This is a genomic window from Pseudomonas danubii (assembly GCF_042980055.1).
GTDB classification, from domain to species: domain Bacteria; phylum Pseudomonadota; class Gammaproteobacteria; order Pseudomonadales; family Pseudomonadaceae; genus Aquipseudomonas; species Aquipseudomonas danubii.
Genome location: NZ_CP116502.1, coordinates 2,346,061 through 2,461,403, shown reverse-complemented (window position 1 = coordinate 2,461,403; position 115,343 = coordinate 2,346,061). Strand labels below are relative to the sequence as shown.

The window sequence follows — 115,343 nt, the reverse complement described above, 5'->3', positions numbered from 1 at the left end:
GCGGTCGGCGAATACCGACTCCTCGGACGCCAGCAACTGCATGATCTCGCCATGCAGCTGGCGCGCGGTGGCTGCAGGCAGCAGATCCAGCTCTGTCAGTTGTCGCCCCTGAATCTGTTCCAGGCTCGTCCCCAACTGCTGTTCATAACTCTTGTTGCAGGTGATCAGGCGCCCTTGCAGATCACGGACAAAGATCGGGTTGGGAATGCCGTCAAGCAGGGCCCGCATGAACACCAATTGATCGTTGAGCCGTTGCTCGGCTTGCAATCGCTGCTGAATCTGCAGCTTGAGCCGACTGCTCCAGGCCAGGGAAATCAGACCGAACAGCAGCGCGGTGGAAATGGCCCAGTACACCCAGGTCGGCACCCGCTGCCAGACCGGCATCGGCACCGGCGTGGCCCCCAGCCACTTGAGACGGATGGCGCTAAGCTCCGCCACGGGCAGCGCCTCCAGCGACTTGTTGAGGATACTCAGCAGCTCGGGTTGATCCTTGCGCACGGAAAACTCGTCGGCCGACCAGGTACCTTCGACGCTGCGTCCCACCCGCAACCCATCGTCAGCGGGCCCCAACCCCAGCGCCTGGACCTGGACCTCGTTCTGAATGGTGGCCATGGCTTCACCACTGCTGACCAGAGCCCGGGCTTCCTCATAGCTGGCAACGCTGCGCAGCCGAATGTCGGGATAGTAGCGCCGGATGTAGCTCTCAAGGGTATGCCGCGCCGGCAACGCCAGGACCTCACCGGCCATCTGCTCCAGGCTGCTCAGACGGCGATCCTCGGGACGCACGACAAAGACCCAGGCGGCACCACCGAAGGCATGGGAGAAATTCAGGAACAACCGCCGGTCCTCACTGGCCGTGAGGGTAGAAGTCATCTGCGCCTGCCCACTCTCCAGCCACTCAAGGGTCTGTGCTGTGGAAAGGCTCTCCTTGTGCACAAAATGCAGGCCGGTCATGCGCGAGATACGGTTGAGCAAATCGATATTCAGGCCGGCCCAGCGCCCTTCCTTGTCCTTGAACACATGGGGCGGGTATTGCTGGGAGGCGACCATGACATGGGGATGCTGGAGAATCCAGGCCTGCTCCTCGGCGCTGAGCTCAATGCGCTCACCGGAAATATTCGCCCCCAGACCGGTGGTCCAGCGGGCCTGTATTTCCCGTTGCAGGGATTCGTCGATGCTCTGCAGCGCCTGCTCCAGCATGCCTGCCAGCAACGCATTGTCGTCACGAGTGGCAAAGGCGAAACCAGTCGGTGGCAAGCGGCTTTCATCCTGGATGTGCACCGCCAGATAAGGGCGCAGGGCCTTGTAGGCGCGCACGATGACCTCATTACCAATGAAGGCGTCGGCGTCGCCCTGATTCAATGCCTCCAAGCCGCTGTAGAGGTTAGGCGAAAGCATGATCTGACTATTCGGATAGGCCGCATGAACCTGCTCGGCGTTGGCATAGCCATCCAACAACACCAGCTTCTTGCCGGCCAGATCACCACTGGGGCTCGACCCGTCACGGCGAACCACCACCACGGCCCTATCGGGCATGTAATCGCTGGTGAAGCGCAGCCCCGAGAGGCCGCGCTCATAGCCATTGGCACTGGTCAGCACATCGATGGTGCCGTTGCGCAGCGCTTCAACCGCCTGCTCGCGCTCGGAAAACCCCAGGACTTCCATTGTCACGTCCAATCGCTCGCCCACCAGACCGAGGTAATCGGCGCTGATGCCCTGATAGCGATTGCGGTCACGGGTGATGTCGATGGGCTGGTAGTCATCAATGGCGATCCCCACCCTCAGGCGTGGATGCGTCGCCAGCCATTGCTGTTCGGCAGGCGCCAGGGCCAGAGGCTGCAGATCGGCGAACGCCGGCACCAGTTTGAAGGGCAGGTTCTTCACCGTGCCGGCCAGCGCGACACCCCAGAGCACGGCCCAGGCCAGCAGGCCCGCCAGTAGCAGGCCCAGGACGCGCCCTACCCTGTACGTTTGTCGAAGCATCATCCGGGCCTCCCTGCCCCTGGCGGGCCAAGCTTGCGCATGAAAAAACAAAGCCCGTCAGGAGACGGGCTTCGTGGACGACAAGACCAAGGGATCAGAGTGGCTTGCCACGATTGCCGTGCTGGCTGACAAAAGCCTGCACCGCTTTCAGGTCATTGGCCAGGACCGTGCAGCGTTCTTCGCGCTGGAACAGGTCGGACAAGTGCGCCGGCAGTTCCAGAGCCTTGCCGACACCGGCCTTCTCCACCGCGTCCGGGAACTTGACCGGGTGCGCAGTGCCCAGGATCACCATCGGTGTATCCAGGCTGCGACGGCACTCACGGGCGGCCTTGACGCCAATCGCGGTATGCGGGTCGAGCACCTCGCCGGTCTGTTCGAAGACTTCGGCGATGGTCTCGCAGGTCTGCTCGTCGTTCACCGCCAGGGAGTCGAACAGCTTGCGCGCTTCGGTCCAGCGATCTTCTTCGACGCTGAAACCGCCGCCTTGCTTGAAGCTCTCCATCAACCCCGCCAGCGCCGCACCATTGCGACCGTGCAGGTCGAACAGCAGGCGTTCGAAGTTCGACGAGACCATGATGTCCATGGACGGCGACAGGGTCGCGTGCAGGGTTTCCTTGACGTACTGATTGCCGCTCATGAAGCGGTGCAGGATGTCGTTGCGGTTGGTGGCGACGATCAGCTGGCTGATGGGCAGGCCCATGTTGCGTGCCAGGTAGCCGGCGAAGATATCGCCGAAGTTGCCGGTGGGCACCGAGAACGCGATGGAGCGCGCCGGGCCGCCCAACTGCAGGGCCGCGTGGAAGTAGTAGACGATCTGGGCCATGATCCGCGCCCAGTTGATCGAGTTCACTGCCACCAGACGGGTGCCCTTGAGGAAGCCCTGGTCGGCGAAGCTGGCCTTGACCATTTCCTGGCAGTCGTCGAAGTTGCCTTCGATGGCGATGTTGTGGATGTTCTCGCCGAAGATGGTGGTCATCTGCCGGCGCTGCACTTCCGAGACACGGTTGTGCGGATGCAGGATGAAGATATCGACGTTATCGCAACGCTTGCAGCCTTCAATGGCCGCCGAACCGGTGTCACCGGAAGTGGCGCCAATGATCACCACGCGCTCGCCGCGCTTCTCCAGCACGTAGTCCAGCAGGCGACCCAGCAGTTGCAGGGCGAAGTCCTTGAACGCCAGGGTCGGGCCATGGAACAGCTCCAGCACCCACTCATTGCCGTTCAGCTGACGCAGCGGGGCAATGGCGTTGTGAGAGAAGGCCGCGTAGGTTTCTTCCAGGATCTTCTTGAAGTCGGCATCCGGAATGCTGCCGGTGACGAACGGGCGCATGACCCGGAACGCCAGCTCGTGATACGGCAGGCCGGCCCAGGAAGCGATTTCTTCCTGGGTAAAGCGCGGCAGGTTCTCCGGCACATAGAGACCGCCATCACTGGCCAGACCGGCCAGCAGCACATCTTCGAAATTCAGGGCCGGTGCCTGGCCACGAGTACTGATATAGCGCATGGGGACAAACCTTCGGTTTGAGCCTCAAGCCGCAAGCTTCAAGCCTCAAGTCAAAGCACATCAGCTTCTGACTTGGCGCTTGCCGCTCGCCACTTGCGGCTGCTTCATTAATTCAAATGTTCGACGCGGATACGGACCACTGGGCCGACAACGCCCTGCAGGGCCTCCAGCGCGGTAATCGCATCGTTGATGTGCTGCTCCAGAACGCGGTGGGTCAGCAGGATCATCGGCACCAGGCCATCCTGTTCTTCCACTTCCTTCTGCATGATCGATTCGATGTTGATGCCGCGCTCGGAAAGAATGCTCGCCACCTGGGCCAATACGCCCGGGTGATCCTTGGCCTGGATGCGCAGGTAGTAGGCACTCTCGCAGGACTCGATCGGCAGGATCGGGTGATCGGACAGGGAGTCAGGCTGGAAGGCCAGGTGCGGCACGCGGTTTTCCGGATCGCTGGTCATGGCGCGAACCACGTCCACCAGGTCGGCCACCACCGACGAAGCGGTCGGCTCCATGCCGGCGCCAGCGCCGTAGAACAGGGTCGAACCGGCAGCGTCGCCATTGACCATCACCGCGTTCATCACGCCGTTGACATTGGCAATCAGGCGGTCGGCCGGGATCAGGGTCGGGTGCACTCGCAGCTCGATGCCCGCCTCGGTGCGGCGCGCCACACCCAGGTGCTTGATGCGGTAGCCCAGAGCTTCGGCGTAGTTCACGTCAGCCGTGGTCAGCTTGGTGATGCCTTCGGTGTAGGCCTTGTCGAACTGCAGCGGGATACCAAAGGCGATGGACGCCAGGATGGTCAGCTTGTGCGCGGCGTCGATGCCTTCAACGTCGAAGGTCGGATCGGCTTCGGCATAACCCAGGGCCTGGGCTTCAGCCAGCACGTCTTCGAAGGTACGGCCCTTCTCGCGCATTTCCGAGAGGATGAAGTTGCCGGTGCCGTTGATGATGCCCGCCAGCCAGTTGATGCGGTTGGCCGAGAGCCCTTCGCGGATTGCCTTGATCACCGGAATGCCACCGGCCACGGCGGCTTCGAAGGCCACGATCACGCCCTTCTCCTGGGCCTTGGCGAAAATCTCGTTACCGTGGACGGCAATCAGCGCCTTGTTCGCGGTAACCACATGCTTGCCATTCTCGATGGCCTTGAGCACCAACTCACGGGCCACGGTATAGCCGCCCACCAGCTCGATAACGATATCGATTTCAGGGTTGGTGGCCACGGCGAAGACATCGTTGGTAATCGCAATACCGGTCGTCTGGAACTGAGGCTTTGGCGTACGGGTAGCAATTTGCGCTACTTCGATTCCACGCCCGGCACGGCGGGCAATCTCCTCGGCGTTGCGCTGAAGTACGTTTAGGGTACCGCCACCGACAGTACCCAGCCCACAGATGCCTACTTTGACCGGATTCACTCTGAACTCCCCATAAAACGGCCGACTCAAGGCCGGCCGTGGAAAACAGCCGCAAACAGCGCGGCTCTCTATTAATGCCCCTCCGGTTGCACCCGGAGGAGCATGATCGTCAAAGGCTAGCGTGACGATGCAGGATTATTTCGCACCCAGGGCCAGTTTGGCGATCTGCGGTGCCGGCTGGTAGCCGGGAATGACTTGGCCATCAGCCAGGACGATGGCTGGTGTGCCATTGACGCCGATCGACTGACCCAGGGCGAACTGCTTGGACACCGGGTTATCGCACTTGGCGGCCTTGATTTCCTTGCCGTCGACCATTTTGTCCATGGCGGCTTTCTTGTCCGCCGAGCACCAGACCGCCTGCAGCTGTTCGTCACCCGGCGAACCCAGGCCCTGACGCGGGAACGCTACATAGCGCACTTCCACACCCTGCTTGTTCAGTGCCGGTATTTCCGCGTGCAGCTTGTGGCAGTAAGGGCAGGTGGTGTCGGTGAACACGGTGATATGGGTCTTGGTCTCGCCGATGGCCGGATAGACCACAGTTTCTGCGACCGGAATACCGTTGATCAACTTGGAAATGCCCAGGCGTTCGGTTTTTTCCGTCAGGTTCACCGGTTTGCCGTCCTTGAGCTGGAACAGATAGCCCTGGACCACGAACTGGCCATCGGCGCTGGCATAAAGCACGCGACTGCCCTTGAGCTTGACCTCGTACAGCCCGGCCAGAGGACTGGCGGTGATGCTCTCCACCGGCACTTCGAGCTGCAGCGTCTCGAGGCTCTTGCGGATGGCTTTCTCGGCACTGTCATCGGCCACGGCGAAGGTGCTGAGCAACGCCAGGGAGGCGGCGGCAAAAATCTGGGTCAAACGCATGGGAACTCCTGAAGGCGGGCAAATGGGCAACTGGGAGCGGTCGCAATGGCAACGGCCCGCAAACACCCGTTTTGCAAACCGGCAAAGCCTACCACATCTGTTTGCCGGCACCGACTACGGGCGACGCAAAGCGCCACCCGGGAGCCAAATCAACCCCGCGGGTGATGCTTGGCGTGCAGATCCTGGAGGCGGGCACGAGCCACATGGGTATAAATCTGGGTGGTGGACAGATCACTGTGGCCCAGCAACATCTGCACCACTCGCAGATCGGCCCCGTGATTGAGCAAGTGCGTGGCGAAAGCGTGGCGCAGGGTGTGAGGCGACAGCGCCTTGCCGATCCCGGCGACCTTGGCCTGGTGCTTGATCCGGTGCCAGAAGGTCTGCCGCGTCATCTGCTCGCCACGCAAGCTGGGAAACAGTACATCGCTGGGCCGCCCGCCCAGCAGCTCGGCCCGGGCATCACGCATGTAGCGCTCGACCCAGACAATCGATTCCTCGCCCATAGGCACCAGGCGTTCCTTGCTGCCCTTGCCCATGACCCGCAACACACCCTGGCGCAGGTTGACCTGTTCCAGGGTCAGGCTGATCAGCTCAGTCACCCGCAGGCCGCAGGCGTAGAGCACCTCCAGCATGGCGCGATCGCGCTGGCCGATGGCCTCGCTCAAGTCCGGCGCCGCCAGCAACGCCTCGACATCGGCCTCCGACAGGGACTTGGGCAGCGGGCGTCCCAGTTGCGGCATATCGATCTGCAAAGTCGGATCGATCTCGATCAGTTTTTCTCTCAGCAAATAGCGATAGAAGCCCCGCACCCCAGAGAGGAATCTGGCCGTGGAACGGGGCTTGTAGGCTTGCTCCACGCGCCAGGCCAAATGATCGAGGATCAGCTCGCGTCCGGCCCGCGACAACTCCACCCCCTGCTCCTGCAACCAGCCGTTGAACAGCGCCAGGTCACTGCGATAGGCATGGCGGGTGTTGTCGGACAGGCCTTTCTCCAGCCACAGGGCATCGAGAAAACGGTCGATCAGGGGGTGGTCGATGGCAGGCATAAAGACTCGAAAGGCACGGCCCAGGGGCCACGCGTAAAAAAATAGTGAACTGCGCAGAGGGTCGCTAGTCTTTCATAGCCAGCCATTTCAAGGAACAGGGTGCATTGATGAGTGAACAACAGATTCTGCTGGCCTTCGGCGGCATCGGCGCGGCAGCACTGGGCTGCCAATGGCTGGCCTGGAGGCTGAAACTGCCAGCCATTCTGTTCCTGCTGCTGAGCGGCATTCTTGCCGGTCCCGTGTTGGGCTGGCTCGATCCCCAGGAGATGTTCGGCCCGCTGCTGATGCCCCTGGTGTCCCTGGCGGTGGCGCTGATCCTGTTCGAAGGCAGCCTGACCCTGCACCTCTCGGAATGGCGTGAAATCGGCAGCGTGGTGCGCCGCCTGGTGACCATCGGCGCGCTGTCCACCTGGGCGGTGATCACCCTCGCCACCCATTGGCTGCTGGGCTTCGACTGGATGCTGGCCTTGCTGTTCGGCACCTTGACGCTGGTCACTGGGCCGACGGTGATCGTGCCCATGTTGCGAGTGGTGCGACCCAAGGCCTCGATCGCCAATATCCTGCGCTGGGAGGGCATCGTCATCGACCCTATCGGCGCCCTGCTGGCCGTGGTGGTCTACAGCTTCATCATCGCCAGCGCCGCCGGCGAGGGCCTGAGCCACAGCCTGCTGACCTTTGGCGGGGTGATTCTGTGCGGCAGCCTGTTCGGCATCGCCGGCGGCTGGGTCCTGGGCACCATCATGCGTCGCCAGTGGCTACCGGAGTACCTGCACAACCTGGCGACCCTGGCCGCAGTCCTGGGAATCTTCATCGCGTCCAACCAAGTGATGCACGAATCCGGCCTGCTGGCCGTGACCCTGATGGGCATGTGGATGGCCAACATGAAGGGCGTGGATGTCCGGCACATCCTGCACTTCAAGGAAAACCTCAGCGTGCTGCTGATTTCCGGGCTGTTCATCCTGCTGGCAGCGCGCCTGGACCTCAAGGCACTGATCGCCCTGGGGCCGCTGGTGCTGATCCTGCTGCTGGTGATCCAGTTCATCGCTCGCCCGCTGAATGTGTTGCTGTCCACTGCCCGCTCCAGCCTCAACTGGCGTGAACGCGCCTTGCTGGCCTGGATTGCGCCACGAGGGATTGTTGCGGCAGCGGTGTCGGCCATCTTCGCCATCCGCCTGGATGAAGCCGGTCACGAGGGGGCGTTGCTGCTGGTGCCACTGACCTTTGCCGTGATCATCGGCACCGTGGTCCTGCAAAGCGCTACTGCCCGGCCCTTGGCGCGCCTGCTCAAAGTCGCGGAGCCCGCTCCCAGCGGCTTCCTGATTGTCGGCGCCAATGGCCCGGCCCGCACCATTGGCAAGGCCTTGCAGCAGTTGGGCAGCCGAGTGCTGCTGACCGACTCCAGTTGGGAGAATATCCGTGCAGCACGCATGGAAGGCCTGCCCACCTATTTCGGCAACCCGGCCTCGCAGCACGCCGACGCGCATCTGGATCTGGTGGGATTGGGGCATTTGCTGGCGCTCTCACCTTCAGGCGAACTCAACACCCTGGCGGCCATGCGCTTTCGACACGACTTTGGCCATCAGCGCCTTTATGCCCTGGCCAACAGCCAGGAAAGCCGACGCACCGACAAGCACCGCGCCAGCCACGAACATCGCGGCCAGCTACTGGGCAGTGAGGCCCTGACCTACACCAAGCTGGCCAGCCTGCTGGGCCAGGGCGCCGAGCTGTACAGCACGCACCTGACCGAAGCCTTTGGCTGGAACGACTACCAGACTTTGCACGGCGAACGCGCAACCCTGCTGTTCGCCCGCGACAGCAACGGCTGGGTGCATGTAATCACCCCGGAAAGCGGCCTCAAGCCGACGGCTGGCTGGACCCTGCTGGCACTGATCCAACCCGAGTCACTCTAAGAAGCGGGTTTGCCGGCGAAGGGGCCCGCAGGAACGCCTTCGCCGGCAAGCCGGCTCCTACGCTGCGAATCCCGGAAGCACCGGCACCGGGCGCTTGTCGTCATCGATGGCGACGAAACTGAACAGACCATGAATGGCCTTTTCCCGTCCGTCGCAACTCATGCTCTCGACAAACACCTCTACCTCAACCTTGAGGCTGGTGTTGCCCACCTTCACCACCCGCCCTACCAGCTCGACAATAGAACCGGCGGCAATCGGATGATTGAAGTCGATACGGTCGGTGGACACTGTCACCAGTGGCAACCGGCAAAAGCGCGTGGCGGCGATAAACGACACTTCGTCCATCCAGGCCAGGGCGGTGCCGCCGAACAGGGTGTTGTGATGATTGGTGGTGGACGGGAATACCGCCTTGGTCACACGGGTCACCGAGAGTTCGGTACGACGCTGGATTTCTTGCTCACGAAGGGTCATCGGACTACTGCCTGAATGGATAGATCCGCGCAGGGGCACGCTGCGGGCATGGAACGCCAATGAGCGCTGCAAGGCAGCGACCAAAGGCTTGATGGGAACAATCGGGGGCCGCCTGCCTGTGGATAACAACAGGCCAGGAACGCCGGGAGGCGTGTGACGCACCCTGGGCGTTCCGTGCAGGCTGCACGGCGCGGGCGATCACACTTTATTGGGTCGGCGAGTATATCGCCGCCCGGCAGGGGCCGAAAGAACCCGGCAGGGGTCAGAGGTCACGATCGGCGATAAAAAATGCGATCATCCGCGCCCCCAACAAGGAGAATCGCCGTCATGGATGCCCTTTCCGCGCCTTCGCTCGTCGAGCACCTGCAGCAACGCCTGAGCGCCGCGACAACGGATCATCCGAGTTTCATTGGCGCGCCCATCGATATCAGCTCACTGACACCCGCTCAATTGGGCAGCCTGTGGCCGGCTATCCGCCGAGCACTGCGTACCCCTGAAAACCCGGCTGCGCAGCAGATGGCGAACTCAATTGTGCAGCAGGCCGCACAGCTGGAACTGTGCCCAGCCCTCGATCAAACCACCCTGCTGGAGGTGCTGCGCACTTGTCTGAGCGGGCAGGAGGCGGTGGAGCAACTGGCCTATCACAGCGGCAAACCGAGCAGTGCACTGAGCAGCGAGTTACATAGAATCCTCGGCGAACCCTCGATACGCTGGGCTGCGGACTACCACCAGACGTACGTATTGGCACAATGGCTGGATGCACAAGCCCAGGCAGCCCTGCACCGTTGCGTGGAACAACACTACGCCGATGCGCCCTACGTCCGGCAGGAGTTCGAACTGCTTGAACAACTGGAACCGCAATCCCGACTGGCCCTTGCCAGCAGCGAGTACTGGACCGGTCATCACTCACTGAGCAGCGACCCCGCCACGGCGCTGGCCGACGATGCTGCCTATGTCGAGTTCTCCCAGCAGATCCTCAACACCGCCGCCCAGCGCCTGGAAGATATTCACAGCGGCGCCACCCCCTATGTGGCCGATGGCGCCTTCAGCACCCATGACACACCAGTAATCGCCCGTGCCGCCCGGATCGCCCTGCGGCGCGATGCGCCCTGGCTACCGCCACTGATGGACACTTTGCTGACCAAGGCTTGCGTCGCCCCAACCCAGGCCAAAACCGCGCCGTCGCAATCCCTGGCCATTGCCCTGGGTCATTGCATCGAACAGATACCAACGCCGGAAAGCGTGCAAACGCTGCGCAGCGCCCTGAGCCTGGTGCGACATGCCGGCCTGCAGAAAAAACTCACGCGCAATCTCAAACCCGCCGAGCGCGGACTGGCCCAACGCCCCGAGATTGCCCTGCGCCTTGCCCCAATCAGTGCTCCCGGAAAAGCCCAGCACGCGCTTCTGGCCAGTTGCCTGGAGTCAGGACTGTGGCAACACTTCGAGCTGTCTTTGAGCGACTGGCGAAGGCAACTGGTGGATTCTGCCGTGGGCGCGCCCTTTGCCCACTCGTTGATATGGGTGGCTCACAACGACTGTGGCCAACGCTGCAGTTTCCTATTGACCCAAAACGCGCAAGCTCTTGACGTGCGGGGTCAGCCGCTGCCCCTGGAGGCCGGATGCCGGATTTCACTGTGGCACCCCCTGTCGAGCGACGAAGCAGAGCGCCAAGCCTGGCAAGCCGTGATCACCGAACGCCAGATCAGGCAACCACTGCGCCAGGTATTTCGCGAGCACTACCAGGCACCTGACCATGAGCTGGAAAGCCCCTCCTACCAAGCATTCGCCGGGTACAGCCTATCCATTCGCCCATTGATCGGCCTGGCACGCCGCGAGGGCTGGAAGATCGACAGAGACGGTAGCCTGAGCCGGAACCTGAGCGACATCCGAGTGAGTCTGAATGTCGACGTGCCACTCTATCCCGGCTTACAAGGGCACTGCTTGTCCGGCGCCACGTGCTTCGCTCGTCACACCGAGAAACACTGGCAGCCTGTGCTGCTGAAAAATGTGCCGGCGCAGGTCTTTTCAGAGGCTTGCCGAGCCATCGATCTGCTGGTCAGCATCAGCGCTTTCGCCGTTGAAGAACTGACGCAGACCGCCGCTGGCATTCCTCTTCCCCAGGCCTCGCCAGGCAAGCGCGAAGAGCGCCTGAATCGACTGGCCGGGCACAATCTCACGCAAATGACATTGATGCGCCAACAGGTGCTGAATACAGCCTTTGCGACGCACATCAAGGCAGGAAAGCTGAGTATGGATGAGCGCCATGTGCGGGTCGGTGACTACGCCGTGCACTTGGTGACCGGGCGCGTGTCACGCGATGGAGGCGCGGTGGACCTGCCACTGGCGGCACAAAGTGGCAAATTGGCCGCCCTGCCCTGGCTGCCTTATGACGAGGTACTGCTGGAACGGATCGCCAACACGGTCTGCGCCCTGCTGAACCGCTCCGGGCATTAAATGACAGGCAACAAAAAAGCAGCCCGTAGGCTGCTTTTTTCTGCATCGGAAGCTGGACTTAAACCAGTTTTTCCTTGATGCGAGCTGCTTTACCCGACAGGTCACGCAGGTAGTACAGCTTGGCTTTACGCACGTCACCGCGACGCTTGACAGCCATGCTGTCGATCTGCGGGCTGTAGGTCTGGAAAGTACGCTCTACGCCAACACCGTTGGAGATTTTACGTACGGTGAACGCGCTGTTCACACCGCGGTTGCGCTTGGCGATAACTACGCCTTCGAACGCCTGCAGACGGGAACGATCGCCTTCCTTCACTTTCACCTGAACGACAATGGTGTCGCCCGGGGCAAAGGCTGGGATCTCTTTGGTCATCTGCTCTGCTTCGAGTGCAAGGATGATTTTGTTGGTCATGCTGTGCTCCTAAGGTAAATCGTCGGATCTACCATCGATACGTTGTTAACTATCGTCCCGCTCGCGGAGATATTCCTCGAGCAGCTTCTTCTCTTCTCCAGAAAGCGAGCGGCTTTCCAGAAGATCGGCGCGTCGTTCATAGGTCCGACCAAGGGACTGCTGTAAACGCCAACGCCGGATGTGTGCGTGGTTGCCACTTAGCAACACGTCGGGAACACGCTGATCCGCATACACCTCCGGTCGGGTGTAGTGCGGGCAATCCAGCAGACCGTCCGTGAAGGAATCTTCCTCCGCGGAATCCACATGCCCTAAAGCTCCGGGCAGCAGTCGCGTAACCGCATCAATCAGGACCATCGCCGGCAGCTCGCCACCGGAGAGTACATAGTCGCCAATCGACCACTCTTCATCGACATGAGCTTCAATAAATCGCTCGTCAATGCCTTCATAACGACCAGCAATCAGGATCAATGCATCCTCATTCGCCAACTCGCGTACCGCCGACTGATTCAGTTGACGGCCTTGGGGCGACAGGTAGATCACCTTCGCACCCTCCCCGGCTGCGTTTCTGGCCTGAACCAGTGCATCCTCCAGGGGCTTGATCTTCATCACCATGCCAGGGCCACCGCCAAACGGGCGATCGTCCACAGTGTGATGTCGATCCGTGGTGTAGTCTCGCGGATTCCAACAAGTGAGCTGCAAGAGCCCCTGTTTCACCGCGCGGCTGGTTATGCCGTATTCGCTGATGGCGGAAAACATCTCGGGAAACAAACTGATCACTTCTACGCGCAAGTTAGCCACGCTTAGAAGTCCGCATCCCATTCCACCTTCATCTCGCCCGCGGCCAGATCGACGGCCAACACGCATTGCTCGGTATAGGGCAACAGGCGTTCGCGATCATCCAGGCTGCCAGCGCAAGGCTTGACCACCATTACATCGTTCGAGCCGGTCTCCAACAGGTGATCGATCTGCCCGAGCAGTTGCCCGAGGGTGTCGATGACCTTGAGACCTTGCAGCTGGTACCAGTAGTACTCGCCGTCGGTCAGTTCAGGGAACAGGTTGCGCGGCACGCAGATCTCGTAACCGGCCAGAAGACGAGCTTCTTCGCGATCATCAAGACCCTTGAGCTTTGCGACCAGGAACTTGTCGTTCCCGCGTCCGCTGACCAGCTCAACCTGTTTCACGCTACCTTCGCGCTTGAGCGTCCAGGTTTTGTAGTCCAACAGGTTTTTAATCGGATCAGTAAAGGAAAAGACCTTCACTTCGCCGCGAACGCCATGAACAGAGTAGATTTTGCCGATAACGATCAAATCATCAGCAGGAGCTGGCGTCGCGTTCATAGGGTTCAGGCTGCAGCCTTAGCCGATTCCTTCAGCAACTGAGCAACGCGCTCAGAAGGCTGTGCACCAACGCTCAGCCAGTAGGCTACGCGCTCTTGGTTCACGGACAGGCGGACTTCTTGACCACGAGCGATCGGGTTGAAGAAGCCAACTTGTTCTTTGTGCGAACCGTCGCGTGGGTTACGGCTGTCGGTCACGGTCAAGTGGTAAAACGGGCGCTTTTTGGAGCCGCCAAGGGCAAGACGGATTGTTAGCATGTGAACATCGTTCCTGTAGTCGGTGCTGCAAATCTAAATGCACAGCGGGCATGGGTGCCCGAAAGGCCGCATATTCTAAGGAATATCCGGACTTTTGCAAATGACTTTTTCCGGCGCCTATCGGCTGCCACTCAGATTTGCTATGGAGCCGCCGCAAGCGGCAGCGAGTGAGCGCGCCCCAATCGAGGGTTTGCTCGAGATTCCACGTCCCCGTGGAATAGCGCCGACATGACTGCCGGCGCGGATTCTTCACATTTTCGGCATGCCGCCGCCGGGCAACATGCCGCCCATGCCGCGCATCATCTTGGCCATCCCGCCCTTGGCGGAGAACTTCTTCATCATCTTCTGCATCTGCTTGTGCTGCTTGATCAAGCGGCCGATGTCCTGCACCTGAGTACCGGAACCCATGGCGATCCGGCGCTTGCGCGAACCGCTGATCAGCTCAGGGTCGCGGCGCTCGGCCGGGGTCATGGAGTTGATGATGGCTTCCATCTGCTTGAACTGCTTTTCAGCGGCGCTCTGTGCGTTGCCCATCTGCGCCAGATTGACGCCGCCGATGTTCGGCAGCTTGTCCATCAGGCCGCCCAGACCGCCCATGTTCTTCATTTGCTGCAGTTGGTCGCGGAAGTCTTCGAGATCGAAGCCTTTGCCCTTCTTCAGCTTCTTGGCCAGTTTGTCGGCCTTTTCCTTGTCGAGGGTCTGCTCGGCCTGCTCGATCAGACTGAGCACGTCGCCCATGCCAAGAATTCGCGAAGCGATACGTTCAGGGTGGAATGGCTCCAGCGCCTCGGTCTTCTCGCCCATACCGATGAACTTGATCGGCTTGCCAGTGATGGCCCGCACCGACAGTGCGGCGCCGCCACGGGCGTCACCATCGACCTTGGTCAGGATCACCCCGGTCAGCGGCAGCGCGTCACCAAAGGCCTTGGCGGTGTTGGCGGCGTCCTGACCGGTCATGGCGTCGACCACGAACAGGGTTTCCACCGGCTTGATCGCCGCATGCAGCGCCTGGATCTCGTCCATCATCTCGCTGTCGACGTGCAGGCGACCGGCGGTGTCGACGATCACCACGTCGATGAACTTGAGCTTCGCTTCCTTTATAGCTGCTTCGGCGATGGCCACCGGCTTCTGGCTCAGGTCCGACGGGAAGAAGGTCACGCCGATGTCGTTGGCCAGGGTCTCCAGCTGCTTGATCGCCGCCGGGCGGTAGACGTCGGCGGACACCACCATCACGCTCTTTTTCTTGCGCTCTTTAAGGAAGCGCGCAAGTTTGCCGGCGGTGGTGGTCTTGCCCGCACCTTGCAGACCGGCCATCAGCACCACGGCTGGCGGCACGGCGCTGAGGTTGAGGTCTTCGTTGGCCGCGCCCATCAGGCTTTCCAGCTCGGCCTGGACGATTTTCACAAAGGCCTGGCCCGGGGTCAGGCTGCGGGACACTTCGGTGCCGACCGCACGCTCCTTCACCGAGTTGACGAAGTCCTTGACCACCGGCAACGCAACGTCGGCTTCGAGCAGCGCCATGCGCACTTCGCGCAGGGTGTCTTTGATGTTGTCCTCGGTCAGCTTGGCCTTGCCGGTGACATGGCGCAGCGTCTGCGAGAGACGGTCGGTTAGGTTTTCAAACATGCTCGATCCTTTCAGGCCCAAGGTAGACCGGGGTAATGGCGGCCCAGAGCTTAATAAACAAGAGCTCGATGAGCCTGCGGCGTGGGCAGGTCGCGGATTATAGCGAAGACTGTGCGTGGCGGACACCTCGCCGTCTGCTTGCGTGGTCTTTCAGGGCTGTGGGTTCTATGCCAAACTCAGCGACTTTCGGGCTTGCCTAACAGGATTTATGCTCCCCTTGTCACCCAGCTTGCTACCCACCCTCGCCGCCGCCGTCCTTTATGCCGCTGCGACCTTCTATCAAGGCTCTCGCCTGGCCACAGGCGCCAAGGCAAACAAGCGCCTGCTGGTTATGCTGGGCATCCTGGCCCTGCTCGCCCACGGCATCAGCCTGCTGACCCATTTGCTGACCCCGGCCGGCCTGGGCTTGGACTTCTTCAGCGCCGCCAGCCTGATCGCTGCCGCGGTCATCGCCCTGACCTTACTGGCCTGCTGGCGGATTCCCGTGGAAAACCTGCTGGTGCTGCTGTTCCCGCTCGGCGCCCTGACTGCGCTACTGGCGCAGTTCGTGCCTACCGGAACCGTGCCGGTGATCGATGAGGAACCGGGAATTCTCGCCCATATCCTGCTGTCGATCCTGGCCTACGGCATGTTCACCATCGCGGTGTTCCAGTCCCTGTTACTACTGGTGCAGGACCATCAGCTGAAGAACAAGCACCCCTCCGGGCTGATCAGGAACTTCCCGCCCCTGCAAACCATGGAAAGCCTGCTGTTCGGTTTTCTCTGGGCCGGTTGGACCCTGCTGTCGCTGTCGCTGATCTCCGGCTGGCTGTTCGTCGAGAACCTGTTCGCCCAGCACCTGGTGCACAAGACCCTGCTGGCCTGCCTGGCCTGGGTGGTGTTCAGCGTGCTGCTGTGGGGCCGCAACCGCCTGGGCTGGCGCGGGCACAAGGCGATTCGCTGGACCCTCGCGGGTTTTTGCCTGCTGATGCTGGCGTACTTCGGCAGCAAGCTGGTTCGTGAATACATCCTGCACATCTGACGACCGGCCATGACCGACTCCTTGCCCTCCGGGCCCATGCTCGCGGTAATCGCCCTGCTGATTGTCTGGTCGGGGCTGTTCACTGCCATCGATGCCGCCCAGCAGCACCTGCTGACCCAACGCAACGGCTCACGCTCAGGCGACAAACCGACGGCACAGCTGGCCTTCCCCAAGGAAAGCCTGATCCTGTGCAACACCCTGTGCCGAGTCCTGGCGGTGATCATCAGCACCTTGCTGGCGCTGTTCTACTGGGCGGAAAACGGCCCCTGGCTGGCCTGCCTGATCAGCACCAGCGGCTTGCTGGTGTTGGCCGAGTACTTGCCCCGCACCCTGGCTTTGCGCTACCCGGAAAGCACTCTGAGCTTTGGCAACAGCCTGCTGGCCATCCCCATGAAGCTTGTCTATCCCCTGGCCTGGCTGCTGCAGGCCATCGGCCAGTTGCTGTTGCGCCCGTTCGCCGCCAAGGCCAGCGCGGTCAAGCACAGCGAAGACGATCCGGCACGGCTGGACGATGAGCCCGCCCCCCAGGAACACCACGCCCTGTCCGGCATCCACGCCCTGGACAAGATCACGGTCAATGACATCCTGGTGCCTCGCAGCGAAGTGGACGGCATCAACCTGGACGACTCCATCGACGAGATCATCGCCCAACTGCGCCTGAACAAACGCACGCGCCTGCCAGTGTTCCACAGCGATATCAATCAGGTGGAGGCTGTCCTTAATACCCGCCAGATCCGGCACCTGCTGCCGGACGCCAGCCTGACCAAGGAAACCCTGCTGGCCGCCTGCCACGAACCCTACTTCGTCCCCGAAAGCACCCCGTTGCAGTTACAGCTGCTCAATTTCCACAAGCAGCAGCGGCGCCTGGGCATGGTGGTGGACGAATACGGCGAAGTGCTGGGCATCGTCACCCTGGAAGACATCCTCGAAGAAATCGTCGGCGAGTTCGAAAACGAGCACAGCCTGGACAACCCCCATATCCACCCACAGGCCGATGGCCGTTATGTGGTGGAGGGCGCGGCATCGATCCGTGAACTGAACAAGAGCCTGGGCTGGCACCTGCCCAGCGACGGCCCCAAGACCCTCAACGGCCTGGTCACCGAAGCCCTGGAAACCATTCCCGACAGCGCCGTGTGCCTGAAGATCGGCCGCTACCGCCTGGAAATCCTCGAAACCGAGGAAAACCGTGTCAGCCGCGTACTGCTCTGGCACACCAGCAGCGTTCCCGCCCGGACCTGACTCGATGCTGATGCCTGCGCCCTGAACCTCTGCAAAGGAGTTTCGGGGCCTGGCGCAGTCATGCAAAACCACCAACGACCACAACCCTTGTTGGATCGTTAGCAGCCTTTCTATAATCGCGCTGCTTACCCAAGCCCCGCAGATCCGCGTGCTACCCGCACCGAGAGCGATCCTGCATGCATCACCCGCCACTGTTCGACGTCACTCCCATCCCGAGTGACGACCGCGCCAAACCCACATCCCTGGGTGCTCGACCATAATAATTCGCTCCACTGGAGCACAGACTGTCAGGGATATCCGCATGACGACCAACACCGCCTACAGCGCCTGCGCGCCCGCTCAACCGAGCAATTCCACCACCCGGGTGGCCACCGCCAGCTTTATCGGCACCGCCATCGAGTTCTACGACTTCTACGTCTACGCCACCGCCGCTGCGCTGGTGATCGGGCCGGTATTCTTCCCCCAGACGTCCGGCACCGCCCAGATGCTCTCGGCCTTTCTGACCTTTGGCATTGCCTTCCTCGCCCGCCCCCTGGGTTCGGCGCTGTTCGGCCACTTTGGCGACCGTATCGGACGCAAATCGACCCTGGTCGCCTCCCTGCTGCTGATGGGGGTGTGCACCACCCTGATCGGCGTGCTGCCGGGCTATGCCAGCATCGGAGCCTGGGCGCCGATCCTGCTTTGCGTATTGCGCTTCGGCCAAGGGCTGGGGCTGGGAGGCGAATGGGGTGGCGCAGCCCTGCTGGCCACGGAAAACGCTCCGCAAGGCAAGCGCGCCTGGTTCGGCATGTTCCCACAACTGGGCCCCTCCATCGGTTTTCTCGCCGCCAACGGCCTGTTCCTGGCCCTGGCCATGGGCCTGGATGACGAACAGTTCCGCTCCTGGGGCTGGCGCATTCCGTTTCTGCTCAGCGCGGCGCTGGTGATGGTGGGCCTGTATGTGCGCCTGAAGCTGCACGAAACCCCGGTGTTCGCCAACGCCGTGGCACGCCAGGAACGGGTGAAAATGCCACTGGTGGAGCTCTTCAGCCAGTACTGGCTGCCAGTGCTGCTGGGCGCCGCGTCGATGGTGGTGTGCTACGCGCTGTTCTACATTTCCACGGTATTTTCCCTGAGCTACGGTGTCGCCACCCTGGGCTACAGCCGGGAAACCTTCCTCGGCCTGCTGTGTTTCGCAGTGCTGTTCATGGCCGCGGCCACGCCCCTGTCGGCCTGGGCCAGCGACCGTTTCGGGCGCAAGCCCGTGCTGATTGTCGGTGCCGTGCTGGCTATTCTCTCCGGCTTCACCATGGAACCCTTGCTGACTCAGGGCTCCACCGCCGGTGTGGCGCTGTTTCTGTGCATTGAGCTGTTCCTGATGGGGGTGACCTTCGCCCCGATGGGCGCGCTGCTGCCGGAACTGTTTCCGACCCATGTGCGCTATACCGGCGCATCGGCGGCTTACAACCTGGGGGGCATTGTCGGTGCTTCGGCCGCACCCTTCTTCGCCCAGAAGCTGGTGGCGATGGGTGGGTTGAGCTGGGTAGGCGGGTATGTGTCGGGGGCGGCGATCCTGAGCTTGATCGCGGTGCTGTGCTTGAAGGAAACGCGCAATAACGATCTGAATCGGGTCGTCTGAGCGACCGCTTCGCGAGCAAGCTCGCTCCTACAGGTTCAATGCAAACCTTGTGGAAGCCAGCTTGCTCGCGATGTTTCTCAGAGTTCGACCACTACCGCTTGCGCAGCGCGGGTCGCCTTGGCCCGGGCGGCCTCGATCGACTCATCACGAGCCAGAGCCACGCCCATGCGGCGCTGGCCGTTGACCTCAGGCTTGCCGAACAGGCGCAGCGCAGTGTCCGGCTCGCTCAGGGCGACGCCGAGGTTGGCGAACGCGGTCTGGGTGGATTTGCCTTCTACCAGAATCACTGCCGAAGCCGATGGACCGAACTGACGGATCAGCGGAATCGGCAAGCCGAGGATCGCCCGCGCATGCAGGGCGAACTGGGACAAGTCCTGGGAAATCAGGGTCACCAGGCCGGTGTCATGGGGACGCGGCGACACTTCGCTGAACCACACCTGATCGCCCTTGATGAACAGCTCCACGCCGAACAGGCCGCGGCCGCCCAGGGCTTCGGTCACTGCCTTGGCCACACGCTCGGATTCGGCCAGGGCTTTGGGGCTCATGGCCTGAGGCTGCCAGGATTCCTGATAGTCGCCCTTTTCCTGACGATGACCGACCGGCGCACAGAAAGTGGTGCCGCCTACGTGGCGCACGGTCAGCAGGGTGATCTCGTAGTCAAAATCGATGAAGCCCTCGATGATCACCCGGCCCTTGCCGGCACGCCCGCCTTCCTGGGCGTAGTCCCAGGCTTTCTGTACGTCATCGACACTGCGCAGCAGGCTCTGGCCCTTGCCCGAGGAGCTCATCACCGGCTTGACCACGCAAGGGAAACCCAGGTCTTGCACCGCCTTGGAATAGTCTTCGAAGGTATCGGCGAAATGGTAAGGCGAGGTCGGCAGGTCCAGCTCCTCAGCCGCCAGACGACGAATGCCTTCACGGTTCATGGTCAGCGAAGTGGCCCGGGCGGTGGGGATTACGGTGAAGCCTTCAGCTTCCAGTTCCACCAGGGTCGCGGTAGCGATGGCTTCGATTTCCGGAACGATGAAGTGCGGCTTCTCAGCCTCGATCACCGCCCGCAGGGCCGCACCGTCGAGCATGTTGATCACGTGACTGCGATGGGCCACCTGCATCGCCGGCGCATTGGCGTAGCGGTCCACGGCAATCACCTCGACACCCAGGCGTTGCAGCTCGATCACCACTTCCTTGCCCAACTCACCACAGCCACAAAGCAAGACGCGGGTCGCGGTTGGCGACAATGGAGTTCCGATACGAGTCATCTGAAGGTCCTCAAAGGAGCGGATCATCGAGGGCCGAGCGCCAGGCGGGCGACCCATGGGGAAAGAGCGCGGCATTTTACATGAACCGCGGGGTTTGACTCAGCCGGCGCACGCCGCTTTGCGCAAACGCCAGGCCATCGCCAGCCAGACCACGGTGACCCCGGCGAACTTCGACCCCAGGGCGGTCAGCACGACCCCGGGGGTCAGCGCATCGATCATGCCGTAGAAGATGAAGGTATCCAGGGGAATGCTCAGGGCCGAACTGATCCACAGGCGATCATGCAGGGGCCGCTTGGTGATGCTGAACACCAGCCAGTCGATGCATTCCGAGACGGCGAATGCCGTGGCACTGGCCAGAGCAATGGTCGGGTCGGAGGTGACATAGGACAACACCAGGGCTGCCAGCATGGCGACGATGGCGCCATGGCCGAAGCGAGTCTGCACCATGTCCCGCAGGACAAACACCAGCCCGCCCCAGGCCGACCAGACGATATCCAGTTGCGGCGCGACGGAAAAGGCGTAATTGATCAGCACGACGCTGCTGATATAGGCGATCAGGAAAAGCATGGGGACCAAGGGTACCTATCGGGAAGGAGCACAGGTTACTGCAGGCCCGGGGTTGGGCCAAGAAACCCTTGCGCCGGCAGCTGGCTCCTAGGCATCGCCTGCGGGAGCTGGCTTGCCGGCGAACGGGCGGATCAGCTCGCCGAGCTGGAGCCGATCATCCACAGCAAGCCACTGGATTTGGCCCGCTCATGGCACAGGGCCAGGACTGCGCGGCGCTCGCTGTTGTCCATGCGACTCCAGCGGGTGATTTCATCCACCGTGCGCTGACAGCCAGTGCAAATGTCCTGCTCATCCAGGGCACAGATGCTCACGCAAGGTGAGGCGACGGGTCTTTCAGGGGCGGTCATTGTTCTTGCTCAACCAGGTCTCGGGCATAACGTTGAGCATTATGAACGTAGTGGGCGGCGCTGGCTTCGAGCATTTTCTTCTGCGCCTCGGTCAGTTCGCGAACCACTTTGCCCGGCGAGCCCATGACCAGCGAACCGTCAGGTATTTCCTTGCCTTCGCCGATCAGCGAATTGGCGCCGATGATGCAGTTCTTGCCGATCTTCGCGCCATTGAGAATGACCGCGTTGATACCAATCAGGCTGTAATCGCCCACGGTGCAGCCATGCAACATGGCGTTATGGCCGATGGTCACGCCGGTGCCCAGGGTCAGTGGAAAGCCCATGTCGGTGTGCATCACAGCGCCGTCCTGGACGTTGCTGTGCTTGCCGATCAGGATCAGTTCGTTGTCGCCACGCAGCACGGCGTTGAACCACACACTGGCCCCCTCTTCCAGCTTGACCTTACCCACCAAGGTGGCGTTCGGGGCCACCCAGCTCTGTGGATGGGTGTCGACTCGGGCGTCGCCCAGGCGGTATTTCATCTTGTTGTCCTTATGGTTCAGGCAGCCGCGGGTTTATGCCATGCCAAGCCATGGCTTCAGGTGTCGATAAAGGTTTTCGGCGGGTGATGCAGGCTGATCTTGGCGTCGTACAACAGGTTGACCAGTTCGACCACCATGATCGCGGTCAGCCCCCAGATCTTGTACTCGCCGAAGCGGTAGCTGGGGACGTACCAACTGCGGCCCTGATAGTCGATGCGGTGGGTGTGTTCACGGGGGTCCTGGCGAAAGAACTCCAGAGGGACACTGAAAACGGCAGCGATCTCGGCATCATTGGCCTGGTATTCGACATAGTCGGGAATCACCCCGACGTAGGGTGTGACCTTGATCCCGTGCAGGGAAATCAGTGGGCTCAAGGGGCCGATGACTTCCACCAGTCCCGGCGGCAGGCCGATTTCTTCTTCGGCCTCCCGTAGCGCGGTGAAGATCAGGTCCGGGTCTTCCGGATCGCGCCGGCCACCGGGGAAGGCCACTTCACCACCATGGGTCGAAAGCCCGCTGGCGCGCAGGGTCAGCACCAGCTCCGGTTCATCGCTGCGGGTGATGGGCACCAGCACCGCAGCCTCGGGAAAACGTCGGTCGGTCTCCAGCGTTCTTGGCGTGTAATGGCTTACCCGATGAAGTAGCTCGTCCAGCATGAGGCATCTCGATCTGTTGGCTACCGTGCATCATGCACCAATCCAATCGGTGGCCCAACCCCTGCTCTCGGGCATGTCGCTTAACGACAACTTGCCGACAATCGGGCGGCGCGCCAAGATAGCCCCAGCCTTTTCGGATACCCCACATGAATTTTTGCAGCCAGTGCGGCAACCCGGTGATCCAGCGCATTCCCGAAGGCGACTCGCGCCTGCGCTTCGTCTGCGATCACTGCCAGACCATCCACTACCAGAACCCCAACATCGTCGCCGGCTGCCTGGCCACCTGGGAGGGCAAGGTATTGCTCTGCCGTCGCGCCATCGAACCGCGCCTGGGCTACTGGACCCTGCCGGCGGGTTTCATGGAGAACGGCGAGACCGTGGAACAGGCGGCCATCCGCGAAACCTACGAGGAAGCCTGTGCCCGGGTACGCAACCTGAACCTCTACACCTTGATCGACGTGCCGCACATCAGCCAGGTGCATGTGTTCTTCCGCGCCGAACTGGCCGACCTGGACTTCGCCGCCGGTCCCGAGAGCCTGGAAGTGCAGCTGTTCGACGAAGCCGATATCCCTTGGTCCGAGCTGGCTTTCCGCACCGTCGGTCGTACCTTAGAATGCTTCTTCGCTGACCGGCGGGCACAGGCATTTGCCGTGCGCTCCGAATCCATTCCGCCGCTCTCTCAGCCTGCCATCAGTTAAACAATAAAAACGTGCACGGACTCTGTGCGCGCCTGGGGATATCGTGTCAATGCGCTGGTTGCTTGCCCTGCTGTGCTGTTCCGTCGTCACTCTGTCTCAGGCCTCCACGGTGGAAACCCTGGACGGCAAGGTCATCGAAAAGGTCCTGGTGCTCAAGTCCGCCCATCAACTGCAGTTGATCAATGGCGGCAAGCCACTGAAAACCTATCGGATTTCCCTGGGCAAGAAGCCCAAGGGGCCCAAGCTCATGGAAGGCGATAAACGCACCCCCGAAGGCCTCTACTGGCTCGACTGGCGCAAGACCAGCGAGCGCTACAACCTGGCCATGCACATCTCCTACCCGAACATCACCGATGCCGCCCGCTCGCGTCGCGAAGGGGTCAATCCCGGCAGCATGATCATGATCCATGGCACTCCAGACACCGAAGAGTTTCCCGAGCAGTACTTCCACACCCTGGACTGGACCGACGGCTGCATCGCCATGCGCAATGTCGACATGCGCGAAGTCTGGAGTCTGGTCAAAGACGGCACCCTGATCGAAATTCGCCCTTAATCCCTACAGCACAAAAAATATTTTCCTCCCCGCCGCCCTCCCCCGGCGCGCATACCACTTGGCGACCCGCCCCGGGTCGCCACCTCGAGCTATAGCCTTCGCGGCCAGACCTGCCTAATACCACTTCAATCCTTTACCCTCCTAAGCACCCCGAAAGCGCCGGATTTACTGCACCTCCACCTGATAGGTGGCGTTGACATGGTATTTAAGTGGTATTAGTTTTTCGGCATTACCGGGCGACAACAACCTCATAACCGCATCGGAAAACCTACAGATGAATCACCTCCTGACCCTGCGTCCCGACGACACTCAGCCGACCCCGCTGTACCTGCAACTGGCTCGCAACCTGGAAGCGGCGATTCACTCCGGCCAATGGAAAGCCGAGCAGGCGCTGCCTTCGGAACGCAACCTCAGCGAACTGCTGGGCATCTCCCGGGTGACTGCGCGCAAGGCCCTGGAAGTCCTCTTCGAACGGGGCCTGATCCGACGCAGCCAGGGCTCGGGCACTTTCATTACTCCGCGCCTTGAGCAACCGCTGTCGCGCCTTTCCGGGTTCAGCGAAATGCTGCGCCTCAAAGGTTTCGTCCCCGGCTCGCAATGGCTGGAACGCACACTGACCCCGCCGACCCACGAAGAGCTGATCCGCCTCGGCCTGTCGCCCAACGACAAGGTGGCGCGCCTCAAGCGCCTGCGCAAAGCCGACGATGCGGTCATGGCGATCGAGATGAGCACCTTGCCGGCCAGCATCATTGCCCAGCCCGAGGCCGTCGGCGATTCGCTCTACGAGTACCTCGACAGCATCGGCCGTCCCGTGGTCCGGGCCCTGCAGCACATCCAGGCGATCAACGCGTCGGACGAATTCGCCGCCCTGGTGGGCATCGCCCCCGGCACCGCGATGCTGCTGATGACCCGGGTCGGCTACCTGGAAGACAACACACCAATCGAAGTCACCGACACCTATTGCCGCAACGACTACTACGACTTCGTCGCCGAACTGCGACGCTGAATCCGCCCCCTGGAGCCAGAGAAACGCCCATGTCCGAAGACAACATCCTCACGCCCCAAGGCTGGGTCCGTGGCCGCCTGATCCATGAGCACGGCAAGGTCGTCGCCATCGAAGGCAGCCCCTGCGACCCGGCGGACAACGATCTGCCCTACCTGCTGCCGGGCTTTATCGACCTGCACGTCCACGGCGGTGGCGGCAAGGACGTCATGCAAGGCCGCACAGCCTTCGAGACCATCACCCGTACCCATGTGCGTTTCGGCACCACCTCGCTGCTGGCCACCACCATGACCGCCCCCAGCGAAGAAATCAGCCAGGTTCTGGCTGAGCTTGGAACCTACGCCGAGCAGCGCCCCCAGGGCTGCGCCCGGGTCCTCGGTGTGCACCTGGAAGGCCCGTACATCAATCCCGGCAAGCTCGGTGCACAACCCAACTTCGCCCACACCGCGCTCATGGCGGAAGTGGAGAAGTACCTGCAACTGGCGCCCATCCGGGTGATCACCATTGCCCCGGAAATCTCCGGCCACGACGCCCTGATCCGTGCCCTCAGCGCGCGTGGCGTGCGCATGCAGATCGGCCACACCCTGGGCAGCTACGAAGAAGGCGTGGCCGCCCTCGCCGCCGGCGCCACCAGCTTCACTCACCTATACAACGCCATGAGCCCGCTGCATCACCGCGAACCCGGCATCGTCGGTGCGGCCCTGGCCCACGCCCAGTACGCCGAGCTGATCCCCGACCTGCTGCACGTGCACCCCGGTGCCATGCGCGTGGCCCTGCGCTCGATCCCCTGTCTGTATTGCGTCACCGACTCCACCGCGGCCGCCGGCATGCCCGACGGTGAGTACAAGCTGGGCAGCCACACCGTGACCAAGTGCCTGGGCGGCGTGCGCCTGCCGGACGGCACCCTGGCCGGCAGCACCCTGACCATGGACCAGGCCCTGCGCAATCTGGTGAAGATCGGCCTGCCCCTGGCGGACGCTTCCCAACGCCTGTCGCAATTTCCCGCCGACTACCTCGGCATCCCTGAACGCGGCCGCCTGCAACCTGGCAGCTGGGCCGACAGCGTGCGCCTGGACCGCGCACTCACACTGACCGCCGTCATGGTCGAAGGAGAAGACATTGACTTCAAAAATGCTTGAAGAGGCCCTGTCCTCGCACGCTGCCGTAAGCAGTCAACTGCAGCACCTGGATGCGTCGCTGCTCGAAGTCGCCGGCCGCCTGCGTCGCCAGCCGCCACAAGTGGCCATGACCGTGGCCCGGGGCAGTTCGGACCATGCCGCCAGCTACTTCGCCTACCTGACCATGCAACAGGTGGGCATCCCGGTGGCCTCATTGCCGATGTCGGTGGTGACCATGCAACAGGCCCCCCTGCGGGTCAGCGGCCAGGCGGTGTTCGCCTTCTCGCAATCGGGCCAGAGCCCGGATCTGGTGAACAGCGTGCGCCTGCTGCGCAAGCGCGGTGCCCTGAGCGTGGCCATGGTCAATGCGCAAAACAGCCCTCTGGAGGCCGCCAGCGAATTCTCCCTGCCGCTGTACGCCGGTGCCGAGCAGAGCGTGGCCGCTACCAAGAGTTTCATTGCCACCCTCAGCGCCAGCGCCCGCCTGATCGGTCACTGGAACGAGGACAACCACCTGCTGGAAGCCGGCCTGGCGCTGCCCGAAGGCTTGCAGCAGGCCGCGACCCAGGACTGGGACCTGGCGGTCAACGCCCTGCGCGATTGCCAGCGGTTGATGGTCATCGGCCGCGGTGCCGGCTTCGCCATCGCCCAGGAAGCCGCGCTCAAGCTCAAGGAGACCTCGGCGATCCAGGCCGAAGCCTTCAGCAGCGCCGAAGTCCGCCACGGCCCGATGGCCCTGATCGACCACAACTACCCGTTGCTGGTGTTCGCCCCCCGGGGCGCCGAACAGGGCGGCCTGCTGAGCCTGGCCGCCGACATGCGCCAGCGCGGCGCCAAGGTGCTGCTGGCGGCACCGGATGACATCGGCGAACGGGACCTGACCCTGAGCCGCGCGGAACACCCGGCGCTGGACCCGATCCTGGCGATCCAGAGTTTCTATGTGATGGCCGCCGGCCTGGCCGAAGCCCGCAGCATGGACCCCGACCAGCCGCGTCACCTGAGCAAAGTGACCCGCACGCACTAAGCCCTTTTGATCGATGAGTACTGCGCCATGCACAACAACAATAACGACCTGACGCTCAGTGCCCCCCTCAGCGGGCCTGTCCTGCCGCTACACAGCGTCCCCGACCCGGTATTCGCCAGTGGCGCCATGGGTGACGGGATTGCCATCGACCCGCTCAACGACACCCTGCACGCCCCTTGCGCCGGTGAAGTAATCCAAGTGGCGCGCACCGGGCACGCCGTGACCCTGCGGGCAGCCAATGGTGCCGAACTGCTGCTGCACCTGGGCCTGGACACGGTCGAACTGCAAGGTGAAGGGTTTGCCCTGCTGGTGGAGCAAGGCCAGCAGGTCAGCGCCGGCCAGCCCCTGCTACGGGTTGACCTGGACCATGTGGCGCAGCATTGCCGAAGCCTGATCAGCCTGTTGATCCTGACCAACGGCGAGAGCTTCGACCTGCGCCCCCTGCCCCTGTCCGCGGTCAAGGTGGGCGAGCCCTTGCTGCACATCAGCCGACGCGCCAACGCTGGCCCGCAACCGCTGGCGCAAGAGCCATCCGAACAGCAGGCCAGCGCCCGGATCAAGGTAGCCCATCGCGGCGGCCTGCATGCTCGCCCTGCCGCCCTGGTGCGCCAGACCGCCCTGGGTTTCAACAGCCATTCGCAACTGACCTTCAAGGACAAGAGCGCCCCCTGCACCAGCCTGATCGCCCTGATGAGCCTGGGTATCGGTGAACAGGATGAAGTGCTGGTCAATTGCCAGGGCGCTGATTGCCAGGACGCCTTGCAGGCGATGCTGCTGACCCTCGGTACCGCCATGGCCGCAGATGCCCATGGCGAAACCCCGGCACCGGCACCGGTCGCCCAACGCCCCGTGGAAGATGGCGTGCTGCCGGGCGTCTGCGCCGCACCGGGCCTGGTGTGCGGGCCATTGGTGCGGCTCAACGCCATGGTCCTGGCAGAGGATCATGACCAGCATCCGCCCGAGCCCCAACGGCAAGCATTGAACGCCGCTCTGGACCAGGTGCGCGGAGAAATCCGCCACACCCTGGAGCAGGCCCGGCAACGCCGCGACCAGCAGGAACAGGACATTTTCAGCGCCCACCTGGCCCTGCTCGAAGACCCGACCCTGCTGGACGCCGCCGAAGCCGCCATTGCCCAGGGCCGCGCAGCCACCCATGCCTGGAGCGCGGCGATTGCCGAGCAATGCCAGATCCTGCAGCAACTGGGCAGTGCACTGCTGGCCGAACGCGCCAACGACCTGCGGGACCTGCAGCAACGCGTGCTGCGGGCCTTGCTGGGCGAAGCCTGGCACTACGACCTGCCACCCGGAGCGATCGTCGCCGCCGAGGAGTTGACCCCTTCCGACCTGCTGCAACTCAGCGCCCAGGGCGTGGCCGGGCTGTGCATGGCCGCCGGCGGCGCCACCTCCCATGTGGCGATCCTCGCCCGCGGCAAAGGCCTGCCCTGTCTGGTGGCCATGGGTCCGGAAGTGCTGGGCCTGGACGGCGACCGCCAGGTGGTGCTGGATGCCGACGGCGGGCGCCTGGAACTGGCACCCGGCCCGCAGCGCATCGCACAGGTGCAACAGGCTGGTGAAACCCTACGCCAGCGCCGTGCACTGCAACAGCAAAAAGCCCATGAGTCCGCCCTGACCCAGGACGGCCAGCAGATCGAGGTGGCAGCCAACGTGGCTTCCAGCAATGAAGCCCGGGACGCCCACCTGGGGGGCGCCGATGGCGTCGGCCTGCTGCGCACCGAGTTCCTGTTCGTCGATCGCCTGACCGCTCCGGATGAAGCCGAGCAGCTAAAGGCCTATCAGGCGGTGCTGGATGCCATGGGCGACAAGCCGGTGATCATCCGCACCATTGATGTTGGCGGCGACAAGCAACTGGACTACCTGCCTCTGCCAGTGGAAGCCAACCCGGTGCTGGGCCTGCGGGGCATCCGCCTGGCTCAGGCCCGCCCGGAACTGCTGGACCGGCAACTGCGGGCGCTGCTCCAGGTCAGCCCAGTGCAGCGCTGCCGGATCATGCTGCCAATGGTCACCGAAGTGGCCGAACTGCTGCATATCCGTCAGCGCCTGGATCGGCTCGCGGTGGAGCTGGGACTGAGCCAGCGCCCGGAGTTGGGGGTGATGATCGAAGTACCGGCTGCCGCGCTGATGGCCGAGCAACTGGCGGAACACGCCGACTTCCTGTCCATCGGCACCAACGACCTGTCCCAGTACACCCTGGCCATGGACCGCGACCACGCTGGCCTGGCAGCCCGGGTCGATGCCCTGCACCCCGCCCTGCTGCGGCTGATCGCTCAGACCTGTGCCGGCGCCGAGCGCCACGGACGCTGGGTCGGGGTTTGCGGTGCACTGGCTTCCGATCCGCTGGCCACCCCCGTCCTGATTGGCCTGGGGGTCAGCGAGCTGTCGGTCAGCCCGCCTCAGGTCGGCGAGATCAAGGACCGGGTTCGCCAACTGGACGCCGGCCAATGCCGCCACCTCAGCCAACCGCTGCTCAACCTGCCCGGCGCCACCGCAGTCCGTCAGGCCTGCGAACGGCTTTGGCCTCTGCACTCATAACAAGAATTCCAGGAGAGACGCCATGTACCAGTATTTCATCGAGGGCCTGCAACGCCTCGGCCGGGCGCTGATGCTACCCATTGCCATCCTGCCGATTGCCGGCCTGCTGCTGCGCCTGGGTGACACCGATCTGCTGAACATTCCCATCATCCACGATGCCGGACAGTCGATCTTCGGCAACCTGGCGCTGATCTTCGCCATCGGCATCGCCGTGGGCTTTGCCAAGGACAACAACGGCACCGCCGGACTCGCCGGGGCCATTGGCTACCTGGTCATGATCTCGACCCTCAAGGTGCTGGACGCCAGCATCAACATGGGCATGCTCGCCGGGATCATCAGCGGGCTGATGGCCGGCGCGCTGTACAACCGCTTCAAGGACATCAAACTGCCGGAGTACCTGGCGTTCTTCGGCGGTCGGCGCTTCGTGCCCATCGCCACCGGCTTTACCGCCGTGGGCCTGGGGGTGGCGTTCGGTCTGATCTGGCCGCCAATCCAGCACGGCATCAACAGCTTTGGCCAATTGCTGCTGGAGAGCGGCAGCTTCGGCGCCTTCGTCTTCGGTGTGTTCAATCGCCTGCTGATCGTCACCGGCCTGCACCACATCCTCAACAACATGGCCTGGTTCATCTTTGGCAGTTTCACCGACCCGAGCACCGGCGCGGTGGTCACTGGCGACCTGACCCGCTATTTCGCCGGCGACCCCAAAGGCGGCCAGTTCATGACCGGGATGTTCCCGGTGATGCTGTTCGGCCTGCCCGCCGCCTGCCTGGCGATGTACCGCAACACCCGGCCGGAGCGGCGCAAGGTGATGGGCGGGATCTTCCTGTCCATGGCCCTGACCTCCTTTCTGACCGGGGTCACCGAGCCCATCGAATTCGCCTTCATGTTCCTCGCGCCGCTGTTGTATCTGGTGCATGCACTGCTGACGGGCGTGGCCATGGCCCTGACCAATCTGCTGAACATCCACCTGGGCTTCACCTTCTCCGGTGGCGCCATCGACATGGCCCTGGGCTGGGGCCGCTCCACCAATGGCTGGAAGGTGTTTCCTGTGGGGCTGCTGTATGCGGTGGTGTACTACCTGGTGTTCGACTTCTGCATCCGCCGCTTCAACCTGAAGACACCGGGACGCGAGGACAGCCCCTCCGGCGAGAAATCCGAACTCAACGCCGATCAGCGTGCCGTGGCCTACATCAAGGCCCTGGGCGGCGCGAGCAACCTGATCACTGTCGGCGCTTGCACCACGCGCCTGCGCCTGGAACTGGCGGATCGCAGCCTGGCTGTGGACGCCGAACTGAAAACCTTGGGCGCCATGGCTGTGGTACGCCCCGGCAAGGGCGGCAGTTTGCAGGTGGTGGTGGGACCGATGGCCGACAGCATTGCCGACCAGATCCGCCTGGCACTGCCAACCTCGGCCACTGTCAGGGTGACGCCGACGCCTGTAGAAGCCGCACAGCAGATCGACATTTCCAACCAGGAAGCCCAGCAGTGGCTCAGCGCTCTGGGTGGTCGGGAAAATCTGTTGCAGATGGATTGCGTGGCCCTGACCCGGTTGCGGGTGCAACTCAGTGACAGCCGCAGCTTGTCGGAATCGGCGCTCAATGCCCTGGGCTGCCAGGGTACGCGGCGCCTGGAGGGGGATGTCTGGCACGTGCTGATTGGCGAGAAGGCCGAAGGATTGCAGGCCGCTCTGCAAACGCTGCTGCACAAGAAGGTGGAGGCGAGCGCCTGAAGCCGTCTTCGCCGGCAAGCCGGCACCTACACCGTTCCTATAGGTGCCGGCTTGCCTGAAAAGGCCCACAAAAAAGCCCGCTGACCGTCTCCGGTGCAGCGGGCTTTTTATCGGTGGATAACCTCAGAACGCTTCCAGACGCCAGACTTCATAGGCTGGCGTCTCGTAGGGATGGCTCTGCTTGAGGGCCGCCACTGCATCAGCAATCAGTTCATCGGCCACCACCAGCTCGACTTTCCATTCCTCCACTCGCTCCACCTGACCGGTCTGCCCGAGAAACGGCTGGCTGCCGTCCAACGGGCGAAACTGGCCCTGGCCGAGCACCTGCCAGGCGCACTGGTCATAGGCGCCGATACGTCCGCCACCGGCGGCAAATACGGCGCTCTTGACCAACTCCACATGGCTGGGAGGCACGAAGAAGCTGAGCTTGTACATCAGTCTCAGTTCACCCAGGCGCGAGCGTTGCGGAACATGCGCATCCACGCCGCGTCTTCGTTCCAGTCATCCGGACGCCAGGAGTTCTGCACGGCACGGAACACCCGCTCAGGGTGCGGCATCATGATGGTGACGCGACCGTCGCGGCTGGTGAGGCCGGTGATCCCGCGCGGCGAGCCGTTCGGGTTGGCCGGGTAACGCTCGGTGACCTTGCCATGGTTGTCGACGAAGCGCAGGGCCACGCAACCGGACAGATCGGCTTCCAGCAGCGCCTCTTCGCTTTCGAACTCCGCATGACCTTCACCGTGGGCGATGGCAATCGGCATCCGCGAGCCGGCCATGCCCTGCAGGAAGATCGAGTTCGACTCCTGAACCTGGACCATGGCCACCCGGGCTTCGAACTGCTCGGAGCGGTTGCGCACGAAGTGCGGCCAGAACTCGCTGCCCGGGATCAGCTCGTGCAGGTTGGACATCATCTGGCAACCGTTGCACACACCCAGGGTGAAGCTGTCGGTACGTTCGAAGAAGCCCTGGAAGGCATCCCGCGCGCGGCTGTTGAACAGCGCCGACTTGGCCCAGCCTTCACCGGCACCCAGTACATCGCCGTAGGAGAAGCCGCCGCAGGCAACCATGCCCTTGAAGTCGTTGAGGTCGACACGACCGGCGAGGATATCGCTCATGTGCACGTCGATAGCGTTGAAGCCGGCGCGGTCGAAAGCCGCAGCCATTTCCACCTGGCCGTTGACGCCCTGCTCACGCAGCACCGCCACCTGGGGACGCACGCCTTTCTTGATGTACGGCGCGGCGATGTCCTGGTTGACGTCGAAGCCCAGCTTGACGCTCAGCCCCGGGTTGTCTTCTTCCAGCAGGACATCGAATTCCTGCTCGGCGCACTCGGCGTTGTCCCGCAGGCGCTGGATCTGGTAGCTGGTTTCTGCCCACTGACGCTGCAGCAGACGACGCTGGCCGGTGAATACGCTTTCGCCGTTGTAGGAGATGCTCACTTCACCGTTGTTGATCGGCTGGCCGATCACGGCCACGCAGTCGCCCAGGCCGGCAGCGCTGAACTGGGCCAGCACGTCCGGGGTCGCGTCCTGACGCACCTGGATCACCGCACCCAGTTCTTCGTTGAACAGGATGGCGGCGATTTCCGCAGCGTTTTCCGCGACAGCGTCGAGGCTCAGGTTCAGGCCGCAGTGACCGGCGAAGGCCATTTCCACGGCAGTGACCAGCAGACCGCCATCGGAACGGTCGTGGTAGGCCAACAGGTGACCGTCGGCGTTGAGGCCCTGGATCACCGCGAAGAAGGCTTTTAGGTCTTCGGCGTCATCGACGTCCGGCGCTTGCTTGCCGAGCTTGCCGTGGGTCTGGGCCAGGATCGAGGCGCCCATGCGGTTCTGACCGCGACCGAGGTCGATCAGGATCAGGTCGGTGGTGCCCTTGTCCATGCGCAGTTGCGGGGTCAGGGTCTGACGAATGTCCGCAACCGGTGCGAAGCCAGTGACGATCAGCGACAGCGGCGAGGTGACGCTCTTGTCCACGCCCTCTTCGTTCCAGCGGGTGGCCATGGACATCGAGTCCTTGCCCACCGGGATGGTGATGCCCAGCTCTGGGCACAGCTCCATGCCCACCGCCTTGACGGTGTCGTACAGACGCGCATCTTCGCCCGGGTGGCCGGCAGCCGACATCCAGTTGGCGGAGAGCTTGATGTCGCTGATCTTGTTGATCCGCGACGCTGCGATGTTGGTCAGAGTCTCGCCGATGGCCATGCGGCCGGACGCCGGGGCATCCAGCAGGGCCAGCGGAGTGCGCTCGCCCATGGCCATGGCTTCACCGGTGTAGACGTCGAAACTGGTGGCGGTCACGGCCACGTCGGCCACCGGCACCTGCCACGGGCCGACCATCTGGTCGCGAGCCACGAGGCCGGTGATGGTGCGGTCACCGATGGTGATCAGGAAGCTCTTGCTGGCCACGGCCGGGTGATGCAGGACGCGCTCGATGCTCTCGGCGATATCCAGGGTGCTTGGATCGAAATCATCACCCAACTCGGTTTCCCGAACCGCCGAACGGTGCATGCGCGGGGCCTTGCCCAGCAGCACTTCCAGCGGCATGTCCACCGGGCTGTTGCCGAAGTGGCTGTCGGTCACGGTCAGCTGTGGCTCGGCAGTGGCTTCGCCGACCACCGCGAATGGGCAGCGCTCGCGCTCGCAGATGGCCTTGAAGCGCTCGAAGTCTGCTGCGCCCACCGCCAGGACATAACGCTCCTGGGATTCGTTGGACCAGATTTCGTGCGGGGCCATGCCCGGCTCGTCGTTGGGGATGTTGCGCAGTTCGAAGCGACCGCCACGGCCGCCGTCGTTGACCAGTTCCGGGAAGGCGTTGGACAGGCCGCCGGCACCCACGTCGTGGATGAAGCTGATGGGGTTGTTGTCCCCCAGTTGCCAGCAACGGTCGATGACTTCCTGGCAACGGCGTTCCATTTCCGGGTTTTCACGTTGTACCGAAGCAAAATCCAGGTCCGCCGAGCTGGTGCCGGTGGCCATGGAGGATGCCGCGCCGCCGCCCAGGCCGATGAGCATGGCCGGGCCGCCGAGGACGATCAGCTTGGAGCCGACGGTGATCTCGCCTTTCTGCACGTGTTCGTCACGGATATTGCCCATGCCGCCTGCCAGCATGATCGGCTTGTGGTAACCACGAACTTCATCGCCACGAGGCGTGGTAATGGATTGCTCGAAGGTACGGAAATAACCGGTCAGGGCCGGACGGCCGAATTCGTTGTTGAACGCAGCGCCGCCCAGTGGGCCTTCGATCATGATGTCGAGGGCGGTGACGATGCGCTCTGGCTTGCCATACGGCACTTCCCACGGCTGCTCGAAGCCCGGGATCTGCAGGTTGGACACGGTAAAACCGGTGAGGCCGGCTTTCGGCTTGGCGCCGCGACCGGTAGCACCTTCGTCACGGATTTCGCCGCCGGAACCGGTGGAGGCGCCAGGGAATGGAGCAATGGCAGTCGGGTGGTTGTGGGTCTCGACCTTCATCAGGATGTGCACCGGCTCCTGCACCGCACCGTATTGGCGGGTATCAGGGTTCGGGTAGAAACGCCCGGCAACGGAACCGACGATGACCGCCGCGTTGTCCTTATAAGCAGAAAGCACACCTTCGCTGTGCATCTGATAGGTGTTCTTGATCATGCCGAACAGGCTTTTTTCCTGGCTCTGACCGTCGATGTCCCAACTGGCGTTGAAAATCTTGTGGCGACAGTGCTCGGAGTTGGCCTGGGCGAACATCATCAGTTCGATGTCGTGGGGATTACGCTTGAGGCCCTGGAAGGCGTTCATCAGGTAATCGATTTCGTCTTCGGCCAGGGCCAGGCCCAGTTCGCTGTTGGCTTTTTCCAACGCGGCGCGACCACCGCCGAGAATGTCGATGGCCGTCAGCGGCTTGGGTTCGGCGTGGCTGAACAAGCCGGCAGCCTGCTCCAGGTTACCCACGACGATCTGAGTCATGCGATCGTGCAGCGCTTCGGCGATCAACTGCGCATCAGCGTCGCTGAACTCACCGGCGACGTAGAAAGCGATACCACGCTCCAGGCGCTGGATCTTCGCCAAGCCACAGTTACGGGCGATGTCGCTGGCCTTGCTCGACCAGGGCGAGATGGTGCCGAAACGCGGCAGGACCAGGAACAGACGGCCGGTCGGCTCTTGTACCGGAACACTTGGGCCGTACTTCAGAAGGCGCGCAAGCACCTGCTGTTCGTCGCCGGTCAGGACGCCGGTGACTTCGGCGAAGTGAGCGAATTCAGCATACAAGCCACTGACAGCCGGAACCTTCTGGCTCAGTTGCTCAAGGAGTTTGCTGTGGCGAAAGGCAGAAAGGGCAGGAGCGCCGCGCAGGATCAACATCTTCGGGACAGCCTCGGGAAGGGGGTGTGCTTTGAGGCCGTGCATTCTAACGTAAACCGTTGGCATCGGCACTCGAAACGCAAACCGGGGTGCCCCCGGACGTCGGCCCAGACCCGACGGCCTATAACAAAGGCTCATCAAGGTCATTGCCGTAGGTTATTTTAATCGTCATATAGACGGCCGAAGCCCCATTCTTGAGGCCTCCAGCCCAGGCCACCCGGCGCTAGCAGACAAGCCCTTCGCTGTCGAGATATGGCGGCCGTTATCCTTTGCGTATACTGCGCCAATGTTTTCCCCTATGGCTTTACGTCCGCGCTGCGCCAAGTGGCTCATCGTAACCGGACTCTTCCTGATGCTCGGCGCCTGTGTTGAGAAACCCAGCACCCTTGAGCGCGTAAAGGAGGATGGCGTGCTGCGGGTGATCACCCGTAACAGCCCCGCCACCTACTTTCAGGACCGCAACGGCGAAACCGGCTTCGAGTACGAGCTGGTGAAGCGCTTCGCCGATGATCTGGGGGTGGAGCTGAAGATCGAGACCGCCGACAACCTCGACGATCTGTTCAACCAGCTGGGTCAACCCAAGGGCCCGGTACTGGCCGCCGCCGGCCTGGTCGGCAGCGAAAAGCGCAAGCAGCAAGTCCGGTTTTCCCATCCGTATCTGGAAGTCACCCCGCAAGTCATCTATCGCAATGGCCAGTCCCGGCCCACCAGCGCACAGAACCTGGTGGGCAAGCGCATCATGGTGCTCAAGGGCAGCAGTCACGCAGAGCAACTGGCGGAGCTCAAGCTCAAGTACCCCGGGATCGAATACGAAGAGTCCGACGCCGTGGAAGTCGTGGACCTGCTGCGCATGGTGGACGAGGGACAGACCGACCTGACCCTGGTGGACTCCAACGAACTGGCGATGAACCAGGTGTACTTCCCCAAGGTGCGGGTGGCCTTCGACCTCGGCGACGCCCGCAGCCAGAGTTGGGCCGTGGCCGCCGGTGATGACAATAGCCTGCTCAACGAAATCAACAGTTTCCTCGACAAGGTCGAGAAGAACGGCACCCTGCAACGCCTCAAGGACCGCTATTACGGTCACGTGGACGTGCTCGGCTATGTCGGCGCCTACACCTTCGCCCAGCACCTGCAGCAGCGCCTGCCCAAGTACGAGAAGCACTTCAAGGCCTCGGCCAAACAGGAAAAGGTCGACTGGCGACTCCTGGCGGCCGTGGGTTACCAGGAATCCATGTGGCAGGCCGAGGTCACCTCCAAGACCGGCGTGCGCGGGCTGATGATGCTGACCCAGAACACCGCCCAGGCCATGGGCGTGTCCAACCGCCTGGACCCCAAGCAGAGCATCAGCGGCGGCGCCAAGTACCTGGCCTACATCAAGCAACAACTGGACGACAAGATCGAGGAGCCGGACCGTACCTGGTTCGCTCTCGCCGCCTACAACGTCGGCACCGGCCACCTGGACGACGCCCGCAAGCTGGCGGAACGGGAAGGCCTGAACCCGAACAAGTGGCTGGATGTGAAGAAGATGCTGCCGCGGCTGTCGCAGAAGCAGTGGTACAGCAAGACCCGCTACGGCTATGCCCGAGGCGGCGAGCCGGTGCATTTCGTGGCCAACATCCGGCGCTACTACGACATCCTGACCTGGGTGACCCAGCCGCAGCTGGAAGGCGATCAGGTCGCCGAGGGCAACCTGCACGTCCCCGGGGTCAACAAGACCAAGCCGACGGAAGACAATCCGCCGCTCTGAAAGCCCTCGCCGGCAAGCCGGCTCCTACAGAGGTTGCAGGAATCAGCTTGCCGGCGAAGAGCAATCAGGCCTTGGCTGCAGCCGCCAGGATCAGCGCCTTCATCTCGGCTACCGCTCCCTTGAAACCGACGAACAGGGCATGAGCCACCAGGGCATGGCCGATGTTCAGCTCATTGATGCCCTTGATCGCCGCCACCGCTTCAACGTTGTGGTAATGCAGGCCATGGCCGGCATTGACGATCAGCCCCTGGGCCAAACCTACGGCAACCCCGTCGACGATACGCTGCAGCTCATCGGCCACTTCACTCGGCGTCTGGGCATCGGCATAACGCCCTGTGTGCAGCTCGATGGCCGGCGCGCCAACGCGCTTGGAGGCCTCGATCTGACGCTCGTCAGCGTCGATAAACAGGGACACTTCGGCACCGATTTTCGACAAGCGCTCCACCGCCGCCTTGATCCGCGCTTCCTGCCCGGCCACGTCAAGCCCGCCTTCAGTGGTCAGCTCCTGGCGGGTTTCCGGCACCAGGCAGATATGCGCCGGGCGGATGCGCTCGGCAAAAGCCATCATTTCTTCGGTAACGCCCATCTCGAAATTCATGCGGGTCTGCAGCACGTCCTTGAGCAGCAGCACGTCGCGCTCCTGGATATGCCGACGGTCTTCGCGCAGGTGCACGGTGATGCCGTCGGCGCCCGCTTCTTCAGCGTCCAGCGCGGCCTTGACCGGGTCCGGGTAACGAGTGCCGCGGGCCTGACGCAGGGTGGCAACGTGATCGATGTTCACGCCGAGAAGAATGCGATTGCTGGTGGTCACGAAAGCGCTCCTGAGTAAATGAAGATTCGGCGCACAGCATACGGGGAGAACAGGGTCCGTTGCCATTTGCGCGAACGCACAATGGCGGCGCCAGATGGACTACCGATGCCGACGGCCAAACAACAGCCAGGCTCAAGGCTTGCGAAACAGCTCGCGACTGACCAGGGGCCGGCCGCCCAGATGCACGGCCAGGGCCTGGCGCATCAGGCGCTTGGCTGCCGACAACGCGCCAGGAGCGCTCCAGTCGGCCTCGGCCATGGCCAACAGCTCAGTGCCATTGAACAGGCCCGGTTGCAGCAGGAACACCTGCTCCAGTCCGGCATCCACCTGCAGGCGATACAGCCCATCGGCAGCGATGGGCGCGCCGTGGATGTCGCTGTCCAGGGCGAAGCCGTAGCCCAGATCGTCCAGCAGGCGCCACTCAAAGGCCCGCAGCAGGGGCTCCAGGGGCCGGCCTTCGGCCAGGGCCAGCAAGGTGGCGGCGTAGTGGTCGAATACCGCCGGATGGGGATCTTCCGCCGGCAGCAGGCGGATCAGCAGTTCATTCAGATACAGACCACTGAACAGCGCTTCGCCATTGAGCCAGGATGCGATGCCGGCACTTTCCATGCGCCCGACGTTCTTCAGCTCGCCGCGGCCGCGAAACTCGACTTCCAGAGGAACAAAGGGTCGCGCCAGGGTACCGGCCTTGCCCCGTGCGTTGCGCAGGACAGCGCGCAGGCGACCTTGGGGGGTAAGGAAATCCACCAATGCACTGCTTTCGCGGTAGGCGCGGCTGTGCAGGACGTAGGCAAGTTGGCCGACTGGAGCGGTGCTGGACATGGTTGCGAGGGATCTCAGGGGCAGAGAGGGAACCGGGTCCGAAGAAGGGGTTGTAGCTGTTCGCCGGCCAGCCGGCTCCTACAGGAAGGTGTAGGAGCCGGCTGGCCGGCGAAGGGCATCAGAGGTCGCCGTAACCCAGGGAGCGCAAGGCGCGCTCGTCGTCGGACCAGCCGCCCTTGACCTTGACCCAGAGGTTGAGCATGACCTTGGAGTCGAACAGCAGCTCCATGTCCTTGCGCGCTTCCATGCCGATGCGTTTGATCCGCTCACCCTTGTCGCCAATGATGATTTTCTTCTGTCCGTCGCGCTCGACGAGAATCAAGGCATGGATATGCAGGGTCTTGCCCTGCTGCTTGAACTCTTCGATTTCCACGGTGATCTGGTACGGCAGCTCGGCACCCAGCTGGCGCATGATCTTCTCGCGCACCAGTTCGGCCGCCAGGAAGCGGGAGCTGCGGTCGGTGATCTGGTCTTCCGGGAAGAAGTGGTCGTTCTCCGGCAGATGCTTGGCGATCAGGCCTTCCAGGGCTTCGAGGTTGTGCCCCTGCTGCGCGGAAACCGGCACGATCTCGGCATTCGGCAGTTGCTCCTGCAGCCAGGTCAGGTGCGGCATCAGCTCGGCCTTGTCCTCGATGCGGTCGGTCTTGTTGATCGCCAGGATCACCGGCCCCTGCACGTACTGGACACGCTCAAGGACCAATTGGTCCTCGTCGGTCCACTTGGTGCGGTCCACCACGAAGATCACCACATCCACGTCTTTCAAGGCCGCCGAAGCGGTCTTGTTCATGTAGCGGTTCAGCGCCTTCTCGTTGCTCTTGTGCATGCCGGGGGTGTCGACGTAGATCGCCTGGATGGCGCCTTCGGTCTTGATCCCGAGCATGTTGTGGCGTGTGGTCTGAGGCTTGCGCGAGGTGATCGCCAGCTTCTGGCCGAGGATATGGTTGAGCAGCGTCGACTTGCCCACATTGGGGCGGCCGACGATGGCGACATAGCCACAGCGTGTTGCGGTTGAATCAGTCATGGCCATTCTCCACGCCCAGGGCAATCAGTGCTGCGGCGGCCGCTACCTGTTCGGCAATACGACGGCTCACACCCTGACCTCGGCTTTTTTCATTCAATAAGGTGACTTCACATTCAACGAAGAATGTCCGGCAGTGCGGTTCGCCCTGGATATCCACCACTTCGTAGCGTGGCAGTTCACAGGCGCGAGACTGGAGGAACTCCTGCAGCCGGGTCTTGGGGTCCTTGTTGGTGTCCACCAGGGTCAGGCTCTCGAACTCCGAGGCCAGCCAGGACAACACGCGGTCACGGGCGGTTTCCATGCCGGCGTCCAGGTAGATCGCACCAATCAGGGCTTCCAGGGCATCGGCGAGGATCGACTCACGACGGAAACCGCCGCTCTTCAATTCGCCGGAGCCCAGGCGCAGGTATTCGCCCAGGTCGAAACCACGGGCCAGTACTGCCAGTGTTTCACCTTTCACCAGGCGTGCGCGCAAACGCGACAGCTGGCCTTCGCGGGCCTGGGGGAAGCGCTCGAACAACGCCTCGCCGGCCACGAAGTTGAGGATGGCATCACCGAGGAATTCCAGGCGTTCATTGTTGCGCCCGGCAAAGCTGCGATGGGTGAGGGCCAGGAGCATCAGTTCCTGGTCCTTGAAGGTATAACCGAGCTGACGCTCGAGACGGCTCAAAGAAACGCTCACGGTTTACCCACGCTGATTTCGTTGCCGAAACTCACCATCCTAGGGGCCGCGCACGAGGTGCGGGTGGCAATTAACGCTGTGTTCAAATCCACATCCTGAATATCGTTGACTGCATGCTTCTGGTCACAAAGCTGTTACGCGATGCCCGAGGGCAAGGGCGTTTTATACAAGAGCCAGAAAAGCATTCGGCGCTGTGTTCAACAGCGCCGTGTGTGATTACTTGATCAGGCCAACCCGCGAGAAATTCGGCAGGTGGCTGAGTTTCGGTTCGGGCCAGCTCATCCAGACTGCGAAGGCCTTGCCGACGATATTCTTGTCGGGAACCATGCCCAGCAGATCCTTGGGAATACTTGGATCGTCCCAGTAGCGACTGTCGTTGGAGTTGTCGCGGTTGTCGCCCATCATGAAGTAGTGCCCGGCGGGAACCACCCAGCGCCCGTCCGGAGCGGGCCGATAGCGACTCATTTCCTTGCGGATCAAGTGCTCGGCGGCACCGAGTTTTTCCTTGTACAGCTCAGCGCTGCCCAGGGTGCCGGGTTCAGCCCCGACCAACTGCTCCGCCACCGGCTGACCATTGACGAACAAGCGTTTGTCGCTGGTGTAGCGCACTTCATCGCCCGGCAGGCCGACCACACGCTTGATGTAGTTGACGTTCGGGTCGCTTGGGTAGCGGAACACCATCACATCGCCGCGCTGCGGATCACCGACTTCGATGACTTTCTTGTCGATCACCGGCAAGCGAATCCCGTAAGAAAACTTGTTCACCAGGATGAAGTCGCCCACATCCAGGGTCGGCTTCATCGAGCCCGACGGAATCTGGAACGGTTCCACCAGGAACGAACGCAGCACCAGGACGATGAACAGCACAGGAAAGAACGACTTGCCGTACTCAACCAGCAGCGGTTCCTTGCTCAGCTTTTCGACCACCAGCCCATCCGGCTGGCTGACGCTGCCCTGATAGTTGGCGATGGCCGAGCGCCGACGCGGTGCCAGAAACACCAGGTCGAGCAACGCCAAGAGACCGCAGACAAAGACAGCGATGACCAGCAACAGCGGGAAATTTAGTGACATAGGACCTAACTATCCAACCTGAGCACGGCAAGGAAGGCTTCTTGTGGAATTTCCACGTTGCCCACTTGCTTCATGCGTTTCTTACCGGCCTTCTGCTTTTCCAACAGCTTGCGCTTACGGCTGACGTCGCCACCGTAGCATTTGGCCAGTACGTTCTTTCTGAGCGCCTTGACGGTTGTCCGCGCCACAATCTGCCCGCCAATGGCGGCCTGGATTGCCACGTCAAACATCTGCCGAGGAATCAGTTCCTTCATCTTCTCGGTCAACGCACGCCCTTTGTAGTGAGCGTTGTCACGGTGGACGATCAACGCCAGGGCGTCGACTTTCTCACCGTTGATCAATACATCCAGCTTGACCAGATTAGCCGACTGGTAGCGATCGAAATGGTAATCCAGCGAAGCATAGCCGCGGCTGGTGGATTTCAGGCGGTCAAAGAAGTCCAGTACCACTTCGTTCATCGGCAGATCGTAGGTCACCTGGACCTGGCTACCCAGGAACAGCATGTCGTGCTGCACGCCACGCTTCTCGATGCACAGGGTTATGACGTTGCCCAGGTGCTCTTGCGGCACAAGAATATTGGCCCGCACGATCGGCTCGCGCATGTCTTCAATCGCCGACAGATCCGGAAGTTTGGACGGGTTGTCGACATAGATCGTTTCACCGTTCTTCAACTGCAGCTCGAAGATCACCGTCGGCGCCGTGGTGATCAGGTCCAGGTCGTATTCGCGCTCCAGGCGCTCCTGGATGATTTCCATGTGCAGCATGCCGAGGAACCCGCAACGGAAGCCGAAGCCCAGGGCGTCGGAGCTTTCCGGGGTGTACTGCAGCGACGAGTCGTTGAGGGTGAGCTTCTGCAAGGCTTCGCGGAAATCCTCGAAGTCGTCGGAGCTGACCGGGAACAGGCCGGCATAGACCTGCGGCTGGATGCGCTTGAAGCCTGGCAGTACTTCCACGTCCGGGGTCGAACTCAAGGTCAGGGTGTCACCCACCGGGGCCCCGTGAATGTCCTTGATGCCGGCGATGATGAAGCCCACTTCACCGGCCTTGAGGTCAGTGGTGGCGGTGTGTTTCGGGTTAAAGACGCCGACGCTGTCCACCAAGTGGATCTTGCCGGTGGATTTCACCAGGATCTTGTCGCCCTTCTTCACCCGGCCGTGACGCACACGCACCAGGGACACAACGCCCAGGTAGTTGTCGAACCAGGAGTCAATGATCAGTGCTTGCAGTGGGTCTTCGATATTGCCGGTAGGAGCCGGGATAGTGGCGACCAGGCGCTCAAGCACCTCGTCCACGCCCAGGCCGGTCTTGGCGCTGCAAGTCACGGCATCGGTGGCATCGATACCGATGATCTTCTCGATCTCTTCCTTGACCCGCTCCGGATCGGCCTGTGGCAGGTCGATCTTGTTCAGCACCGGCATGACTTCCAGGCCTTGCTCAATGGCGGTGTAGCAGTTGGCTACCGACTGGGCCTCAACACCCTGACCGGCGTCCACCACCAGCAGAGCACCTTCACAGGCCGCCAGGGAGCGACTGACTTCATAAGTGAAGTCCACGTGGCCCGGGGTATCGATGAAGTTCAGCTGGTAGGTGATGCCATCTTTGGCTTTGTAATAGAGGGTGACGCTGTGGGCCTTGATGGTGATCCCGCGCTCACGTTCAAGGTCCATGGAGTCCAGAACCTGGGCTTCCATTTCGCGATCGGCCAGACCGCCGCACATCTGGATAAAACGATCGGCCAGAGTCGACTTGCCATGGTCAATGTGGGCGATGATGGAGAAATTGCGGATATGACTCAAATCACTCACGGATGAACACTCAAAAAGGCTGCAGGCAGGGCCCGCCGAAAAATAGCCGGGAATTGTACCTGATACTCGGCACGAGCGTCACGCTCGCCTATCAGCGTTTGTCAAATGCAAAAACGCCCCGATTCAAGGACCGGGGCGTTGCGCTAATCGCCTGGTAGAGCCAATGAATCAACCGGCTCGGCGCAATAGCCAGAAACCAGCAATGGCACAGATACCCGCCGGCACCAGCACCGCGAACAGCGGCGAGAAGCCGAACACCAGGCTCGAAGGGCCCAGCAGGTCCTGGGCGATACGGAAGGTGAAGCCCACCAATACGCCGGTGAATACCCGCTGCCCCAGGGTCACCGAACGCAGCGGTCCGAAAATGAAGGAAATCGCCATCAGCACCAGGGCCGCCGTCACCAACGGCTGCAGCACCTTGACCCAGAACGCCAGCCAGTAGCGACCATTGTTCAAACCCTGGTCGGCCAGATAATGGATATAGCCCCACAGACCGCTGATGGACAGGGACTCCGGCGCCATGACCACGGTACTCAGCAGTTGCGGGCTCAGGGCCACATCCCAACGCTCATCGGGCACGCTGATGACCTCGGTGTGACCGTCACGGAAATAGGTGGTGGTGACATCAGTCAACTGCCAGTAGTTCTCGTGGAACCGTGCCTGACGGGCAAAACTCGACGACAACATGTGGTGACTGTCATCGAAGTGATAGCGAGTCACGCCATACAGCAGGCCATTGGGCTGCACTGCGTTGATATGGATGAACTCCTCGCCCTGGCGGTGCCACAGACCGCGCTTGGAGCTCTGGGCATCACCGGAACCCTGGGCCAGGGCGCGACTGGCCTGGGCCTGGGTTTCGGTGGCCGGCGCGACGTACTCGCCCACCAGCACGCCCACCAGCATCAGCACCAGCATCGGCTTCATCACCGCCCAGACGATACGACCGACAGAAACGCCGGCAGCACGCATGATGGTCAGCTCGCTGTTGCTGGCCAGGGAGCCAAGACCGATCAGGCAGCCGATCAGGCCGGCCATCGGCAACATTTCATAGACCCGGCGCGGAGCAGTGAGCGCCACGTAGCTCATCACGTCCATAACGGTGTAGGTATCGCTGACACTGCCCATCTCATCGATGAAGGCAAACAGCGAAGCCAGCCCGAGGATGATCCCCAGGACCGCGAGAATAGCCATGAACACACTGCTACCGATGTAGCGATCGAGCTTAACCACGAGCCATCTCCTTCATGCTGCGACGACTCGCCATCTTCAAACGCAACGGTTCCCAGTACATCAAACCCAGACCAATCGCCAGGAATATCAGGTGGACCCACCACAGCCCCAGGGCCGGCGAGATCTTGCCTTTCTCCATGGCGCCACGTACCGCGATCAGGATAGTCAGGTACGCCATATACAGCAGGATGGCCGGGATCAGCTTGAGGAAGCGGCCCTGGCGCGGGTTGACCCGGGACAACGGCACCGCCATCAAGGTCACGATAAACACCAGCAATGGCAGAGACAGGCGCCATTGCAGCTCGGCACGGGCCCGCAGGTCATCCTTGCCGATCAGATCAGCAGTGGGCATGGCATCGCGATCGGTGACTTCGTCGCTGACATCAGGCCGCTCCAGCAGCACGCCGTAGGTGTCGTACTTGATCACCCGGTAGTTGGCCTCACCTGGATTGCCGTCATAGCGATAGCCGTTTTCCAGGATCAGGTAGCGATTGCCATCGGGACGAATGTCCTGGTGCCCCTTCTCGGCCACCAGCACCGAAATGCCCTGGTCCTTTTTCTCCCGGCTCAGGCGTTTTTCGGAGATGAACACTCCGGAAAGATTGGTGCGGTCCTCGGAAAGCTGCTCGGTATAGGTCACCCGAGTGCCATCATTGAGCGCCTGGAAGCGCCCGGCCACCAGGGTGTCGAACTCGGTCAGTGCATCCTGTTTGTTCAGCAGCAACTGGAACTGATTGGCCCCCTGCGGCGCCAGACTCAGGCTCAACCAGGCCACCAGCAGGGCCACAAGGGCCGCCGGGATCATGGTCATGCCCAGCAAACGCTGCTGACTCATGCCGGTAGCCGACAACACGGTCATCTCGCTTTCGAGATAGAGCCGGCCGTAAGCCAGGAGAATGCCCAGGAACAGTCCCAATGGCAGGATCAGCTGCAAAAAGCCCGGCAGACGAAAGCCCATGATCAGGAACAGCGAGCCCGGGTCCAGGGCGCCCGAGGCGGCTTGTGCGAGGAACTTGACGAAGCGTCCGCTCATGATGATGACCAGCAGCACCGCACTCACGGCACTCAGGGTCAACAGGACTTCGCGGGATAGATAACGAAAGACGATCAAACCAGACACTCCAGGGTTGTCAGGCTAAGGCGGCCGAACAAGCAAACGTATCGAGCCGGCCCCAGAGACAGGGCCGCCGAAAAAAAGATGGCGCATTATCCTGTGATTGCGCGCGCCTGTCACGGAGGATGCTCACCCGACGCTCTAAAGCAGCGAACTTGGCCAAGACGAGGGTTGTCAGCCGCAACGGGCGAGGTTCAAACTGGCGGCTTTGTCGTCGGCAGCACGCGACGCCTTCTTCTATATAGATAAGCCCCGCGCCGGAGTCTTTCCTGCGCTCTTTGACCATTCATTCAGGGACCCAGACATGGAACTGGTTGTAAAAAGCGCTAGCCCGGAAACGTTGAAGACCGCCACCCTGGTGGTCGCCGTCGGCGAAGGCCGCAAACTCGGCAACGTGGCCAAGCAACTCGACGAACTCAGCGGCGGCGCCATCAGCGCCGTACTCAAGCGCGGCGATCTGGCCGGCAAGGTCGGCCAGAGCCTGCTGCTGCACGGCGTGGCCAAGCTGAAGGCGGAACGCCTGCTGCTGGTGGGCGTCGGCAAGGATGAGGAACTGGGCGACCGCCCGTTCCGCAAGATCATCAGCGGTGTACTTGCCACCCTCAAGGGCCTGGGCGGCAGCGATGCCGTGCTGGCTCTGGACGAAGTCGTGGTCAAAGGCCGCGACAGCTATGGCAAGACCCGTCTGCTGGCCGAAACCCTGGTGGACGGCGGTTACGTATTCGATCGCTACAAGAGCCAGAAAGCCGAACCCCGCGCCCTGAAGAAAATCACCCTGCTGACCATCAAGGCCGCCCAGGCTGAAGTCGAGCGCGGCGTGACCCACGCCCAAGCCATCGCCAAAGGCATGGCTTTTACCCGCGACCTGGGCAACCTGCCGCCGAACGTCTGCCACCCGACGTTTCTGGGTGAACAGGCCAAGGCCCTGGGCAAGGAGTTCAAGGGCCTGAAAGTCGAAGTCCTTGACGAGAAGAAGATCAAGGAACTGGGCATGGGCTCGTTCTATGCCGTAGGCCAGGGCAGCGACCAGCCGCCGCGCCTGATCGTCATGCAATACAACGGCGGCAAGAAATCCGAGAAGCCGTTTGCCCTGGTGGGCAAGGGCATCACCTTCGACACCGGCGGCATCAGCCTCAAGCCGGGCGCCGGCATGGACGAAATGAAATACGACATGGGCGGCGCCGCCAGCGTGTTCGGCACCCTGCGCGCCGTGCTCGAACTGCAACTGCCGATCAACCTGGTATGCATCCTGGCCTGCGCCGAGAACATGCCCAGCGGCGGCGCTGCACGGCCTGGCGATATCGTCACCACCATGAGCGGCCAGACCGTGGAAATCCTCAATACCGACGCCGAAGGCCGTCTGGTGCTGTGCGACGCCCTGACCTACGCCGAACGCTTCAAGCCCCAGGCTGTGATCGACATCGCCACCCTGACCGGTGCCTGCGTGGTCGCCCTGGGCGCCCATACGTCCGGCCTGCTGGGCAACAACGACGAGTTGATCGGCCAACTGCTCAGCGCCGGCCAGCAAGCCGACGACCGCGCCTGGCAACTGCCGTTGTTCGATGAGTACCAGGAACAACTGGACAGCCCGTTCGCCGATATCGCCAACATTGGCGGGCCAAAGGCCGGGACCATCACTGCCGCGTGCTTCCTCTCGCGCTTCACCAAGAACCTGAACTGGGCGCACCTGGATATCGCCGGCACCGCCTGGACCAGCGGCGGCAAGGACAAGGGCGCCACCGGCCGCCCCGTACCCCTGCTGACCCAATACCTGCTGGACCGCGCCAAAGCCTGAAAACCATGACCGCGGAGGGTGTCGCTTGAAGGCGGCGCCCTTTCCGGCTCAGGAATCCCAATGACCAAAGTCGACTTCTACATTCTTCCCAGCGCGGACCCTGCGGCGCGCCTGGATTTTGCCTGCAAGCTCACCGACAAGGCCTGGCGCATGGGCCATCGCATCTACCTGCATTGCAGCGACGCCCAACAACGGGACGAACTTGATGCCCGCCTGTGGCGCTTCAAGGGCGAAGCCTTCGTTCCCCACGGCCCGGCAGAAAGCGAAGCCGACGGCCTGATCGTGCTTGGCTTGGGCCAGGACCCTGGCGAACACAACGACCTGCTGGTGAACCTGGACCTCAAAGTACCGGCATTTGCACCGCGCTTTGCCCGAATTGCCGAAGTGGTGGTGGAAGACCCGACTATTCGTCAGGCGGCCCGCGAGAGTTTCCGTTTCTATCGCGAACAGGGCTATCCTCTGCAAGATCACCGTTTACAGCGACTCTGAGCACCCGATGGACACTCCCAACCCGCTGCAAAAGCCCGCGCATCTGCTGGACGACCTCGAGTCGATCCGTCAACTGCTCGGCGATGACAATCTGCAACCGCCACTGCTGACCGAAACCGTGAGCGGCGAAGTGCAAATCCCCCTGCTGTTCGACATGGTGGGCAGCCAGCAACCTGACGAAACCGAAGCTGCACCCGCAGCGCAAGCCAAACCGCAAGCTGCACCGGCACCGGCACCAGTTCAAGTGACGGCACCAGCCCCTGTTCCAGCTCCAGCGACCGCTCCCGCAGCCAAACCCGTCCCTGCCAGCAACAGCGCCGATGCCCTGCTGCACCTGGATACCGAACTGCGTGCCGCTGCCCAGCTGATCATGCAAGACGTGATCGACGATTTCGCCCCGCACATCGAAACCGAAATCAAGCGCCGCCTCGACGCCCGCCTGGAACGCCTGCTCGCAGCAGCCACCAACGGCAAACCATAAGCCACACGCAAAAGCCGGGCATGGCCACCTTGTCGCTTACCGCTTGTGGCTTGCTGCTGCCCCCCTCCGCTATACTTCCCGGCTTTTCCTGAATAAATGCCAATAGGGTCCCGCCGCGCATGGATAAGACCTACCAGCCGCACGCCATTGAAACTTCCTGGTACCAGACCTGGGAGTCCGAGAACTACTTCGCCCCGCAAGGCGCGGGCGACTCCTACACCATCATGATCCCGCCGCCGAACGTCACCGGCAGCCTGCACATGGGCCACGGCTTCAACAACGCGATCATGGACGCCCTGATCCGCTTCCGCCGCATGCAGGGTCGCAACACCCTGTGGCAGCCGGGTACCGACCACGCCGGTATCGCCACACAGATGCTGGTGGAGCGTCAGATCGAAGCCCAGGGCCAGAATCGCCATGATCTGGGCCGGGAAAAATTCCTCGAAAAAGTCTGGGAATGGAAGGATCAATCCGGGGGCAACATCAGCCGCCAGATCCGTCGCCTGGGCTCCTCCGTGGACTGGAGCCGCGAGCGCTTCACCATGGACGACGGCCTGTCGGAAGCGGTGAAGGAAGCCTTCGTGCGCCTGCACGAAGATGGTCTGATCTACCGCGGCAAGCGCCTGGTGAACTGGGACACCAAGCTGCACACGGCGATTTCCGATCTGGAAGTGGAAAACCACGACGAGAAAGGCTTCCTGTGGAACCTGAAGTATCCACTGGCCGACGGCGCCAAGACCGCTGAAGGCAACGACTACCTGATCGTCGCCACCACTCGTCCGGAAACCATGCTCGGCGACTCCGCCGTCGCGGTGAACCCTGAAGACGAGCGTTACAAGGCGCTGATCGGCAAGTTCGTCGAACTGCCCCTGGTCGGCCGGCGCATCCCGATCATTGCCGATGACTACTGCGACCCTGAATTCGGCACCGGCTGCGTGAAAATCACCCCGGCCCACGATTTCAACGACTACGAAGTCGGCAAGCGCCACAACCTGCCGCTGCTCAACATCTTCGACAAGAACGCCGCCGTGCTGCCGGCCTGCCAGGTGTTCAACCTGGACGGCAGCCTCAACGAAACCGTCGACGGCAAGATCCCGGCCGAGTACGTGGGCCTGGATCGTTTCGAAGCGCGCAAGCAGATCGTGGCCGCCTTCGACGCTGCCGGCCTGCTGGTCAGCGTCGACGACCACGCCCTGAAAGTGCCGAAGGGCGACCGCTCCGGCACCGTCATCGAGCCGTGGCTCACCGACCAGTGGTACGTCTCCACCAAGCCGCTGGCGGAACCTGCCATCGCTGCTGTGGAAGACGGCCGCATCGCCTTCGTGCCCAAGCAGTACGAGAACATGTACTTCTCCTGGATGCGCGACATCCAGGACTGGTGCATCAGCCGCCAGCTGTGGTGGGGCCACCGGATTCCGGCCTGGTACGACGAATCGGGCAAGGTCTATGTCGGCCGCGATGAAGCCGAAGTGCGAGCCAAGCACAACCTCGGTCCGGACGTTGCCCTGCAGCAGGACAACGACGTACTCGACACCTGGTTCAGCTCGGGCCTGTGGACCTTCTCCACCCTGGGCTGGCCGGAACAGACCGAGTTCCTCAAGACCTTCCACCCGACCGACGTGCTGGTCACCGGCTTCGACATCATTTTCTTCTGGGTCGCCCGGATGATCATGCTCACCATGCACCTGGTGAAGAACGAAGACGGCACGCCGCAGGTTCCGTTCAAGACCGTGTACGTGCACGGTCTGGTCCGCGACGGCCAGGGCCAGAAGATGTCCAAGTCCAAGGGCAACGTCCTCGACCCGCTGGACATCATCGACGGTATCGACCTCGAAACCCTGGTGCAGAAGCGCACCACCGGCCTGATGCAGCCCAAACTGCAGAAAGCCATCGAGAAGCAGACCCGCGCCGAATTCGCCGACGGCATCGCCAGCTACGGCACCGACGCCCTGCGCTTCACCTTCTGCTCCCTGGCCACCACCGGCCGCGACATCAAGTTCGACATGGGCCGCGTCGAGGGTTACCGCAACTTCTGCAACAAGATCTGGAACGCTGCGCGCTACGTGCTGGATAAGGGCGAGGACTGCGGTCAGAACGGCGAGGCCTATGAGCTGTCCCTGGCGGATCGCTGGATCATCTCGCAACTGCAGCGCACCGAAGCTGAAGTGACCCGTCAGCTCGACCAGTTCCGTTTCGACCTGGCCGCCCAGGCCTTGTACGAGTTCATCTGGAACCAGTACTGCGACTGGTACCTGGAGCTGTCCAAGCCCGTGCTGTGGGACGAGAACGCGCCGGTTGAACGCCAACGCGGCACCCGTCGCACCCTGGTGCGGGTACTGGAAGTGGCCCTGCGCCTGGCCCATCCGTTCATGCCGTTCATCACCGAAGAAATCTGGCAGCGCCTGGCGCCGCTGGCAGGTAGCACCGGCAAGACCATCATGCTGCAACCTTGGCCGGTGGCTAACGAAGCCCGCATCGACCAGGCCGCCGAAGACGACATCGAATGGCTCAAGGGCCTGATGCTCGGCACTCGCAACATTCGCGCGGAAATGAACATCGGCCCGGGCAAGCCCCTGGCCCTGTTCCTGAAGAACGTCAGCGCCGAAGACCAGCGTCGCCTGACCGAGAACGAAGCCTTGCTGAAGAAGCTGGCCCGACTCGAATCCATCACTGTGCTGGGTGCCAGCGACGAAGCGCCGCTGTCTGCCACCGCCCTGGTGGGCGAGATGGAAGTGCTGGTGCCCATGGCCGGCTTGATCGACAAAGGTGCGGAACTGGCCCGTCTGGACAAGGAAATCCAACGCCTGCAAGGCGAAGTGCAGCGAGTGGGCGGCAAGCTGTCCAACGCCTCCTTCGTCGACAAGGCTCCGGCCGAAGTGATCGAGAAGGAACGCGCCAAACTGGCCGAGGCCGAACAGGCTCTGGGCAAGCTGGCAGAGCAGCACGCACGGATCTCCAGCCTGTAACGGCGATTCGCGCAGCGTGAAAGAGGGAGGCCCGTACAGGCCTCCCTTTTTTATGCGCGCTGTCTTATGTAGCGAGAAGGCACGCTTGCATCACTTGTCGCTCGCCGCTTGAAACTTACCGTTGCTCCTGTGTGACAATGCCCGCCACTTTGAACCAGCCCCGAATCGATCCCCCATGACCGCCCCCAACACCCCAAAGCCTGCGCGCAAAAAGCCCAAAACCGCCTCCCCGGCCAAAAACGCCGCCCCCCGGGAAAAGGCCAGCCTGCATCCGCGCAATCGTCACCAGGGGCGTTACGACTTCCCGCAACTGATCAAGAGCACCCCGGAACTGGGGCAGTTCGTGATCCTCAATCCCTACGGCAAGGAAAGTATCGACTTCGCCGACCCGGCGGCCGTGCGGGTGTTCAACCGCGCCCTGCTCAAGGCCTTCTACGGTATTGCCCACTGGGACATTCCGGCGGACTTTCTCTGCCCACCCGTGCCCGGTCGCGCCGACTACGTGCATTTCCTCGCCGACCTGCTGGCCAGCCACAACCAGGGTGAAATCCCTCGTGGCGCGGCGGTACGGGTGCTGGACGTCGGGGTCGGCGCCAACTGCATCTACCCGCTGATCGGCTACAGCGACTACCGCTGGCAGTTCCTCGGTTCGGACATCGACAGCACCGCCCTGGCTGCGGCCAAGGCCATCGTCCAGGCCAACGGCTTGAACAAGGCCATCAGCCTGCGCCAGCAAGGCAATCCCAGGCAGATCCTCAGCGGCCTGCTGGAAAGCACCGAGCGTTTCGACCTGACCATGTGCAACCCGCCCTTCCATGCCTCCCTGGACGAAGCCACCCGCGGCAGCCAACGCAAGTGGCGAGCCCTGGGCAAGGCCGATCCCAAGCGCAAGCTGCCGGTGCTGAACTTCGGCGGCCAGGCCCGGGAACTCTGGTGCGAGGGTGGCGAGATCCGTTTCGTCAGCCAGTTGATCAGCGAGAGCGCCGGCGTCGGCCAGCAAGTGCTGTGGTTCAGCACCCTGGTGTCAAAGGCCTCGAACCTGCCGGCGATTGAAAGCGCGCTGAAAAAGGCCGGGGTCCTGGAAAGCCAGGTGGTAGAGATGTCCCAGGGACAGAAACAGAGCCGCTTCGTCGCCTGGACCTTCAAGGACAAGGCACAGCAACAGGCCTGGAGTCAGGAACGCTGGGTTAGGAAGAACTAAAGAGGCGGGAGATTCAAAGACGATTCACCTTGCGTGAATCGGTGTCACACAAACCGTGCCCGGAGTACTTCTGAGCACGGTTTCACTGCAAGTCTTACTTGTTAACAGCGTCGGTCAGGCCTTTAGCCACAACCAGCTTGATAACTTTCTTGGCAGCGATTTCGATGGCAGCGCCAGTCGATGGGTTACGGCCAGTACGGGCAGGACGCTCGGTCACTTTCAGCTTGCCGATACCTGGCAGAGTGATTTCGCCGCCATTTTCCAATTGATCAGCAACGATCTGGGCCAGTTGGTCCAGAGCGTTACGCGCGGTGGTTTTCGGCGCGTCGATAGCTTCAGCGATATCAGCGATCAGTTGGTCTTTAGTAATAGCCATTGTGGTGTTCCTTCCCTATCAAATTCATTTGGATTGCAGAGTGCAGTGTCAGCCATCGAGCCAGATCTTGTGAATCTGGCACCCCGGTTACAACCACGACAGATCGGGGTTATAGATACCGAAATCAGGGTTTGGTTCGACCCGACAAATGCTGAATGCACGCTTAACGCTGAGACATCGCGTAAGACGGGGCAAAACTAGCACACAGACGGGGAAATATCCGCCTCTACCTAGCCATTTGGTCAGCTTTATTGCTCTAAATCGGTAAAAAAATGCATAAGCGTTACCGACAGGCCGTTCATCGCCTGGCAAACCGCGCCAAAACCAACGGGTGCGGTACACTGGGCACTTTTTCGGGGAGTCCGCCCTCCCCCTTCAATCAGCCGAGAAGCCCATGCCGATCCGTCATTGCATCGTCCACCTGATCGACAAAAAACCCGACGGCAGCCCCGCAGTTCTGCATGCCCGAGACTCCGAACTGGCAGAGTCCGCGGCCATCGAGAACATGCTCGCCGATCTCAATGAAAGCTATAACGCCAAACAGGGCAAAGCCTGGGGCCTGTTCCATCCCGAGTCCGGCGCTTTCCCCTTCAGCGGCTGGCTGAAGGAGTACCTGGACGGCGGCCAGGACTTCACCGCATTCAGCCGGGTGGCGGTGGAGCATCTGCAGAAGCTGATGGAGGAATCCAACCTGTCGGTGGGCGGCCACGTGCTGTTTGCTCATTACCAACAGGGCATGACCGACTATCTGGCGATCGCCCTGCTGCACCACAGCGAAGGCGTGGCGGTGACCGACCAACTGGACGTGACCCCGTCGCGCCATCTGGACCTGGGCCAACTGCACCTCGCCGCGCGGATCAACATCTCCGAGTGGCAGAACAACAAGCAGTCCAAGCAGTACATCTCCTTTATCAAGGGCAAGAACGGCAAGAAGGTCTCGGAGTACTTCCGCGACTTCATCGGCTGCCAGGAAGGCGTCGACGGTCCGGGCGAGACCCGCACCCTGCTCAAGGCCTTCAGCGACTTCGTCGAAAGCGAAGACCTGCCGGAAGAGTCGGCCCGGGAAAAGACCAAGACCTTGGTGGACTACGCCAGCAGCCAAGCCAAGCTCGGCGAACCCATGGGCCTGGAAGAACTCTCGGAACTGATCGACGAAGACCGCCCCAAGGCGTTCTACGACCACATCCGCAACAAGGATTACGGGCTATCGCCGGAAATTCCTGCGGATAAACGCACCCTCAACCAGTTCCGCCGCTTCACCGGTCGCGCCGAGGGCCTGTCCATCAGCTTCGAAGCCCACCTGCTGGGCTCGAAGATCGAGTACGACGAAGAAGCCGGGACCCTGATCATCAAGGGCCTGCCGACCCAGCTGACCGACCAGCTCAAGCGCCGCAACTGATGCTCCAGGGAGTACTGAAGAAGTTCCTGCTGATCCTGCTGGTGGTGGTGGTCTATCAGAACTGGGGCAAGATCGAGCGGCTGTTCAACCCTTCGGCGGTGGTCAGCGAAGAGATCCGTAGCCAGGCCCGGGTGGTGCTGTACGCCACCGACTGGTGCGGCTACTGCAAGGCTACCCGACGCTTTCTCGATCAGAAGGGCATTCCCTATCGGGAGTTCGACATCGAGAAAGACGCAGAGGCGCGTAAGGCCTATACCGCTCTGGGCGGTGCCGGGATTCCGATCCTGGATGTGAATGGAACCCTGCTCCGCACCTATGATCCCGATGCCATCATGGCGGCGCTGCAACCGTAGGAAACGGCGAGCCGACGCGGCGCTTGCCGGCGAAGGGGCCGGCAGATCGTGCACCGATCTTGAGGACGCCTTCGCTGGCAAGCCAGCTCCTACAGGTGTGAGTCACTGCGCCTGGATACGGAAACCCAACCGCGGGAAGTGCACGTGGAGCACGCCGGCACGTGGATCTTCACGGCGCAGGATCAACTCTTCAGTACCGGCAAACAGCAACTCGCCCGCCACCGGATCGACTCCATAGTCGGTCGCAGCAATCACCACCTGCTGCCCTGCCACAAAGCCATTGGGATCGACAAACCGCTCATCCGGCAGCGGCGCCGGGGTCGCACCGCGCGACACCTCAAGGGCCTCTTCAGCGCTCATTTCGGTGAAGGAGCCGTGACCAAAGCCCAGCACTCGCGCCAACCAGGCTGATACCGCCGGATACTCGTCCACCAGCGGCGCCGTCACCGGCGTACCCTTGAGGAACCACAGCGGGTGCGCAAGGGCGATATCGGCAATCGAGGGCTCACCAAACAGGAAGTCCCCCGGCTCGCGCTGCAGTTGCTGCTCCAGACGCGCCATGATGGTCGGCCACTGATGCTTGGCCACTTCCAGGGGCAGACGACTGGCGCTGCCGCCACTGAACAACCCGGCACGGTCGGCCATGAAGGCCTTGACCACCTCCGGCGGCATCTTGCCGAAACGTGCTGCGGCAGACTCGGGCTGGAACACCAGGGTCACCGCATGCTGGAACACCACCGAGTCGACCCAGGCGGCGAAGGTCGCGCTGATCATTTCCTGGCCTTCGGGGAACAGCGCCGGCGAGGCCTTTTCCCGCTCCAGACGCCGGGCGATCAAAGCCGTGTCGCAGTAGATATCAGCACCGACCTGCAGTACCGGCGTCTTGCGATAGCCACCGGTCAGGGCAGTCAGATCAGGCTTGGGCATCACCGGGGAAATCTTCACGGAGCGCCAGGACAGGCCCTTGAAGCCCAGGAGCAAACGGGCTTTTTCCGCGAAGGGAGAGGTCGGGTAATGGTGCAGGATCAACTCTGACATGCTGGGGTCCGCCGGAAGAGGGAAAGCGCTGAGCTTAGCGCGCAATCCATGGACGGCCTACCGATCCGACTGATGAGCACCTATCAGTCAGATTGATGCTGCTGCCCCGGCAGACGCCACCAGACACTCCTTGGCGCTTTTCCTGAGCTTCTTGATCAACCGCTCCTGACGCAGAGCCTCGCTCTTGTCCCGACAAGCTTCGGTATAGACCAGGGCCACCGCCGGGCTGGATAGAAAGAAACGCGCGCCCTTGCCACTCTGGTGCTTGGCGAAGCGCTTCACCGGGTCGTCGCTGATGCCGCAATAAAGGGCGCCATTGGCCGCACGCACCAGATACACAAACCAGGGTTTGCTGGCAGGCGCGGGCAGTTCGCCGGCAATCACGGGGTTTGGATCGGGGCTGCTCACAAAAACCATCGGGGCCTGTGGATAACAAGCCGCGATCTTAGCAGAGGATGGCTTTCAGCGACCGCTCTGGAAGGCCTTCAGGCCTTTACGGGCCTGGGCGCGAACGGCATTTTTCAGCAGCGGCGTCCAGCCCAGCAAAAGCCCCTTGGCCCCCAGGGCCTGGCGCGCCCAACGCCACAGGTCGAAATGGTCGTGGTGCTCACAGATCTTGCCATCGCGAAACACGAAGCGCGCCTGGATATCGTTGACCACCGTGTTGCCGGTCTGGCTGAACAGGTAGGTGGCGACCCAGTGCGCGCCACCCGAACGCTCGTCGGCACGCACCTGATCGAAGGTCAGGGAAAAGTCCTTGGCCCGCGCGGTGAGCATGCGCCACATGTCGCCGGCGTCACGTCCGCGCAACTCGCCGAAGGCCGGATCACTGAATACAACGTCCTCGGTATAGCAGGCGCTCATGGCCTCGGCATCGAGCCGCTGGAAGGCCTGGTAGAACTCAGTGATCAGGACGCGGTGGGCATCACTCATGGGCGGACTCCGGAAGGACAAAGGGATGCCAGCACAATAATCCGCACGCCCAGAGAAGACTATCGGCATTTGCCGTGCAAATACCGACAGTGACGCTCCTCAGATCCTCTCGCTTTGCGCCTGCACATACAGCGAGCGGCCGGCGCCCAGCCCGGCAATAATCGCCCCGCTGCCCAACACCGCGAAGATCCAGCCCACGGCGTTCCAGCCGCCGGTCCAGTCATGCACCAGCCCCACGGCAAACGGCCCCATGGACGCCAGGGTGTAGCCGATGCCCTGGGCCATGCTCGACAGGTTGGCGGCCACATGGGTATCCCGTGAGCGCAGGACGATCAGCGTCAGGGCCAGGCTGAAAGTGCCTCCTTGCCCCAGGCCCAGCAGAATGGCCCAGCCCCACAAGCCATCAAGCGGTGCATACAGGCAACCGAACAGACCGCCCAAGGTCATCAACATGACGATCACGATGGCCAGACGCTGGTCCTTGCCGCGAGTCGCCAGCCAGGGCGCCGCCAGGGAGCTGGCCAGTTGCACGATGACCGAACCCGACAGCACCAGTCCGGCCTGGGTCGGAGTCAGCCCACGACCGATCAGGATCGATGGCAACCAGCCAAACACGATGTAGGCCAGGGACGATTGCAAGCCCATGTACAAGGTCACCTGCCAGGCCAGGCGATCACGCAGCAACCCGCGCACACGGAAAGCGACATGGTGGGCACCGTGTTTCTGCCCCACTTGAGGCAACCAGAACAGCGCTGCCATCAACGCCGGCACCACCCAGAAGCCAAGGCCCAGGGCCCAACTGTCGTCAAAGTGATGGCTCAAGGGCACTGTCGCGCCTGCAGCCATGGCTGCCCCCAGGCACAGGGCCATGGTGTAGACCCCGGTCATGCTTCCCGCATGCCGGGCGAAGTCGCGCTTGACGATGCCCGGCAGCAGCACCCCGATCACGCCGATGCTGGCCCCGGCCAGGATGCTCCCGGCAAAGACCCCGAACTCACCGAGCGAGCTGCGCAGGACAATGCCCAGGGCCAGGGTCAGGAGAATCCCCAGCACCACCCGTTCGGCGCCGAAACGCCGGGCCAGCAGCGGCGCCAAAGGCGCGAACAGCCCCAGGCACAACACCGGCAAAGTGGTCAGCAATCCCGCCTTGGCGGCCGACAGGCCCAGGCTCTGGGATACGTCACTGAGCAACGGCGCCATGCTCGACAGCGCCGGACGCAGGTTCAACGCCACCAGGATCAGCCCCAACAGCAACAGCCAGGGCCGCCGCAAAGGTGGCGGGGCCTGCTGGACTTCTTCGTCATCGGCCTCGGCATCGATCAACAACTCGGGAGGCGACGGGGTGTTCGGAGGGGACTGCTGGTTGGACATAAAGGTCTCGGGTTCAGGATTCGTTGATCAACTGGCGGGACAGGTGCTTGGCCCGCTCGGGGTCGCCCTGCTCGATGGCGTCCAGCAGATGCTGGTGGAGATCGAAGACGTCCTGGCGGCGCGGAGTGACCGTCAAGGCCTGGCGCAACTGGGCGCCCACCACACTGGAGAAATAGCGGTACAGCTGGCTCAGGGTCGGATTGTGCGCGGCATCCACCAGGCCCTGATGAAACACCAGGTCGCAGGCGATGTAGCTTTCCAGATCGCCATGAAAATGCCCGCCGCTGGCCTGCAAGGCTTCGCTCAAGGCGCGCAGGTCCTCGTCGGTGCGACGCAGGGCCGCGAGGCCAACCGCCTCCACTTCAAGGATCTGCCGGGTTTCCCGGGCCTGCTCCAGAGAGCATTGGGACAGGGCCTGGAGCATGTCCAGGGGATCAGCCACGGCTCGCAGGTAGCTGCCATCGCCCTGGCGAATCTCGATCAACCCGGAAAACGCCAGCACCCGCATGGCTTCACGCACGGTGTTGCGGCTGATGCCCAGCTCACTGGCCAGCTCCGGCTCGGTGGGCAGGCGCTGGCCGACGGCCCAGGCGCCCTTGGTGATGCGCAGGCGCAACTGTTCCAGGGCCTGGTCGACCAGGGAACGTTTGATCAGGGGGGAAATTTCGCTCATTGAACTCACTCTTTCATCCAATCATCGGATGAATTGCCCGACATGGTATTCAGGCTTTTCCGAGAGTTCAACGATTTAGGCTGGAGGAGGCACTTTCGCCATTGCAAACAGGCCTTGACAAAAAACCCTATAAGGGTAATTTCGGTCAAGCCTCAAGGGTGTCTCATGGAAAAGAAAACACCTCATTACGACCTGTCGCTGATCAAGGCACAGGTCGTTCGGCAAGGAGCACAAGCCTTCACTCGAAGCGCATTGCGCTGCGGCAGGGAACTCGGATTGTCCCTGGCCGCCATGCAACGAGTAGTAGCCGGACTCCAGGGCAGCCTGTTCTACAAATCGATGACCACCTATAGCGATCATCGGCTGTGGCAGGACGTGTACTACACCCGTATCGCTAACTGGACGCTCTACATCAAGGTCACCTACCGCCCCGGTGCAGGGCCTCCCGTGATCTCCTTCAAGGAGGCAGAGACTTGAAACAACAACAATGCTACAGCTGCGGCGCTCCGACCGGCATGCTGGCGTTCGAGCAGCGCAGCGAGCTCATCGACTACCGGCACCTACAGCGTCACCTCCATGGCCTGGCGGGCTGGGAATGCCAGGAATGCGGTGAAATCGAATTCGACGCCGCCAGTGCACAACGCTACGCCGCCGCGGGCGACCAATTGCTGGAAGAGTACCGGCAGAGCGTCGCCGCCGACATGAAGCGCATCCGCCGCCAGCTGCACCTCTCGCAGAAAGAGGCGGTCAAACTGCTGTCCGGTGGCGGGCACAACGCCTTTTCCCGTTACGAGCGCGGCGAAGTCGGCGTGCCCCAACCGCTGTACGTGCTGATGCGCCTGCTGGATCGCCACCCACAGTTGATGAAGGACGTACTGGAACTCAGCGCACCACAGCGGGCGCCTTCTGCCTCCAGCGACCACCCCGAACAACAGCTCGGCGCTGCCGGCGGTTGAACGCCGGGCAAAAATAAACCCGGAACCAGTCCGGGTTTATCGTCAGCGCGGGCCCTGCATCAGGATCAATGCAGGATCTGGCTCAGGAACAGCTTGGTGCGATCATTTTGCGGGTTGTCGAAGAAGTCATTCGGTGCCGCCTGCTCGACGATCTCGCCCTTGTCCATGAAGATCACCCGGTTGGCCACGGTGCGAGCAAAACCCATTTCATGGGTCACGCAGAGCATGGTCATGCCGTCTTCGGCGAGGCCGATCATGGTGTCCAGCACCTCCTTGACCATTTCCGGGTCCAGGGCCGAGGTGGGTTCATCGAATAGCATGATCTTGGGTTTCATGCACAGCGCCCGGGCAATCGCCACCCGTTGCTGCTGGCCACCGGAAAGCTGGCCCGGGTACTTGTGGGCCTGCTCCGGAATCCGCACCCGCTCCAAGTAATGCATGGCAATTTCCTCGGCCTTGCGCTTGGGCATCTTGCGCACCCACATCGGCGCCAGGGTGCAGTTCTGCAGGATGGTCAGGTGCGGAAACAGGTTGAAGTGCTGGAACACCATGCCCACTTCCCGGCGAATGGCCTCGATCTGCTTGAGGTCGTTGGTCAGCTCCACCCCGTCCACCACGATGCGTCCCTGCTGGTGCTCTTCCAGACGGTTGAGGCAGCGGATGGTGGTGGATTTGCCCGAGCCCGAAGGCCCGCACAGGACGATGCGCTCGCCCTGCTGGACGTTGAGGTTAATGTCCTTCAACACGTGGAACTGGCCATACCACTTGTTCACACCCTGCATCTGAATAATGCCTTCAGGGCCCACAGGCTTTTTGTTCGCTTCACTCATGGAGGTACTCCTAACGCTTGTGGCCTGTGTCCAACTTACGCTCCAGATGCATGGAGTAGCGGGACATACCAAAACAGAAAATCCAGAACACCAGGGCCGCGAAGACATAGCCTTCGGTGGCCATGCCCAGCCATTTGGGGTCGGCGGCGGCTTGCTTGACGCTGTTGAGCAGGTCGAACAGGCCAATGATGATCACCAGGCTCGTGTCCTTGAACAGGGCGATGAAGGTGTTGACGATCCCGGGGATCACCAGCTTCAGGGCCTGCGGCAGAATCACCAGGCCCATCGCGCGCCAGTAACCCAGGCCCATGGCGGCCGCCGCTTCGTACTGGCCCTTGGGAATGGCCTGCAAACCGCCACGCACCACCTCGGCCACATAGGCCGACTGGAACAGGATCACCCCGATCAACGCCCGCAGCAGCTTGTCGAAGTTCATGCCCTCGGGCAGGAACAGCGGCAACATCACCGACGACATGAACAGCACCGTGATCAGCGGCACGCCGCGCCAGAACTCGATGAAGGTCACGCAGACCACGCGGATCGCCGGCAGGTTGGAACGTCGTCCCAATGCCAGCAGGATGCCCAGGGGCAAGGCCCCGGCAATGCCCACCGTGGCAATCACCAAAGTCAGCATCAGGCCGCCCCACTGGCTGGTGGCGACAGTGCTCAGGCCCAGGTAGCCGCCGTGCAGCAGGGTGTAGGCCAACACCGGGTACCACACCAGGAAACACAGGCCGTAGATCGCTTTGCGAGCAAAGCGCGAGATGAACAAGGGAGCCACGCCGATCACCGCCAGCCACACGGTCAGGTCCACCCGCCAGCGCAGTTCCACTGGGTAGTAGCCATACATGAACTGGCCGAAACGCTGCTGGATGAACACCCAACAGGCACCGTCCTTGGTGCAGTCGGCACGGGTGGTGCCGACCCAGTTGGCGTCGAGGATCGCCCACTGCAGGATCGGCGGCACCACCAGGTAGATCAGGTAGAAGGCAAACAGGGTCAACAGGGTGTTTAGCCAGTTGGAGAACATGTTGGCGCGCATCCACGCCAGCACGCCGATACTGCGGCTGGGCGGCGGCATATCGGGCTTGAAAGTATGAGTCGTCATGGGCGCTTCCTCACCGCTCGATCAGCGCAATGCGCTTGTTGTACCAGTTCATCAGCAGGGAAATGCTGATGCTGATTGCCAGGTACACGCTCATGGTGATGGCAATGACCTCAATGGCCTGGCCGGTCTGGTTGAGCACCGTGCCGGCGAACAGCGAAACCATTTCCGGGTAACCGATACCGGCGGCCAGGGACGAGTTCTTCGCCAGGTTCAGATACTGGCTGGTCAATGGCGGAATGATCACCCGCAAGGCCTGGGGAATGATCACCTTGCGCAGGGTCGGACCGTTGCGCAGGCCCAGGGAACGGGCTGCCTCGGTCTGGCCGTGGCTGACCGACTTGATCCCGGAACGCACGATTTCGGCGATGAACGCCGCGGTGTAGACGGTCAGGGCCAGGGTCAGGGCCAAGAGTTCGGGGATCAGTACCCAGCCGCCGACGAAGTTGAAGCCTTGCAGCTTCGGCAACTCCCAATGCACGGGCGAGCCGAAGACCAGCGCGCACAGCGCCGGAATCACCAGCAACAACGCCAGGCCAGTCCAGAACTTGTGGAACGGCACCCCGGTGTCTTCAAAGCGTTTGTTGGCCCAGCGGCACATCAGCACGATGGCGACGATGGCCAGCACCACACTCGCAAAGAACGCCCAGAACCCTGGAGCCATCTGCGCCGCCGGCATGTTCAAGCCACGACTGCTGACGAAGAAGGTGTCGCCGAAGTTATGGCTGTTGCGCGGCCCCGGCATGGTCAGGAACACCGCGAAGTACCAGAACAGGATCTGCAGCAGCGGCGGAATGTTGCGGAACACTTCCACATACACCGTCGCCAGCTTGCTGATGATCCAGTTCTGCGACAGCCGCGCCACCCCGATGATGAACCCCAGCAAGGTCGCCAGGATCACCCCGATAAAGGTCACCAGCAGCGTATTGAGCAGACCGATGACGAAGACCCGGGCATAACTGTCCGCTTCGGTGTAGGCAATCAAGTGTTGAGCGATGCCGAAACCGGCGCTGCGCTCAAGAAAGTCGAAACCCGAGGTAATACCCCGGTGCTGGAGGTTGGTTTGCGTGTTGTCGAACAGAAACCAGCCCAGCGAAACCACCGCCACAAGGGTGATGATCTGGAACAGCCAGGCGCGCACACGCGGATCGCTGAGGCTAAGCCTCTGCTTGGGTGCGCCGATTGAATTTTGCATGAAGTGCCCCAGGAATAATGGAACAGAACATCACCCGGCGGTTGGCCCGCCGGGTGATAGAACCATCAGCGCACAGGTGGTGCGTATTGGATGCCGCCGTTGTTCCACAGCGCGTTCAGGCCGCGGTCGATGGCCAGTGGCGTGCTCTTGCCGAGGTTTTTCTCGAACACTTCACCGTAGTTACCTACTTGCTTGACGATCTGTACTACCCAGTCCTTCGGCAGTTTCAGGTCTTTGCCGTATTCACCGTCCGCGCCCAGCAGACGTGCTACATCAGGGTTCTTGGTGGACTTGGCTTCAGCTTCGACGTTTTTCGAAGTGATACCCGCCTCTTCGGCGTTGAGCATGGCGAACAGGGTCCACTTGACGATGCTGAACCACTCTTCGTCGCCCTTACGCACCACCGGGCCCAAAGGCTCCTTGGAGATGGTTTCCGGCAGTACGACGTATTCGGTCGGAGTCGCCAGCTTGCTGCGCTGTGCGTAAAGCTGGGACTTGTCGGAGGTCAGCACGTCGCAACGACCGGACTCCAGGGACTTGGCGCTTTCATCGGAAGTATCGAAGGTGATCGGGGTGTATTTCAGACCATTGCCGCGGAAGTAGTCCGACACGTTCAGCTCGGTGGTAGTACCGGCTTGAATACAGATGGTCGCACCGTCCAACTCCTTGGCACTTTTCACACCCAGTTTGTTGTTCACCAGGAAGCCAATGCCGTCGTAATAAGTGACGCCGGCGAACATCAAGCCCATACCCGCGTCACGGGAACTGGTCCAGGTGGTATTGCGCGACAGCACGTCGATCTCGCCGGATTGCAGCGCAGTGAAGCGCTCCTTGGCGTTCAGCTGGCTGAACTTGACCTTGGTCGCATCGCCGAATACGGCTGCGGCCACGGCACGGCAGACATCGGCGTCAATGCCGAGAATCTTGCCGGTAGCGTCCGGTACCGAGAAGCCCGGCAGACCATCGCTAACGCCGCACTGTACGAAACCTTTCTTCTGTACTGCATCGAGGGTCGCACCCGCCTGTGCGAAACCGCTTGTAGCCAGTACCGTGGCCGCCGTAACGACGGCCAGGGTGGATTTCAACATCTTCATTCAAACCTCCAGTTTTGCTCTTGTTGTGTCGGAGCTTGAGTCCTGCCGCACCCTCATGAGGCGCTGTTGACCCGCGTCGGCTTTTTATAGGGTCAAGCGGCGTAAGACCTTCGCTATGAGTCTAGTAGGAGAAATCCACGTAATGGGGGACCTACATCTCACCAATCGGCCGAACGGGCTTTAGCCCTTTGCAGTTCACAGAGCCCGTAGCGGCCGTAGGCGAACCGGTATCAGAGGAGGTGGGGTATGCCATCGCCCGCGGTAGCCTGTTAGTGTTACCGCCGGCAGAGCGTGCTATCACATCCGCTCCTCTTTCTGAGCCATAGCAAAGCCCGTACCACAGTTTCGGCTAAAGCGTTTCAGCCAGTGGTCAATAGCAAAACGTTCAACCGTGCGACATCTTCTTCACCGATCAACCGGGCGCGCCCCTTAACCTCGCACTCAATCAGCGCGCACGCACATAAATGGAGCAGCCATGACCGAGCCCTTGATTCTTCAGCCCAGCAAGCCCGCAGATGCCTGTGTGATCTGGCTTCATGGCCTGGGAGCGGACCGTTACGACTTCCTGCCGGTGGCCGAGATGCTGCAGGAAAAACTCTTGAGCACCCGCTTCGTCCTGCCCCAGGCACCGACCCGCGCCGTGACCATCAATGGCGGATACGCCATGCCAAGCTGGTACGACATTTTGGCCATGAGCCCGGCTCGCGCGATCAGTCGCGAACAGCTCGAAGAATCATCTGACGAGGTCATCAGACTGATCGAAGAGCAACGCGCAAGCGGAATAGACGCATCGCGCATTTTCCTCGCGGGTTTCTCCCAAGGTGGCGCCGTGGTACTGCACACTGCCTTCCTCAAATGGCAGGGTCCCTTGGGTGGCGTACTTGCCCTCTCCACCTATGCCCCGACCTTCAGCGATGAACTGCAACTTTGCGCCAGCCAACAGCGGATTCCGGTGCTGTCCCTGCACGGCCAGTACGACGAAGTGGTGCAGAACGCCATGGGACGCACCGCATACGAGTACCTGAAACAGCACGGTGTCACCGTGACATGGCAGGAATACCCAATGGGACACGAGGTGTTACCGGAAGAAATCCGTGATATCGGCACCTGGCTGAGCGAGCGTTTGCGCTAGAAAAAGTGCCTCGCGCCAGGACCACAAGCAACAGACTACGCCGCGCCCGTTTCTTGCATTACACTGGCCGGCGTACATTCCTTAACCAATTGATGAGATGACCGTGCTCAAAGCACTCAAGAAAATCTTCGGTAAAAGCGAGGCTGAGCCGCTCGCGCCAAGCCCCAGCGCCCCTTCCCCCAGTTCCAGCAGCCGCAATGACGGCCGTCAGCCGGAGCGGAGCGCACCTGCTACCGCAGCTAAAAAAGAACCGGTGAGCACACCGGCCGCCCCTTCCGCTCCCAAAGCACCGCGCCAAGAGAAGCCCAAGGCCGAGCAACCCAAACCTGAGCAAGCGCAGCGCCCGCGGCCGCCAAAACCAGCGGTCAGCACCTGGAAACTCGAAGACTTCGTGGTGCAACCCCAGGAAGGCAAGACCCGTTTCCACGACTTCAAGCTCGCTCCGGAACTGATGCACGCCATCCAGGACCTGGGCTTTCCCTACTGCACACCGATCCAGGCCCAGGTACTGGGCTTCACCCTGGCGGGTAAAGACGCCATCGGCCGTGCCCAGACCGGCACCGGCAAGACCGCCGCGTTCCTGATCTCGATCATCACCCAGTTGCTGCAGACCCCGCCGCCGAAAGAGCGCTACATGGGCGAACCACGGGCACTGATCATTGCCCCGACCCGGGAACTGGTGGTGCAGATCGCCAAGGACGCCGCGGCCCTGACCAAATACACCGGCCTCAACGTCATGACCTTCGTTGGCGGCATGGATTTCGACAAGCAGCTCAAGCACCTGGAAGCTCGCCACTGCGACATCCTGGTGGCCACCCCGGGCCGCCTGCTGGACTTCAACCAGCGCGGTGACGTGCACCTGGACATGGTCGAAGTGATGGTGCTGGACGAAGCCGACCGCATGCTCGACATGGGCTTCATCCCGCAAGTGCGGCAGATCATTCGCCAGACCCCGCCCAAGAGCGAGCGCCAGACCCTACTGTTCTCCGCCACCTTCACCGAAGACGTGATGAACCTGGCCAAGCAGTGGACCACCGACCCGGCGATCGTCGAGATCGAGGCCGAGAACGTCGCCAGCGAAAACGTCGAACAGCACATTTATGCCGTGGCCGGGGCCGACAAATACAAGCTGCTGTACAACCTGGTCACCGACAACGGCTGGGAACGGGTCATGGTCTTCGCCAACCGCAAGGATGAAGTGCGGCGCATCGAAGAACGCCTGGTGCGCGACGGCGTGAACGCCGCCCAGCTGTCCGGCGACGTGCCGCAGCACAAGCGGATCAAGACCCTGGAAGGCTTCCGCGAAGGCAAGATCCGTGTCCTGGTGGCCACCGACGTGGCCGGCCGCGGCATCCACATCGACGGCATCAGCCACGTGATCAACTTCACCCTGCCGGAAGTACCGGACGACTACGTGCACCGCATCGGCCGTACCGGGCGTGCCGGTGCCGACGGCGTCTCCATCAGCTTCGCCGGCGAGGACGACTCCTATCAGCTGCCATCGATCGAAGCCCTGCTGGGGCGCAAGATCAGCTGCGAGATGCCGCCGGCCGAGCTGTTGCGCCCAGTAGAGCGCAAACGCCCGCAAGCCTGATAACAGACGCGCCGAAAAAAACGCAGCCCATCACCGGCTGCGTTTTTTTTCGCCTGGATGTTGCTCAAGTAAACTAAAAGTCCATAATGGACAAATAAGTTTAACTCCTTGGGAACGCCTACATGCCCAGCACGCCCTACCTGATTGCTCAGACCGAAGCCCGCCAGTTGCTCGCGCAAATCGACGTCCCGCAGATCCTGCGCAAACTGTTTCGCGACCTGGCCGCCGGACTCGCCGTACAACCGCCACAACAGCTGGTGGAGTTTCCCCAGGGCGCCGGCGACTTCATCAACTACCTGGGCGTGCTGGCTGAAGATCGGGTCTACGGGGTCAAGACTTCGCCCTACATCGTTCGCGCCGAAGGCCCGCTGGTCACCGCCTGGACCCTGCTGATGTCCATGGACAGCGGCCAGCCCCTGCTGCTGTGCGACGCCGCCGAACTGACCACCGCACGCACCGCCGCCACTACGGCAGTCGCCGTCGATGCACTGGCCACGCCCGAGGCCCGGCACCTGGCAATCATCGGCAGCGGCGCCGTGGCCCAGGCTCACCTGCACTACGTGAAAGACCTGCGCCCCTGGCAGAGCATCCGCCTCTTTTCCCCAAGCCTTGCGAGCAAATCCGCCGAGGAGCTTGCGCGTCTCAAGGCCCTCGATCCGCGCCTGCAAATCGTCCTGCAGCTTGAGGAGGCTGTCGAAGATGCCGACGTGATCATGCTCTGCACTTCGTCCGCCGGACCGGTCATCGACCCACGCACCCTCAACAAGCCGGCGCTGATCACCTCCATCAGCACCAATGCGCCACGGGCCCATGAAGTGCCGCCCGCCGCACTGCAGCAGATGCAGGTCTATTGTGACTATCGCCGTACCACCCCGGGCTCGGCCGGCGAGATGCTGATTGCCGGTGAACAGCACGGCTGGGACAACGCGGCGATTCTCGGCGACCTGCCGGAGCTGCTGAGCAACCAGGCTCAACGCCCCAGCGCCGAGCGCCATGTGTTCTTCCGCTCCATCGGCCTGGGCCTGGAAGACATCGCCCTGGCCAATGCCCTGTACCACCTGCGGCACCCGCACTAAGGGCCTGTCACTTGCACTTTTCCAGGAGCCTTGAATGATCCAGGCAGATTTCATCATCATCGGCGGCGGTATCGCCGGAGCCTCCACCGGTTACTGGCTGTCGCGCCACGGCCGCGTCATCGTGCTGGAGCGCGAATCCCATCCGGCCTATCACTCCACCGGCCGCTCTGCCGCGCTCTACACCGCCGCCTATGGCACCGCCCAGGTGCGGGCCCTGACCCTGGCCAGCCGGGACTTTTTCGACCATCCGCCGGAGGGCTTCTGCGACCACCCGCTGCTGACGCCACGAGGGGAAATGACCGTGGACTTCACCGGCGATCCGGCCGAACTGAACAACCAGTACCTGAGCGCCAAGGCCACGGTGCCGGAGATGCAACTGCTCAGTGCCGACGAAGCCTGCGCTCGTCTGCCGATCCTGCGTCGCGAAAAGGTCCATGGCGCCCTCTACGACCCCAGTGCCAGCGACATCGACACCGACGCCCTGCATCAGGGCTACCTGCGGGGCATCCGCCGCCATCAGGGCCAGGTCTATACCGACCATGAAGTGCCGGGGCTGCACCGTGATGAACAAGGGCTGTGGCAGGTTCAAACCAGCGGCCAGGGCTTCAGCGCGCCGGTGCTGATCAACGCTGCCGGGGCCTGGGCCGACCAGATCGGCGCGATGGCCGGTGCCCGCCCCTTGGGCTTGCAACCCAAGCGCCGGGCGGCCTTTATCTTCGCCGGCCCGGAAGGGCTCGATACCCATCGCTGGCCGATGTTGGTGAGCCTGGACGAGTCCTTCTACATGAAGCCCGACGCCGGCATGTTCCTCGGTTCGCCGGCCAACGCCGACCCGGTGGAGCCCCATGATGTGCAGCCCGAAGAGCTGGACATTGCCCTGGGCATCTACCAGATCGAAGAAGCCACCACCCTGAGCATTCGTCGTCCGACCCGGACCTGGGCCGGCCTGCGCAGTTTCGTCAGCGATGGCGACTTGCTGGCCGGTTTTGATCCACAGGTGCCCGGGCTGTTCTGGGTCGCCGGACAAGGCGGCTATGGCATCCAGACCTCTCCGGCCATGGGCCAGGCCAGCGCCGCCCTGGTGCGTGGCCAACCCCTGCCGGAGCAGTTGACCCGCTTCGGCCTGGAGTCCGCCATGCTCTCCCCTGCCCGCCTCGGTTGAACCCGCCTGCGGGGTGACGCGCCCAAACGATTGCGGCACACTCCCAGCGCCCGCTAACGGCGGGCGCTGAAGCCGCCTGGAGTACGACCCATGACCTCACCCGCAAAGGACCCAGCCCTGGATAATTTCCGGGCGATTGCCGACGCCATTGCCACGCTGTTCTTCCCCCATGCCGAGGTGGTGCTCCACGACCTGCGCACCCAGAAGATCGACTACATCGCCAATAATCTGTCCAAGCGCGAAGTGGGCGACGATGCGGCCCTGGAAGACCTGCTCAGCGGCGACAGCAGCGAACGCAATATCGGTCCCTATGAAAAGCTCAACTGGGACGGCCAGAAGATCCGCAGCCTCAGCAGCGTGCTGCGCGACAGCCAGGGCCAGCCAATGGCCGTGCTGTGCATCAACCTGAACATCTCGCTGTTCGAAAATGCCAAGGCCGCGCTGGACCTGTTTCTCTCACCCAGCAAGCTGATTCCCCAGCCCGATTCACTATTTCGCGACGACTGGCAGGAACGCATCAACACCTTCCTGCACAACTGGCTGCGCGAGCGCCAGCTGGGCCTGAACCTGCTGACCCGCGAACACAAGCGCGAACTGGTACTGGCTCTGCACGCCGAAGGTGCCTTCAAGGGCAAGAGCGCCTCCAACTACGTGGCCAACGTACTGAGCATGGGCCGGGCGACGGTGTACAAGCACTTGAAGGAATTGAAGGGACAATAAAGGTTGCCGAGCTCGCCCCTACACATATCCCGTAGGAACGAGCTCGCGAAGGCGTCCTCAAGAACGCCACAACGTCTCAATCCCCATAAATATCCGACTTGAAGTACTTGGCCTGGATCTTCTGATATTCACCATTGGCCCGAATATCATCGATGGCCTTGTTCAACTCGCCCACCAGTTCACTGTTGCCCTTGCGCACTGCAATCCCGGCGCCTTCCCCAACGTATTTGGGATCTTTCAACTCAGGCCCGACAAAGGCGTAGTCGGCGCCCCGCGGCATCGACAGGAAATCCTCCAGGGGAATGGTATCGGCGAAGATCGCGTCCAGGCGCCCGGCCGCCAGGTCCATGTAGATCTCTTCGTTGTTGCTGTAGCGCACCACCTTGATGCCCTTGGGCTCGAAGACCTCGGTGGCGAAACGGTCGGTGGTGGTGGAACGCTGCACGCCCACGGTCTTGCCCTTGAGGCTGGCGTACTGGTCATCCACCACCGCGCCCTTCTTCATCACCAGGCGCGACGAAGTGAAGTAGTACTTGTGGGTGAAATCCACGGATTTACGCCGTTCCGCGGTGATGGTCATTGAGGACAGCGCGGCGTCGATCTTCTTCACTTTCAACGAGGGAATCAGGCCGTCGAACTCGCCCTCGATCCACTCGCACTTGACCTGCATCTGCGCGCACAAGGCATTGCCGATGTCGTAGTCGAAGCCACCAATCTTGCCGTCGGCGGTCTTGAAGGCGAACGGCGGATACGCCGCCTCGATGCCCAGGCGCAAGGTTTTCTCGGCAGCCATCAGGCTGCTGCACGCCAACAGGCTCAAGGCCAGGCCACTGATGAGGGGGAATTTTTTCATGTTCGTTCTCTCGCGGTTGTTGTTGGTTTGGCAAGACAGAAGGAAAGGATGAAACGGAGGACGCTGTATTTGTACTTGTAAATCCATACTGGACTTTTACGTACACATCGTCAACGGCGCGCACAGCGACTTATCCCCAGCGGTCGGCGGGAACAGTCGCAGTCGATTACAGGTTGAATTGGGGCGGACTCAGGCGCCGCCGGCCAGCATCAGGGGATCAGTCTTTCCAGCGCGCGGCCGCCGCGTGATCGCTGTCGCGGCCTTCCACCCAACGGGGGCCGTCGGCGGTGTTCTCCTTTTTCCAGAACGGCGCCCGGGTCTTCAGATAATCCATGACAAAGGCGCAGGCTTCGAACGCCGCCTGGCGATGGGCACTGGCTGCGCCGACGAACACGATGGGCTCGCCCGGCTCCAGGGCGCCGATGCGGTGCAGCACCTCCAGTTGCAACAGCGGCCAGCGCTGCTCGGCTTCAGCCGCAATCTTGCCCAGGGCCTTTTCGGTCATGCCCGGATAGTGCTCCAGGAACATGCCGTGCACGTCCTGACCGTCATTGAAGTCGCGCACGTAGCCGACAAAGCTGACCACCGCGCCAACCCCGGTATCGGCGGCGTGCATGGCGTTGACTTCAGCCCCCGGATCGAAGGCCGCGGATTGCACACGGATCGCCATCTCAGCCTCCGGTCACTGTGGGAAAGAACGCCACTTCATCGCCGTCCGCCAAGGGTTCGTCCAGCTGGCACAGCTCTTCGTTGCGGGCACACATCAGGTTCTGTTCGGCGAGCACGGCGGCCCCGTCACGGGACAACAGCGCCTGGCGCACATCGTCGACACAGGCAAAGTCGCCCTCGACAAGCACGCCATCGAGCCCCAGGGCCTCACGGTAGCGGGCAAAGAACTTCACCGAGATCCTCATGCGTCAGCCACCCGGTAATCGCCGCTCTTGCCGCCGGATTTCTCCAGCACTCGCACGCCTTCGATGGTCATGCCGCGGTCCACGGCCTTGCACATGTCATAGATTGTCAGCGCGGCGACGCTGGCGGCGGTCAACGCCTCCATCTCCACCCCGGTCTGCCCCGACAGCTTGCAACGCGCCACGATGCGCACACTGTCCTCGCCTTCGGCACTGAGCTCGACCTTGACGCTGGTGAGCATCAACGGATGGCACAGGGGAATCAGCTCACTGGTTTTCTTCGCCGCCTGGATTCCGGCGATGCGCGCCACGGCAAACACGTCGCCCTTGGGGTGACCACCACTGACGATCATGTGCAGGGTTTGCGGGAGCATGCGCACCCGGGCTTCGGCCACTGCCTCGCGGAAGGTCACGGCCTTATCGGTGACGTCGACCATATTGGCGCGACCTTGGGAATCGAGATGAGTCAGCACGGTGTTACTCCTGATCAGGTGGGCCGATTGTAAACCTGCGGGTCAGTTTTTCGCACGGGGCATCTGCCCGGCGTTTGGCTGCGCCAACCGGCAATCAGCCTGGCGAATAACCCGCATCAAAACAACGAATTGGAGCCCGACTGCGGATAAACGTACAACAGCGCAAAAACCCGCAAAAGGAAGTCGCTTCATGGCCTTGTTCGTTTCGATCCTGCTCAGCCTGCTCGCCGGTTTCGCCGTGCCCCTCCAGGCCGGGACCAACGCCCGCCTGGGCACCCTGCTCGGGCATCCACTGTGGGCCACCGGCGTTTCCCTGCTGGTCAGCCTGCTGGTGCTGGGGGTCCTGCTGCTGTTCATTAAAGTGCCCAAGCCCAATCTCATGGCCGCGCTGCAAGGCCCCTGGTGGATCTGGATGGGCGGCCTGGCTGGAGTGCTCTACATCACCGTGGCCCTGTTGATGGCGCCACGCCTGGGGGCGCTGAACTTCATCATGGTGGTGATCATCGGCCAGTTGCTGATCTCGCTGATCATCGACTACTTCGGGCTGGTGGGCCTGCCACGCAAGGACATCAGCCTGCAGAAGCTGATCGGCGTGCTGGTGGTGATCGGCGGTTTCGTCATCACCATCCGCGGCTGAGGCGCCATTTCAGGCCTTGGCCACGCTGGCCAGCTTGACCTGTTCACGCAACCAGCGATGGGCCGGGTCATCGCTCAAGCGCGAGTGCCAGATCTGCACGAACTTGAAGGGCGCAATGTTCAAGGGCGGGGTCAGCCGCAGCAGCCCTTCCGGCAGCGGAATCTCGTCCAGGGTGCGGCTGGCCACGGTAAGAATCAGGTCGGTGCCGCGGATCATCCCCGGCGCGATGCCCCAGTGGGGCACGCTGACCGCGATCTGCCGTTGCAGTCCCTCCTCCCCCAGGCGGTGATCGACTTCACCATTGAAACAGCCGTCCATCGACACCTGCAGATGGGGACGCTGCAGATAGGCCGTCAGGTCCAGGCCGCCGTCGCCCTCAAGGGTGGCGCCGTCCACCAGACAGGAAAAAGTTTCCTCGAACAGCACTTCCTTGACGATCTCGTCCGAGGAGGTGGGAAACACGCCCAGGGCCAGGTCGATCTTGCCCTGGGTGATCTGCTCGAACATCTCGTGGCGGCTGCCCTGGGTCACCACCAGGCGCATCAAGGGCGCTTCGCCACGCAGACGCACCAGCAACCTGGGGAGCACGATCGCCGCACCGTAATCCGACATCGCCAGGTGAAAGATCCGCTGGGAGGTGGCCGGATCAAAGTCGAGGGACTTGCCGAACAGGGTTTCGATCTGACTGAGAATCTCCTTGAGGGGCGCCTGCAGGCTGCGGGCCAGGGGGCTGAGCAGCACGTCGTTGCCCTGGCGGATCAGCAACGGATCATCCAGTAGCACCCGCAGCTTGCCCAGGGAATGACTGATAGCCGGCTGGCTCAGGTGCAGGCGCTCGCCAGTGCGGGTCACGTGCTTTTCCGTCAGCAAGGCATCGAGTACCACCAACAGATTCAGATCGATATTGCGCAGGGAGACACGGGTCATCCGGTGTTTTCCAACTGGGAAGCGCTCTACGGCGGGGAGCCGCAGAATAACCCAGTGCCCCAGGCCGAATGCAAAACGGGCGACCCGAAGGCCGCCCGTGCTGGAAGGAATTGCAGTTACAGATGGCTTTCCGCGTACTCCGCCAGGATCGAGCGCGGCACCCCTTGCAGGGTGATGTGCACGCCGTTGGGGAAGTCCTTGAAGCGTTCGGTGAGGTAGGTCAGGCCCGAGCTGGTGGCCGACAGGTAAGGGGTATCGATCTGTGCCAGGTTGCCCAGGCACACCACTTTGGAACCGGCGCCGGCACGGGTGATGATGGTTTTCATCTGGTGCGGGGTAAGGTTCTGGCATTCGTCGATCAGGATCAGGCTCTGCTGGAAGCTGCGACCGCGGATGTAGTTCAGGGATTTGAACTGCAACGGCACCTTGCTGAGGATGTAGTCGACGCTGCCGTGGGTGTTCTCGTCATCCATGTGCAGGGCTTCGAGGTTATCGGTAATGGCGCCCAGCCAGGGTTCCATCTTCTCCGCCTCGGTGCCCGGCAGGAAGCCGATCTCCTGGTCCAGCCCCTGCACGCTGCGGGTGGCGATGATGCGCCGGTAGCGCTTGCTGACCATGGTCTGCTCGATGGCGGCAGCCAGGGCCAGGATGGTCTTGCCGGAGCCGGCGGCGCCGGACAGGTTGACCAGGTGGATGTCCGGGTCGAGCAGCGCGTACAGCGCCAGGCCCTGATAGATGTCTCGCGGTTTCAGGCCCCAGGCTTCCTGATGCAACAGGGGTTCCTGATGCAGATCGAGGATCAGCAGCACATCGGCGCGGATCTCCTTGATCCAGCCGACAAAGCCCTGTTCGTCGATGATGAATTCATTGATATGCACCGCCGGCAGGTTGTCGATCAACTGCACCTGGTGCCAGGTGCGGCCGTGATCCTGACGGGTTTCCACCTTGCTTACGCGGTCCCAGAACGAGCCGCTCATGTTGTGGAAACCATTGGGCAGCAGGGACACGTCGTCCACCAGCTGGTCGGTGCTGTAGTCCTCGGCGGCAATCCCGCAGGCCCGCGCCTTGAGGCGCATGTTGATGTCTTTGGTCACCAGCACCACGGGCAAGTCCTTGTTGCGCGCGTGCAGGTCGATCAACTGGTTGATGATGATGTTGTCGTTGAGGTTCTCCGGCAACAGGCTGTTGGGCTCGTTGCGCTTGCTCATCAGAATCGACAGCAAGCCCTTGGGCCCGCTCTTGCCGCGCTGAATCGGTACGCCCAGTTCAACATCCTCGGGGGAAGCCTCGCCCAGGGTCTTGTCGATCAGGCGGATCGCCTGGCGGCATTCGGCGGCAACGCTGTGATGCCCGCTCTTGAGCTTGTCCAGCTCTTCAAGGACGGTCATGGGGATGGCGACGTGGTGTTCTTCGAAATTCAGTAAGGCGTTGGGATCGTGAATCAATACATTGGTATCGAGTACATAAAGGATTGGCTGGTTGGAGGAAGCGCTACGTCCGTGGTCATCCATACTCGGTCACCTTATGTGGGAGCCAGTCGACGCAATACCATGGGGTATCGCGCCTCGAATGACCACCGAATTCACCCGCAGGGGTTCAGGTGAGCTGCACACACGAGGAGTCTTGGGAGACGCCACCTGTGTCGCAGGTTTCGGCGGTCTGAGTTCGTAATACTCCAAAAACCGTGACAGGAAAACGCACTTTGACGCTTTTTTGATGTTTATTTTTCAGGGTGACGAAAAGCCCTTGGCGCACCGCCCGCTCACCGTTAAAGTCGGAAGTCCGCCTGCCTCGAAATCCCGCCGAAATCCGCCCCCTTTTCCGCTCACGCCCCGTGTTTACGGGCACTTGGCCGTTTCAACGGAACGCGTCCTGACAATCCTCCCAACCGATGCCACTTTGCGCGGTCTGCGCCAGCAGCCAGGGCAAGCTGCTCTTGACCCCGTCCTGTTTGGCATTGAAAGCAATCACCCCACGCCGCCATAGCAACATCAAGGTCAGCACCCGCTGGCCACTGTCCTCGGCCTTGAGCTTGCCGGCACCGTCCTGGGCGTCGATGTCCCACAATGCCACCTGCATGCCCTGGGCATTGAAGAAGCCCTCGGCATCGGCACGACGCTGGCCAAAGGGCGGGCGGAACAAGGGCACATAGTTTTCCGGCAGTTTGCTCTTCACCAGATCGGCGCTGCGCTGGATCGAATACTGCCAGTCCTGCCAGTGGCTGTGGGAGCGGAACTCCCAGCCTTGCACGCCAACGCACTGCCTGGAGTACAGCGATTGCAGGCTGGCCACCGAGGCCTTGTCGAGGCGGTTCTGGATATCGTTGCCCAGGACAAAGAACGTACCGCTGAGATTGGCCTTGCGCAGGTAGTTGGTGAGCCAGGGCGTGTTGTCCGGCGCCAGGTTGGCGGCGCTGTCGAAGGTCAGCAGAAACAGCCGGTCGTTGAGTTCGTCGCCATTGCGCTCGTAGTCGCCGTAGCGCAGCACCTCGCTGCTGGTCTGGGGGGCCAGCGCCGCCTTGCGCAGCAATTCGTCCAGGTACTGCTCATGGAAGGTCCGGCTCGGCTCGCCCCAACGGGCGTAGTAGGAATCCTCCGCCAGGTGGAACTTGCCGGCCTGCTTGCGCAGTTGCTGCATGTTTTCCACCAGGTAGCAGAACGAAGCGTCCTGGTCGCAGCTCTGCTGGGCGAAGTTGTAGTTGTCCAGCAGGCGTTTCCAGAGATGCTCGCGTAGTTCGTTGATCGCCTCCATGTTGATCATGCGCAAGCCCAGGCGCTGCTTCAGGGACGCCTCGTCCCAGGCCTCGCTGACCAGCAAGGCGCGGGCAAAGGTCAGGATCTCGGCCCGCGAGGCGACGTCGAACAGGGTCGGATTGTCGAGCTTTTCCGGCCAGGTGCTGCGATCCAGGGTCGCCACATCATTGGGCGCCGCCAGCACACTGAGACTCAGAAGCCAGGCCGAGAAGAAAAACGCGATACGCAAAAGAGACGCCTCCAGAACAAAACCCGCGCGGCACTATAGCCGATATGCCGCGCAGCGAAGGCATCCGCCACGCGTCAGCTATCGCCTTGATAGGTGGAGTCCGAACGCCCGAGCCAATAGAATCCCCCGACGCTAAAAGGAGACGACTCATGCTGATGGTGATTTCACCCGCCAAGACCCTCGATTACGAGACGCCGCCGGTCACCCCGCGCTTTACCCAGCCGCAATACCTCGACCATTCCCAGGAACTGATCCAGCAACTGCGGGAACTGAGCCCGGCGCAGATCAGCGAACTGATGCACGTGTCCGACAAGATCGGCGGCCTGAATGCCGCGCGCTTCGGCAGCTGGACCCCAGCCTTCACTCCCGAAAACGCCAAGCAGGCGCTGCTGGCCTTCAAGGGCGACGTCTACACCGGGCTCAACGCCGAATCCTTGAGCGAAGCGGACTTCGACTACGCCCAGCAGCACCTGCGCATGCTCTCCGGCCTGTACGGCCTGCTGCGCCCCCTGGACCTGATGCAGCCCTATCGCCTGGAAATGGGCACCAAGCTGGCCAACGCCCGTGGCAAGGACCTGTACGCCTTCTGGGGCACGCGCATCAGTGAATGGCTGAACGAGGCCCTGGCCGATCAGGGCGACGATCTGCTACTGAACCTGGCCTCCAACGAGTACTTCTCGGCAGTCAAGCGCACGGCCCTGAACGCGCGGATCATCAACACCGAGTTCAAGGACCTGAAGAACGGCCAGTACAAGATCATCAGCTTCTATGCCAAGAAGGCCCGGGGCCTGATGAGCCGCTTCGTCATCCAGGAACGCATCAACGATCCCGCACAACTCAAGCAATTCGACGTCCAGGGCTATCGCTTCAGCGCGGAGCAATCCAAAGCCGACAACCTGGTATTCCTGCGCGACCACGCACCGGAGTAAAACGTTCCCCTGCCGCGCTCGTTGCCACCCGGCGAGCGCGCCAGAATGTGATCACTCGCACATTCCCCGTCTCCTTTTAGCCATTTTTTTGGCGCCATAAAATCTTCATCTATTTCTATAACTTTTCTTTCACTCGACAACAGTGATTTTTTTCAGTAGTGGCACCACTTTTTTTATTAGGTAGTGGCACAAAAGTATCCCCGCGCTTCAACTCCCCACAACTAAAGGCCCAAACCTTAAGTGCTATCAGTTTGAAAGCAGTGCCATCTTTCTCAATATTTCAAGAAATTTCGCAAAACAGGATGAGCGGGCCGGAACTATGCCTGCGGACACCGCTCATACCACCGGTAACGATTCTCAACGAGCTTGTAGGAGATGACTTACACGGACTCAAGTGAGACTAATCAAGTTACGTCCACCTTTGACCAATGAGTCACAAACTTGAACTAAAGGGTAAACAACAGGAGATAAGGCACCACAACTATCCCCTAACGAGCCAAGGAACAGCTGGCCTTCAAGGACCGCGAAAAACAACTGAAAAGCCCGTATTACGTGGCATTCAGCCATTCGAAGGATACCGGATGGTTTTTCTCGCGAACCCTGCAGCAGGAGCCGCCGGCAACATTCAAGGGCAAATCAGAACAACAAGGATCGGTTGCGCACAACTTGAGTGCATATATTTAGACACTCGGAACTTAGTCTGCCTGCACGCGGCCATACAACGTACTTCGTTGTACTTCCGAGTGCGCAATAACAGCTGGCAAACATTAACTCCGGCCATCTAATGGCGTGAATAACACAGAGGTAAATGCGATGCGCATCAGCATATTTGGTTTGGGTTACGTCGGTGCAGTCTGTGCCGGTTGCCTGTCCGCACGGGGCCATGAAGTGGTTGGCGTAGATATCTCCAAAGACAAGATCGACCTGATCAACGCCGGTAAATCGCCGATCGTTGAACCGGGTCTGGGTGAACTTCTGGCGCAAGGGATTCAGACCGCTCGTCTACGCGGCACCACCAACTTCGCCGAAGCCATCCGCGATACCGACCTGTCGATGATCTGCGTCGGTACCCCGAGCAAGAAGAACGGCGACCTGGAACTGGACTACATCGAATCGGTATGCCGCGAGATCGGTTTCGTCCTGCGTGACAAGGCCACCCGCCACACCATCGTGGTGCGCAGCACGGTGCTGCCGGGCACGGTGAAAAACGTGGTGATCCCGATTCTCGAAGACTGCTCGGGCAAGAAGGCCGGGGTGGATTTCGGCGTGGCGGTGAACCCGGAGTTCCTGCGTGAAAGCACCGCGATCAAGGACTACGACTTCCCGCCCATGACCGTGATCGGCCAGTTCGACCAAGCCTCCGGTGACGTGCTGCAAGCGCTGTACGAAGAGCTCGACGCGCCGATCATCCGCAAGGACATCGAAGTCGCCGAGATGATCAAGTACACCTGCAACGTCTGGCACGCCACCAAGGTCACCTTCGCCAACGAGATCGGCAACATCGCCAAAGCGGTGGGTGTGGACGGTCGTGAAGTGATGGACGTGGTCTGCCAGGACAAGACCCTCAACCTGTCCCAGTACTACATGCGCCCCGGCTTCGCCTTCGGCGGTTCGTGCCTGCCCAAGGACGTGCGCGCCCTGACCTACCGCGCCAGCTCCCTGGACATCGAAGCGCCGCTGCTCAACTCGCTGATGCGCAGCAACGAATCCCAGGTACAGAACGCCTTCGACATCGTGTCCAGCCACGACAAGCGCAAGGTCGCCCTGCTGGGCCTGAGCTTCAAGGCCGGCACCGACGACCTGCGCGAGAGCCCGCTGGTGGAACTGGCGGAAATGCTCATCGGCAAGGGTTTCGACCTGAGCATCTACGACAGCAACGTCGAGTACGCCCGAGTCCACGGCGCCAACAAGGACTACATCGAGTCGAAGATCCCCCACGTCTCGTCCCTGCTCAACTCGGACTTCGACGCGGTGATCGGCAAGTCCGACCTGATCATCCTCGGCAACCGCGACGAGAAGTTCCGCGCCCTGGCCGAAGACGTGCCCCACGGCAAGCAGGTCATCGACCTGGTGGGCTTCATGTCCAAAGCCTCCAGCGTCCAGGGCCGAACCGAAGGGATCTGCTGGTAAAGGCATGCGCCTGTAGCCGCTGCTGCAGGCTGCGATCGTCCCCGAAGGGGCGTGCTCCCGAGGGCATCTCGAGGCCCTGCGGACCTATCGCAGCCTACGGCAGCGGCTACAGGGTACCGCTTAGAATTTTAGGACGCAGATTATGCACAGGCTAAAGCACGGCCTGCTTCAGGCCGCCGGTTGGCTGTTTTACTTGAGTTTGCTGATGGGCATGGCCTTGCTGCTGCCCGCATCGACCTTCGACTCGCAGTCCAAGGACTTCATTTTCCTGATTGGCGCCGTGGGCATCTGGCGCTACTCCATGGGTGCCACGCACTTCGTGCGCGGCATGCTGTTTCTCTACGTGGTCTACCCGCACCTGCGGCGCAAGGTGCGCAAGCTGGGCAGCGCGGCCGACCCGTCCCACGTGTTCCTGATGGTCACCAGCTTTCGCATCGATGCGCTGACCACCGCCCAGGTCTACGGCTCGGTGATCCGCGAAGCCATCGACTGCGGCTTCCCCACCACCGTGGTCTGCTCGATCGTGGAAATGTCCGACGAGCTGCTAGTGAAAAGCCTGTGGGCACGGATGAACCCGCCGGAGCGGGTCAAGCTGGACTTCGTGCGCATCCCCGGCACCGGCAAGCGCGACGGCCTGGCCTTCGGCTTTCGCGCCATCTCCCGCCACCTGCCGGACAACCGCGCCGTGGTGGCGGTGATCGACGGCGACACCGTGCTCGGCGAAGGCGTGGTGCGCAAGACCGTGCCCTGGTTCCAGTTGTTCGGCAACGTCGGTGGCCTGACCACCAACGAATTCTGCGAAGTGCGCGGCGGCTACATCATGAGCGAATGGCACAAGCTGCGCTTCGCCCAGCGCCACATCAACATGTGCTCCATGGCCCTGTCCAAGCGCGTGCTGACCATGACCGGGCGCATGTCGGTGTTCCGCGCCACCGTGGTCACCGACCCGGACTTCATCGCCGACGTGGAAAGCGACTCCCTGCAGCACTGGCGCCTGGGTCGCTTCAAGTTCCTCACCGGCGACGACAAGTCCAGTTGGTTCAGCCTGATGCGCCTGGGCTACGACACCTTCTACGTGCCTGACGCGGCGATCAACACCGTGGAACACCCGCCGGAAAAGAGCTTCATCAAGGCCAGCCGCAAGCTGATGTTCCGCTGGTACGGCAACAACCTGCGGCAGAACGCCCGGGCCTTGGGTCTGGGAGTCAAGCGCTTGGGACTGTTCACCAGCGTGGTGCTGTTCGACCAGCGCGTGTCGATGTGGACCTCGCTGCTGGGCCTGACCGTGGCGATCATCGCCAGCGTCAAGTACGGCACCGCCTTCATCCTCGCCTACCTGCTGTGGATCGGTATCACCCGCCTGATCCTGACCCTGTTGCTGTCCTGCTCGGGACACCGCATCGGCCCGGCCTACCCCTTGATCCTCTATTACAACCAGATCGTCGGCGCCCTGGTGAAGATCTACGTGTTCTTCCGCCTCGACCAGCAATCCTGGACCCGCCAGGACACCAAGCTGACCCGCGACCTGGCCAGTTTTCAACGTTGGTTCAACACCTGGTCGTCTCGGACCATGACCTTCTCGGCCGGCAGCGTGTTCGTCGCTGTCCTGCTGCTGATGGTCTGAACCGCCTTGCCTGAATTAACTAGGAAATCGACCCTATGAACACCGCCGTGAACGTCAATGTAGTGCATGAATCCGAAGCCCAACGCCAGCACGCCCGGGTCAAGATCCCGGCCAAGCTGCGCTTCTTCGGCAACGAAGCCAAGCCCCTGGAAGTGCGGGTCCACGACCTCTCCGCCGGCGGCCTGAGCTTCAACGCCGGGCAGCAGATGCTGACCGTGGGTGCCGTGCACAAGGGCCGCCTGCAATTTGTCATCGACAACCTCGGCCTGGCCATGGATGTGGAGCTGCAAATCCGCTCCTTCGATCGCCAGAACGGGCGCGTCGGTTGCCAGTTCCAGAACCTCGAGCCCCAGGACATTTCCACCCTGCGCCACCTGATCACCTCGCACCTGGCCGGCGACATCGTCAGCATGGGCGACGTGCTCGCCACCCTCCAGCGCGACAACTTCACCAAGGCGCGCAAGGTCAAGGACAGCGGCAGCGGCATGACCGCCATGGGCCGCCTGCGGGCCGTGACCTTCAGCGCCGGGATCTTCGTGGTGGGCCTGGCGGCGTTCGGCTTCATCCTCAAGTCGGTGTACGGCATGTACTTCGTCAGCCACGCCCAGGCCGGCCTGGTCAGCGTCCCGGGGATGAACGTCACCATGCCGCGCGACGGCACTGTGCAAAGCCTGGTGCAGAGCGACGGCATCGCCGCCAAGGGCGCGCCACTGGCCACCTTCAGCACCAGCATGCTCGACGTGCTCAAAGGCCACCTGGCTGAAGACCAACTGCAACCGGCCAAGGTCGAGGAACTGTTCGGCAAGCAAATGACCGGCACCCTGACCTCCCCTTGCGACTGCACCGTGGCCCAGCAAATGGTCGCCGACGGCCAGTACGCCAGCAAAGGCGACGTGATCTTCCAACTGGTGCCCCGCAACAGCCAGGCCAACGTCGAGGCGCGCTTCTCCTACCGCCAGTTCGGCGACGTGCGCCCGGGTACCCGGGTCAACTTCCAGATCGCCGGCGAGGATGAAGTACGCACCGGCACCATCGTCAGCAGCGCCAGCCTCAACAGCAGCGACCTGTCCTCTGACATCCGCGTGCAGATCAAGCCCGACGCGCCGCTGAGCAGCGCCTTCGTCGGCCGCCCGGTGGAAGTCAGCAGCGACCGCGGCCCCTCGATGAACTGGCTGATCGACAAAGCCATGGCTGCGGGTCTGTAACCATGACAGCCCCTAACCAGCTCTCGGTGTTGCCCTTGGTCGCCGCCCTGGCCCTGGCCGGTTGCGCCGGCCTGCCGGACCAGCGCCTGGCCAACGAAGCCCTGAAGCGCGGCGACACCGCGCTAGCCGAACAGAACTACCGGCAACTGGCGGACCTGGGCTACAGCGAGGCCCAGGTAGGCCTGGCCGACATCCAGGTGGACAGCCGCGACCCGGCGCAGATCAAGCAGGCCGAGGCCACCTATCGCGCCGCAGCCGATGTGTCGCCCCGGGCCCAGGCGCGCCTCGGCCGCCTGTTGGTGGCCAAGCCCGGTTCCACCGAGGCCGAGCAGCACGAAGCCGAAGGCCTGTTGAAAAAAGCCTTTGCCAACGGTGAAGGCAACACCCTGATTCCCCTGGCGATGCTGTACCTGCAATACCCCCACAGCTTCCCCAACGTCGACGCCCAGCAGCAGATCAGCCAATGGCGCAGCGCCGGTTACCCGGAAGCCGGCCTGGCCCAGGTGCTGCTGTACCGCACCCAAGGCAGCTACGACCAGCACCTGGCCGAGGTGGAAAGCATCTGCAAGGCCGCGCTCAACAGCACCGACATCTGCTACGTGGAACTGGCGACCGTTTATCAAAAACGCGGCCAGCCGGAGCAACAGGCCGAGCTGCTCAAGCAGCTGCAGGCCGGCTACAGCCGTGGCACGGTCAGCGCCCAGCGAGTCGACAGCGTGGCCCGCGTGCTGGGCGATGCAAGCCTGGGCAAGCCGGATGAAAAAACCGCCCAGGCCCTGCTGGAGCAGGTCGCTCCGGGTTACCCGGCGTCCTGGGTCAGCCTGGCCCAACTGCTCTACGACTTCCCCGAGCTGGGGGACGTCGACAAGATGATGCAGTACCTGGACAACGGCCGCGCCGCCGACCAGCCACGCGCCGAACTGCTGCTGGGCAAGCTCTACTACGAAGGCAAGTGGGTGCCGGCCGACGCCAAGGTCGCCGAAGCACACTTCCAGAAAGCCGTGGGCCGCGAAGTCGCCGCCGACTACTACCTCGGCCAGATCTACCGCCGTGGCTACCTGGGCCAGGTCTACCCACAAAAGGCCCTGGACCACCTGCTGACCGCCGCGCGCAACGGCCAGAACAGCGCCGACTTCGCCATTGCCCAGTTGTTCTCCCAGGGCAAGGGCACCAAGCCCAACCCAGTCAACGCCTACGTCTTCAGCCAACTGGCGAAGGTCCAGGACACACCGCAGGCCAACGAACTGGCGCAACAACTGGAAAGCCAATTGCCGCCTGCACAGCGCGCCGAAGCCCAACGCCTGCTGCAACAAGAGCAGGCCGTGCGTGGGGCCTTGAGCCAGAACGCGCTGCAACTGCACGCCCTGCAAGAAGAAGACGGCGAGGAAACCCTATGACGCTCCCCCCACTCAATACACCTCCTGTAGCCGCTGCCGCAGGCTGCGATCGAGTGCAAAGCGCTCGCCACACCCGCCCCCGCGAATCGCGGCCGCTGCGCGACCGGGCGCAGCCTGCGACAGCGGCTACAGGCAAGCGCTTCAGCCTGTCGAAACTGGGCATAGCCCTGGGTTTTGCCATGCTCTGGTCCAACCCGACCCTGGCGGCAATGACCGATACCCAGAACTTCGGCCTGGAAGTGAAGATCACCGGCCAATCCGAAGATGATCGCGACCTGGGCACCCTCAGCGGCGGCGACGTCAACGGCCTGGGCCTGGACCTGCGGCCGTGGGTCTACGGTGAACGCGGTGCCTGGAGCGCCTACGCCATGGGCCAGGCGGTGACCTCCACCGACATCATCGAAACCGATACCCTGCAGCAGTCGGACGCCGACGGCAGCCAGCAGTCGAGCAACGACGACCGCAAGACCCAGAAAAACTACCTGGCCCTGCGCGAGTTCTGGATCGGCTACAGCGGCTTCACGCCCTACCCCGGCGAGCAGTTGAAACTGGGCCGCCAACGCCTGCGCAACGACGACGGCCAGTGGCGCGACACCAACATCGAAGCCTTGAACTGGACCTTCGACACCACCTTGCTGCGGGCCAACGTGGGCGCCGCCGAGCGCTTCAGCGAGTACCGCACCGACCTCAAGGAACTGGCGCCCAAGGACAAGGACCGCCTGCACGTCTACGGCGACGCGGCCTACCAGTGGACCCCAGGCAACTGGGTGGGGATTCGCGGTCATCACACTCACGATGACGGCAAGCTCGACTATCCGGTGCCCGGCGAAGCCGCCGATGCCCTGGACAAGAAAGAGAACGGCGACCTCACCTGGCTCGGCCTCACCGCCGACAGCGACGCCTACAACTGGCGCAACACCAACACCGTCAACTACTGGGCCAGCCTGACCGGCATGCGCGGCGAGCGCGACACGGTCAACGCACTGGACGCCAATGGCAACCGCCCGGCCCAGGCCAAGCGCGGCGACAACCTCGACGGCTGGGCCACCGACCTGGGCGTACGCCTGCGCCTGGACCCCAACTGGCAAGTCGGCGCCGCCTATGCCCGCGCCAGCGGCGACTACGAGCAGAACGGCCTGGAAAGCAACCGCTCCAACTACACCGGCACCCGCTCCCGCGTGCACCGTTTCGGCGAAGCCTATCGCGGCGAAATGAACAACATGCAGACCGCCACTCTGTTCGGCTCCTGGATGCTCAACGATGAATACGACGCCAGCCTGATCTACCACAAGTTCTGGCGCGTGGACGGCAACAAGCCGGTGGGCAGCAACGGCATCAACGCCGTGGACAACGACTATGACGGCAACGGCAACCTGCTCTCCAGCACCGCGCTGCCCCTGCAAGACGGCAAGAAAGACTTGGGACAGGAAATGGACCTGGTGGTCACCAAGTACTTCAAGCAAGGCCTGTTGCCGGCGGCCCTGAGCCAGTCCATCGATGAGCCGTCGGCCCTGGTGCGTTTTCGTGGCGGCGTGTTCAAGCCCGGCGATGCCTATGGCAAAGACGTCGACTCGTACATGCACCGCGCCTTTATCGACGTGATCTGGCGCTTCTGATGCGAACCGCGAAGGGAGTGCCCGAAATGAACTGCTACCCCATGAACAGCCCCGCTGCGAAAGGCGCCATCAGCCTGTTGGCTGGCGCTCTGTTGCTGGCCAGCAGCTCGGCTTTCGCCACTGTCGAGCCGGCCAAGGCGCCGATCGTCGCCAAGGAGCTGCAACAGGCCAAGACCTACACCGTCAGCAGCGCGCCCACTGAGCCGTTGAACCTGGCCACACCGACCCTGCCCGACCTCTCCGGCTACACCGCCGAGGCCGTTGCGGCGAAGATCGTGCGCAGCCAGCCGGGCAAGATCAGCGTGCGCCGGATGATGCAGGAAGACGCCCTGAAAGACTTTATCGGCGGTGACAACAAGATGGCCGAATGGGTGGTGCGCCAGCACGGCATTCCCCAGGCGATCTTTATCGACGACGGTTACATCAACCTCAAGGACCTGGCCAAGAAACTGCCCAAGCAGTACATCAGCGAAACCGCGCCGGGTGTATTCCTCGCGCGCCTGCCGATCGTGGTCGGGCGCAAGGGCATCCTGGAAATCGACAAACAGACCCAGGAGCTGCGCCTGTCCCAGGAAGGCGGTTCGTTCCTGGTCAACGATGGCCAGTTGTTTGTGCGCGACACCAAGGTCACCGGCTGGCGCGAGAAAGACAACGGCCCGGCGACCTTCCGCTCGCCCAAGGAATTCCGCCCGTTCCTGCTGGCCTGGGGCGGCACCGAGACTTACATCGTCAACAGCCAGATGGCCAGCTTCGGCTACGCCAACTCCAAGTCCTACGGCGTGAGTATTTCCCAGTACACGCCGAACATGGCCAAGGTGCTCAAGCGCGATGAACCCACCGGCTGGATCATCGGCTCGGATTTCTCGGACATGTGGTACGGCTTCTACTGCTACGAAACCCGCGACTTCGTGGTCAAGGGCAACACCTACAAGGACAACATCGTCTACGGCATCGACCCCCACGACCGCTCCCACGGCCTGATCATCGCCGACAACACCGTCCACGGGACCAAGAAGAAGCACGGCATCATCATTTCCCGGGAAGTGAACGACAGCTTCATCTTCAACAACCGTAGCTACGACAACAAACTCTCGGGCCTGGTGATCGACCGTAACAGCGTCAACAACCTGATCGCCTACAACGAGATCTACCGCAACCACACCGACGGCATCACCCTCTACGAGAGCGCCGACAACCTGCTGTGGGGCAACAAGGTGATCAGCAACAAACGCCACGGCATCCGCATTCGCAACAGCGTGAACATCCGCCTGTACGAAAACATCGCCATGGCCAACGGCCTGACCGGCGTCTACGGCCACATCAAGGACCTTTCCGACACCGACCGCGACATCAAGCTCGACCCGTTCGACGCTCAGGTTTCGCTGATCGTGGTCGGCGGCGAGCTGGCGGCCAATGGCAGCGGCCCGCTGTCCATCGACTCGCCGTTGAGCGTGGAGCTGTATCGCGTGTCCATGCTCGCGCCCACCAAAAGCAGCGGCATCAGCTTCTCGGGGATCCTTGGCGAACGCCAGGATGAAATCCTCGACCTGATGGTGCGCCAGCAAAAAGCCGTGCTGATCGACCCTGTCGAACGCCAGACCGAAATGCGCGATTGAGGATGACTGTCATGCCCCCACACCTGATCAAACTGTTGAGCCTGTCGGCGCTGACCGCCGGCATTCTCGCCGCCAGCGCCGGCGCCCGTGCCGATGAGCCCCAGACGCCGAACTTCACCGCCGAGCCGTGCTGCAACCTGTGCCCGGCCGCCCATGATGCGAAGAACTACACCACCCGCTACCAGCAGAACTTCACCACCCTGGTGCAAGCCCAGGGCGACTGGCTGTTCCGTACCCAGGAAGACCTGCGCACCGAATTTGACACCACGCCGCAAGGCTATCGCCGCCTCAAGCAACTGCACCAAGCCTTCAAGAGCAAGGGTGTGGAACTGGTGCTGGTCTACCAGCCGACTCGCGGCCTGGTGAACCGCAACAAGCTCAACCCGGCAGAGAAAGCCCGCTTCGACTACGACAAGGCCCTGAACAACTACCAGGCCATGCTCGGGCGCTTTGCGCAGATGGGCTACGTGGTGCCGGACCTGTCGCCGCTGACCAACGAACAACTGCCCGACACCCTGCCGGCCCACGATTTCTACTTCCGTGGCGACCAGCACTGGACCCCTTACGGCGCCCAACGCACCGCCAAGATCGTCGCCGACAAGGTCAAGCAACTGCCGGCCTTCGCCGACATTCCACGGCGTGAATTCGAGACCCACAAGTCCGGGCGCATGGGCAAGACCGGCACCCTGCACAACATGGCCGGGCAACTGTGCGGCACCAGCTACGCCATCCAGTACATGGACCAGTTCACCACCGAGCCCAAGGGCGAGGCCGGCGACGGCGACCTGTTCGGTGATTCCGGCAACCCGCAGATCACTCTCGTAGGCACCAGCCACAGCGGCAAGAACTACAACTTCGCCGGCTTTCTGGAAGAGGCCATCGGCGCCGACATCCTCAACGTCGCCTTCCCCGGCGGTGGCCTGGAAGGCTCGATGCTGCAGTACCTGGGCAGCGACGAATTCCAGAAGAGCCCGCCGAAGATCCTGATCTGGGAATTCTCGCCGCTGTACCGCCTGGACCAGGAAACCATCTACCGGCAGATGATGGCCCTGCTGGACAACGGCTGCGAGGGCAAGGACGCGCAGATGAGCGCCAGCACCACCCTCAAGCCGGGCAAGAACGAACTGCTGGTCAACAGCCAGAACCAGGACCTGCGCAACAGCGGCCATCAGGTCGACATCCGCTTCGCCGACCCTTCGGTGAAAACCCTGCAAGCCACCCTCTGGTACATGAACGGGCGCCACGAGGACATCAAGATCGACAAACCGGAAACGTCCGACACCGACGGGCGCTTCGCCTTCGAACTGCGCACTGACGAAGACTGGGCCTCGCAGAACCTGCTGGCAGTCGAAATCCAGGGCCCGGAAGCGGGCACTGCCGGGCAGAAGGTCGAAGCGAAAATTTGCAAACGCAACGTATTCCCGAGCGCCGAGCAACGCACCGCGCAGATCGGGCAATGAGGTTACCTATGCAAAGCACACACCTGAAACGCCTGTTGATACCCAGCCTGCTGGGGCTGGCCATGGTCACCGGCAGCGCCCAGGCCGCCGCGCCGCTGCGTCCGCCCCAGGGCTATTACGCCCCGGTGGACAAGTTCAAGAGCGGTGACGACAGCGAAGGCTGCGACGCCATGCCGGCGCCCTACACCGGCGCCCTGCAGTTTCGCAGCAAGTACGAAGGCTCGGACAAGGCCCGGGCGACCCTGAACACCCAGTCCGAACAGGCCTTTCGCGACACCACCGCGGACATCACCAAGATCGAGCGCGGCACCAGCAAGCGGGTCATGCAGTTCATGCGCGACGGCCGCCCGCAACAGCTGGACTGCACCCTCGCCTGGCTCAGCGCCTGGGCCCAGGCCGACGCGCTGATGTCCAAGGACTTCAACCACACCGGCAAGTCCATGCGCAAATGGGCCCTGGGCAGCATGGCCTCGGCCTACCTGCGGCTGAAGTTCTCCGACTCCCACCCGCTGGCCAGCCACCAGGAACAGGCGCAGAAGATCGAGGCCTGGTTCAGCAAGATGGCCGATCAGGTAGTCAGCGACTGGGACAACCTGCCCCTGGACAAGACCAACAACCACTCCTACTGGGCCGCCTGGTCGGTGATGGCCACCGCCGTGGCCACCAACCGCCGCGACCTGTTCGACTGGGCCGTGAAGGAATACAAGGTCGGCGCCCACCAGGTCGACGCCGACGGCTTCTTGCCCAACGAACTCAAGCGCCAGCAACGAGCCCTGGCGTACCACAACTACGCCCTGCCGCCCTTGGCGATGATCGCTAGCTTCGCCCAGGTCAACGGCGTCGACCTGCGCCAGGAGAACAACAGCGCGCTCAAGCGCTTGGGTGACCGAGTGCTGGCTGGGGTGAAAGACCCGGAGCTTTTCGAGCAGAAGAATGGCAAGGAACAGGACATGACCGACCTCAAGGTCGACTCGAAATTCGCCTGGCTGGAACCCTACTGCAGCCTCTACACCTGCGCTCCGGAGACATTGGAGCGCAAGCACAAGATGCAACCGTTCAAGACTTTCCGCCTGGGTGGCGACCTGACCAAGGTCTACGACCCGGCCCATGAAAAGGGCAACACAGGCCCGTAACACCTACACCTGTAGCCGCTGCCGAGGCACGAGGCTGCGACGCGGTCCGCAGGACCGCCCCCAGGGGCCGCTTCGCAGCCCATCGCAGCCTCGTACCTCGGCAGCGGCTACAGAGAGCGTCATGAATGCAACACACCCCCGCGGTTTTTCACGGGGGGGTTTGGGGGGGCTCCGGCCTCTGACTATTGGTTAAACATGGAGAGATCGGGATGGTTTTCTCGTCCAATGTGTTCCTGTTCCTGTTCCTGCCGATCTTTCTCGGCTTGTACTACTTGAGCGGGCAACGCTATCGCAACCTGCTGCTGCTGATCGCCAGCTATGTGTTCTATGCCTGGTGGCGGGTGGACTTCCTGGCGCTGTTCGCCGGGGTCACCCTGTGGAACTACTGGATCGGCCTGAAAGTCGGCGCCGCCGGTGTACGTACCAAGCCGGCCCAACGCTGGCTGCTGCTCGGCGTCGGCGTCGACCTGTGCATCCTCGGCTACTTCAAGTACGCCAACTTCGGCGTGGACAGCATCAACGCGATCATGACCTCCTACGGTCTGGAACCGTTCATCCTGACCCACATCCTGTTGCCGATCGGCATCTCGTTCTACATCTTCGAGTCCATCAGCTACATCATCGACGTCTACCGCGGCGACACCCCGGCCACCCGCAACCTCATCGACTTTGCGGCGTTCGTGGCGATCTTCCCGCACCTGATCGCCGGCCCGGTCCTGCGCTTTCGCGACCTGGCGGACCAGTTCAACAACCGCACCCACACCCTGGACAAGTTCTCCGAAGGCTGCACCCGCTTCATGCAGGGTTTCATCAAGAAGGTGTTCATCGCCGACACCCTGGCAGTGGTCGCCGACCATTGCTTCGCCCTGCAAAACCCCACCACGGGCGATGCCTGGCTCGGCGCCCTGGCCTACACCGCGCAGCTGTATTTCGACTTCTCCGGCTACAGCGACATGGCCATCGGCCTGGGCTTGATGATGGGTTTTCGCTTCATGGAAAACTTCAAGCAGCCCTACATCAGCCAATCGATCACCGAGTTCTGGCGGCGCTGGCACATCAGCCTGTCCACCTGGCTGCGCGACTACCTGTACATCACCCTGGGCGGCAACCGCAAAGGCACGCTGATGACTTACCGCAACCTGTTCCTGACCATGCTGCTCGGTGGCCTGTGGCACGGTGCGAACATCACCTACATCGTCTGGGGCGCCTGGCACGGCATGTGGCTGGCCATCGAAAAGGCCCTGGGCATCAACACCACCCCACGCAGCCTGAACCCGATCCGCTGGGCCCTGACCTTCCTGCTGGTGGTGATGGGATGGGTGATCTTCCGTGCCGAGAACCTGCACGTGGCCGGGCGCATGTACGGTGCCATGTTCAGCTTTGGCGACTGGTCGCTGTCGGAACTCAACCGCGCCAGCCTCACCGGCCTGCAAGTGGCGACCCTGATCCTGGCCTACGCCACCCTGGCGTTCTTCGGCCTGCGTGACCTGTACCGCAACCCGGCACCGGTCAAGGCCAAGCCCGACGTCGCTACCCCCGCCGACGGCCCGGCCACCGCCCAGCCCGGTCTGATCAAGGCAGTGCCCGGGGACACCCCCGGCAGCGTTCACCAGCCAGGCTACATCGTCGGCACCGAGGCCCAAGTGCAACCGGCCTACTGGAGCGCCGACTGGTCGCGCTACGTGATGCGCGCCCTGGTGCTGCTGCTGTTCATCGCCTCGATTCTCAAACTCTCGGCGCAAAGCTTCTCGCCGTTCCTTTACTTCCAGTTCTGAGGGATCTGCCCATGACCCGCTCATTACGTGTGTTCTACATCGCCCTGTTCCTGGTGACCCTGGCGGTCCTCGGGCTGTGGTCGGTGCGCAGCTTCTTCGGCTTCAGTACCAACAACGACGCCACCGTGCTCAACGGGCGCTGGGCCAAAGCCGTGGAAACCCACTACGACGACCAGTTCCCGATCAAGCGCCTGGGCACCAACCTCTGGGCCGCCCTGGACTTCAAGCTGTTCAACGAAGGCCGCCCCGGGGTGGTGCTGGGCCGCGACCAGTGGCTGTACAGCGATGAAGAGTTCAACCCGGTGGTCAACGAGGAGCTCAACCTGCAAGGCAACTACGCCCTGGTGGAAGGCGTGCGCCAGACCTTGAAGGCGCACGGGGTGAAGCTGGTCATGGCCATCGTTCCGGCCAAGGCCCGGCTGTACCCGGAACACCTGGACGAGGTGCGCCCGGCGCGAATCCACGCCAACCTCTACCAGGACTTCCATGCCCGGGTCGCGGCCGACAAGATCCTTGCCCCCGACCTGCTGGGCCCCCTGCAACAGGCCAAGCAACAGGGCCAGCAAGTGTTCCTGCGCACCGACACCCACTGGACCCCGGCCGGCGCCGAAGTCGTCGCTCGCCAGTTGGCCCAGGCCATCGCCGCCAAGACCCCGCTAAGCGGTCAGCCACAACGCTTCGTCACCGAGACTCAAGAGACCGTGAAGCACCAGGGCGACCTGCGGCGCTTCCTGCCCCTGGACCCGCTGTTCGAAAACCTGATGCCGGCCGAAGAGCCGCTGCAAAAGCGCGTGACCCGCGCCAGCGAGGAACAGCCGGCCGCCGACGACGCGCTGTTCGCCGACCACGAAGTACCAGTGACCCTGGTGGGCACCAGCTACAGCGCCAACCCCAACTGGAACTTTGTCGGCGCCCTGAAACAGGCCCTGCACAGCGACGTGCTGAGCTACGCCGAAGACGGCCACGGCCCGATCCTGCCGATGCTCAGCTACCTGAAAAGCGACGACTTCAAGAACAACCCGCCCCAGGTGCTGATCTGGGAATTCCCTGAACGTTATCTGCCTGTGAACAACGAAATCGGCGACGCCGACACGCAGTGGGTCGCAGAGCTCAAGCAAGCCGGTGCTCGCCAACAAAACCTAGCCAGCAACACTCCGAAATCCGAGACGCCCGACCGGGCGCAAAACTGAAAAAGAGGTAACACTCATGACTTTCACTACTACTCCTCGCCGTCTCGCTGCCAAATCCCTGAAAGCTGCCGTATTGGCCGCGAGCCTGGGCCTGCTATCAGCCCCGGTATTCGCCGGTGGCGACGCCGCCCTGTACGGTCCCACCGCGCCCAAGGGCTCGACCTTCGTGCGCCTCTACAACGCCAGCAACAGCGAAGTCAGCGCCACGGTGGGCAGCACCAACGTCAATGACGTCGCGCCCCTGGCCAGCAGCGACTTCAGCTTCATGCCCGGCGGTGACTACACCGCCAAGGTGGGCAGCCAGAGCGTGCCGGTGAAACTGGCCGCCGATCACTATTACACCCTGGTCAACAACGCCAGCGGCCAGCCGCAACTGATCGAAGAACCGCCGTTCAAGAACAAGCAGAAATCCCTGGTGCGGGTGCAGAACCTCAGCGACCAGGCCCTGACCCTGAAGACCGCCGACGGCAAGACCGACGTGGTCAAGGCCGTGGCTGCCAAAGGCCGCGGCGAGCGCGAAATCAACCCGGTGAAGGTCAGCTTCGCCCTGTACGACGGTGAGAAAAAAGTCAGCGACCTCAAGCCCGTGGCCCTGGAGCGCGGCGAAGCGGCGGTGCTCTACGTCACCGGCAACGGCAGCAACCTGTCGCCGGTGTGGGTGAAACGCCCCGTCTCCACCCGCTAAGACCTGTAGCCGCTGCCGAGGCCCGAGGCTGCGACGCGGTCCGCAGGACCGCCCTCAGGGGCCGCTTCGCAGCCCCTCGCAGCCTCATACCTCGGCAGTGGCGCACCGAGACAAAAACAAGAGTGAAACGACAAACCCTCGTAGCTCTAACCCAAACAGATTCAAGGAGAAACACCATGATCCCAGTAATCCTTTCCGGTGGTAGCGGCTCACGTCTTTGGCCGCTTTCGCGCAAACAATTCCCCAAGCAGTTCCTCGCCCTGACCGGCGAACACACCCTGTTCCAGCAAACCCTGGAGCGCCTGGTGTTCGAAGGCATGGACACCCCCATCGTGGTCTGCAACAAGGACCACCGCTTCATCGTCAACGAGCAGTTGGCCAACCGTAAGCTCGAATCCCAACGCATCCTCATGGAACCCTTCGGCCGCAACACCGCCCCGGCCGTGGCCCTGACCGCGATGATGCTGGTCAACGAAGGCCGCGACGAGCTGATGCTGGTGCTGCCCGCCGACCACGTCCTGGACGACCAGAAAGCCCTGCAACGGGCCCTGGCCCTGGCCACCGTGGCCGCCGAACGTGGCGAAATGGTGCTGTTCGGCGTCCCGGCGACCAAACCGGAAACCGGCTACGGCTACATCAAGTCCGCCAACGACGCCCTGCTGCCGGAAGGCATCAGCCGGGTCGCGCAGTTCGTCGAGAAGCCCGACGAAAAACGCGCCACCGAATTCGTCCAGGCCGGCGGCTACTTCTGGAACAGCGGCATGTTCCTGTTCCGTGCCAGCCGCTTCCTCGAAGAGCTGAAGAAACACGACCCGGACATCTACGACACCTGCCTCTTGACCCTGGAACGCAGCCAGCAGGACGCGGACACCGTGACCATCGACGAAGCCACCTTCGCCTGCTGCCCGGACAACTCCATCGACTACGCGGTGATGGAAAAGACCCAGCGCGCCTGCGTGGTGCCCCTGAGCGCCGGTTGGAGCGATGTCGGCTGCTGGTCGTCGCTGTGGGACGTGCATGAAAAAGACGCCAACGGCAACGTCAGCAAAGGCGATGTGGTGATTCAGGACAGCCACAACTGCATGATCCACGGCAACGGCAAACTGGTGTCGGTGATTGGCCTGGACAACATCGTGGTGGTGGAAACCAAGGACGCCATGATGATTGCCCACAAGGACAAGGTCCAAGGGGTGAAACAGATGGTCAACACCCTCAACGAACAGGGCCGCAGCGAAACCCAGAACCACTGCGAAGTCTATCGCCCGTGGGGCTCCTACGACTCGGTGGACATGGGCGGGCGCTTCCAGGTCAAGCACATCTCGGTCAAGCCGGGGGCCTGCCTGTCGCTACAGATGCACCACCACCGCGCCGAGCACTGGATCGTGGTCAGCGGCACCGCCGAAGTCACCTGTGACGAGAACGTGTTCCTGCTCACCGAGAACCAGTCCACCTACATCCCGATTGCCTCGGTGCACCGCCTGCGCAACCCGGGCAAGATCCCGCTGGAGATCATCGAAGTGCAATCGGGCAGCTACCTGGGCGAAGACGATATCGAGCGCTTTGAAGATATCTACGGCCGCTCCACCCCGGTGGAACGTGGCGTCTCGGTGAAAACCATCGCCCAGTAACAGCGGCGAGTTTCAAGCGGCAAGCTGCAACTAAAAGCAGGGAGTCGTGCTAGCAAGACCTTTGTGCTCCCCCTTTCCAGGTGCCTGCGTCCCCTATCCGCAGGCGCCTGGACAGGGGGATTTTTGTAGCCGCTGCCGCAGGCTGCGAAAAGGGCCGAAGGACCTTCAGCGGTCTCAAGCCCCCTGCGCCCGCTGCGCGGTCGTTCGCAGCCTGCGGCAGCGGCTACAAGAAGCAGCGATAAATAGGAGCAACCGTAAGCTTCAAGCGGCAAGTCAGATCAACAGCCATCTGTGGATACAAAAGGTCGTTTCAGGCTACACATATCGGGTTGACCGCCCTCTCACTGCTCCCTATCCTCGCGCCTGTCACGACTCATTCGTGATCGGGTTTGACGGCTCGGTAACACTTTCAGGACGCATAGTTCCTCGACTCTGCTTGCGCTCTTCTGCGCTCGCAAAAAAGTCTTATGGCGACTGTGCGTGGGGCATCTTCGGATGCGCCGGGTTCCTGAAACCGGTCCGTCAACCTGCGTACAGTTGCCACCCAACTCGTTTGACGGCGATCAAGTGGCAGCTCTATTTATTTCAGGAGCAACACACCATGACGGACCGTATCGCGCTAACCAGCAACGAATCCTCCACTCCGACCCTGTTTATCGACACCCGCGCGCCTTTGGACGAACTGCATGCCAGCGCCGCCTACCGCATCCTCGCGGTGACTCAACTGATGGAAAGCATCGTGCACATGGACAACCGCCACGCCGATGCCACCGACCTGACGCAGATCGCCCACGCCAGCGCCATTCTATTGCGCGATGGTTGTGATCTGCTGGACGTGTTGGGGCGGCGGATTCGTGGCAGTCAGTACCTGAACTAAAACGCCCTGTGATCGTTCCCCTTCAAACGCGGGGGAACGATCGGCACGCCTGTCCCCTCTCCTTCATCTAGAACCCGCCTCATCGATCACTGCCGTCCCCATCTTCGCCAGAAGATGCGCAGCCCTGTTGTGGGTGGCAGCCGTGCGCGGATTGGTCGACCGGAGATACAGGAACCCGGCAGGGACGCAGCCCTTCCACGCACAGCTGCCATTGCACGAATGCGCAGGCGCACAACCCACCTGCCATAGCGAAATGGGGCGCTGCTGCAGCTGCATCAAAACGGGTTACCAAGCGGAGGTGTGGCAGCTGCGTGCAGGTTGGTAAACCGGAGATACAGGAACCCGGCAGGGACGAGCCCTCCCACGCACAGCTGCCATTGCACAAGTGAAATGCGGCGCTGTTGCGCCTGTATCAGAACGAGTTACCAAGCCCGGCGCTGAATGTGCTGCGACGCTCAAAGGCTAGTCCGGGTTCGACACGCAGCAACGACGAATGCGTCGCAGTTTATGTCCAGGCCAAGGGAGTTTAGGAATGTTCAGGATGGCGGCACGCCGAGGAGGCGGGGTAGCAGTCATGATCATGAGAAGCGTCGTATTTATCCATTCAACGGTCTTCCATGCTTGGCCAGGATTTTTTCCAACGAGGCTTTTTCGTCGAAGATCGGTATGTCTATGCCTTCCAGTCTTGAACTGCTGACAAAGTTTTTAAGCTTGTTCTTTTCGAAACGCTCATAAGGATCAAACGCAGGACGAGCAGCGCATTTCGACAACAGGGACAAAGCGCCTCTAAGTTCTGCAACATTCCTGGCGCACATCCTGAAGCCGATTCTTTTTGAAACTTCATTGCGCACGGCCGGATAGGGCAACGCATCAATAAGCACGCGTTCGCACTCTCGCCCCTCTTCTGCGAGGGCACTCAGACGCTTTAATTTCAAAGATAAAGAGCTCCAGCCATTTGCCCCTAACTTCAAATGAAGCTGAGTTTCGACAAAGCGTTTGACCTCAAGAAACGTCCCCAGCTTCTTCAGATCGCTGATCTGTGCAGTTTGCAAAATCTGCTGCAGTGATACGTCCATCATCGCCCCATGATTGATGCCAAAGCCCGGAGATTATACACCTCATAGATCGCCACCACGGGCATGTCTCGTCCTTGGCACCAGCACTCTTCAAAGTCGAAAGCGGAGCCTCCCCCTTCAGCTAGCATTCGCCTCGTTCGATGTTTGTAGCCCTGAGAGCCTGAGCATTTTCCAGTCCCGGTAAAGGTGTTCCAGGAATGGATAGATGACCCCGGAGCATGCCAGCCACCTGCTCGGGCGGGCACCAGAGTGGACCACATGATGTCCACTATCGGCATAAATCCGCTTTAACAGACCTTCTGTTGTCCCTAACGCCCCCATCAAAACCTGGCCTGTGGATAACGTCACAACAGCCATCCTCCATCGCCAACCCCACCTACGCTTAGGTAGGATGTCCCCTCCTTTTCCCCGAGGCTCACCTCATGTTCATCGGCGTTCTGCTGGTCATCACCTGGCTGATCCTGCTTCTGCGCTACCCCGCCAAAGCCCTTCCCGTGTCCCTGGCCGCTGCGTTCGGCCTGGCCCTGGTGGCCTGCTGGGTGGTCTGGCTGGACAACCGCGAAGCCCAGCAACTGGCGCGCCTGGATCTGCGCCTGAGCTACGCCCCCGAACACTGCCCTGCCGACCGCCCGCTGCAGGTCAAGCTGAACAACGGTAACAAGGTGCCCCTGATCGAACTGCGCTGGCGGGTCGCCGCCTACGCGCCGGGGGACACGGTCAACCTCGCCGACAACCAGTACAGCGCCCCGCGCTACCGCGGCCCCGGCGAGTTGCAGGCCGGCGCCAGCTGGGAAGACTGCCTGCCGCTGCCACCGCTGCGCTCGGGCTATCGTCCGCAAACCCTGGAGTTTCGTGCCGAGCGTTTGCAAGGTAGCTTCTCCGACTGATTTCCTCTTCCCCCTCACAGCACAAGGACCGCGCCATGCCCGTAGCGTTGATCACCGGTTGTTCCAGCGGCATCGGCCGCGCCCTGGCAGATGCCTTCAAGGGCGCCGGTTTTACCGTGCTCGCCAGCGCCCGCAAGGCCGAGGACGTCACTGCCCTGCAAGCCGCCGGTTTCAAGGCCGTGCAACTGGACGTCAATGACGGCGCTGCCCTGGGCGCCTTGAGCGAGGAGATCAACCAGCAGTACGGCGGCCTCGATGTGCTGATCAACAACGCCGGCTACGGCGCCATGGGCCCGCTACTGGATGGCGGCGTGCAAGCCATGCAGCGCCAGTTCGAAACCAACGTGTTCTCGGTGGTCGGGGTGACCCGGGCGATGTTCCCGGTGCTGCGTCGCAGCCGCGGCCTGGTGGTGAATATCGGCAGTGTCTCCGGGGTGCTGGTGACGCCGTTTGCCGGCGCCTATTGCGCCTCGAAAGCCGCGGTGCATGCCTTGAGCGATGCCCTGCGCATGGAACTGTCGCCGTTCGGCATCCGGGTCATGGAAGTGCAGCCCGGGGCCATTGCTTCAAGTTTTGCCAGGAACGCCGGGCATGAAGCCGAACAGCTGCTCAACGAACAATCGCCCTGGTGGCCACTGCGCGAGGGCATCCGCTCCCGGGCCAAGGCCTCCCAGGACAAGCCGACCCCCGCCAGCGAGTTTGCCGCCGGCTTGCTCAAGGCCGTGCAACAGGACAAACCGCCACGCCTGCTGCGCCTGGGCAATGGCAGCCGCGCCTTGCCGCTGCTGGCCAACCTGCTGCCCAAGGGTTTGCTGGAGAAGGGACTGATGAAGCGGTTTGGCCTGACTCGCAACCTCTAAAAAAAGTAACCACCACGCTCAGGGAAAGCTGAGCGTGCCCGCCCCCCGCTGTCATGCTGATAAATCTGTAGCGCCACACCGTCTGCGCCCGTTCACGGGCAAGAGGGCTGATGCCCCCTCCCCCGTCCTGGCCCCTTCAGCGCCTCCGGCCCCCTGCTCGACCGCAGGCGCGCCAGTGCGCCTGCGCCTCTTAAAAAATCGATACAACTCAATCCTATAGAACACTCGACTCTGTTTATTTCTTGCAAGTTCACCATTTCAAAACAGCAAGTACATTTCTTACATATAACTAAGATATTTCTCAAACTATCAATTCAGAAATTACAAAAAAAATCCTGTGCTAGGTTTACGGGCAGGCGAGTTCAACATTACTAAAATCGCAAAAAACCAACCACTTCAATATTGAAATCAAATAAATAGTTAAGGACAACTAGGATCATGAGAAAGATCGCAATCGTAGGGATGTCTTGCAATTTACCTGGAGATATCAATGACTTAAGAAAATTACTAAGCGCACTTAGAGAACGCCGAGTTACCGCCGAAACGGTCCCTAAAGACCGTTGGGACATGGCGCGCTATTACTCTATCGATGAGACTTCAAAGGGTAAGGCCTACGTAGAAAAAGGAAACTTCCTAAAACACGATATTCGCTCAATGGATGCCGAGTTCTTTGACTTACCAGCAAGTGTCGCGGAGAACATTGATCCACAGCAACGTTTATTGCTTGAACTAACCTGGGAAGCTTTCGAGAATGCCGGCCTGAACTTGCCGGCACATTCAGGTCGTAAAGTCGGGGTCTATGTCGGCGGTTTCATGCTGGACCAAATGGTCACCATGACCCACTTCGCCAACCGCACCCGACAGAACGCCAATACCCCCAGCGGGATGATGATGACGATGCTGGCCAACCGGCTGTCCCACGCATTCAACCTGCGTGGCCCTAGCCTGTCGATCGACACCGCCTGCTCCTCGTCGCTCGTCGCCTTCAGCTACGCCTGCAACGATATCTGGTCCGGCGAGTGCGACATGGCGGTGGTAGGCGGTGCCAACATCATGACGCGTCCCGAGTACCCCATCGGCATGTGCAAGGGGCACTTCCTCTCTCGCGATGGACAATGCAAGTCATTCGATGCCCGTGGCGACGGTTACGGCCGCGGCGAAGGCGGTGGCGTGGTGATCATCAAGGCCCTGGAGCAAGCGTTGCTCGATGGCGACACGATCCTGGCCACGGTGGAGGGCGCCGGCGTCAACTCCGACGGGCGTACCCCGGGCATCTCGCTGCCCAGCGCTGAAGCCCAGGGCGCCTTGATCCAGGACGTTTGTACGCGTTTCGACATTGATCCGGCTCAGGTGCGTTACGTCGAATGCCATGGGACGGGAACCGCGGCAGGCGACCCGATCGAGGCACGCTCCATCGGGTCGGTCTATGGCAAGGGCCGCAGCGGCGACGACCGGGTGGTCCTGGGCTCGATCAAAAGCAACATCGGCCACCTTGAGGCTGGTGCCGGCATCGCCAGTCTGATCAAGGCAGTACTGACCCTGCAACATCGCGAAGCATTCGAACTGGGCAACCTGGAAACGCCCAACCCCGACATTCCCTTCGAAGAATGGGGAATTCGACTGGCCGCCGGGCCCATTCAACTGGCCGAACCGGGCGAAGCCTTTCTGGTAGGCATCAACTCGTTCGGTTTCGGCGGCACCAATGCCCACGTGGTGCTGCGTTCCGCGCCGGACCCTGAGCCTGCCGCCCTGACCGCCGCGGCCCGCAGCCAAGACGCGCCGCTGTACCTGCCCTTCTCCGCACGCAGCCCCGGTGCGCTCAAGGAGCTGTCCCACCGCTACAGCGAGCGTCTGCAGGCGAGCAACGTCGAGCTGGACGACATCCTGCACTCCGCCGCATTCCACCGTGCGCCCCTCAATCATCGGGCCGTGGCCATCGGCCGGGATCGGCAGCAGTTGCATCAAGCGCTCAGCGAGTATTGGCAGCACGGGCATTGCGATCAGGTCATCACCAGTCGCCGCACGGCCCAGGGCCAGCCCCTGCCGGTCTGGGTCTTCACCGGGATGGGGCCACAGTGGTGGGGAATGGGCCAGGAGCTGTATCGCAGCGAGCCGGTCTATCGCGACGCGGTGGATACCGCCGACCGACTGTTCCAGAACGTCTCCGGGTTCTCGATCGTTGCCCAAATGCTCAAGAGCAAGGGCGAGTCACGCATTACACAGACGGCCTTCGCGCAGCCGGCGAACTTCATGCTTCAGTGGGGGCTGGCGGCGATGCTGTCTGCCGCCGGGGTCAAGCCCGGGGCCATCGTCGGCCACAGCGTTGGCGAGGTCACCGCAGCCTGCGTGAGTGGCGCGTTATCCCTGGACGATGCGGTGCGCGTCATCCATGAGCGCAGCCGGTTGCAAGCGACCACCGCAGGCACTGGCAGCATGCTGGCGGTAGGCATCGGCCAGAAAGAGGCGCAGGCATTGCTGGCTGATTACGAGGGGCGCATCGAAGTCGCGGCGGTCAACGGGCCAAACATGCTGACCCTGTCGGGGGAAACCGCGGCCATTGAAGCCCTGGCCCAGACACTGGAAACCCAGGAAATCTTCAACCGCCTGCTGACAGTCGAAGTGCCTTATCACAGCTACCTGATGGCGCCGATCCTGGATGAGCTGACCGCCGCCCTGAGCACCATCAGTGCCTGCCAACCCTCCATCCCGCTGGTCTCGACCGTGACCGGGCGCTATGCCAGCCAGGGCCAGTACGGCACCGACTACTGGCAGCACAACGTGCGGCAACCGGTGCATTTCTACCCAGCGATCCAGACCTTGCTCGACGATGACTACGTCACCTTCGTCGAGATCGGCCCGCACCCGGTCCTGGCAGGCGCCTTGCGCGATTGCGCCAAGGTCCAGGCCAAGGAGATCCGCCTGGTCGAAACCCTGCGTCGCGAAGAACCGGAACAACAGCGCATGCAGCGTGTGGTCGCCCAGGTGTTCGCCAGTGGCTGCGACATCGACTGGCAACCACTGAACGGCCGCGGCCGCTTCACCGACCTGCCTAACTACCCATGGCAACGCGAACACCTTTGGCTTGAGAGTGAGCGCTCCAATTACCTGCGCATCGCCTCGACCCAAGTGCCCATGCTCGGCTACCGGCACTATCCGGCCAACGACACCTGGCTCAACGACCTGGATCACCAGGCCCTGGCCTACCTGAAGGAGCACGTGGTCTCGGGCGTCTCGATCATGCCGGCGGCAGGCTATGTCGAAACCCTGTTGGAGGCCGCGGCCGCGCTGTACCCGGACAGCCCGGGGCTGCGCCTCTCAGACCTGGAGATCCGCGCGCCGCTGGTGATTGCCAACAACAATCCTCTGGACTACGTGTCCACCTACTCCCGCGACAGCGGTCGGGTAACCCTCAACAGTATCGAGAGCGGCAGCATTGGCGCCGGTCAGGTCCACGCCGTCGGGCGGGTCGACGCACTGGCCACAAGCGAGCCTCAATCGCTTGACATTGCCGGGCTCCAAGCCTCGTTCGGCGGCGAATGGGACCCCAAGGTGTTCTATCGCGAGCTGTCGCGCATCGGCCTCCAGTACGGACCGATGTTCCAGACCATCCGCTCGATCCGCGCCGACGCCAAGACCGGCCGGGCCCTGACCTTCATCGAGTGTTCAAGCGAACTCTCGAACCAGGGCTACCATGCTCATCCAACCGTTCTGGATGCCTGTTTCCAGTCATTGGTCGGCCTGCTGGAAGACAGCGACACCACCTATCTACCCACCGGTTTTCGCGAGCTGCGCCTGCTCGCCCCCGCGTTGCCCACACGTTGCTGGTGCCAGGCGGTAAGGACAAGTGCGACGGCTGCCTACGTTGAGTCCGACCTGACCATCACCGATGAACATGGCGTGGTCGTTGCCCAGATCAGGGGGATGCGCGTCACAGCTGTGCCCAACGCGCCCGGGCGCACCGACAAGTTCGGTGACCCGGTCAAACTGCAAATGGCCCGCTATGAATGGGCGGATGCCGGGACCCCACCCGAACCCAAGCGACTGGGTAACTGGCTGGTCGTCGAGGACGGTGCTTCCCGCGATCTGGCCGACCGTATCGTCGAGGACTTCCACAACGCCAGTGTCTCGGTCAGCGCCCGACTGCGTACCGGCCCCCAGGAGCGGGCCGATGGCCTGGAGATCAGCGTGCCCCTCGAGTCGGCCGCCATCGAGCGAGCGCTGGGGCGCATGGGCCCATTGGCCGGCGTGGTCTTCGTCCACGGCGCCCAGGCCCGCCTGGACAGCCAGGACCCAACCGGCGCCCAGGCACTGCTGTTGATGATCGAGGTCAGCCGCTGCCTGGCCAGGCTTGAGCTCGAACAGCGGCCCAGGGCCTATGTGATCACCCACAACGCCTTCAAGATCATGGACAACGACGCACCGGTGCAACCGGCGCAAACCGCGTTGGCCGGATTTGCCCGGGTCGCCTTCAACGAAATCGAAGGCGTGCGCTTCAGCAGCGTCGACCTGCCCGCTACGCCGTCCGCCGTGGACATCAACGCCTGCCTTCGTGAGTTGATGTGCGACGCGCCACAGGATGAAGTCGCCATTCGCCAGGGTCGTCGCTTCAGCAGCCGGCTTGAAGTCCAGCCGTGGTTGGCCGACGCCCTGGTGGAGGAAGTTGCTCTGGCGGGCACGGATAGGGCGGTCCTGGTCCGTCCCGATGAAGACGACACTAGCCTTGGCAGCGTGAAGCTCATCGAAACCCCACGCGAGCCCCTGGGCGCAGATGACATCGAGCTCAAGGTCCAACGCGTAGTGGTATCCAAACACGACCTGCAGGCAGCAGGCCATCCACCCTCCGGCCAGCACTATATCGAGCTGCTCGCCACCGTTACCCGCACCGGAGCCGAGGTTACCGACCTGCATCCTGGCCAACGGGTCTGCGGTCTTGCCCCCTTCACGTTCAGCAGCCACCTGCGCGGTCCGCGATCAGCCTTCCACCTGACCTCGCTGAGCGACGAGCAATGCAGCGACCGATTGCTGCTGGTAGCCGTGCGTGACGCCATCGCCCAGCACCTCATTGACCAGGCCGGTCTTGAGGCCGGCCTGTGTGCGCTGATCGAGGCAGATCCACTGGGCCTGGCCATCGATGCCGAACTCCAGCGCCGCGGCGTGCGTACCGTGCTGATCAACGTGCCCGACAGCAATGCCGCAGTCGCCAGCACGGTCATCACCGCCACTGGCAGTGCGCTGGACGCCGCCGTATGCGAACACACGGCCGGCCAGGGTTTTGACGCCATCATCGGTTCGATGCCGCGTTGGGATCGGCTGTACGGCTGGGAAGCGCTAGCCCGGGGCGGTGTGCTGATTGACACCGAAAAAACTGCACGCGCCTTTGCCCTGCCCGGCAATGCAGCCTCTCTGGTGCGCGCCGACCTGACATTGATCAGCCAACGGGCGCAGCTGTTCGCAACCTCCCTGCGCACGGCCGTGGAGCGCACCCGCCATGCTCAGGTCCCGGTCATCCCCAGCCTGACGATTTCCCTGGCCGACCTGGCCACGAGAAAGCTGTCAATGCTCGACAACGTGGATGTTCCGATCCTCATCGATTTTGATGAAGTGGAGAGCCCCCTCAAGGTCCAAGTCATGGAGACGATGTCCTTCAGGCCGGATGCCTCCTACCTGGTCACGGGCGGTTTCGGTGGCTTTGGTCAGAAAACCAGCCGCTGGCTGGTGGATCACGGCGCACGACATATCGTGCTCGCCGGGCGCAGCGGCGCCGATACTCCCGAGCGCCAGGCCTTTGTCGAAGAGCTGCGCCAGCAAGGCGCGAACGTGCTGGCCCTGGCCTGCGATCTGGCCGATGCCAGTGCCGTGCGCGACCTGATGGGCACCATCGCCGACAGCGCTGCGCCCCTGCGGGGTGTGTTCCACCTGGCCACGGTGATCATCGATGAGGCGATCCTCGAACTCGATCCTGCGCATTTCCTTCAGGTCATGCAGAGCAAGGCGCAGAGCGCGCTATGGCTGCACCAGGCGACGCAGGAAATCGAGCTCGACCATTTCGTGCTGTTCTCGTCCTTCGCCGGGTTGATCGGCAACAGCAAGCAAGCCGCCTATGTCAGCGCCAACAGCTTCCTTGACGGCCTGACCTGGCATCGCCGGGCGCTGGGTTTGCCGGCACTGAGCATCAACTGGGGCGCGATTTCCGATACCGGCATCATTGCCCGCGATGAAAAGCTCGAACAGTTCATGCGCTACATGGGACTGCGCGGCATGGAGACTCGCGAAGCACTGCAGTGGCTGGAACGCGCAATGCGGCGGGATATCACCCAACTGGGCATTTCCCTGGTCAGCAGTTGGGCTGATTGGGCGCGGTACGAAACCCTCAGCCAGCAATCGCCACGTTTCATCGAGCTGATCGCCTCCGATGCCGAGGCCAGCAACGACGCCAGTGAACGCCTGCGGGAGGAAATCGTCGCGCTGCCGGAGACGGAACGCTTCGCGGTGCTGTCAGGCCTGATCGTGTCGTTGATCGCCGATGAACTGGAAACCAGTGCCGACACGGTTTCGATCGACAGACCGATTCTCGAGTTTGGTATCGACTCACTGATGGCGGCGGAGATTCAGGTGGTGCTGAAAAACAACCTGGGGATCAGCGTCTCGGTGATCGAGATCCTCAACAACCTGACGATTCGCGGCATGGCCAACGATGCCCTGGCCAACATGGGACTGAGCGACGATCTCGATGCTCTGCCCTCGACAACGGTTCAGGCACAGGAGCGACAAGCATGACTACTCACCTGCATATCGAGCGGCTGCGTGCCCAGTTGTTGGGTAAACAGGGAACCGCCAGCGTCGGTGCCGCGACCGGCCCGGAGCAGGGCCCACGAGCGACCCCGGCCAAGGTCAAAGTCGGCCCCGAACACTACGACTTTGCCTACTTCCCGGAGCTGCGCGAGTTCAGCAACACCCAGTGGTACTACAACACCCAGGGCTATGAATGGAACATGTTCCGCCAGCACCTGGGGGCATCCAGCGCCGTGGTGGAGATGGATGGGCGGCAACTGATCAACTACGCCTCCTACAACTACCTGGACTTGCTGGGCGATCCGCGGATGCAAGACGCCGCCAAACAGGCCGTGGACGCGTTCGGCACTTCGGCGGGCTCGGGAAGGATCAACATGGGCGAGATCCCGATCTTCACCGAGTTCGAGCAACTGATCAGCCAGACACTGGGGGTCGAGGATGCGGTAATGGCGGTCAATGGCTATGGCGCCAACGTCGCGACCCTGGGTTATCTGGCCCGCCGCCAGGATCTGGTGATCTATGACGAGCTGATCCACAACAGCATGCTCATGGGGGCCAAGCTCAGCGGCGCCCGGCGCCTGACCTTTCCCCACAACGACTATGACGCCCTGGAGCAACTGCTGGTGGAGCACCGCCAGCACTACGAACGGGTGCTGATCCTGACCGAGGGCGTCTACAGCATGGACGGGGATATTCCGGATATCCCGCGCATGATCGACATCAAGCGCCGCCATCACGCCCTGCTGATGGTGGATGAAGCCCACTCGATGGGAGTGATCGGCCCCCGCGGGCTCGGCGTGGTCGACTACTTCGGCCTCGACGGTGCGGACATCGACATCCACTTCTCGTCCATGAGCAAGGCATTCGCCACGGTGGGAGGCTACATCGCCGGGCGCAAGGAGCTGATCGCGATCCTCAAGCACTACGCGCCGGGCCTGTTGCTGTACACCGCCGCGCCCACGCCGGCCAGTGCCGCCGCCGGCCTGCAAGCGTTGCGCATCATGCACGCCGAGCCGGAACGGGCACGGCGGGCGGTCAGCAATGCCGGCTACTTCCGGACCCAGGCCCGGGCAGCCGGTTTGGATACGGGCTTGAGCCATGATTCGGCGATCGTGCCGATCATGATGCCCGACGGCGAGACAGCGGTATGGACCACGGCCCAGCTGTTCGAACAGAACATCTGCACCTTCCCGATGATCTTTCCGGTGGTCCCGCGCAACACCGAACGCCTGCGTTTCTTTATCAGCGCCGCCCATACCCGGGAGCACATCGACCGTACCGTCGAGCTGCTGGTCGATCTGCGCAAGAACGCTCCCGCGAGCAAGGGGTTATTTTGAAACAGATACGTTTTGATCGATTCGGTCTGCCTTCCCGCGTGGCCTATTGCGTCGAGGTTGAGGACCCGGGGCCACCTTCGCCCTGGGAGGTGCTGGTCGAGGTGCAAGCCTGCGCGCTCAACCCTGCCGATCTCGCACGCCTGTCGGGCCGCTACGGTGAATTGCCCCAGTTGCCCGCGACCCTTGGTCTTGAGGCCATTGGTCGGGTGATGGCCTGTGGCGCCTCGGTCGACCAGCTGTGCGAGGGGGACCGGGTGATTCTGCTCGGCAACGAAAACTGGTGCCAGCAGCGCCGCATTGCCGCCTCGCTGGTGCACAAGTTACCCCCGGAACTGGACCCGCTGCAGGCCGCCTCGCTCAAGGTCAGCGCCTGCACCGCCATCGAACTGCTACGCCGGCAGAGCCAACTGGGGCCGGGGGCCTGGGTCATCCAGAACGCGCCCCTGTCGAGCGTCGGGCGGGCGGTGATGCAAGTCGCCCGGCATGACGGTTTGCGCACGCTGAATGTCGTCCGTCGCCCCGAAGCGGTGAGCGAAGTGCTCGCGGCCGGCGGCGATGCCGCAATCCTGGCCGGTGACCGATTGGTGCAAGAAGCCAAGGCCACCATGGGCTATGCCCTGGGGGGGCTGGTGCTGGATGCCGTGGGTGGTGAAGGCGTTGCGCCCCTGGGAGAACTGCTGGAGCCGGGGGGCACCATCATCCAGTACGGCATGCTTTCAGGACAACCGACCCAACTGGCCTGCGAGGATGTGATTTTCCGCGACATCAACCTCAAGGGCTTCTGGCTGGCCCGCCATCTGGCCCAGGTGTCCCATCAACATCGGGATGGACTGATGAGCGAAGCCACCGATTTGCTGGCCAAGAAGGTCCTGCAAGCGCAGGTGGCAGCGACCTACACGCTGGACGAAATCACCGCGGCACTGCGGCACTTCGAAACCCCGGGACGCAGGGGTCGCGTCTACCTGCTGCCCAACGGGCCGGTTCAGCACCTTTACAGTGGAGGTCACCAGGATCATGGATGAAGTCAGCCAACGGCATGCTCCGCACGCCAATCCGCCCTCCGTGGATCAGGTGCCGCTCGTGCGACTGCGCAACCTGGGCAAGCGCTATGGCGACGTCATTGCGTTGCATGACATCAACCTGGACATCCCCTGCGGAGAAATGCTCGCCATCGTCGGGCCCTCGGGCAGCGGCAAAACCACGCTGCTGAACCTGATCGGGCTTCTGGACAAACCCTCATCCGGGCAAATCGAGCTGCAGGGCCACAGCGTGACCCAAAGCACCTCGGCGCACTATGCACAGCAACGCCTGCGCACCATCGGTTTCGTTTTCCAGAGCTTCAACCTGATCCCGGTGCTCGACGCCCTGGACAATGTGCTGCTGCCCTTGCGAATCGCCGGCCGTATCAGCGCGCAACAGCGCCAGCGCGCCTGCCACTTGCTGCAAGAGGTCGGCCTGGCCGGGCATCTGCACCAGCGCCCGGACAAAATGAGCGGCGGCCAGCGGCAACGGGTCGCCATTGCCCGAGCCTTGATCGCCCAACCACGGCTGGTGATCGCCGATGAACCGACGGCCAGCCTGGACAGTGAAAACGCCCATGCCGCGATGCAGTTGTTCCAACGGCTCAATCGCGGTTATGGCGTGACCTTCGTTTTCTCGACCCACGATGAGCGGGCATTGGGCTACATGGACCGATGCCTGAGCTTGTGCGACGGGCGAATCATCAAGCAGGTTCAGTCATGCACTCATTGATACTCGCGCTGAAAAACGCCTTCCGCAACGGACGACGAACCCTGGTCACGCTGCTGGCCATCGCCTTTGGCCTGGCGGCAATCAACCTGTTCAGCGGCTATGTCGCCAATGTCTACAAAGGGCTGGAGGATCTGGCGGTGATGGGCGAGCGCCTTGGCCACCTGACCCTGACCAAACGTGGCTTCTGGCTCGAAGGCAAACTCGATCCGACGCCGTACCTGATCGCTCCTGAAGAGGCGCAGCGCATCGAGAACGTGCTGCGCGCTGCGCCGCACATCAAACATGTCTCGCCCAGGCTGAGCCTGAACGGACTGGCCTCCAATGGCCGCGCATCGACCATCTTCATCAGCGAAAGTATCGCGCCAGAGGACGACCAGGCCCTGGGCGGCTCGGCTCTGGGCTACTCCAACGGTCAACTCGATGCCCGGAATGAAATGGGGGTCGCGGTGTCCTCGGACCTCGCCAAGCTGTTGAACCTGCAACAGGACACGGTGTTCAGCCTGCTGTCGAGCACCTTCGACGGACAGGCCAATGCCGTGGACGCCATGGTCACCGACGTGTTCAACACCGGCACCGCCAGTACCAACGACAAGTTCATCCTGCTGCCCCTCAAGCTGGCCCAGGCGCTGCTCAACACCGACGCCATCGAACGCTTTGTCGTGGTACTCGATGATGCCGGGATGACCGAGACCATGGGCGAGCAATTGCAGGACAAGCTGCGGGCCGCAGGCATCGACGTCGAGTTCAGAACCTGGAAACAACTGTCGAACTTCTATACCCAGGTCAAAAGCCTGTTCGACGTGATCTTCTCCTTTATCGCCTCGATCGTTCTGGTGATCTCGGCCATGAGCGTCGCCAACACCATGTCGATGGCGGTGGTGGAGCGCACCCGCGAAATCGGCACGCTGCGGGCCCTCGGGCTTTCGCAGAATGGGGTGATCCGGCTGTTTGCCCTGGAAGGTTTCTGGATCGCCGCCTTCGGTTGCCTGCTGGGACTGGTCCTGACCCTGGTGGTGGCCCTGGGGATCAATCTCGCCCAGATCGGCTACATCCCCCCGAACCTGTCCACAGAAGTACCGCTGCAGGTCGATCTGGACTGGCTGCGCATCGTCTCGACCGCGCTGGTGGTCACTGTGTTCGCCGTACTGTGCGCCGCCTATCCGGCGTACAAGGCCACGCGCCATGAAATTGTCGACGCACTCACATTCGTTTAGTCGGCCACCAGGCCACAGGTCAATCACTCAAGAAGAAGGCTTCGTCATGCTCAAATACATCCTGGCCCTGCTCATGGGCTTGAGCGGCGCTCAGAGTTCGATGTCATACGCAGACTCATCTCCTCTTACCCCACAGCAGATCGTCGCTGCCAGCGACCGTGCCCGAGGGGGCGGCCTGAGCGGTATCGAATGGAAAATCGACATCACCGGTGAGGACAGCAAGGGCCCCCTGGGCAAGCACAGCTACCTGGTCAAGGCCAGCGGCAACAACAGCCTGGCGCAAACCATCTATCCGCCCCGTAACCGAGGGGCTCGGCTGCTGCAGCTGGAACGCAACATGTGGTTTGGCAAGCCCAGCCTGAGCAAACCGGTGTCGATTTCGGCACGCCAGAAGATGATCGGCATGGCCTCCAATGGCGATATTGCCTCGACCAATTACGCCAATGACTACAACGCCTCAGTGCTGCGCAGCGAACCGGTCAACGGCGAAGACAGCCATGTACTGGAGCTGCTGGCCAAGAATCGCTTCGTCACCTACGACCGCATCATCTATTACGTCTCAAGCACCCGCCTGGTTCCGCTGAAGGCCGAGTTCTACACGGTCTCGGGCAAGTTGTTCAAAACCGCCAGCTTCGACGCCTACAGCAACCTGGAACTGGACAATGGCCAGCACCAGCTGTTCATCAAGCACATGACCATCCGGGATGCCATCGAGCCGTCCAACTACTCGGTCCTCGACTATCAGGATGTGAAGTTGCAAACCTTCGCCGCCGACACCTTCAGCATCGACTCGCTCAATCGCCCCTGAATCAGGATGAAACAACGCATGCCACGCCCAAGGATGGGGTACCCGCAGGCGGCTCGATGGCGAGCCGGCCCGCTACAACCGCGGCTCTGGCTGCTGGTGCTCTGCTGCAGTGCCGCGCCGTCCGCCAGCGCCCTGGACAGCCTGTCACTGCACAACGACCTGACCGTCCTCAGCTATGCCACCTGGAACCGGCTGAACCAGGACGCATTGGCCAACCCGGACAATCTGATCGCCCAACTGCCACGACGCCAGATGGAGCTGGCGCCACGCCCGGATTTCAGCCTCACGACCTCGTCATGTTTTTTCCAGTTCAAGCCACGGGCGTTCCTCAGTGCCCGGGGAGACAGTTTTGCTACGGGCGACCAACACACCTCCGGTGATGCCTATGTGAACGAAGCACGCCTGTCCTGCTCGCTGCCCAATGCGCTCAACCTGGAGTTGGGACGCAGCACCTTGCTGTGGGGCAACGCGGTCCTGCTCTCGCCCAGCAATCCCTTTTTCCCCGAGACCGGCAAGACTGATCCGGTCAATGAGGTCTTCGGCAAAGACTTTGCACGGGCCACCCTGGCGCTTGCCGACCACTGGAAAATCGAGGGTATTCGCAGTTTCAGTGCCAACTCGCGAGACATGAGCGCGCAGCACTTTTCCCCCATCAGCGCGGTGAAACTTAACTGGACCGCAGAGGCCGCGACGGCCAGCCTGCTGGCCTCCAAACGCGACAACGGCGTCAGGCGACTGGGGGCTTATGGCACCCTCACCGTCTCCGATGCGTGGCTGCTCTACCTGGATGGTTCGCTGGGGCAAGGCCGCGACATTCCCTTGCCTGTGGCTCCCACGGCGCAAACCAGGGCCTGGCACTTCGAACACCAGCCGATGGCCGACCGCAGGCTGCGCAAAAGCCTGCTGCTGGGCAGCGGTTACACCTTGGAGTCCGGCTGGACCCACACCCTGGAAGCGCTCTACAACGGTGACGGCTATAGCCCGTCCGAGCGCGAGGACTATCAGCGGGCGATTGGCCAGAGCAACGCCGCGCTGATGCTGGGTGATAGCAATGCGGCCCAAGTGCTGGGGCAAGCCCTGCTCACTGCCCGGCAAGGCCTGCTGGGGCAGCGCTACGCCATGTACCAGATCGACCGCAACGACTGGTTCAACACCTGGGACCTGGCACTGCGCTACACCCAGGCCTTCGACTCGCCACGGGGCGGTAATCTGGCGCTGTCGCTGAACTACAAAATGAACGATCACAGCGAACTGTTCACCTTTGCCCAGTGGAACACCGGCAATGGGCAGTCCGAGTTTGCACAACTGTCTCGCTCTTCAGTCATCAGTGGCATCCGCTACTACTTTTGAAACCCGTATCCGCAGACCTGTCAGGGCCCCCGTCATTGGCCAGGACACTCGCTGATCGAGGAGAAAAGGCTGATGAAGCAGTGCCGATTGAGCGCCAAGCGCTGAGCATTCAACGTCGCCGATCACCTGCATGACACCGTTGTATGCCGCGCCGATGCCCGTAGAATGGGCGCACTCAAATCGCAGGGAAGCGGCATTTCAAGCACGGAACGGCTGCACCCCGCCCCTGCTCATGCCCTCTTGGCGTCCTGCCTTTTACGATTGAACCTCAGGGACTCTCCATTGATATCTCGCAGCCTGCTGCCCTTGGCCATCCTCACTCTGCTGCTGGGCTGCGATGCCTCGTCACCGGACGAAAAACTCAATGCCACCCTGCCGGACCTGAGCCTGGAACAGATCCTGCCCAAGGTCGAAGCCAACCCGTACTGCTCGCCGGAGATGGACAGCGAACGGCTGGTCGGACTCGGCATCCGACTGATGAATGAGGACGAGGTACTGCATGGCGCAAGCCGTACCTTGCTGGCGAGCAAGGCCATACAAATGGCCCGCGCCTGCCTGATCATGGCCGCCCCCCGCGACACCATGAGCCTGTGCATCCTGGGCGGGATTGTTGGCTCCAGGCAGAAGGACTATGACAAAAGCGAAGCCTTCAACTACATCGCTTACGCCGCCCAGCACAATGAATCCTGCGCGGAAGCGGGCCTGTACGACATCTACAACCTTGGCAAGTTGGACCAGCCCGCGAACAAGGCATTGGCCATGGCCTGGCTGGAACGCGCCGCTCGGCACGGCGACGAGGACTCGCAACAAGAGATGCTGCGCAGCAGCGAACAGGACAATTTGCCACTGGCCTACGCCTGGGCCCGAACCCTCGATGACGCCCAAAGGCTCGAAGCGCTGAAACGCAAGATGAGCCCTCAGCAAACAGCTGAAGGCGAACAGCACTACACCCGGCTGCTCAGCCAGCTCCCCTCCAAAAAGGATCTGGAGCAGGCGCTGCGCCAGAACGTCATCCTCCTGGGCACAGGGGATATCTACTACGACTACCCGGAGGTGTTCGCGGGCATGTCGCCTGAGCAACAGCATGCTTTCGTCGCCCAGTTGGTGGACATGCAGGACCGCTACCCGAAGTTCCACACCCGCGGCCAACTGGTGGCCTACGCCTTGATTTCCCGCCTGGTGCAAAGCACCGGGCCGGCCGTGGACCTGTGGCAAGACCCGGCGCTGCAGGCCGTGCTGGAGGACGATGACCTGAGCGTGGAAGATAGCGTGGCCAAGGCCAAAATCCTCCTGGCCAAGCGCAAGCCATAGCAGCGGCTGGCGCTACGCCTTTTGCAGCCGCCGCCGAGGTGTCGCGCGCAAGGCCCAAGGGCCCTTTGCCGCAGCCAAACAGGCGCTGCGGTTTGGGTTGTACGCCCTCTCAAACTCCGTAGAATGCGCAACCTTGAGCCCTTGGGCCCATGCAGCATGGAATCGCTGGTGTCGACACCCAAGCACGGAATGGCTAACGCTCCCCCCTCTCCCGTCCTGTCCCTGCCTGATTTCATGCGCGTCTTTTTTCATTCGCCGATCAGGGAATACCCATTGAAATTGTTCAACGTGCTGCCATTGGCCTTGGCTGTCTTGCTGGCGGCTTGCGCCTCCACGACGCCGGAAAACACCGCACCGAAAATCCCCGAACTGAATGACACCCTGCCCAAGCTGACGCTGGACAGCGTCTTGCCCAAGGTCAGCACCAACGAATACTGCAACCCGGCCATGGAGGCCGATCTGCTGTACGGCATCGGTTACAAGCTGAACGAGATCGAGGACTACAAGAACGCCAAGGGCTGCTTCGCCATGGCCGCGCCGCACTACACCCGGGCCTTCTGCTACCTGTCCACCACCACCGACCAGGAAACGGACAAGCCCAAGGCCGAGCGCGACCGCGAGTCGTTCAACTACATCGCCTACTCGGCGTCGCAGAACGATTGGTGCGCCGAGTACGGCATGTACGCCACCTACTGGTTCGGCGACAAGGACATCCCCAAAGACCGGGACCTGGCCCTGCGCTGGCTGGAACGCTCGGCGCTGCACGGCAACCCGGAACCGCAGCAGAGCCTGGCCGACGCCGCCGAAGAATCCGGCGATCTGGTGAAGGCCTACGCCTGGCTGAAAGTCATCGACAACACCGAGGACACCAGCCAGCTGGATGCCCTGAAAGGCAAGATGAGTCCTGAGCAACTGGCCGAAGGCGAACAGCGCTTTGCCGACCTCAAGAAGCGCGTAACCAGCAAGCAGGTGATGTACGACGAGGCGCGGGATGAGGAGGTGGCGATTTTCTCGGCCGAGATCCATTTCGATCTCCCCGACCTGTTCCAGGGCATGACCACGGCCCAGCGCCAGGCCTTTGTCAAAGCGGCCATCGCCAAGGCCCGGGACAGCGGCAAGTTCGATCTGCATTACGCGGTGACCCAGTACATCATCGTCTCGCGCCTGGCCCAACAGCGTTACCCCGGTGTCGACGTGCTGCAGAACCCGAAGCTGGTGGCCGCGATCAACCACGTCAACGACGGCCTGGAAGCCACGGCGAAGAAGTCCCTGGCGATCATGCAGAAAAGCTACAAATAACCGCCCCCCCACCGACGTAGGAGCCGGCTTGCCGGCGAAAGGGCCCGCGAGCCTCGCATCACCCATGCCGACGCTTTCGCTGGCAAGCCAGCTCCTACAGGGGCTCGGGGTTGACGATGACGGTGCAGGTGATGCCCGCCGCCAGCAGCACGCCTTCCGGCACTTCATCAATGTGGATGCGCACCGGCACGCGCTGGGCCAGGCGCACCCAGTTGAAGGTCGGGTTGACGTCGGCGATCAGTTCGCGGCTTTCCGGGTTGTCGCGGTCGTAGATGCCGCGGGAAATGCTTTCCACATGCCCCTTGAGCACTTCACCGCTCATCAGTTGCATGTCGGCCTTATCCCCCACGCGCACGTGGGGCAGCTTGGTTTCTTCGAAGAAGCCGTAGACCCAGAACGAGTTCATGTCGACCACCGCCATCTTCGCCTCGCCGATGCGCGCGTAATCGCCGCGGTGCACGTTGAGGTTGGTGACGTAGCCGTCCACCGCCGCCCGTACCTGGGTGCGTTTGAGGTTGAGCTCCGCCGCTTCCAACTGCGCCTGGGCGTGCTGGTAATCGGCCAGGGCCGAGTCGGCGATGTTGCCGGCGTCGTCGCGGTTTTCCTTGGAGATCACCAGGTTGTCCATGTCGGCGCGGCGTCGGGCGTTGACCTTGCGCATCTCCCAGGTGGCCTTCTTCGAGGCCACCAGCGATTGCGCCTGCTTGACCGCGATCTGGTAGTGCTCGGGGTCGATCTGCATCAGCAGATCGCCCTTGCGCACCAGCTGGTTGTCCTTGACCGGCACGTCCACCACTTCGCCGGTGACGTCGGCGGCGACGTTGATGATGTCCGCGCGCACCCGGCCGTCA

Annotated in this window: 98 protein-coding genes (2 of these 98 only partly in view); 53 read left to right on the top strand and 45 right to left on the bottom strand. The window is 62.2% G+C overall.

Features of this window, described 5'->3' with window-relative positions:
• The 5 genes from PFZ56_RS11370 to xerD form a co-directional block, all read right to left on the bottom strand.
• Positions 1 to 1,986: the 5' portion of an ATP-binding protein gene (locus PFZ56_RS11370; protein WP_170001089.1), read on the bottom strand. The gene continues 1,629 nt to the left of window position 1, outside the view; 1,986 of the gene's 3,615 nt are visible here — the first part of the coding sequence; the start codon lies at positions 1,984 to 1,986; its stop codon lies beyond the left edge, outside the window.
• Between the two features lie 91 nt (positions 1,987 to 2,077).
• Positions 2,078 to 3,487 carry a threonine synthase gene (gene thrC / locus PFZ56_RS11365; protein ID WP_102878502.1) on the bottom strand — a complete coding sequence of 470 codons (1,410 nt, stop codon included), beginning with the start codon at positions 3,485 to 3,487 and terminating at the stop codon, positions 2,078 to 2,080.
• 107 nt (positions 3,488 to 3,594) lie between these two features.
• Positions 3,595 to 4,899 (bottom strand): homoserine dehydrogenase, encoded by a 1,305-nt coding sequence (locus PFZ56_RS11360; protein WP_060842565.1) that lies wholly within the window; start codon positions 4,897 to 4,899, stop codon positions 3,595 to 3,597.
• Positions 4,900 to 5,034: 135 nt separating this feature from the next.
• Entirely contained in the window at positions 5,035 to 5,766 is a 732-nt protein-coding gene (locus PFZ56_RS11355; RefSeq protein WP_102861304.1) for a thioredoxin fold domain-containing protein, read from the bottom strand.
• Positions 5,767 to 5,915: 149 nt separating this feature from the next.
• A complete protein-coding gene (gene xerD, locus PFZ56_RS11350; RefSeq protein ID WP_170001090.1) occupies positions 5,916 to 6,812 on the bottom strand; it encodes a site-specific tyrosine recombinase XerD in 897 nt (298 codons plus the stop codon).
• Positions 6,813 to 6,919: 107 nt separating this feature from the next.
• On the opposite strand from xerD, the gene PFZ56_RS11345 reads away from it, so the two are divergent.
• Complete coding sequence (locus PFZ56_RS11345; RefSeq protein ID WP_170001091.1) at positions 6,920 to 8,722, top strand: sodium:proton antiporter; 1,803 nt, start codon at positions 6,920 to 6,922, stop codon at positions 8,720 to 8,722.
• 57 nt (positions 8,723 to 8,779) lie between these two features.
• On the opposite strand, the gene PFZ56_RS11340 is transcribed toward PFZ56_RS11345, so the two are convergent.
• Positions 8,780 to 9,193 (bottom strand): acyl-CoA thioesterase, encoded by a 414-nt coding sequence (locus PFZ56_RS11340; protein ID WP_102861301.1) that lies wholly within the window; start codon positions 9,191 to 9,193, stop codon positions 8,780 to 8,782.
• Between the two features lie 327 nt (positions 9,194 to 9,520).
• Here PFZ56_RS11340 and PFZ56_RS11335 point away from each other — a divergent pair, with 327 nt between their 5' ends.
• Complete coding sequence (locus PFZ56_RS11335; protein ID WP_170001092.1) at positions 9,521 to 11,647, top strand: DUF4132 domain-containing protein; 2,127 nt, start codon at positions 9,521 to 9,523, stop codon at positions 11,645 to 11,647.
• Between the two features lie 58 nt (positions 11,648 to 11,705).
• Here PFZ56_RS11335 and rplS read toward each other — a convergent pair whose 3' ends face one another.
• The 5 genes from rplS to ffh all read right to left on the bottom strand — a co-directional run bounded on the left by rplS (position 11,706) and on the right by ffh (position 15,276).
• A complete protein-coding gene (gene rplS / locus PFZ56_RS11330) occupies positions 11,706 to 12,056 on the bottom strand; it encodes a 50S ribosomal protein L19 (RefSeq protein WP_007927677.1) in 351 nt (116 codons plus the stop codon).
• Positions 12,057 to 12,101: 45 nt separating this feature from the next.
• Complete coding sequence (gene trmD, locus PFZ56_RS11325; protein WP_170001093.1) at positions 12,102 to 12,875, bottom strand: tRNA (guanosine(37)-N1)-methyltransferase TrmD; 774 nt, start codon at positions 12,873 to 12,875, stop codon at positions 12,102 to 12,104.
• A complete protein-coding gene (gene rimM / locus PFZ56_RS11320; protein WP_102861299.1) occupies positions 12,857 to 13,393 on the bottom strand; it encodes a ribosome maturation factor RimM in 537 nt (178 codons plus the stop codon). Before rimM ends, trmD begins: the two co-directional genes overlap by 19 nt.
• A 5-nt stretch (positions 13,394 to 13,398) precedes the next feature.
• Positions 13,399 to 13,650: a 30S ribosomal protein S16 gene (gene rpsP / locus PFZ56_RS11315; RefSeq protein ID WP_007927680.1), complete on the bottom strand. Its 252-nt coding sequence runs from the start codon at positions 13,648 to 13,650 to the stop codon at positions 13,399 to 13,401.
• Positions 13,651 to 13,899: 249 nt separating this feature from the next.
• Positions 13,900 to 15,276: a signal recognition particle protein gene (gene ffh / locus PFZ56_RS11310; protein WP_102878499.1), complete on the bottom strand. Its 1,377-nt coding sequence runs from the start codon at positions 15,274 to 15,276 to the stop codon at positions 13,900 to 13,902.
• A gap of 208 nt (positions 15,277 to 15,484) precedes the next feature.
• Here ffh and PFZ56_RS11305 point away from each other — a divergent pair, with 208 nt between their 5' ends.
• The 3 genes from PFZ56_RS11305 to PFZ56_RS11295 all read left to right on the top strand — a co-directional run bounded on the left by PFZ56_RS11305 (position 15,485) and on the right by PFZ56_RS11295 (position 19,154).
• Complete coding sequence (locus tag PFZ56_RS11305) at positions 15,485 to 16,297, top strand: inner membrane protein YpjD (protein ID WP_102878498.1); 813 nt, start codon at positions 15,485 to 15,487, stop codon at positions 16,295 to 16,297.
• A gap of 9 nt (positions 16,298 to 16,306) precedes the next feature.
• Complete coding sequence (locus PFZ56_RS11300; RefSeq protein ID WP_123393639.1) at positions 16,307 to 17,536, top strand: HlyC/CorC family transporter; 1,230 nt, start codon at positions 16,307 to 16,309, stop codon at positions 17,534 to 17,536.
• A gap of 301 nt (positions 17,537 to 17,837) precedes the next feature.
• Positions 17,838 to 19,154 (top strand): MFS transporter, encoded by a 1,317-nt coding sequence (locus PFZ56_RS11295; RefSeq protein ID WP_170001095.1) that lies wholly within the window; start codon positions 17,838 to 17,840, stop codon positions 19,152 to 19,154.
• 77 nt (positions 19,155 to 19,231) lie between these two features.
• Here the strand turns inward: PFZ56_RS11295 and purT are convergent, their stop codons facing one another.
• The 5 genes from purT to PFZ56_RS11270 all read right to left on the bottom strand — a co-directional run bounded on the left by purT (position 19,232) and on the right by PFZ56_RS11270 (position 22,504).
• Positions 19,232 to 20,413: a formate-dependent phosphoribosylglycinamide formyltransferase gene (gene purT / locus PFZ56_RS11290; protein ID WP_102878495.1), complete on the bottom strand. Its 1,182-nt coding sequence runs from the start codon at positions 20,411 to 20,413 to the stop codon at positions 19,232 to 19,234.
• A 99-nt stretch (positions 20,414 to 20,512) separates the two neighbouring features.
• Positions 20,513 to 20,980 carry a VUT family protein gene (locus PFZ56_RS11285; protein WP_102878494.1) on the bottom strand — a complete coding sequence of 156 codons (468 nt, stop codon included), beginning with the start codon at positions 20,978 to 20,980 and terminating at the stop codon, positions 20,513 to 20,515.
• Positions 20,981 to 21,111: 131 nt separating this feature from the next.
• Entirely contained in the window at positions 21,112 to 21,327 is a 216-nt protein-coding gene (locus tag PFZ56_RS11280; protein ID WP_102861292.1) for a DUF1289 domain-containing protein, read from the bottom strand.
• Positions 21,324 to 21,848, bottom strand: coding sequence for a gamma carbonic anhydrase family protein (locus PFZ56_RS11275; RefSeq protein WP_102878493.1), 525 nt, complete (start codon positions 21,846 to 21,848; stop codon positions 21,324 to 21,326). The genes PFZ56_RS11280 and PFZ56_RS11275 overlap by 4 nt, the downstream gene beginning before the upstream one ends.
• A gap of 56 nt (positions 21,849 to 21,904) precedes the next feature.
• Entirely contained in the window at positions 21,905 to 22,504 is a 600-nt protein-coding gene (locus PFZ56_RS11270) for a CoA pyrophosphatase (RefSeq protein WP_102878492.1), read from the bottom strand.
• Positions 22,505 to 22,650: 146 nt separating this feature from the next.
• Here PFZ56_RS11270 and PFZ56_RS11265 point away from each other — a divergent pair, with 146 nt between their 5' ends.
• The 7 genes from PFZ56_RS11265 to nagE all read left to right on the top strand — a co-directional run bounded on the left by PFZ56_RS11265 (position 22,651) and on the right by nagE (position 31,179).
• Positions 22,651 to 23,202, top strand: coding sequence for an NUDIX hydrolase (locus PFZ56_RS11265; RefSeq protein ID WP_170001096.1), 552 nt, complete (start codon positions 22,651 to 22,653; stop codon positions 23,200 to 23,202).
• A 49-nt stretch (positions 23,203 to 23,251) separates the two neighbouring features.
• Positions 23,252 to 23,755 carry a murein L,D-transpeptidase family protein gene (locus PFZ56_RS11260; protein ID WP_170001097.1) on the top strand — a complete coding sequence of 168 codons (504 nt, stop codon included), beginning with the start codon at positions 23,252 to 23,254 and terminating at the stop codon, positions 23,753 to 23,755.
• A 274-nt stretch (positions 23,756 to 24,029) separates the two neighbouring features.
• Complete coding sequence (locus PFZ56_RS11255; protein ID WP_102861287.1) at positions 24,030 to 24,761, top strand: GntR family transcriptional regulator; 732 nt, start codon at positions 24,030 to 24,032, stop codon at positions 24,759 to 24,761.
• A gap of 29 nt (positions 24,762 to 24,790) precedes the next feature.
• Positions 24,791 to 25,897 (top strand): N-acetylglucosamine-6-phosphate deacetylase, encoded by a 1,107-nt coding sequence (gene nagA / locus PFZ56_RS11250; protein WP_170001098.1) that lies wholly within the window; start codon positions 24,791 to 24,793, stop codon positions 25,895 to 25,897.
• Complete coding sequence (locus PFZ56_RS11245) at positions 25,878 to 26,900, top strand: SIS domain-containing protein (protein WP_110596442.1); 1,023 nt, start codon at positions 25,878 to 25,880, stop codon at positions 26,898 to 26,900. Before nagA ends, PFZ56_RS11245 begins: the two co-directional genes overlap by 20 nt.
• Before the next feature lie 27 nt (positions 26,901 to 26,927).
• On the top strand, positions 26,928 to 29,450 hold the full coding sequence (gene ptsP, locus PFZ56_RS11240; RefSeq protein WP_170001099.1) for a phosphoenolpyruvate--protein phosphotransferase: 2,523 nt from the start codon (positions 26,928 to 26,930) through the stop codon (positions 29,448 to 29,450).
• 22 nt (positions 29,451 to 29,472) lie between these two features.
• Positions 29,473 to 31,179, top strand: coding sequence for an N-acetylglucosamine-specific PTS transporter subunit IIBC (gene nagE, locus PFZ56_RS11235; protein WP_170001100.1), 1,707 nt, complete (start codon positions 29,473 to 29,475; stop codon positions 31,177 to 31,179).
• A gap of 123 nt (positions 31,180 to 31,302) precedes the next feature.
• Here nagE and PFZ56_RS11230 read toward each other — a convergent pair whose 3' ends face one another.
• Together PFZ56_RS11230 and purL are read right to left on the bottom strand one after the other, a co-directional pair.
• Positions 31,303 to 31,614, bottom strand: coding sequence for a YqfO family protein (locus tag PFZ56_RS11230; RefSeq protein WP_016967836.1), 312 nt, complete (start codon positions 31,612 to 31,614; stop codon positions 31,303 to 31,305).
• 5 nt (positions 31,615 to 31,619) lie between these two features.
• The gene (gene purL, locus PFZ56_RS11225; RefSeq protein WP_170001101.1) at positions 31,620 to 35,516 is read right to left on the bottom strand and encodes a phosphoribosylformylglycinamidine synthase; all 3,897 of its coding nucleotides are present in this window, start codon (positions 35,514 to 35,516) and stop codon (positions 31,620 to 31,622) included.
• A gap of 286 nt (positions 35,517 to 35,802) precedes the next feature.
• Here purL and mltF point away from each other — a divergent pair, with 286 nt between their 5' ends.
• Positions 35,803 to 37,263, top strand: coding sequence for a membrane-bound lytic murein transglycosylase MltF (gene mltF, locus PFZ56_RS11220; RefSeq protein ID WP_170001102.1), 1,461 nt, complete (start codon positions 35,803 to 35,805; stop codon positions 37,261 to 37,263).
• Between the two features lie 64 nt (positions 37,264 to 37,327).
• Here the strand turns inward: mltF and pdxJ are convergent, their stop codons facing one another.
• The 8 genes from pdxJ to lptF all read right to left on the bottom strand — a co-directional run bounded on the left by pdxJ (position 37,328) and on the right by lptF (position 45,816).
• Positions 37,328 to 38,074, bottom strand: a complete 747-nt coding sequence (gene pdxJ / locus PFZ56_RS11215; protein ID WP_047301928.1) for a pyridoxine 5'-phosphate synthase — start codon at positions 38,072 to 38,074, stop codon at positions 37,328 to 37,330.
• A 132-nt stretch (positions 38,075 to 38,206) separates the two neighbouring features.
• On the bottom strand, positions 38,207 to 38,896 hold the full coding sequence (gene recO / locus PFZ56_RS11210) for a DNA repair protein RecO (protein WP_102861279.1): 690 nt from the start codon (positions 38,894 to 38,896) through the stop codon (positions 38,207 to 38,209).
• 118 nt (positions 38,897 to 39,014) lie between these two features.
• Positions 39,015 to 39,917 carry a GTPase Era gene (gene era, locus PFZ56_RS11205; RefSeq protein ID WP_019094760.1) on the bottom strand — a complete coding sequence of 301 codons (903 nt, stop codon included), beginning with the start codon at positions 39,915 to 39,917 and terminating at the stop codon, positions 39,015 to 39,017.
• A complete protein-coding gene (gene rnc / locus PFZ56_RS11200; protein ID WP_102861278.1) occupies positions 39,910 to 40,599 on the bottom strand; it encodes a ribonuclease III in 690 nt (229 codons plus the stop codon). The genes era and rnc overlap by 8 nt, the downstream gene beginning before the upstream one ends.
• A gap of 216 nt (positions 40,600 to 40,815) precedes the next feature.
• On the bottom strand, positions 40,816 to 41,670 hold the full coding sequence (lepB, locus tag PFZ56_RS11195) for a signal peptidase I (protein ID WP_102861277.1): 855 nt from the start codon (positions 41,668 to 41,670) through the stop codon (positions 40,816 to 40,818).
• 5 nt (positions 41,671 to 41,675) lie between these two features.
• Positions 41,676 to 43,475: a translation elongation factor 4 gene (lepA, locus tag PFZ56_RS11190; protein WP_102861276.1), complete on the bottom strand. Its 1,800-nt coding sequence runs from the start codon at positions 43,473 to 43,475 to the stop codon at positions 41,676 to 41,678.
• A gap of 168 nt (positions 43,476 to 43,643) precedes the next feature.
• Positions 43,644 to 44,705, bottom strand: coding sequence for an LPS export ABC transporter permease LptG (lptG, locus tag PFZ56_RS11185; protein WP_102861275.1), 1,062 nt, complete (start codon positions 44,703 to 44,705; stop codon positions 43,644 to 43,646).
• On the bottom strand, positions 44,698 to 45,816 hold the full coding sequence (lptF, locus tag PFZ56_RS11180; protein WP_170001103.1) for an LPS export ABC transporter permease LptF: 1,119 nt from the start codon (positions 45,814 to 45,816) through the stop codon (positions 44,698 to 44,700). The genes lptG and lptF overlap by 8 nt, the downstream gene beginning before the upstream one ends.
• Positions 45,817 to 46,123: 307 nt before the next feature.
• Between lptF and PFZ56_RS11175 the strand changes: the two genes are divergently transcribed.
• From PFZ56_RS11175 to rlmF, 5 genes are all read left to right on the top strand, one after another.
• Positions 46,124 to 47,614, top strand: coding sequence for a leucyl aminopeptidase (locus tag PFZ56_RS11175; RefSeq protein ID WP_102861273.1), 1,491 nt, complete (start codon positions 46,124 to 46,126; stop codon positions 47,612 to 47,614).
• A gap of 60 nt (positions 47,615 to 47,674) precedes the next feature.
• Positions 47,675 to 48,103: a DNA polymerase III subunit chi gene (locus PFZ56_RS11170; RefSeq protein ID WP_102861272.1), complete on the top strand. Its 429-nt coding sequence runs from the start codon at positions 47,675 to 47,677 to the stop codon at positions 48,101 to 48,103.
• A 7-nt stretch (positions 48,104 to 48,110) separates the two neighbouring features.
• Positions 48,111 to 48,584, top strand: coding sequence for a DNA polymerase III subunit chi (locus PFZ56_RS11165; RefSeq protein WP_170001104.1), 474 nt, complete (start codon positions 48,111 to 48,113; stop codon positions 48,582 to 48,584).
• Positions 48,585 to 48,703: 119 nt separating this feature from the next.
• On the top strand, positions 48,704 to 51,550 hold the full coding sequence (locus PFZ56_RS11160; RefSeq protein ID WP_170001105.1) for a valine--tRNA ligase: 2,847 nt from the start codon (positions 48,704 to 48,706) through the stop codon (positions 51,548 to 51,550).
• A 175-nt stretch (positions 51,551 to 51,725) separates the two neighbouring features.
• Positions 51,726 to 52,751, top strand: a complete 1,026-nt coding sequence (gene rlmF, locus PFZ56_RS11155) for a 23S rRNA (adenine(1618)-N(6))-methyltransferase RlmF (RefSeq protein WP_170001106.1) — start codon at positions 51,726 to 51,728, stop codon at positions 52,749 to 52,751.
• Between the two features lie 94 nt (positions 52,752 to 52,845).
• Here the strand turns inward: rlmF and PFZ56_RS11150 are convergent, their stop codons facing one another.
• Positions 52,846 to 53,127, bottom strand: a complete 282-nt coding sequence (locus PFZ56_RS11150; RefSeq protein ID WP_003440137.1) for an HU family DNA-binding protein — start codon at positions 53,125 to 53,127, stop codon at positions 52,846 to 52,848.
• Positions 53,128 to 53,521: 394 nt separating this feature from the next.
• Between PFZ56_RS11150 and yejK the strand changes: the two genes are divergently transcribed.
• Together yejK and PFZ56_RS11140 are read left to right on the top strand one after the other, a co-directional pair.
• Positions 53,522 to 54,526 carry a nucleoid-associated protein YejK gene (yejK, locus tag PFZ56_RS11145; RefSeq protein WP_060837659.1) on the top strand — a complete coding sequence of 335 codons (1,005 nt, stop codon included), beginning with the start codon at positions 53,522 to 53,524 and terminating at the stop codon, positions 54,524 to 54,526.
• Positions 54,526 to 54,879 (top strand): glutaredoxin family protein, encoded by a 354-nt coding sequence (locus PFZ56_RS11140; protein WP_102878478.1) that lies wholly within the window; start codon positions 54,526 to 54,528, stop codon positions 54,877 to 54,879. The genes yejK and PFZ56_RS11140 overlap by 1 nt, the downstream gene beginning before the upstream one ends.
• A gap of 102 nt (positions 54,880 to 54,981) precedes the next feature.
• Here PFZ56_RS11140 and PFZ56_RS11135 read toward each other — a convergent pair whose 3' ends face one another.
• From PFZ56_RS11135 to PFZ56_RS11115, 5 genes are all read right to left on the bottom strand, one after another.
• Positions 54,982 to 55,917 (bottom strand): glutathione S-transferase family protein, encoded by a 936-nt coding sequence (locus PFZ56_RS11135; protein ID WP_170001107.1) that lies wholly within the window; start codon positions 55,915 to 55,917, stop codon positions 54,982 to 54,984.
• An 87-nt stretch (positions 55,918 to 56,004) separates the two neighbouring features.
• The gene (locus PFZ56_RS11130; RefSeq protein WP_102861714.1) at positions 56,005 to 56,325 is read right to left on the bottom strand and encodes a GIY-YIG nuclease family protein; all 321 of its coding nucleotides are present in this window, start codon (positions 56,323 to 56,325) and stop codon (positions 56,005 to 56,007) included.
• Between the two features lie 54 nt (positions 56,326 to 56,379).
• Positions 56,380 to 56,850 carry a nuclear transport factor 2 family protein gene (locus PFZ56_RS11125; protein ID WP_110652306.1) on the bottom strand — a complete coding sequence of 157 codons (471 nt, stop codon included), beginning with the start codon at positions 56,848 to 56,850 and terminating at the stop codon, positions 56,380 to 56,382.
• Positions 56,851 to 56,949: 99 nt separating this feature from the next.
• Positions 56,950 to 58,221, bottom strand: coding sequence for a CynX/NimT family MFS transporter (locus PFZ56_RS11120; RefSeq protein ID WP_170001108.1), 1,272 nt, complete (start codon positions 58,219 to 58,221; stop codon positions 56,950 to 56,952).
• 13 nt (positions 58,222 to 58,234) lie between these two features.
• Positions 58,235 to 58,894 (bottom strand): FadR/GntR family transcriptional regulator, encoded by a 660-nt coding sequence (locus PFZ56_RS11115; protein ID WP_170001109.1) that lies wholly within the window; start codon positions 58,892 to 58,894, stop codon positions 58,235 to 58,237.
• Between the two features lie 165 nt (positions 58,895 to 59,059).
• Here PFZ56_RS11115 and PFZ56_RS11110 point away from each other — a divergent pair, with 165 nt between their 5' ends.
• Together PFZ56_RS11110 and PFZ56_RS11105 are read left to right on the top strand one after the other, a co-directional pair.
• Complete coding sequence (locus PFZ56_RS11110; protein WP_102879072.1) at positions 59,060 to 59,371, top strand: type II toxin-antitoxin system MqsR family toxin; 312 nt, start codon at positions 59,060 to 59,062, stop codon at positions 59,369 to 59,371.
• Positions 59,368 to 59,850: a type II toxin-antitoxin system MqsA family antitoxin gene (locus tag PFZ56_RS11105; protein WP_170001110.1), complete on the top strand. Its 483-nt coding sequence runs from the start codon at positions 59,368 to 59,370 to the stop codon at positions 59,848 to 59,850. The genes PFZ56_RS11110 and PFZ56_RS11105 overlap by 4 nt, the downstream gene beginning before the upstream one ends.
• Before the next feature lie 65 nt (positions 59,851 to 59,915).
• On the opposite strand, the gene PFZ56_RS11100 is transcribed toward PFZ56_RS11105, so the two are convergent.
• From PFZ56_RS11100 to PFZ56_RS11085, 4 genes are all read right to left on the bottom strand, one after another.
• The gene (locus PFZ56_RS11100) at positions 59,916 to 60,680 is read right to left on the bottom strand and encodes an amino acid ABC transporter ATP-binding protein (RefSeq protein ID WP_102878472.1); all 765 of its coding nucleotides are present in this window, start codon (positions 60,678 to 60,680) and stop codon (positions 59,916 to 59,918) included.
• A 10-nt stretch (positions 60,681 to 60,690) separates the two neighbouring features.
• A complete protein-coding gene (locus tag PFZ56_RS11095) occupies positions 60,691 to 61,788 on the bottom strand; it encodes an amino acid ABC transporter permease (protein ID WP_102861261.1) in 1,098 nt (365 codons plus the stop codon).
• A 10-nt stretch (positions 61,789 to 61,798) separates the two neighbouring features.
• Positions 61,799 to 62,980, bottom strand: a complete 1,182-nt coding sequence (locus PFZ56_RS11090; protein ID WP_102861260.1) for an amino acid ABC transporter permease — start codon at positions 62,978 to 62,980, stop codon at positions 61,799 to 61,801.
• 65 nt (positions 62,981 to 63,045) lie between these two features.
• The gene (locus PFZ56_RS11085) at positions 63,046 to 64,074 is read right to left on the bottom strand and encodes an amino acid ABC transporter substrate-binding protein (protein ID WP_102878470.1); all 1,029 of its coding nucleotides are present in this window, start codon (positions 64,072 to 64,074) and stop codon (positions 63,046 to 63,048) included.
• A gap of 475 nt (positions 64,075 to 64,549) precedes the next feature.
• Here PFZ56_RS11085 and PFZ56_RS11080 point away from each other — a divergent pair, with 475 nt between their 5' ends.
• The 5 genes from PFZ56_RS11080 (at position 64,550) to PFZ56_RS11060 (ending at position 69,758) form a co-directional block, all read left to right on the top strand.
• Positions 64,550 to 65,206: an alpha/beta hydrolase gene (locus tag PFZ56_RS11080; RefSeq protein ID WP_102878469.1), complete on the top strand. Its 657-nt coding sequence runs from the start codon at positions 64,550 to 64,552 to the stop codon at positions 65,204 to 65,206.
• Positions 65,207 to 65,303: 97 nt separating this feature from the next.
• The gene (gene rhlB / locus PFZ56_RS11075; protein WP_170001111.1) at positions 65,304 to 66,800 is read left to right on the top strand and encodes an ATP-dependent RNA helicase RhlB; all 1,497 of its coding nucleotides are present in this window, start codon (positions 65,304 to 65,306) and stop codon (positions 66,798 to 66,800) included.
• Positions 66,801 to 66,922: 122 nt separating this feature from the next.
• Positions 66,923 to 67,876: an ornithine cyclodeaminase family protein gene (locus tag PFZ56_RS11070; RefSeq protein WP_170001112.1), complete on the top strand. Its 954-nt coding sequence runs from the start codon at positions 66,923 to 66,925 to the stop codon at positions 67,874 to 67,876.
• Positions 67,877 to 67,910: 34 nt separating this feature from the next.
• The gene (locus tag PFZ56_RS11065; protein WP_170001113.1) at positions 67,911 to 69,038 is read left to right on the top strand and encodes an FAD-binding oxidoreductase; all 1,128 of its coding nucleotides are present in this window, start codon (positions 67,911 to 67,913) and stop codon (positions 69,036 to 69,038) included.
• 90 nt (positions 69,039 to 69,128) lie between these two features.
• Positions 69,129 to 69,758, top strand: a complete 630-nt coding sequence (locus PFZ56_RS11060) for a transcriptional regulator (RefSeq protein WP_102878465.1) — start codon at positions 69,129 to 69,131, stop codon at positions 69,756 to 69,758.
• Between the two features lie 76 nt (positions 69,759 to 69,834).
• On the opposite strand, the gene PFZ56_RS11055 is transcribed toward PFZ56_RS11060, so the two are convergent.
• From PFZ56_RS11055 to moaC, 4 genes are all read right to left on the bottom strand, one after another.
• Entirely contained in the window at positions 69,835 to 70,611 is a 777-nt protein-coding gene (locus PFZ56_RS11055) for an ABC transporter substrate-binding protein (RefSeq protein ID WP_102878464.1), read from the bottom strand.
• 217 nt (positions 70,612 to 70,828) lie between these two features.
• Positions 70,829 to 71,281 carry a molybdopterin synthase catalytic subunit MoaE gene (moaE, locus tag PFZ56_RS11050; protein WP_102878463.1) on the bottom strand — a complete coding sequence of 151 codons (453 nt, stop codon included), beginning with the start codon at positions 71,279 to 71,281 and terminating at the stop codon, positions 70,829 to 70,831.
• Position 71,282: 1 nt separating this feature from the next.
• Positions 71,283 to 71,525 (bottom strand): MoaD/ThiS family protein, encoded by a 243-nt coding sequence (locus PFZ56_RS11045; RefSeq protein WP_103740995.1) that lies wholly within the window; start codon positions 71,523 to 71,525, stop codon positions 71,283 to 71,285.
• Positions 71,522 to 71,995, bottom strand: coding sequence for a cyclic pyranopterin monophosphate synthase MoaC (gene moaC / locus PFZ56_RS11040; RefSeq protein ID WP_123393672.1), 474 nt, complete (start codon positions 71,993 to 71,995; stop codon positions 71,522 to 71,524). The genes PFZ56_RS11045 and moaC overlap by 4 nt, the downstream gene beginning before the upstream one ends.
• Before the next feature lie 190 nt (positions 71,996 to 72,185).
• Here moaC and PFZ56_RS11035 point away from each other — a divergent pair, with 190 nt between their 5' ends.
• Positions 72,186 to 72,632, top strand: a complete 447-nt coding sequence (locus PFZ56_RS11035; protein ID WP_102878460.1) for a DMT family transporter — start codon at positions 72,186 to 72,188, stop codon at positions 72,630 to 72,632.
• Between the two features lie 9 nt (positions 72,633 to 72,641).
• On the opposite strand, the gene PFZ56_RS11030 is transcribed toward PFZ56_RS11035, so the two are convergent.
• The 3 genes from PFZ56_RS11030 to PFZ56_RS11020 form a co-directional block, all read right to left on the bottom strand.
• A complete protein-coding gene (locus PFZ56_RS11030; protein ID WP_102878459.1) occupies positions 72,642 to 73,559 on the bottom strand; it encodes a LysR family transcriptional regulator in 918 nt (305 codons plus the stop codon).
• Positions 73,560 to 73,675: 116 nt separating this feature from the next.
• On the bottom strand, positions 73,676 to 75,070 hold the full coding sequence (locus tag PFZ56_RS11025; RefSeq protein WP_016968495.1) for a PhoH family protein: 1,395 nt from the start codon (positions 75,068 to 75,070) through the stop codon (positions 73,676 to 73,678).
• Positions 75,071 to 75,416: 346 nt separating this feature from the next.
• A complete protein-coding gene (locus tag PFZ56_RS11020) occupies positions 75,417 to 76,541 on the bottom strand; it encodes a polysaccharide deacetylase family protein (protein ID WP_102878458.1) in 1,125 nt (374 codons plus the stop codon).
• 149 nt (positions 76,542 to 76,690) lie between these two features.
• Here PFZ56_RS11020 and yaaA point away from each other — a divergent pair, with 149 nt between their 5' ends.
• The 14 genes from yaaA to PFZ56_RS10950 all read left to right on the top strand — a co-directional run bounded on the left by yaaA (position 76,691) and on the right by PFZ56_RS10950 (position 95,806).
• Positions 76,691 to 77,470 (top strand): peroxide stress protein YaaA, encoded by a 780-nt coding sequence (gene yaaA / locus PFZ56_RS11015; RefSeq protein ID WP_102878457.1) that lies wholly within the window; start codon positions 76,691 to 76,693, stop codon positions 77,468 to 77,470.
• 813 nt (positions 77,471 to 78,283) lie between these two features.
• Positions 78,284 to 79,600 carry a nucleotide sugar dehydrogenase gene (locus tag PFZ56_RS11010; RefSeq protein WP_102878456.1) on the top strand — a complete coding sequence of 439 codons (1,317 nt, stop codon included), beginning with the start codon at positions 78,284 to 78,286 and terminating at the stop codon, positions 79,598 to 79,600.
• A 142-nt stretch (positions 79,601 to 79,742) separates the two neighbouring features.
• Positions 79,743 to 81,224 (top strand): mannuronan synthase, encoded by a 1,482-nt coding sequence (gene alg8, locus PFZ56_RS11005; protein WP_102878455.1) that lies wholly within the window; start codon positions 79,743 to 79,745, stop codon positions 81,222 to 81,224.
• A gap of 35 nt (positions 81,225 to 81,259) precedes the next feature.
• On the top strand, positions 81,260 to 82,429 hold the full coding sequence (locus tag PFZ56_RS11000) for an alginate biosynthesis protein Alg44 (protein WP_170001114.1): 1,170 nt from the start codon (positions 81,260 to 81,262) through the stop codon (positions 82,427 to 82,429).
• Positions 82,430 to 82,431: 2 nt separating this feature from the next.
• Complete coding sequence (gene algK / locus PFZ56_RS10995; RefSeq protein WP_110596425.1) at positions 82,432 to 83,826, top strand: alginate biosynthesis TPR repeat lipoprotein AlgK; 1,395 nt, start codon at positions 82,432 to 82,434, stop codon at positions 83,824 to 83,826.
• Positions 83,827 to 84,005: 179 nt separating this feature from the next.
• Positions 84,006 to 85,442, top strand: coding sequence for an alginate export family protein (locus tag PFZ56_RS10990; RefSeq protein WP_170001238.1), 1,437 nt, complete (start codon positions 84,006 to 84,008; stop codon positions 85,440 to 85,442).
• 41 nt (positions 85,443 to 85,483) lie between these two features.
• Complete coding sequence (gene algG / locus PFZ56_RS10985; protein WP_372342436.1) at positions 85,484 to 87,058, top strand: mannuronan 5-epimerase AlgG; 1,575 nt, start codon at positions 85,484 to 85,486, stop codon at positions 87,056 to 87,058.
• 11 nt (positions 87,059 to 87,069) lie between these two features.
• Positions 87,070 to 88,518 (top strand): alginate O-acetyltransferase, encoded by a 1,449-nt coding sequence (locus PFZ56_RS10980; RefSeq protein WP_170001115.1) that lies wholly within the window; start codon positions 87,070 to 87,072, stop codon positions 88,516 to 88,518.
• Positions 88,519 to 88,526: 8 nt separating this feature from the next.
• Positions 88,527 to 89,651: a mannuronate-specific alginate lyase gene (locus tag PFZ56_RS10975; protein ID WP_110652298.1), complete on the top strand. Its 1,125-nt coding sequence runs from the start codon at positions 88,527 to 88,529 to the stop codon at positions 89,649 to 89,651.
• Between the two features lie 209 nt (positions 89,652 to 89,860).
• On the top strand, positions 89,861 to 91,426 hold the full coding sequence (locus PFZ56_RS10970; protein WP_110596421.1) for an MBOAT family protein: 1,566 nt from the start codon (positions 89,861 to 89,863) through the stop codon (positions 91,424 to 91,426).
• Between the two features lie 11 nt (positions 91,427 to 91,437).
• Positions 91,438 to 92,616, top strand: coding sequence for an alginate O-acetyltransferase (locus PFZ56_RS10965; RefSeq protein ID WP_170001116.1), 1,179 nt, complete (start codon positions 91,438 to 91,440; stop codon positions 92,614 to 92,616).
• Positions 92,617 to 92,632: 16 nt separating this feature from the next.
• Positions 92,633 to 93,301 (top strand): alginate O-acetyltransferase AlgF, encoded by a 669-nt coding sequence (locus PFZ56_RS10960; protein ID WP_170001117.1) that lies wholly within the window; start codon positions 92,633 to 92,635, stop codon positions 93,299 to 93,301.
• 176 nt (positions 93,302 to 93,477) lie between these two features.
• A complete protein-coding gene (locus PFZ56_RS10955) occupies positions 93,478 to 94,929 on the top strand; it encodes a mannose-1-phosphate guanylyltransferase/mannose-6-phosphate isomerase (protein WP_110596419.1) in 1,452 nt (483 codons plus the stop codon).
• Between the two features lie 601 nt (positions 94,930 to 95,530).
• Positions 95,531 to 95,806: a short-chain dehydrogenase gene (locus PFZ56_RS10950; protein ID WP_110596418.1), complete on the top strand. Its 276-nt coding sequence runs from the start codon at positions 95,531 to 95,533 to the stop codon at positions 95,804 to 95,806.
• Positions 95,807 to 96,402: 596 nt separating this feature from the next.
• Here PFZ56_RS10950 and PFZ56_RS10945 read toward each other — a convergent pair.
• Positions 96,403 to 96,882, bottom strand: coding sequence for a YhfG family protein (locus PFZ56_RS10945; protein ID WP_170001118.1), 480 nt, complete (start codon positions 96,880 to 96,882; stop codon positions 96,403 to 96,405).
• Between the two features lie 422 nt (positions 96,883 to 97,304).
• Here PFZ56_RS10945 and PFZ56_RS10940 point away from each other — a divergent pair, with 422 nt between their 5' ends.
• From PFZ56_RS10940 to PFZ56_RS10890, 11 genes are all read left to right on the top strand, one after another.
• Positions 97,305 to 97,769 (top strand): multidrug transporter, encoded by a 465-nt coding sequence (locus PFZ56_RS10940; protein WP_102878445.1) that lies wholly within the window; start codon positions 97,305 to 97,307, stop codon positions 97,767 to 97,769.
• 35 nt (positions 97,770 to 97,804) lie between these two features.
• A complete protein-coding gene (locus tag PFZ56_RS10935; RefSeq protein ID WP_110652295.1) occupies positions 97,805 to 98,629 on the top strand; it encodes an SDR family oxidoreductase in 825 nt (274 codons plus the stop codon).
• Between the two features lie 438 nt (positions 98,630 to 99,067).
• Positions 99,068 to 105,406 carry an SDR family NAD(P)-dependent oxidoreductase gene (locus tag PFZ56_RS10930; RefSeq protein ID WP_394304635.1) on the top strand — a complete coding sequence of 2,113 codons (6,339 nt, stop codon included), beginning with the start codon at positions 99,068 to 99,070 and terminating at the stop codon, positions 105,404 to 105,406.
• Positions 105,403 to 106,758: an aminotransferase class I/II-fold pyridoxal phosphate-dependent enzyme gene (locus tag PFZ56_RS10925; RefSeq protein ID WP_102878442.1), complete on the top strand. Its 1,356-nt coding sequence runs from the start codon at positions 105,403 to 105,405 to the stop codon at positions 106,756 to 106,758. The genes PFZ56_RS10930 and PFZ56_RS10925 overlap by 4 nt, the downstream gene beginning before the upstream one ends.
• The gene (locus tag PFZ56_RS10920) at positions 106,755 to 107,780 is read left to right on the top strand and encodes a zinc-dependent alcohol dehydrogenase family protein (protein ID WP_170001120.1); all 1,026 of its coding nucleotides are present in this window, start codon (positions 106,755 to 106,757) and stop codon (positions 107,778 to 107,780) included. Before PFZ56_RS10925 ends, PFZ56_RS10920 begins: the two co-directional genes overlap by 4 nt.
• Complete coding sequence (locus tag PFZ56_RS10915) at positions 107,773 to 108,510, top strand: ABC transporter ATP-binding protein (protein WP_170001121.1); 738 nt, start codon at positions 107,773 to 107,775, stop codon at positions 108,508 to 108,510. Before PFZ56_RS10920 ends, PFZ56_RS10915 begins: the two co-directional genes overlap by 8 nt.
• Positions 108,498 to 109,724, top strand: a complete 1,227-nt coding sequence (locus PFZ56_RS10910) for an FtsX-like permease family protein (RefSeq protein WP_102878439.1) — start codon at positions 108,498 to 108,500, stop codon at positions 109,722 to 109,724. Before PFZ56_RS10915 ends, PFZ56_RS10910 begins: the two co-directional genes overlap by 13 nt.
• Positions 109,725 to 109,770: 46 nt before the next feature.
• Positions 109,771 to 110,532, top strand: a complete 762-nt coding sequence (locus PFZ56_RS10905) for an outer membrane lipoprotein-sorting protein (RefSeq protein ID WP_170001122.1) — start codon at positions 109,771 to 109,773, stop codon at positions 110,530 to 110,532.
• Positions 110,533 to 110,550: 18 nt separating this feature from the next.
• The gene (locus PFZ56_RS10900) at positions 110,551 to 111,882 is read left to right on the top strand and encodes a hypothetical protein (RefSeq protein ID WP_170001123.1); all 1,332 of its coding nucleotides are present in this window, start codon (positions 110,551 to 110,553) and stop codon (positions 111,880 to 111,882) included.
• Positions 111,883 to 112,164: 282 nt separating this feature from the next.
• Positions 112,165 to 113,193 (top strand): sel1 repeat family protein, encoded by a 1,029-nt coding sequence (locus PFZ56_RS10895; protein WP_258010196.1) that lies wholly within the window; start codon positions 112,165 to 112,167, stop codon positions 113,191 to 113,193.
• A gap of 273 nt (positions 113,194 to 113,466) precedes the next feature.
• Positions 113,467 to 114,492, top strand: a complete 1,026-nt coding sequence (locus PFZ56_RS10890; RefSeq protein ID WP_262379201.1) for a sel1 repeat family protein — start codon at positions 113,467 to 113,469, stop codon at positions 114,490 to 114,492.
• Positions 114,493 to 114,586: 94 nt separating this feature from the next.
• Here PFZ56_RS10890 and PFZ56_RS10885 read toward each other — a convergent pair whose 3' ends face one another.
• On the bottom strand, positions 114,587 to 115,343 hold the 3' portion of the coding sequence (locus tag PFZ56_RS10885; protein ID WP_123727534.1) for an HlyD family secretion protein. Its footprint extends 104 nt past the window's final position; the window shows 757 of its 861 coding nt (coding positions 105-861); its start codon lies off the right edge, out of view; its stop codon occupies positions 114,587 to 114,589.

Bases quoted from the DNA above. Each gene is read 5' to 3' on its own strand.
- algG (WP_372342436.1), top strand. From the start codon at position 85,484: ATGAACAGCCCCGCTGCGAAAGGCGCCATCAGCCTGTTGGCTGGCGCT.
- PFZ56_RS10900 (WP_170001123.1), top strand. From the start codon at position 110,551: ATGCCACGCCCAAGGATGGGGTACCCGCAGGCGGCTCGATGGCGAGCC.
- PFZ56_RS11065 (WP_170001113.1), top strand. From the start codon at position 67,911: ATGATCCAGGCAGATTTCATCATCATCGGCGGCGGTATCGCCGGAGCC.
- PFZ56_RS11305 (WP_102878498.1), top strand. From the start codon at position 15,485: ATGCTCCCCTTGTCACCCAGCTTGCTACCCACCCTCGCCGCCGCCGTC.
- rhlB (WP_170001111.1), top strand. From the start codon at position 65,304: ATGACCGTGCTCAAAGCACTCAAGAAAATCTTCGGTAAAAGCGAGGCT.
- trmD (WP_170001093.1), bottom strand. From the start codon at position 12,875: ATGGGATGCGGACTTCTAAGCGTGGCTAACTTGCGCGTAGAAGTGATC.
- PFZ56_RS11280 (WP_102861292.1), bottom strand. From the start codon at position 21,327: ATGACCGCCCCTGAAAGACCCGTCGCCTCACCTTGCGTGAGCATCTGT.
- PFZ56_RS11345 (WP_170001091.1), top strand. From the start codon at position 6,920: ATGAGTGAACAACAGATTCTGCTGGCCTTCGGCGGCATCGGCGCGGCA.
- rpsP (WP_007927680.1), bottom strand. From the start codon at position 13,650: ATGCTAACAATCCGTCTTGCCCTTGGCGGCTCCAAAAAGCGCCCGTTT.
- lepB (WP_102861277.1), bottom strand. From the start codon at position 41,670: ATGTCACTAAATTTCCCGCTGTTGCTGGTCATCGCTGTCTTTGTCTGC.
- PFZ56_RS11080 (WP_102878469.1), top strand. From the start codon at position 64,550: ATGACCGAGCCCTTGATTCTTCAGCCCAGCAAGCCCGCAGATGCCTGT.
- purT (WP_102878495.1), bottom strand. From the start codon at position 20,413: ATGACTCGTATCGGAACTCCATTGTCGCCAACCGCGACCCGCGTCTTG.
- PFZ56_RS10950 (WP_110596418.1), top strand. From the start codon at position 95,531: ATGACGGACCGTATCGCGCTAACCAGCAACGAATCCTCCACTCCGACC.
- algK (WP_110596425.1), top strand. From the start codon at position 82,432: ATGACAGCCCCTAACCAGCTCTCGGTGTTGCCCTTGGTCGCCGCCCTG.
- PFZ56_RS10945 (WP_170001118.1), bottom strand. From the start codon at position 96,882: ATGGACGTATCACTGCAGCAGATTTTGCAAACTGCACAGATCAGCGAT.
- PFZ56_RS11275 (WP_102878493.1), bottom strand. From the start codon at position 21,848: ATGAAATACCGCCTGGGCGACGCCCGAGTCGACACCCATCCACAGAGC.
- PFZ56_RS11000 (WP_170001114.1), top strand. From the start codon at position 81,260: ATGAACACCGCCGTGAACGTCAATGTAGTGCATGAATCCGAAGCCCAA.
- yaaA (WP_102878457.1), top strand. From the start codon at position 76,691: ATGCTGATGGTGATTTCACCCGCCAAGACCCTCGATTACGAGACGCCG.
- PFZ56_RS11125 (WP_110652306.1), bottom strand. From the start codon at position 56,850: ATGAGTGATGCCCACCGCGTCCTGATCACTGAGTTCTACCAGGCCTTC.
- PFZ56_RS10990 (WP_170001238.1), top strand. From the start codon at position 84,006: ATGCTCTGGTCCAACCCGACCCTGGCGGCAATGACCGATACCCAGAAC.
- era (WP_019094760.1), bottom strand. From the start codon at position 39,917: ATGACTGATTCAACCGCAACACGCTGTGGCTATGTCGCCATCGTCGGC.
- thrC (WP_102878502.1), bottom strand. From the start codon at position 3,487: ATGCGCTATATCAGTACTCGTGGCCAGGCACCGGCCCTGAATTTCGAA.
- nagE (WP_170001100.1), top strand. From the start codon at position 29,473: ATGTACCAGTATTTCATCGAGGGCCTGCAACGCCTCGGCCGGGCGCTG.
- purL (WP_170001101.1), bottom strand. From the start codon at position 35,516: ATGTTGATCCTGCGCGGCGCTCCTGCCCTTTCTGCCTTTCGCCACAGC.
- PFZ56_RS11035 (WP_102878460.1), top strand. From the start codon at position 72,186: ATGGCCTTGTTCGTTTCGATCCTGCTCAGCCTGCTCGCCGGTTTCGCC.
- PFZ56_RS11300 (WP_123393639.1), top strand. From the start codon at position 16,307: ATGACCGACTCCTTGCCCTCCGGGCCCATGCTCGCGGTAATCGCCCTG.
- PFZ56_RS11045 (WP_103740995.1), bottom strand. From the start codon at position 71,525: ATGAGGATCTCGGTGAAGTTCTTTGCCCGCTACCGTGAGGCCCTGGGG.
- PFZ56_RS11160 (WP_170001105.1), top strand. From the start codon at position 48,704: ATGGATAAGACCTACCAGCCGCACGCCATTGAAACTTCCTGGTACCAG.
- PFZ56_RS11070 (WP_170001112.1), top strand. From the start codon at position 66,923: ATGCCCAGCACGCCCTACCTGATTGCTCAGACCGAAGCCCGCCAGTTG.
- alg8 (WP_102878455.1), top strand. From the start codon at position 79,743: ATGCACAGGCTAAAGCACGGCCTGCTTCAGGCCGCCGGTTGGCTGTTT.
- ptsP (WP_170001099.1), top strand. From the start codon at position 26,928: ATGCACAACAACAATAACGACCTGACGCTCAGTGCCCCCCTCAGCGGG.
- PFZ56_RS10925 (WP_102878442.1), top strand. From the start codon at position 105,403: ATGACTACTCACCTGCATATCGAGCGGCTGCGTGCCCAGTTGTTGGGT.
- PFZ56_RS10915 (WP_170001121.1), top strand. From the start codon at position 107,773: ATGGATGAAGTCAGCCAACGGCATGCTCCGCACGCCAATCCGCCCTCC.
- PFZ56_RS10960 (WP_170001117.1), top strand. From the start codon at position 92,633: ATGACTTTCACTACTACTCCTCGCCGTCTCGCTGCCAAATCCCTGAAA.
- PFZ56_RS10910 (WP_102878439.1), top strand. From the start codon at position 108,498: ATGCACTCATTGATACTCGCGCTGAAAAACGCCTTCCGCAACGGACGA.
- PFZ56_RS10935 (WP_110652295.1), top strand. From the start codon at position 97,805: ATGCCCGTAGCGTTGATCACCGGTTGTTCCAGCGGCATCGGCCGCGCC.
- PFZ56_RS11120 (WP_170001108.1), bottom strand. From the start codon at position 58,221: ATGTCCAACCAGCAGTCCCCTCCGAACACCCCGTCGCCTCCCGAGTTG.
- PFZ56_RS11265 (WP_170001096.1), top strand. From the start codon at position 22,651: ATGAATTTTTGCAGCCAGTGCGGCAACCCGGTGATCCAGCGCATTCCC.
- PFZ56_RS11090 (WP_102861260.1), bottom strand. From the start codon at position 62,980: ATGCAAAATTCAATCGGCGCACCCAAGCAGAGGCTTAGCCTCAGCGAT.
- PFZ56_RS11270 (WP_102878492.1), bottom strand. From the start codon at position 22,504: ATGCTGGACGAGCTACTTCATCGGGTAAGCCATTACACGCCAAGAACG.
- ffh (WP_102878499.1), bottom strand. From the start codon at position 15,276: ATGTTTGAAAACCTAACCGACCGTCTCTCGCAGACGCTGCGCCATGTC.
- xerD (WP_170001090.1), bottom strand. From the start codon at position 6,812: ATGCCTGCCATCGACCACCCCCTGATCGACCGTTTTCTCGATGCCCTG.
- PFZ56_RS11335 (WP_170001092.1), top strand. From the start codon at position 9,521: ATGGATGCCCTTTCCGCGCCTTCGCTCGTCGAGCACCTGCAGCAACGC.
- PFZ56_RS11230 (WP_016967836.1), bottom strand. From the start codon at position 31,614: ATGTACAAGCTCAGCTTCTTCGTGCCTCCCAGCCATGTGGAGTTGGTC.
- PFZ56_RS11170 (WP_102861272.1), top strand. From the start codon at position 47,675: ATGACCAAAGTCGACTTCTACATTCTTCCCAGCGCGGACCCTGCGGCG.
- recO (WP_102861279.1), bottom strand. From the start codon at position 38,896: ATGTCCAGCACCGCTCCAGTCGGCCAACTTGCCTACGTCCTGCACAGC.
- PFZ56_RS11055 (WP_102878464.1), bottom strand. From the start codon at position 70,611: ATGAAAAAATTCCCCCTCATCAGTGGCCTGGCCTTGAGCCTGTTGGCG.
- PFZ56_RS11085 (WP_102878470.1), bottom strand. From the start codon at position 64,074: ATGAAGATGTTGAAATCCACCCTGGCCGTCGTTACGGCGGCCACGGTA.
- PFZ56_RS11135 (WP_170001107.1), bottom strand. From the start codon at position 55,917: ATGTCAGAGTTGATCCTGCACCATTACCCGACCTCTCCCTTCGCGGAA.
- PFZ56_RS11010 (WP_102878456.1), top strand. From the start codon at position 78,284: ATGCGCATCAGCATATTTGGTTTGGGTTACGTCGGTGCAGTCTGTGCC.
- PFZ56_RS11030 (WP_102878459.1), bottom strand. From the start codon at position 73,559: ATGACCCGTGTCTCCCTGCGCAATATCGATCTGAATCTGTTGGTGGTA.
- PFZ56_RS11340 (WP_102861301.1), bottom strand. From the start codon at position 9,193: ATGACCCTTCGTGAGCAAGAAATCCAGCGTCGTACCGAACTCTCGGTG.
- PFZ56_RS10940 (WP_102878445.1), top strand. From the start codon at position 97,305: ATGTTCATCGGCGTTCTGCTGGTCATCACCTGGCTGATCCTGCTTCTG.
- PFZ56_RS10905 (WP_170001122.1), top strand. From the start codon at position 109,771: ATGCTCAAATACATCCTGGCCCTGCTCATGGGCTTGAGCGGCGCTCAG.
- PFZ56_RS11110 (WP_102879072.1), top strand. From the start codon at position 59,060: ATGGAAAAGAAAACACCTCATTACGACCTGTCGCTGATCAAGGCACAG.
- moaE (WP_102878463.1), bottom strand. From the start codon at position 71,281: ATGGCGATCCGTGTGCAATCCGCGGCCTTCGATCCGGGGGCTGAAGTC.
- PFZ56_RS11140 (WP_102878478.1), top strand. From the start codon at position 54,526: ATGCTCCAGGGAGTACTGAAGAAGTTCCTGCTGATCCTGCTGGTGGTG.
- PFZ56_RS11165 (WP_170001104.1), top strand. From the start codon at position 48,111: ATGGACACTCCCAACCCGCTGCAAAAGCCCGCGCATCTGCTGGACGAC.
- mltF (WP_170001102.1), top strand. From the start codon at position 35,803: ATGTTTTCCCCTATGGCTTTACGTCCGCGCTGCGCCAAGTGGCTCATC.
- PFZ56_RS10955 (WP_110596419.1), top strand. From the start codon at position 93,478: ATGATCCCAGTAATCCTTTCCGGTGGTAGCGGCTCACGTCTTTGGCCG.
- PFZ56_RS11060 (WP_102878465.1), top strand. From the start codon at position 69,129: ATGACCTCACCCGCAAAGGACCCAGCCCTGGATAATTTCCGGGCGATT.
- PFZ56_RS11260 (WP_170001097.1), top strand. From the start codon at position 23,252: ATGCGCTGGTTGCTTGCCCTGCTGTGCTGTTCCGTCGTCACTCTGTCT.
- PFZ56_RS10965 (WP_170001116.1), top strand. From the start codon at position 91,438: ATGACCCGCTCATTACGTGTGTTCTACATCGCCCTGTTCCTGGTGACC.
- PFZ56_RS11115 (WP_170001109.1), bottom strand. From the start codon at position 58,894: ATGAGCGAAATTTCCCCCCTGATCAAACGTTCCCTGGTCGACCAGGCC.
- nagA (WP_170001098.1), top strand. From the start codon at position 24,791: ATGTCCGAAGACAACATCCTCACGCCCCAAGGCTGGGTCCGTGGCCGC.
- PFZ56_RS11025 (WP_016968495.1), bottom strand. From the start codon at position 75,070: ATGGATGACCACGGACGTAGCGCTTCCTCCAACCAGCCAATCCTTTAT.
- PFZ56_RS11295 (WP_170001095.1), top strand. From the start codon at position 17,838: ATGACGACCAACACCGCCTACAGCGCCTGCGCGCCCGCTCAACCGAGC.
- rlmF (WP_170001106.1), top strand. From the start codon at position 51,726: ATGACCGCCCCCAACACCCCAAAGCCTGCGCGCAAAAAGCCCAAAACC.
- rimM (WP_102861299.1), bottom strand. From the start codon at position 13,393: ATGAACGCGACGCCAGCTCCTGCTGATGATTTGATCGTTATCGGCAAA.
- PFZ56_RS11175 (WP_102861273.1), top strand. From the start codon at position 46,124: ATGGAACTGGTTGTAAAAAGCGCTAGCCCGGAAACGTTGAAGACCGCC.
- PFZ56_RS11100 (WP_102878472.1), bottom strand. From the start codon at position 60,680: ATGAGTGAAGCGAACAAAAAGCCTGTGGGCCCTGAAGGCATTATTCAG.
- PFZ56_RS11255 (WP_102861287.1), top strand. From the start codon at position 24,030: ATGAATCACCTCCTGACCCTGCGTCCCGACGACACTCAGCCGACCCCG.
- PFZ56_RS11150 (WP_003440137.1), bottom strand. From the start codon at position 53,127: ATGGCTATTACTAAAGACCAACTGATCGCTGATATCGCTGAAGCTATC.
- PFZ56_RS11285 (WP_102878494.1), bottom strand. From the start codon at position 20,980: ATGCTTTTCCTGATCGCCTATATCAGCAGCGTCGTGCTGATCAATTAC.
- PFZ56_RS11355 (WP_102861304.1), bottom strand. From the start codon at position 5,766: ATGCGTTTGACCCAGATTTTTGCCGCCGCCTCCCTGGCGTTGCTCAGC.
- PFZ56_RS10975 (WP_110652298.1), top strand. From the start codon at position 88,527: ATGCAAAGCACACACCTGAAACGCCTGTTGATACCCAGCCTGCTGGGG.
- yejK (WP_060837659.1), top strand. From the start codon at position 53,522: ATGCCGATCCGTCATTGCATCGTCCACCTGATCGACAAAAAACCCGAC.
- PFZ56_RS10980 (WP_170001115.1), top strand. From the start codon at position 87,070: ATGCCCCCACACCTGATCAAACTGTTGAGCCTGTCGGCGCTGACCGCC.
- PFZ56_RS10930 (WP_394304635.1), top strand. From the start codon at position 99,068: ATGAGAAAGATCGCAATCGTAGGGATGTCTTGCAATTTACCTGGAGAT.
- rplS (WP_007927677.1), bottom strand. From the start codon at position 12,056: ATGACCAACAAAATCATCCTTGCACTCGAAGCAGAGCAGATGACCAAA.
- PFZ56_RS11095 (WP_102861261.1), bottom strand. From the start codon at position 61,788: ATGACGACTCATACTTTCAAGCCCGATATGCCGCCGCCCAGCCGCAGT.
- PFZ56_RS10970 (WP_110596421.1), top strand. From the start codon at position 89,861: ATGGTTTTCTCGTCCAATGTGTTCCTGTTCCTGTTCCTGCCGATCTTT.